The sequence below is a fragment of the Caulobacter segnis genome (assembly GCF_019931575.1).
Classification (GTDB): Bacteria; Pseudomonadota; Alphaproteobacteria; order Caulobacterales; family Caulobacteraceae; genus Caulobacter; species Caulobacter segnis_C.
Map to the genome: position 1 here is coordinate 3734779 of NZ_CP082923.1, position 111216 is coordinate 3845994.

A 111216-nucleotide genomic window follows, 5' to 3' on the forward strand; every position below is an offset into this window, starting at 1 on the left:
AGCTCGCCCTTCACATATTCCAGCTCGTTCAGGTTCCGCACCGGCACGCCGTGGTCGGTCACCTCGATGCGGCCGGTCTCCTTCAGGGTCTCTGGATCCAGGAAGCGGATGAACGAGGTGCCGTCGCTCATGATCAGTCGCTTGTCGTCGCGGGTCAGGGCCCAGCCCTCGCCCGAATAGCTGAACTCACCGACCTTCTCGAAGGTGTCGATGTCGTAGATGAAGCCGATCTCGTCGGTCCAGGTCAGCTCGTAGAGCCGGTTCTTCCAGTCGACGATGCCTTCGCCGAAATAGCGGCTGTCCAGCAGGCGCTCCTGCTCTGAGAAGCCGGTCTCGAGGTTCCATTTGCGGATGAACGAGCGGTCCTTCAGGCCCGTGCTCTCGAACATGAAGCCGTCTCGATAGAACAGCCCTTCGGTGAAGGCGTTGGCGTCGTGCGGATAGGCCTTCACCACCGTGTAGCCGCCGACGGGCGCGGTGGCGGCCCAGGCCGGCGCGCTCATGGAAAGGGCGGCCGCGAACAGCAGACCGCCCAGGCTACGCAGGATGGATTTCACGCGGAACTCGCCGACTAGATTTCGTACGAATAGACGGTCTCGGCCAGGGTGTGGTCCATGGTCCGGGCCGGCTCCTCGCAGGTCGGGCAGTTGACCAGGCGGGCGGGCACGCCGGCGGCCGTGCAGTGGGCCGGCACGGGGCGCAGCACCACCGAGCCCGATGCGATCTTGGCGTAGTCGCCGACGGTGATGTTGCCCAGCACCTTGGCGCCCGCGCCCAGCAGGACGCCGTTGCCGATCTTGGGGTGGCGGTCGCCGCGCTCGGCGCCGGTGCCGCCCAGGGTCACGCCGTGCAGCATCGAGACGTCGTCGCCGACCACCGCGGTCTCGCCGATGACGATGCCGGTGCCGTGGTCGATGAACACGCCCTTGCCGATGCGGGCGGCCGGATTGATGTCGACCTGGAAGACCTCGCTGGCCTTGCTCTGCAGGTAGAAGGCCAGGGTCTCGCGCCCCTGCGTCCACAGCCAGTGCGAGACGCGGTGGGTCTGCAGGGCGGCGAAGCCCTTGAAGAACAGGAACGGCTGGACATAGCCCTTGCAGGCGGGATCACGCTCGAACACCGCCTTGAGATCGGCCTCGGCCGCCTCGACGATCGACGGGTCGCTCTTGAAGGCGTCGGCGGCGAACTCGCGCGCCGTCATGGCCCGCAGCTCCTGGTCGCCCAGCTTGCGTGCCAGCTGGAAGCTCAGCGCATCGGCCAGGTTGTCGTGGCTCAGCACCACGGCGTTCAGCAGCGAGGCCAGGGCCGGCTCGGCCTTGGCGGCGTGTTCGGCCTGATTGCGCAGGGCCACCCAGACCGGGGTCTCGGTGTCCGGCGTCACGACTTCCAAAGGCTTGGCCATAGGGCTCTCCCTTCCCGCAGGCTAGGCGGATAGAGCATCCTTATACGAAATGCTCCACAAATCCCTCACGGAACGTTCGGACGTCCCGCGCGGGCGCGCCCCGCTCAGATCAGGGCTGAAGCGCTGGCGTCAAGGTCTCGATGAAGAAAGAAACGATCTCGCCGGTGCGTTCCAGCGGGTTCAGCCCCTCGCCGCCCCCGGCCAGCATGGCTGAAAGCGTGCTGCTGGACACGGCCTCGGGCCCGGCCGGAACCACGTCGGAAATCACCCCGCACTGCATCGTCCGCATCCGCCGTCCGGCCGAATTGATCCGCGCCGCGGCGTAGAGATGGGCGCAGTCCAGATTGACGATGTCGCAGCCCTCGAGCCGATAGGCGTCCAGCATGGCGTCATATTCGCGATAGATCGCATCGCCCGTCGCCACCCGCACCGGGTAAAGCGGCGTCGGACCGGGCCACGAGGCGAGCGTGGCGTCGATCAGTCCCTGGTCCGCCCGCAGGATGCGGGCGCCGGTGTAATGCGGCGTCGTGCCGTCCGCCGCCAGCGTGTCTTCGGCGAGGTAGAAGTCGCCCATGCTCAGGTCTCGGGTCCCGAGACCGCCGGCCAGCCCGTAGGCCAAAACGAGCTCGATCCCGTAATAGGCCAGCTCCTCGGCCGTCGAGCTGGACACCGGCCCGCCATAGACGTGGGCTAGAGACAGGAACCGCCGCCCGCCGTGGGTCAGCAGCCGCACGCTGTCGGGCGAGACGTGGATGAAATGCTGGTCCTCGACGCGCTCGGGATCGTAGCGATCCAGGGCCGAGGGCGGCGGGCAGTAGCCGACCAGGGCCACCTTCACGTCGCCGAAGACGTCCGGCGCGAACCGGCGGCCGACCAGGGTCTGGGGCGTCAAGTGGGGCGTCTTGGAAATCTGCATGGCCGGGCTTCTGGCCGAAAACGCGACCAGCGAACACGATCAGGATCAATTCCGCGCCTAGACGATCAGCGCCGCCAGCTCGGCCGGCAGTTCGCCGCGCACCGCCATCAGGTGGACCCGCAGCAGCAGCGCCACGGAGATCGCGTCGGGCATGTGGCCGCCGACCGCCGCGTCCAGGGCCTCGCGAAAGGGAACACGAGCGACGGCCAGGTCCTCGGTCTCGTCCGGCGCGGTGGCGGTAGGCGTAAGCTCCATGGCCAGGAAGCCAGTGGCGATCTCGTCGGTAACCGAGTTGGACAGCTCCATGCGCAGGACCTGGCGCCAGTCCGCGGCCTGCAGCCCAACCTCCTCGGCCAGTTCGCGCTTGGCGCCGTCCAGCGGATCCTCGCCGTGCGGCGCGCCGCCCTCGGGCAGCTCCCAGCTGTAATTGGCCAGGGAGAAGCGGTTCTGGCCGACCAGGGTCACCGTGCCATCCGCGTGCAGCGGCAGGACGCCGATCGCCTGGTTCTTGAAACCGATCTTGCCGTACAGCGCCGGACGCCCCGTCGGCGCGATCGCCTGGTATTCGGTCACCGTGATCCAGGGGTTGTCGTATACGACTTGACTGGACGAGACGCCCCAGGGCTTTCCGTGCGGCTTCAGCCAGGCAGGCTTTTGAGACATCGGCGGCTCGCGACTTGTGGCGGCCGGGGTCCGGCCATAGGTGTGCGGCTTACAACGCTTCGGAGATGACGTCTTGGCAGCTTCCGTCCCCCCCGCCCCCGAATTTGGCGAAACGCTGCCGGTCGAGGCGGCCCCCGAGGTCGTCGCCTTCCTGGCGCGCCGTCGCTCGGCCAGCGCCATGGCCCTGGCCGCGCCGGGGCCGGACGCGGACCAACTGGCCGACATCCTGCGCCTGGCCGTCCGCGTGCCCGACCACGGCAAGCTGGCTCCCTGGCGGTTCGTGATCCTGCAAGGCGCGGCCAAGGACGCCTTCGCCGCGAAGATCACCGACCTGGCCGACAGCCAGGCCAATCCGACCAAGGCCAAGGCCGCTTTGCGCAAGCTGACCCGCCCGCCTGTCGCCGTGGCCGTGATCTCGCGCTTCATCCCGGGCGAAATCCCGGAGTGGGAGCAGCGCCAGAGCGCCTCGGCCGTCTGTCACCAGATGCTGCTGGCCGCCTCGGCCCTGGGCTGGGGCGCCAATTGGATCACCGACTGGTACAGCTACGACCCGCGCGCCACCGCTATTCTGGGGCTGGCCGAGGGCGAGCAGGTGGCCGGCTATCTTTATCTGGGTACGACGACCGAGCAGCCGCAGGAGCGCGTGCGCCCCGATGTGGCCGCGATCACCAGCGAATGGAGCCCGGCCTAGGTTCGGCGCGTTCCACCGACAACGAGGACACGACATGGCCAAGCGCAAAGACCCCTGGACGAGCCTGGCCTTCGATTCCTGGTCGCTGGGACTGGAAGCCTCGACGGTGATCGGCCTGCGCATGATGAAGCTGGCCGCCGGCGGCGCGGCGGCCCAGGCCGAGGCCCAGCTGATGGTCAACGAGAAGCTGGCGACCAGCTTGACCCTGCCGATGCTGGCCATGACCGGCCAGCTGGGCGCCTCTGCGCCGGCCATCGCGTCGGGATCCCTGGCGCATTTGCGCAAGAAGGTGCGGGCGAACCGGCGACGGCTGTCGAAGACCTAAACCTCCTCCAGGCACCCCAGCCCCAGCCGCGCCTGCACCGCCTTCACATAGGTCGGGCCCACCGGCACGGCGACGCCGTCCCTCAGCACGAGGGCGATCAGCCCCTTGCCCAGGCGGTTGACCGCCTCGACCCGATCCGGGCTGACGAAGGCCGAGCGGTGGACGCGGATCATCCGGGCCGGGTCCAGCGCCTGCTCCAGCGCGCTCATGGTGATCCGGTGGATGTGGCTGCGAGTGGCCGTGTGCAGGAGGACGTAGTCCTTGGCCGCCTCGATCCAGTCTATCTCGCTCACCGCCACGCGCACATGACCCTGGCGGGTGGCGACCCAGATGCCATCCAGGTCGTTGTCGCGGATCGGCGCGGCCTCGGCCTGCTCGAAGGCCTTCTGCAGGGTGCGGCGGCGACGAGCCCGCTCGACGGCCTGGCGCAGGCGGTCGAAACGCACGGGCTTCAACAGATAGTCGGCGGCCTCGACCGCGAAGGCGTCGGCGGCGTAGACCTCGAAGGCGGTGACGAAGACGATCTCGGGCCGCGTCTCCACCGGCAGTTCGGACGCCAGGGCCAGGCCGCTCAGCTCGGGCATCTGGATGTCCAGCATGACCAGGTCCGGCGCCAGCTCGGCGATGGCCTGGCCGGCCTCGCGGCCGTTGCGGGCCACGCCGACCAGCCGGGTGTCGGGGATCTGGGCGAACAGGGCCGACAGCCGCTCCAGCGCCGCCGGCTCGTCGTCGACCAACAGGACCTTCAGTTCCATCACGCCGCCCTCGCCCCTGTCACGCTTGCGCCCGTCGCCGTTTCCAGTCGCAGGGGGATGCGGACCAGCACCAGGAAGCCGCGCTCGCGCGGGGCCGCCTGCAGCACGCCGCGCGGGCCATAAAGCACCTCCAGCCGCTGGCGGACATTGGTCAGGCCCACGCCCATGCCTTCCGTCTTTTGGCCACCCGCCTGATGGGCCGGCGCCTCGCCGTCGTCCTCGACGATCACCACCAGGTCGTCGCCGTCGCGCGAGGCCTCCAGCCGGATGGTCACCGGCCGGCTGGTCGGGGCCACGCCGTGCTTGACCGCGTTCTCGATCAGCGGCTGCAGGATGAAGCTGGGGACCAGGGCCGCGCGCAGTTCGTTGGGGCACGAGAACTCCAGCCCCAGCCGGTCGCGGAAGCGCACGCTCTCGATCTCGAGATAGGCCTGCAGGGTGGCCAGTTCGTCGTCCAACGGGATCATCGCCTCGGGGTCGGCCGCCAGGGTCAGGCGCAGGAACTCGGCCAGGCGCGCCAGCATCGACTCGGCCTCGTCGTTGCGGCCGGTGATCACCGCAGAGGAGACGGCGTTCAGGGTGTTGAACAGGAAGTGCGGGTTGAGCTGGTAGCGCAGGGCCGCCAGGCGCGCGGCGCTGGCCTGGGCCTCGGCGGCCAGGGCCTGGGCGCGGGCGTCGGCCAACTGCCGCTCACGCTCGCGCGTCACCCGCACCGCGATCATCATCAGATAGAGCGCGCCCAGTAGAGCGAACATCCAGGCGCCGACCAGGAACTGGCTGACGGCGCGAGTGGCCATGACGCGGGCCGGCGGATGGGTCCCGTCCAGCACCGCCCGGAGTTGGCCGCCGATCAGCATGTCGGACACGGCCATCACCAGGCCCAGCCCGACCACCGCCGGCGCCAGGGCCGCGAAGCGCACCGGCTGTTCCGCCTCCAGGGTGCGGCGGGCGCGGACATAGACCAGGCCCGAGAGCAGCGCTCCCAGACCCATGAACAGGAAGTGGCTGGCCAGGACGCCCGGCAGCGGCGGCTTGCCGCTGGCCAGGTACGGCAAGGCGAACAACAGCGTGTCCAGCCCCCACACGCCGAGCGTGAGGAGGAGCGCCTGCCTGAAAAGGTCCGACTTCAGCCCGACGTCGACATCTTTCATGGCCGCAGTCTAGCCGAAGCGCCGCCGCGCGCAGCCCCCGCCCGACGCACCAGCGTCCGGTTTCGTCGCTCCGCCGCCGGTTCGTGCGCCCCGGTCGCATGGCCGCTGACGGCGCGGCCCAGGCGGGCGATGAGGACGGGTCCTTCCGGACGCTCGGCGCGCTGCCCTCATAACGCGCCATACCGCTCCCCAAGCCAATTTTGGAGATGGGGCGTACGGAAGGACACTCCTCACTTGCCTGTCGCACCCCACTCGCGACGGCGCCTTGGCGCGGCCAAGGAAAAAGGGCGCGCCGGGGAGGCGCGCCCTTCTTTTCTGTTCGTCAGCCGCGGCCGCGATAGGGGGCCACGCCTTGGTCGGGGACCCACAGGCCTTCCGGCGCGGGGCCGGTCTGCCAGAACACATCGATCGGGATGCCGCCGCGCGGGTACCAGTAGCCGCCGATGCGCAGCCAGCGGGGCTGGGCGACCTCGACGATCTTGCGGGCGACCTTGACTGTGCAGTCCTCGTGGAACGAGCCGTGGTTGCGAAAGCTGGTCAGATAGAGCTTCAGCGACTTGCTCTCGATCAGCCAGTCGCCCGGCGCGTAGTCGATCACCAGATGGGCGAAGTCCGGCTGGCCGGTGACGGGGCACAGCGAGGTGAACTCCGGCGCGACGAAGCGCGCCAGATAGAGCACGTCGCTCTGCGGATTGGGCACGCGCTCGAGGACGGCGGCCTCGGGGTTCTCGGGGGCGTCGACGACGCGGCCCAGTTGGGTGACGTTCAGATCGGTCATCGCCGCGATTTAGGCCTCCCTGCCCCGCGAGACAAGCCGCGCGGGCCTCGCTACAAAGTCGCGAACAACTGTTCGGGAGATGGTCATGCGGGACTTCGACGGCTTCACGGTGGTGATCACGGGGGCCTCGACGGGCCTGGGCCGCGCGATCGCGGTCGAGGTGGCCCGGCGCGGCGCGGCCCTCGTGGTCGTCAACTACGCCAGCAGCGCCGAGGAAGCGCGGGAGACCGCCCGCCTGGTCGAGGCCGAGGGCGCCAAGGCCACGCTGGTCCAGGGCGATGTCGCCCGCGAAGAAGACTGCAGGAAGATCGCCGCCGCCGCCGAGCCGACGGGCCGGATCGACGCCCTGTTCAACAACGCCGGCGTCACCAAGTTCGCCCCCAACCACGCCGACCTCGACGCCGTGAACGCCGAGGACTTCCTGGGGCTCTATTCGGTCAATGTCGTGGGCGCCTTCCAGATGGTCCGCGCCGCCCGCGCGCTGCTGGAGGCCGCGCCGGCCCCGGGCGCGGTGGTCAACACCAGTTCAATCGCCGCCGTCCAGGGCATCGGCTCGTCCATCCCCTACGCCGCCTCGAAGGGGGCGATGACCACCATGACCCTGTCCCTGGCCCGGTCGCTGGGTCCGCGCATCCGCGTCAACGCCATCTGCCCGGGCTTCATCGACACGCCGTGGTTCAAGAACATGTCCGACGAGTCGCTGGAGCGCCTGCGCGCCGGCGCGGCCGCCGCCACGCCCCTGAAGGTCGCCTCGACCGCCGAGGACATCGCCGGCGCCGCCGTCTTCCTGGCCTCGCCGGCCTCGCGCCATATCACCGGCGAGACCCTGCTGGTCGACGCGGGTCTGCACCTGGGCGGAGCGAGTCTGGCGATGCGTTAACCTCGCCACAGCCAAGCTCATTTCGGCTTTCCGGCGCCTGTGGCCGAACTGCGTGCGTTCTGAAGCAAAATCGTCACACTACGCTCAAATCTTGGGCGGGAGGCGCCCTTCTCGCTGGCGTTCGGATTCCCTTGATTGCAACTAGAGGCGCGCCCTCGACTAATCGACCGGGGACGCAACGCGCTTGCAGGCGCCGTCGGGGCTCGGGAACCAACCCGAGAGACGACACAGAAAAGGGGATAGAATTTATGAAAGCCATGAAGATCGCGCTGGCCGCCGCCGCCGCTACGGTCGCCCTGAGCGGCGCCGCGATGGCCGAGGAGCTGAAGCTCTCGTACAACGTCGGCGTCACCAGCGACTACGTGTTCCGTGGCGTGAGCCAGACCATGGAAGACCCGGCCATCCAAGGCGGCGTCGACGCCACCTACGGCATCGGCTACGCGGGCGTCTGGGCCTCGAACGTCGACTTCGGCACCGATGATCCGACCGCCGAAATCGACCTGTACGCTGGCGTCCGTCCGACCATCGGCGACACCTCGTTCGACCTGGGCGTCCTGTACTACGGCTACGCCAAGGACAAGGGCGCCGCCGGTTCGTACAGCTACGTCGAACTGAAGGCCGCCGCCTCGCGCGCCGTCGGTCCGGCCACCTTCGGCCTGGCCGTCTACTACAGCCCGGAATATCCGACCGACCTCGGCAAGTCGCTGTACTACGAAGTCAACGGCTCGGTGCCGGTGATGGAAAAGCTGACCCTGAGCGGCGCCCTGGGCCACCAGGAAATCGACAAGAGCGGCGACTACGCCACCTGGAACGTCGGCCTGACCTACGCCCTGACCGACAAGCTGGGCCTGGACCTGCGCTACCACGACACCGACGAACACGGCTACGGCAAGATCTACGACAGCCGCGTCGTCGTCGGCCTGAAGGCCGCGTTCTAAGTCTTACGACTTGGGTAGACGAGATCAGCCGCCCCGGTTCGCCGGGGCGGCTTTTCTTTTGCTCGTCAGACCGCGGGGATTTTCGGCGGCCGCATGGCCAGCACCGCCACGAACACCACCGCCGTGACGGCCGCGAACAGTTGGAAGGTCGGGGCGAACCCGCCGAGGCGGTCGCGCATGGCGCCGGCGATGAACGGCCCGGCCGCCGACACCGCGCCGACCAGGCAGGTCAGCGAGAAGAGCTCCAGATTACTCTGGCGGCCGTAGTAGTTCAGCAGCAGCACGGTGACGGCCAGGACGGTCAAGCCGAAGCCGACCCCCGTGCCGATGGCGTAGACTAGCATCAGGACCGGCGTGGCCGCATGGGCCAGGGCCAGCAGGCCGACGACCAGCATCCCTTGCGCCAGGACCAGAAGCCAGCGCGGATCGACACGGTCGCCCAGCGCCCCGCCAGCCAGCCGCGCCAGGGTCTGCATCAGCGATTCAAGACTCAGCATCTTGGCGGCCAGGGTGCCCGCGGCGACAGCGGCGACGCCGGCGGCGACGCCCAACTCGGTCAGGTGGGTCACCGACACGCTGGCCACCGTCACCCCGACCAGCAGGTGACTGAAATAAGCGGCCACAAGGATGTAGAACTGCGGCGTGCGCAGGGCCTGGGGCACGGTCCATTCGTAGGGCGTGCGATAGACTCGGGCGTTGGCGGGCGCCTCGCGGGCCTCCTGCTCGACCTCCAGGTCGACCTCGTGGGCGGCCCGCGCCAGCCATTTCGAACCGCCGACCATCACCGCGCAGACCAGGCCGACCAGGGCGGCCAGCGCGGCCTGGACGATCCAGTACAGCCGCCAGTCGTTCCCGCTGCCGCCCATCAGGGTCAGGGCCATCCACGGCCCCGCCGCCCCGCCCAGCGAGCCGAAGGTGAAATAGATCCCGAACGGCAGGGCGCGCTTACGAAACAGCGAGGACAGCACGTGGGTGCCGGGAATCAGCGCCGCCATCTGGAAACCGACGCCGCACGCGGCCGCGCCGGCATAGTAGCTGAGCAGGCTTTCCGAATTGGCCAGTCCCACGAACCCGCCCGCCAGCACCGCCGCACCCGCCAGCAGCGTGCCGCGCACGCCGATCCGGCGGATCAGGATGGCCGGCAACCACGACGAGGCGCCGGTGAAGACGCCCAGCACCGAAAAGCCCAGGAACGCCTTCTCGAAGCTCCATTTCAGCTCGCCGATCATGGCCGGCAGGACGACGCCCAGCGAGCCGTAGGTCGAGGCCGTGATCAGGAACAACAGCAGGCTGAACCCGGCCAGCAGCAGCCAGGGGCGGAAGCGGTCTTGAGTTTCGATCACCATCAGAACGTCCGCTTCAGGGTGGCCCGCCATTCACGCCCCTTGCCGGGAAGCGCGCCGAGGTTGGCGTAGGTGTCGGCGTCGGGGGTGAAATAGAACTTGTCGAACAGGTTATCGATATTGATCGACACCGCGTAAGGCCCGCGCTGCACATATGCCGAGGCGTTGACCAGGCTGTAGGCCGGACAATGCACCGCGTTCTGCACCGTGCCCGCCGTGCGGCTGACGTGGCTCACCCCGACCGTCGCCCCGGCCTGGCCCCAGTCGTAGCCTTCGCTGGTGTAGGTCCCGTACAGGCTGACCACCGACTTGGGGATCAGGGTATAGGCGTAGTCGCCGCTCCGCCCCGGCAAGGACGCGAAGCTCCACACTACATACGAGCCGCCATAGCCCTGCGCGCCTGTCACGCCGGCGGCATAGGCCGGGATGTACTGGAACGACGTGTCGGGGCCCTTCACCGTCGTGCGCTGGCTGTTGCCCGCGAAGGTGAAGGACAGGCGCTCTGAGGCCAGCCAGCGAACCTCCAGCTCGACGCCCTTGGCCCGCGTGCCCTGCACGGTCGGCGGCGAGATCGCGCCAGCGATCTGGGTGCGATTCTGGCGATAGGCGGCCAGCGAGCCGATCAGCGTGCCCTTCAGCAGCTGGAACTTCACCCCGGCCTCGGTCAGGTCCGAGCTGGACAGCCACGAGCCGTCGGCCACGAGGTTCGGGGCGACGTCGCCGGCCTGGCTCATCTCCAGCGCCGCGGCCTTGGCGTAGCTGATGTACGGCATCAGCCCGATCGGCAGCTTGTAGGTCAGGCTGGCGCTGTACGTGGCCTTGTCGCGGTCGTCCTTCTGCCGGCCGGCCACGACATAGCTGAGGATGCCGGTGTCCTGGCTCTCGACGTCGTAGTGATCCCAGCGCCCGCCCAGGACGAGGTTCAGCCGGCCGACGTCGATGTCGGAGGTGACGAAGACGCCCGACTGCTTCCACTTGGAGCGATTGTCGTTCTCCCACTGCACGCCGACACCGCCGGGCTCGTCGTCGAACGGGCTGTCGATGGTGTCGGTGGCTGTGGCGCCGAAGCTGATGTCGCGGCGGTCCAGGGCGATCAGGCCGCTGTTGTAGCTCTCGCGCCGGCGGCCCTGGAACCAGCGGTGCGAACCGCCGACCAGGGTGCGGGCGTGGACGGCGCCGACATCGGTCGGAAAGGCGTAGGTCAGGCGGATTTCGCTGACCTTGGCGTCCACCGCCGAGGGATAGCCGTAACTGACGAAGCGCTTGTTGTCCTGGCGGTCGTGGAACAGCTGCAGCTTGATCGAGCGATCGCCGCCCAGGTCCTTGGCCAGGTCGAAATAGAGCGTCTGGGTGTTGGTCTTCGAGAAGTCGGCCGGGCTGATGTAGACGGTCCGGCGATCGAGCTTCGTCGCGCCCACGCCGGTGTCCAGGGTGTGGGCCGCGTCGCTGCTGGGGAAGCCGTAATAGGCTAGGTAGAGGGCGCTGGCGTACGGATACGACCCGATCTCGTTGGGGGTAAGCCTGCCGTTGCCGTCGGCGTCCTTCAGCGTCGTGTCGCGGCCGGTGATGTAGGTGCGGTTGTCGATCAGGTCCTGGGTCAGGCGGTTCCAGCCCGGCGTCTGCACGTCACCGTCCGAGTGAAACACCATGCCGCCAAAGGCCGTGCTCCAGCCGTTCCCGAGATCAAAGTCGGACGAGACCTCCAGCGTCTGGTGACGCGGATAAATGCCACGATAGTAGCTGTGGCTGTCCTCGGCCTCGCCATAGACCCACACCCCGCCCTCGGCCTTGCCCAGGGTGACAGGCGCGCCGAACTGGGCGGTGATCAGCTTCTTGTTGTAGCTGCCGAAGGTGGCGGTCACCTCCCCTTCCGGCTGCGCCAGGAAACGACCCTCGTCGCGGGCGGACTTCGGAATGAAGTTGACCAGACCGCCGACCTTGCCGGCGCCGTAGACCGGGGTCGGCGGGCCGCGCAGGATCTCGATGCGCGAGGCCCCGCCGATCGGGGTCGAATAGGTGCCGCGGTTCTCCACCCGCTTGAAGCCCCGGAAGTAGTTCTCGGCCAGGGTGCCGCGGATGTTCAGCGCGCCCGGCACGCCATAGAAACTGGCGGTGTGGGTCCCCGGCGCGACCTTGGTGGCGCCATCCAGGGTCAGGACACCGTAGCGCTCCAGGGTCAGGTCGCTGACCAGGCTGGCCGAGCGCGGGGTCTCGATCAGCGGCTTGGAAAGGCCGAACACCGTGTCGCTGGGTTGCTTCTCCAGCAGGCCCGCCTTGTCGCGCGCCACGATCACCACCGCGTCGACCTGATCGGCCACCTGGGTCTCTGCCTGCGCGGCCAGACCGCTCAGCGTGGAGAACGCCAGGACGCTGGCGGAGAGCAGGACGTGTCTGGACGGCATCGCGATCGAACCTTCACGCCGCCGGACAGGACGCCCCGGCGGTCTTGGTCGCCGATATCTGGTGATCGCTTGATGTTCGTCAAAATGCCATCTGACATTTTACAAGAGATTATGATGGAGCTGTGGCGAGGAAGCCTCACCTTACACAGCGTCTAGGCCGCGCCGACGTGGGGCCTGGTCTGGGCCTCGGGCTGGACGTTCAGGATGCGCAGCATGGCCTGGCGCGAGGCCTCGGCGTCGCCGCCGGCGATGACGCGGGCGACTTGGCGGTGCTCCTCGATTTCGTCCATCAGCTCCTGCTCGGTGGCGCCGTTGAACGAGAACACCCAGAAGCGGGCGGCCTTGTGCTGCAAGGGGATCAGGATGCGGGCCAGGGCCAGGTTGCCCGAGGCCCGCGCCACATGGGCGTGGAAGCGCAGGTCCATGGCCACCAGGGCCGGCAGGTCGCAGGTGCGGGCGGCGTCCTCGCCGTCGGCGAAGACCTCGTACATCGCCTGGGCCTCGGCCTTGCTGGCGTTCTTCGCCGCCAGGGCCGCGCAGTGCGGCTCGATCAGCACGCGGGCCTCGTAACCCTGGCGCAGCTCCACCAGATCCAGCGGCGCGACCAGGGTGCCCGAGCGGGCGCGTCGCACGACCAGGCCTTCCAGCGCCAGCCGGCCCAGGGCGTCGCGCACCCCGGCCAGGCCCGTCTCGTAGCGCGCGGCCAGAGACTGCTCGTCAAGGCGCGCGCCGGCGGGCAGCTCGCCCAGGATCAGGTCCAGCAGGATGCGCTCATAGACCTTGGTCTTCTGCAGCTCGGGGGCCCAATCCTCCAGGCCCGACGAATTGGCCACGTCCAGCACCAGCGTGCGGCCGGCGGTCGATTTCAGCGAAGGCGAGGCCATGGAGCGTCCGTGTGCAGCGGTCGCTGATAGGTAATCTGAAATTTCAGACCATGCCAGTCGTTAGAACGCCGGCAACACCGCGCCGGCGTACTTCTGCTCGATGAACGCCTTGACCTCGGGCGTGGTCAGGGCCGCCTCCAGCTTCTTGACGCGCGGGTCGTCCTTGTTGTCCGCGCGGCCGACCAGGTAGTTCACATACGGGCTGGTCTTGTCCTCGATGACCAGGGCGTCCTTGGCCGGGTTCAGCTTGGCGTCGAGCGCGTAGTTGGTGTTGATCACCGCCAGGTCGACCTGGTTCAGCACGCGCGGCAGGGCCGGCGCCTCCAGCTCCTTGAACTTCAGGTTCTTCGGATTGCTGGTGATGTCCTTGACCGTCGAGAGGGCGTTGTTGGGGTCCTTCAGGCCGATGACGCCGTTCTTGGCCAGCAGGATCAGCGAGCGGCCCTCGGTGCTACCGTCGTTGGGAATGGCCACCGTGGCGCCGTCCGGCAGCTCGCCGATCGTCTTCCACTTTGCCGAATAGGCGCCGATCGGCTCGACATGGACGCCCAGCAGCGGGATTAGAGCCGTGCCCTTCTGGCGATTGAAGTCCTCCAGATAGGGCAGCGTCTGGAAGTAGTTCACGTCGATGCGCTTCTCGGCGACCTGGGTGTTGGGCTGGACGTAGTCGTTGAAGACCTTGATCTCCAGCTTCAGCCCCTCGGCGGCCAGCTTCGGCTTGATGAACTCCAGCACCTCGGCGTGGGGGATGGCCGTGGCGGCCACGGTCAGCGTGTCGGGCGCGCTGGCCTTGGGCGCTTTCGGGCCACAGGCGGCCAGGGTCATGGCGGCGAGGCCTAGAACGAGAAAAGCGCGGCGGGCGACCATGAACGGCTCCATAAGGCGATCAGACGGGTAGGGTTTTGCCCTGTCGGCGGCTCTGGAGGAAATCAGATTTCCTGGGAGGGCGTTAGCCATCGCTTGACCGCGCCCGCGAACAGGCGGCTTGGATGGGGATGGCCAAGGAAACCGTCCACATCGTGCAAGCCTATGTCGCCGGACGCGGCAAGGGCCTGAAGGCCGAGCAGCAGATCGGCTGCAAGACCGCCGAGGAGGCGCGCCGCAAGGCCGAGCGTCTGGCGCCGCTGCGCGAAGGCGTCGTCGCCTTCTCGGCCAGCGCCGACGTCGAACTGGGCGACTACGACGAGAACCCGGACATCCTGTTCAAGGCCGGCCGGTTGCCGTTCCCGTTCGACCAGGCCTAGTCCTCGTCGTTGGCCGCTTCGGGCGCGTCGGGCAGGCCGTGGATGATCCAGCTGGCCACGAAGTCGGGCTTGTCGCCGGCCAGGGTGGTGACGCCCGGCTCGGCCGCCTGGATGGCCGAGGTCTGGGGCGGCAGGGTGTAGGTGTCGCCGTCGTGCTCGCCGAGGAGGTCCAGCACGATGCCCTCGTCCTCGGTCGCGTCGATGACCACACCGAAGAACTGCTGGCGCTCCTGCACCTCGCCATCGTCGTCGAGGAAGGTCAGGTTCATCAGCAGGGTCTTGCCCAGCAGGCCCTTGGCGAAGGCGGGGTCCCAATGAACGCTTTCGAGCGCGTCCGTCTGGTCGATGTCGTCGGTCATGGAAGCTCTATTTGTGGGAAACCCGGCGAACCACCGCGTCGCCGATCATCTGCAGCACCTGCACCAGCACCAGCATCAGGATGACGGTCACGATCATGACGTCGGTCTGGAAGCGCTGGTAGCCGAAGCGGATGGCCAGGTCGCCCAGGCCGCCGGCCCCGACCACCCCGGCCATGGCGGTGTAGGACACCAGGGCGATGGCGGTGACGGTCGCGGCGGCGATCAGACCCGGCAGCGCCTCGGGCAGCAGCGCGCCCAGCACCACCTGACGCCGCTTGGCGCCCATGGCGAAGCTGGCCTCGATCACGCCCTTGTCCACCTCGCGCAGGGCGGTCTCCACCAGACGCGCGAAGAATGGCGCCGCGCCCGCCACCAGCGGCGGGATGGCGCCGGCCACGCCCAGCGAGGTGCCGACCAGGGCCACGGTCAGCGGGATCATCACGATCAACAGGATCACGAAGGGCACCGAGCGCAGCACGTTGACCAGCAGCGACAGCACGCCGTTGGCCAGGCGGCTTTGCAGCATCTGGCCCTTTCCAGTCAGAAACAGGATCACGCCCAGCGGCAGGCCCAGCAGGACGGTCAGGATCATCGAGCCGCCCAGCATCGCCAGGGTGTCGAGCGTGGCCTGGCCGATCTCGGCCCAGTCGATGTTTTCCATCAGGGACGCTCCCCGCTCAGATCGTCCACGCGGACGCCGGCCGCCTGGAACTGGGCGATGGCGGCGGCGACGTCGCCGCCGGTCAAGGCCAGGGTCAGCTGGCCGTAGGGCGTCTCGCGCAGGCGATGGATGCGGCCGCCCAGGATCGAATAGTCGACGCCGGTCGCGCGGGCGACCTCGCCCAGCACCGGCTTGTAAGTCGCCTCGCCCTGGAAGGTCAGGCGCACGACACGACCGTCGAAGCCAGGCGCGCTGACGACCTCGCCGTCCGCCTCGCTGACGAAGCGGCGGGCCGTGTCGCTGGTCGGATGCAGGAAGACGTCCTCGACCGGACCTTCTTCGACCACGCGGCCAGCCTCCAGCACGGCGACGCGGTCGCAGACGCGGCGGACCACGTCCATCTCGTGGGTGATCAGCACGATGGTCAAGCCGAGCTCGCGGTTCAGGCCCGAGATCAGGTCCAGGATCTGCTCGGTGGTCTCGGGATCAAGGGCGCTTGTGGCCTCGTCGCACAGCAGGATCTTGGGACCGGTGGCCAAGGCCCGGGCGATGCCGACCCGCTGCTTCTGGCCGCCCGACAGCTGGGCCGGGAACTTGTTGGCGTGCTCCGAGAGACCGACACGCTCCAGCAGCTCGGCCGTGCGCGCCTTGACCTCGGCGGCCGGGCGGCCGGCCAGCTTCAGCGGGAAAGCGACGTTCTGAGCGACGGTCTTGCCCGACAGCAGGTTGAAGTGCTGGAAGATCATCCCAACCCGGCGGCGCAGGGCCCGCAGGCCCTCGACGCCCAGGGCCGCCACGTCGTCGCCGTCGACGATCACCTTGCCGCCGGTCGGCGTCTCCAGGCCGTTGATCAGCCGGATCAGGGTCGACTTGCCCGCGCCCGAGGCGCCGATCACGCCGAACACCTCGCCGGCCTTCACCGACAGCGAGACCCCGCCGAGGGCCGCGTGCCCCCCCGGCCCTTTGGCGGCTGCATAGGTCTTGGAAACGGCCTCGAAGGCGATCACGTCTAGGGTCCTGTGAATGGGGAGCGCTGCACTTAGGCGCTCCCCGTCCGATAGTCGAGGCTCTGGTGGCCCTCAGGGCTGCTTGACCACCGCGCCGCCCTTCATCACGAACACCGGCTTTTCCAGGACTGTCACGTCGGCCAGCGGGTCCCCCGCCACCGCGATGATGTCGCCGAAGCGGCCGACAGCGACCTGGCCGACGTCCTTGCTCCAGCCCAGGGCCTCGGCGGCGGTCACGGTCGCCGACTGGATCGCCTGCAGGGGCGTCGCGCCATAGCGGACCATGACCGCAAACTGCTTGGCGTTGTCGCCGTGCGGATAGACCCCGGCGTCGGTGCCGTAGATCATCTTCACACCGGCCTTCAGCGCCTTCTTGAAGTTCTGGCGCTGGACCTCGCCGATATCGCGGTCCTTGCGCAGATTGTCCTCCAGCACGCCGTTCTTCTTGCCCTCGGCCTGGGTGTAGTCGGTGTTGTAGATGTCCATCGAGAAGTAGGTCCCGTGCTGGACCGCCAGCTTGATCCCCTCGTCGTCGACCAGGCTGGCGTGCTCGATGGTGTCGATGCCGGCCTTGATCGCCTCGCGGATGCCGGCCGCGCCGTGGGCGTGGGCGGCGACCTTCAGCCCGGCCATGTGAGCCTCGTCAGCCACGGCGTGCATCTCGTCATAGGTCAGCTGCTGCTGGCCCGGCTCGTCGCCGCGCGAGAACACCCCGCCCGTCGCGCAGATCTTGATCACCTGGGCGCCGTACTTCTTGAGCGTGCGGACGACCTTCCGCGCCTCGTCGGGACTGTCGATGTTGTAGGGGCTCTTCTGGTCCATCGACGGCGGGAAGAAGGTCGAGTCGCAGTGACCGCCGGTCGCCCCGATCGCCCAGGTCGCCGTGACCACGCGCGGCCCGATCACGTAGCCGGCGTCGATCGCCTCGCGCAGGCCCACGTCGTCGAAGTCGGCCGAGCCGACATTGCGGATGGTGGTGAAACCGGCCTCCAACGTCTTCTTGGCGTTGGCCACCTGGACCACGCTCCAGAAGCGGTCGCCGTACTGAAGGCTGTTGTAGCCACCCACCTCGGCCAGGCCGTCGATATGGGTGTGCATGTCGATCAGGCCAGGCAGCAGGGTCGCGCCCGGCAGGTCGACGACCGTGGCGCCGGCGGGCGCGGCGTCGCCCTTCTTGCCAATGCTGGTGATGCGGCCGTCGGTGACGATCACCAGCGGGTTGTCGACATACTTGCCCGTGGTCACATCCAACAGGCGGGCGGCGCTGACGGCCTCCACCTGAGCCGCGTTCGCCGCGCCGGCCGCCGACACGCCGGCCAGCAGCCCCGCCGTCAAGGCCACGGCCTTCAATCCCTCACCCATCGATCGTCCCCATCCAAGATTGCGCACGGCGACGCTAGCACGGCGCGGGCGGTCGTCGAGCGCCCGTTAACGGATCCGGGAACGCCGGCCACGTGACCATCACGCAACAGAGCGAGCCCACTTCAAAAGCTCTACCACACAATTGTTGAATGGTCGGGGAACCGACACAGCAAAACTTCGCTAACCATCTAGTTTCCTCCCGAGTAACTTGACCACAAGACCAACTACTCGATCAGATCTATGGAGAGTTAGACATGCTGAATAGCAAAGCTATTCTGGTGACGGCCGCGCTCGGCCTCACGCTTGGCGGCGCCTCCGCCGCCCTGGCCCGCGCCGACGGGCAGACTCTGTCGGATAAGGCCCAGTACGAACTGGCCCAGGGCAACTACTGGATGGCCACCAACCTGCAAAAGCGCGTGGTCGCCGAGGCCCCGACGGTGGTGAACCGCTTCAACCTGGCCACCGCCTATCAGCAGACCGGCCGCCTGAACACGGCCAAGACCTACTACCAGGCCCTGTCGACCGAGGGTGAAGGCGTCGGCATGGAGCAAGGCTGGCGCAGCCGCAACTTCGACGTCGGCATGACTTCGGCCGACCGCCTGCTCTATATCGACTGGCTCCAGAACGGCGCGACGCGTCGCTCGGGCGCGGTCGCGGCCGGCGAAGCGGCGACCAACGTGTCCGCCACCGTCGGCGGCAACGGCGACGCCGAGGTCACCGACGAACAGGCCCGCGCCCTGGACCGCCAGGCCCGCGCGGCGATTCGCTAAGCCATCCGCCTCCTCGACCCCAGCCGACCCGATGGTCATGGGGTCGAGGAGATGACGCAATCGCTGGTCGCGCGCGAAGCCCCTAGAACGCAGGGCTGGCCGGAAGGCGAGGAGTCGCCCCGGTGGCAGGCGGCGGCCCCATGCGTTGGGGCGTGACCACGGGCGTCTCCATCATGAAATCCAGGCCCTTGGTGTTGAGCTTCTGGATGGTGACGGCGTCGCCGAACTCGGTGCGCTGCTCGTTCTTCGGATCATAGCGCGCCACCTTCACCTGGGCGGTGTTCGGATCGCCGGTCCTGGCGTAGGCGACGATCACGTCCTGCATCTTCTCGGACAACTCGCGATCCAGCGGCGTCCAGTCACGCGTGGTCCGGAACAGGTTGAACGCCTCGTAGGTGCCCAGGAAGTACGGTACGTCCGACATGTGATAGGCGCCGGCCGTCTTCGGGTCGAAGTCGGCGAAAGTCACCCCGGGCGTGAACGGCTGCACGCGACTGACCATGAACAGGTAGCTGGGCTGCTTGCCGGTCTGGGCCTGCAGTTTCACCCAGTTGCGCACCGCCAGTGAGAAGCCGCCGCTGCGTCCCACCTCGTCGGCCTGGCGCGCGGCGGTTGCGTCGTTGGCGGCCGGCCACAGCTTTAGGAACGCCTCGGCCTTGTCGCCGTACATCTGGGCGGCGGCCGCCTTGTACTGGTCCAAGTCCTTGGCCGCGCGGATCGGCGGGTTCGTGCCCAGGTCGTTGGCCGTCGAGCCGGCCAGCACCGGCACGTCGTTCTGACGGCCGGCCTCGAAGATCGCCTGTGGCGTCTCCGGCAAGTAATAGCCGTCGATGTCAGGACCGGCCCGCACGCTGGCCTGCTGGACCAGGGCGACCACCTTGTCCGACGAGAAGGTCCGCATCTGGGCGACGGTCTCGGCCTTCATCGCCGCCTGCAGCTTCAGCCCTTGCGCCTCGGCGTCCTTGAGAGGGCTGACGATGTCGGCCGGGCCGCCGCGAACGCTGGCGCCGCTCATGCCTAGGACACGGGCGAACAGCCCCTTGGCCAGCGGGCTGGCCTGCAGGTTGTTGATCGACATCGAGCCGGCCGATTGGCCTGCCAGGGTGATGTTGTCGGGATCGCCCCCGAAGGCGGCGATGTTGCGCCGGACCCATTGCAGCGCCGCGACCTGGTCCAGGAAGCCCCAGTTACCACTGGCGTTGTGGCCGCCCTCGGCGGTCAGCTCGGGATGGGCCAGGAAACCGAAGACGCCGAGGCGATAGTTGGCCGCGACGTAGATCACGCCCTTCCGCGCCAGGGGCTCGCCCGAATAGACCGGGTTCGAGGCCGAGCCGCCCTGGAAGCCGCCGCCATAGATCCAGACCACGACCGGCAGCTTGTCGCCGGCCTTCGCGGACGCCGGCGTCCAGAGGTTCAGATAGAGGCAGTCCTCGGCCGCGACCTCCTCGCCGAAATAGTGGTTGATGTTGGAGGAACGCAGGCCCTGCACGCACTCGGCGCGCTTGGTATCGGCGTTGTAGATCCCGCGCCACGGCTTGACGGGTTGGGGCGCGCGCCAGCGGTTTTCGCGCACCGGCGGGGCGGCGAACGGCACGCCGAAATAGCCCTTCAGCCCGCCATCCAGCAGTGTCCCCGACACCCGTCCGGCGTCGATGGTCACGGGATCGGACGGGATCGGGTTCATCTCGCCGGCCACGGCCGCGCCCGCCAAAAGCGCCGCCAGCGCCACGCCGCTCACCCGTCCCAGCCCCTTCACGAACACGTCGCGCGCCATCCTCGCCTCCCTGGATTTGATCTTGTTATCGTCGACTATCCATCTATTAACTAACTGGTCCAACCATTTTTCGACGGAAGGCCGACATGGGCGAGGTTCGCGATCGTGGCCGCTTGATCCTTCAAGGCGCATCGTGACCGACATCGCCTGTGACGTCGTGGTGGTCGGCAGCGGCGGGCCGGGCCTGGCCTGCGCGGTGACCGCCGCCCAGGCGGGCCTCCAGGTCATCGTGCTGGAGAAGGACGCCCTGATCGGCGGGACCTCGGCGATCTCCGGCGGGGCGCTGTGGATTCCCGGTACGCGCCAGGCCAAGGCCGGCGGCTTCGACGACAGTCCCGACAAGGTCCGCGCCTATCTGCGCGCCCTGCTGGGCGAGCACTATGATCATGCGCTGGTCGAGGCGTTCCTAAGCCGCGGCCCGGAGGCCCTGGCCTTCCTCGAGGACCACACCGCGCTGCGTTACACGGTCCGGCCGCTGTCGCCCGACTACTATCCGGATGTCCCCGGCGCCACCGACAACGGCCGGGCGCTGGAGGTCAGGGAGTTCGACGGCCGAAAGCTGGGTCCATGGTTCAACCGCCTGCGCGCGCCGCCGCCGGGCATGATGCTCTATGGCGGCCTGATGCTGAGCCGCATCGACGTGCGCCATTTCATGAACTTCCGCCGCTCGCCGGCCTCGTTCCTGCATTGCGCGCGGCTGATGCTGCGGTTCTGGCGCGACCGCCTGACCCATGCGCGCGGCGCGCGCCTGGTGATCGGCAACGCCATGGTCGCGGCCCTGCTGAAAGGCTGCCTGGATCGCGGCGTGCGGATCGAGACCGAGACGCCGGCGACGGGCCTGCTGATCGAGGACGGGCGGGTCGCCGGGGTTCGCGCGCGCGGTCCCGACGGCGAGCCGCTGCGCATCCGCGCCGGCGCCGTAGTGCTCGACACCGGCGGGATCTCGCGCCGCCCCGGCGTGCTGGCCGATCGCCCGGACACCGGCGGCGATCACCTGTCGATGGCCGCGGCCGGCGCGGACGGCGCGCTGTTGCAGGCGGCCGTCGCGATCGGGGCGCGCGAGGGCGGCGACATGATCTCGAACTTCCACTGGGCGCCGATGTCCAAGGCCCGCCACGCCGACGGGCGCGAGGAGACCTTCCCGCACATCGTCACCGATCGCGCCCGTCCGGGCGTCATCGCCGTCAACGACCAGGGCCGCCGGTTCGTCAACGAGGCCAACGCCTACCACCGCTTCGTCACCGCCATGCGCGCCGAGCGGCTGGCGGGACGCCGGCGCTTCTTCCTGATCGCCGACGCGCCGGCTCTGAAGCGCAACGGCCTGGGCCTGGCCCGCCCCGCGCCAGGCGACAATCGCAAGCTGCTGGCGAGCGGCTACCTGATCGCCGCCCCGACCCTGACCGCCCTGGCCGAGCGCCTGGGGCTGCCGGCCGCCGCCCTGGAGGCGAGCGTCGAACGCTTCAATCGTCAGGCGGAGGCCGGGACGGACCTCGACTTCCAGCGGGGAGAGAGCAGCTACAACCGCGCCATGGGTGATCCGCGCATGCCGCATCCCAACCTGGCGCCGCTGCGTCAGGGCCCGTTCCACGCGGTCGAGATCTTCACCGGCGACCTGGGCTCGGCGCGCGGTCTGGTCACCGACGGCTCGGCCCGGGTGTTGGGCGAGGACGACCAGCCGATCCCCAGCCTCTACGCGATCGGCAACGACATGAACGCGATCACGGCGGGCGAATACGCCGGGCCGGGGATCACGCTGGGTCCCGGCCTGACCTTCGGCTACGTCGCGGCCCGGACGATCGCCGAGCAGGCCGGCCGGCTCAGGCCGACGGACTGACGCCTTCACGCGTCAGCGCCGGCAGGATCGCCCCGGTCGGTTCGGTGATCTCGATGCGCACGCCGTTGGGATCGAGAAAGAAGGCCTGGCGCACGGGCGTGCCTGGCACCGTCACGACGGTCGGCGCCTGGCCGCGCGCCCTCACCTTTTCCAGGATCCCGTCGAAGTCCGTGGCCACCAGGGCGAAGTGGTTCAGCGCGCCCTCGGCCGACGGCCGCACGGGCCCCTTGGCGACTTGGATATGCACCAGGGCCCGCTCGCCGGCGTAGAGCCAGTAGCCGGTCACCGCGAACGGCGGCCGGGGTCCCGCCTCCAGCCCCAGCACCTCCTGGAAGAAGACGCGCGTGGCTTCCAGATGCTCGGTGACGATGTTCACGTGGTCGACGGCGCGGACGGACACGGCGGGCCTCCTTGAATGGCGCCACGCACTATGTTCGAAATGGTTCATTATTCAAAATGAAAGCGTGGGAGGAAACCGGATGAGCGTACTGGGCCTGGTCATGGCGGTCACCCTGGCCGGCGCGCCCGACTGTGTGTCGCGGGGCGAGCTTCAGTTCGTCTGCGGGGTCGAGGACGCCGAGGACCTGGCCATCCTGCCGGGCGGAGCCTGGATCGTGGCCAGCGGCATGGGCCGCGACAAGCCGCACGGCGCCCTGCACGTCGTCAATGTGGCGACCAAGGCCTGGCGGCGCTGGTATCCGGACGAGCCGCTCGCCGCCCGCCCCGACCTGGCCGCCTTTCCCGACTGCCAGGCCCCGCCCGATCCGAAACGGTTCTGGTCGCAGGGTCTGCACCTGAAGATCACCGGCCCGACCTCTGCCCGCCTCTACGTCGCCAGCCACGCCGAGCGCGAGGCGATCGAGGTGTTCGACGTCGACACCGCCGGCGCCGAACCCGCCTTCACCTGGCGTGGCTGCCTGCGGATGCCGCCGGGGCTGGCGGCCAACAGCGTCGCGGTGACCCCGGGCGGCGCGGTTCTGGCCTCGGTGCTGTTCCTGCCTGGCCGGACCATGGCCGACAATGTCGAGCGCCGGCCGACCGGCGGGGTCTATCGCCGCGCGCCGGGCGCAGCCGCGTTCGCGCTGGTTCCCGGCAGCGAATTGCCCGGCGACAATGGCCTGGAGGCGACGCCCGACGGCGAGGGCTTCTTCGTCGTCGCCTGGGGCCTGCAGGCGGTCTATCGGTTCGACCTGGACAGGCCGCGGGCCGCGCCGGGCGTGGTCGCCCTGGCCTTTCATCCCGACAACATCCATTGGGACGCGGAAGGTCGCCTGATCGCCGCAGGCATGGTCGCGGACGAGCCGGCCTGCGGCGGTCCGTTCCGCGCCGTCGAGGGCAAGGTCGATCTCGCCTGCCATCGCGGCTGGGCCGTCGCCGCGATCGATCCGGCGACCCTGGCGGTGACGCCGATCGCCTCGGGCCCGGCCGATCCGGACTTCTCGAACGTCTCGACCGGGCTGGTCGTCGGCGACGAACTCTGGCTGGGCTCGTTCCGCGCTTCGCGCCTGGCCTGGCGCAAGTTGCCCTAGTCGGCCATCTCCACCCGCTTAACGTCGCCGATCACGAAGACGTACGAGAGCGCGCCCAGCAGGGCCAGGGTGGCGATGAAGGCCAGGGCCCAGACGAACGAGCCCGTCTTGGCCACGATCAGGCCGATGACCAGCGGCGTGACGATCCCGGCCAGGTTGGCGCACAGGTTGAAGACGCCCGCCGTCAGGCCCGTGAAATTGCGGGGCGCGACGTCGGTGATCAGGGTCCAGCCAAGATTGCACATGCCCTGGCCGAAGAAGGCCACCGACATGATGGCGATGACGATGAGGTTGGTGTCGACGAAGTTGGCCGCGACGATGGTCGAGGCCAGCAGCAGGCCGCCCACGACCGGCAGCTTGCGGGCGATGTTGGCCGAGCCGGTCTTCTTCAGCAGGGTGTCGGAGATCACCCCGCCCAGGGCCACGCCGACCGAGGCGGCGATGAACGGGAGCACCGCGAAGAAGCCGACCTTAAGCCACGCCATGTGGCGCTCGGTGGCCAGGTAGGTCGGGAACCAGGTCAGGAAGAACACCAGGGTCGAGTTGCTGGCGAACTGGCCGATCGACGCGCCCAGGATCTGGCGATGGCCGAGCAGCCGGCCGATGTTGCGCCAGTCGAACGACTGGCTCGAGAGCTTGTTGGCGAAACCGCCGCCAGCCTCGATATGGGCCAGCTCGGCCGAGTTTACGCTCTTGCTGGCGCCGGGATCGCGATAGGCCAGGTACCAGACGCCGCCGAACACCATGCCGATCACGCCGACCAGCAGGAAAAGCGCGCGCCAGCCGAAGGTCGCGGCGATCCAGAACAGCGCGGGCGAGAGGAACGCCAGGCCGAAATACTGGCCCACCGAGTAGACGCCGGTGGCGCGGGCCCGCTCCTGCTGGGGGAACCACATGTTCATGATCCGGCTGTTGGCCGGGTAGCAGGGCGCCTCGGCCACGCCCAGGCCCAGGCGGAACAGCAGCAGCGAGGTCAGGCCGCCGGCGAAGCCCTGTAGGAAGGTGAAGAACGACCAGAAGCCCACCGACAGCGCGTAGGTCAGCCGCGCGCCGAACTTGTCGAGGAAGATCCCGCCGGGGATCTGGGCGGCGGCGTAGGTCCAGGAGAAGGCCGAGAAGATCAGGCCCATGACCGCCGCGTCGATGCCTAGTTCCTTGGTGACGCTGGGCGCGGCCACGGAGAGCAGCGTACGGTCCAGGTAGTTGATCATGGTGCCGATAGTCACCAGGGCCAGGACCACGAACCGGACCTTCGTCGGCCGCTCGGCCGCGCTCATCGCGAAATTCGCCCTCACGTTTCCTCGCTTTCACGGTCGCTGCGCATGGCGCGACTTCTGATTCTGCTGTTCGGTGACGTTTCGACCGTCCCCTTGCGAAAACCATATACAACGGCCGCGAACGTATTAACATACCCGTTCGTACATTTGCGGTTCCCACCGCGCTTCGTCCCCTTGTCATCCGCCGTTCAGGCGGGCCGGCGCAGGCTCGGAGCGGGTCGAAGGAACCCGTCCAAGGGAGTCGAGACGCGTATGAGAAAGGTATTGCTTGCCGCCGCGCTGGGTGCGGCCCTGGGCGTGAGCGTGGGAGCGACCGCCATGGCCGATCCCCTGCCCGCTGGTCCGGGCCGCAACGTGGTGATCGCCAAGTGCTCGTCGTGCCACGCCACCGCGCTGATCGAGAACGAGCGCCACGACGCCGACGGCTGGCAGGACGCCATCGACAAGATGGTCGACCGCGGCCTGGTGATCTCCGACGCCGAGCGCGGCCAGGTCGTCGCCTATCTGGCGCGTGTGCTGGGCCCGCAGGCCGCTCCGGCCGCCAAGCCCGCCTCGGCCCCGGCGAAACCGGCCGCGAAGGTCGTCGTCGTCAAGACCGCCGCCAAGTCCAAGAAGCCCTGACAAACACGATCGGAGCCGATCCATGAAGTCCTTCCTGGCCGTCACGGCCTTCGCCCTCCTGGCGCTCTCGCCCCTCGCCGCCTCGGCCGCGCCCGACACCGATCCGGCCAAGATGCCGGCGGGCCGCTACGAGGTCGACAAGACCCACGCCAGCATCACCGGCCGGGTGCTGCATCAGGGCTATTCGTTCTTCACCTTCCGCTTCGCCCGGTTCGACGCGGCCTTCGACTACGACCCGGCCGCGCCCGACAAGAGCGCGCTGAAGGTCAGCATCGACACCACCTCGTTCGACAGCGGCTACGACAAGGCCGACGCCGAGTTCCCCAAGGAATTCCTGGGCGCCGACAAGTTTCCGGCCGCGACCTTCGTCTCCAACGGCCTGATCCGCCAGGGCGACAAGGGCGTGCTGAGCGGCGACCTGACGCTGAACGGCGTCACCAAGCCGATCAAGCTGGACGTCGTCTTCCACGGCTCCGGGGCCAGCGGCGGCGGCACGCGCGCGGGCTTCTCGGCCACGGGCGTGATCAAGCGCTCGGAGTTCGGCTCCACCCGCCTGCTCCCCATGATCGGCGACGACGTGGCCCTGACCATCGAGATCGAGTTCAAGAAGGCCGGCTGAACCGCCCCCTTCCTCCCCGAACTGAAAAGGGCCGCCGGATCGCTCCGGCGGCCCTTCTTTCTGGCGCGTGTCCGGCCCTATCTGCAGAACGGCTCCTGACCCGCGACCGACTTGATCGCGCCCACGACCATGGCCTGGAAGGCCTTGGCGCCGGCGAAGTCGGCGTCGCTTTGGGCGAAGACGCCCGGGTCGTGGCCCAGGGTCGTGAGCCAGGCCTTGCCGCCGTCGTAGTACTGGCACCAGGCGACCGGGTGGAACGTGCCGTGCCCCGGGCTCTTGCCCACGACGGACGGCGCCATCGGCGGGCGCGGCGGCTGGCCGGGACGCGGCGGCGGGAAGCCTTCGCCCTCGCCCGGCTTGGCGGTGTAGGACGTCTCGTCGACAGTCGCCAGGAAGCGCACCTTGGTCGGGAACGGCACCAGGTTGTACCACTCGTCCTTCATGGCGAAGCGCTTGGGCAGACCCTTGGTCGAGACGTCCTTGTCGTCGACGATCACCACGTCGGCCGTCTGCGCCGGCCCGTGGTCGTAGAAGTTGGCCCCGCCCAGCAGCCCCTCGTAGTAGGGCCAGTTGTAGAGGGTGCCGAAGGCGTTGTGGACGCCCACGAAGCCGCCACCGGCCCGCATGTACTGGCGCAGCGCGGTCTTGGCCCCGTCGTCCAGATTGTCGCGCGAGGTCGAGAAGAAGATCACCGCGTTGTAGCCGACCAGGCGCTGCATCTGGGTGACGTCCTCGGTGTAGTCGAGGTCGATGCCGTTCTCCTGGGCCAGGCGCAGCATGCCCTTCTGGACGACATTGTCGTCGCCCAGCGGCGGGTTCAGCCCCGCCCCCAGCGGCGCGCCCAGGTTGGCGTGACGCGGGCCGGCGGTGCGGGTGTAGAGCAGCACCTTCAGCTTGGCGGACTTGGCGCGCGGCCAGTCGTGGAAGCACTTGGGATCGGTCCCGCGGCAGACGCCGTAGTCCATGGCCCCGAGGTTGTCGTTGATCGCCCCGCCGGGATTGCCGGTCTGGGCCAGGGCCGGAGCGGCGATCGCGGTCGCCAGGCCGAGAGCCAGAAGAAGACGGTTCATGTCGGTCCTCACTTGGGCGCCCCTCATTGCGGCAAGGCGAACGCGGTGACCGCGTCGCTGGTCAGTGGGCTGTCCAGGAAGGTGCCGCCCGTCGAGACGATCAGGACGTACTGGCGACCCTCCTTGCCGACATAGGTCATCGGCGTGGCGTGGCCCGAGGCCTCCAGCTTGGTCGACCACAGCTCGGCGCCAGTCTTGGCGTCAAAGGCGCGGAAGCGGCTGTCATCGGTCGCGCCGATGAAGACGACACCGCCGGCGGTGACGATCGGCCCGCCCATGCTGGGGCGGCCGGTCTTCTGGATCGCCTCGGGCAGGCTGTCGGTGACGCCCAGGACGCTTTCCCAGGCGATGGTCCCCTTGTTGACGTCGACGGCCACCAGCTTGCCCCACGGCGGCTTCTGGCACGGCAGGCGACCGGTCGGCTGCCAGAAGCGGCCGAAGGGCTGGTTCATGCGGAAGGGCATGGGGCCGTCGGCGTTGGGGACCAGCGACTGCATCTGGCCCAGGTCGAAGGTGTTGACGATGAAGTAGCCGCTGGACGGGTCGAACGCCCCGCCGCCCCAGTTCACCCCGCCGATCGTGCCGGGGAAGTTCACCGTGGTGCGCCCCGCGCCGGTCGGCAGGTAGGGTCCGCCCAGGTTAATGTTGTTGCTGTCGACCAGGTTCTCGCAGAACGCCTTGTGCTCGGGCGTCAGGTCGGCCAGGTCCGCGCGGCTGGCGGTGATCCGCGACAGCGGCGGCGGCGCCGACGGGAACGGCTGGGTCGGCCAGGCTTCCTCGCCCGCCACGTCGCTCTTGGGGACGGGTTTTTCCTGGACGGGATAGACCGGCTTGCCCGTCACGCGGTCCAGGATGAACATCAGGCCGTTCTTGGAGACGATCCCGACGGCCGGGATGGTCTTGCCGTCCTTCTTGACGTCGAACAGGGTCGGCGGCGCCTCCAGGTCGAAGTCCCAGATGTCGTGGTGGACGACCTGATAGTGCCACAGGCGCTCGCCCGTCTTGGCGTTCAGGGCCACCACGCTGGTGCCGAACAGGTTCGCGCCCTTGCGGTCGCCGCCGAAGCGGTCCCAGGCCGGCGCGCCGAGCGGCACGTAGACGATGCCGCGCGCCTCATCGACGGTCATCAGGCCCCAGCCATTGACGCCCGAGCGCTGCTTGGCGCTGTCGCCAGCCCAGGTGTCCGCGCCGACTTCGCCCGCGCGCGGCACGGTGTGGAAGGTCCAGACCAGCTTGCCCGTCCGCGCGTCCCAGGCGCGGATGTCGCCGGCCGCGCCCAGGGTCGGCTGCTCCTGGGTGTTGGAGCCGGTGATGATCAGATCGCCCCAGACGATCGGCGGCGAGGTCATGCCCAGCGAACCCTGGGTGCCGTTCAGGATCTCGGGCGTACGCATGTCGACGATCCCGGCCTCGCCGAAGCCCTCGGCCGGCTTGCCGGTCTTGGCGTCCAGCGCGACCAGCTTGGCGTCGCGCGTGCCGAACACGATGCGCGGCGGCGTCTTGCCGTCGCCGGGCCAGTATTCGACGCCGCGCACCGAGGGCACGCCGGGCGTGGTCATGTCGTAGGTCCAGACCGCCTCGCCCGTCTCGGGTCGCAGGGCCACGATCTTGCGGTAGGGCGTGGGCAGGTAGATCAGGCCGTCGACCATCAGCGGCGTGGCCTCGGACGGGCCGAAGCGGCTGCGGGGACGACGGGGCGCGACGCCCTCGGCCTGGGCCTGGGCGCGTTCGGCGCTCGAGGGCGCGGGCGGAGCCCCCCCGGCCATGGCGGCCGCGCCCGGAGGCGGCGGCCCGCCCGGTCCCGATTCGATCGGCGCGGCGTCCGCCGGCCGCATGCGGAACGTCCATGCCGGCGTCAGCTTCGCGACGTTGGCCGGAGTGATCAGCTTGGCTCCGGAATAGCGCGCGCCCGAATGGTCGCCGCCATAGGTCGGCCAATCCAGCTGGCCGGGCCTGGTCTGGGCGCTGGCGTCGGCCGCCACCAGGGACACGCCGCCCAGAAGGGCCAACAGCAACCTCTTCATCCGGAACTCCTTGCGAGCCCGGCGATCGCCCCTCGGGACCGACGCCGACGCCCTCTGCTTCCACCCATGCCGGACGCGTCTTGGCGCGTCGTCGAGCCGTCGCATTTAGGAGGAGCGCGCGAGCTCCGGCAACCCATTTTGTACGAACCAGTGCGTGCTTAATGCGCCTCGGTGAGGATTCCTTTTCCGGCCCTGGCGTTCATTCGGGCCCCGATCGAACAATTCCGCGCGGAAAAGCTTGACGTTCGCGGGGCTTAGACCCGATGAACAGGCTCAGTGTCCGGTGAAGAAACAAGAACCCCGATGAAGAAGCCAGCGGTCAAGAAACGTCCCCGCACGCGCACGAACGACCCGGATCGTACGCAGCAGGACATTATCGCTGTCGCCACCGAGGAGTTCTCCGAGCACGGCTTGAGCGGCGCGCGCGTGGACAACATCGCCGAGCGCACCCGCACCAGCAAGCGGATGATCTACTACTACTTCAAGAGCAAGGAGGGCCTCTATCTCGAGGTCCTGACCAACTACTACAAGACCCTGCGCAACGCCGAGCGCAACCTGAACCTCGACGACCTGCCGCCGCTGGAAGCCCTGACCAAGCTGGTCCACTTCACGGTCGACTTCCACAACGCCCACGCCGACGACGTCCGCCTGGTCATCGCCGAGAACATGCAGCGCGGCCGCTTCATCAAGACCCTGCCGTCGTTGGAGCCGATCAACTCGGTGGTCATCAACGCCGTGCGCCGGATCTGCGAGCGCGGCGCGGCCGCCGGCGTCATGCGCGATGGCATCGACCCGATCGACCTCTACATGTCGATCGCCGCGCTGAGCTTCTTCAACATCTCCAACCGCTACACCTTCTCCATCATCTTCAACCACGACATGGAGTCGGCCGAGGCGCTGGAGAAGCGGAAGGCCTCGATCACCGACACCATCCTGCGCTCGGTCGGCCGCTAGCCCCCACGCGCGCGTACCTGTCACGGACGTAACTTGACCTGATCGCATAATGTACTAACTGGTTCTTATAACGATCGTCCAGACAGGACGACATCGGGGAAGGACCATGATCGACGCGTCGACCGCCATCCGCTCATCGCCGCCGGACCGCGCCTGGCGGCCGGCCTGGAATGAGCGTCGGGCGCGGCCCGTGATCCTGCTGGTGGGCGACGACGCCCTCCCCTGCGCCGACCGTAGTCAGGCCTTGCGCGGATTGGCCTTCCAGGTGGTGGATGTCCCGAACACGGCCGCCGCCCAGGTCCATCCGCTGAAGGCGGACCTGTTCATCGTCGAGGGCCTGGAGCAGTACCGCGCGCACCAGCGCTTCTACGACCGCCGGCGGCTGTCCGGAGAAGCCCGCGCGATCCTGATCGACCACGGAGACGACCTGGCCTCGCGCATCGCCGCGCTGGAGGCCGGCGCCGACGACGTCGTGCGCCACGACTGCACGGTCCGCGAGCTGTGGGCCCGGATCAAGTGCGTGCTCGGGGCCCACCGCCCCCATCGGGGTCCGGCCCGCCACGAGGGCGGCGTCTTCCAGATCGTCGGGCTGGGCCGCTTCCACGCCGGCGAGATGGCGCTGCACGCGCCCGGCGCGGAGCCGCTGCACCTGGGCCGGGTCGAGACCGCCGTGCTGCAGCGCCTGTGCCTGTGGTCGCCCGCCCAGGTCTCGCGCGAGGAGATCCTGGACAGCCTGCCCCCGGACCTGGGCGAGACCATCTTCGACCGGGCCCTGGACCGCTGCGTCAGCCGCCTGCGGCGGCGCCTGGCGTCGATCGGCGGCGCGGGCCTGATCGAGACGTGCCGTGGTTCCGGATACAAACTCAGCGCCCCTGTCCGACGCATCCATGGGTGACGGCGCGGGCGCGGCCGGCCTCCAGCCTCGGACCCTGGTCCTGATCGGCCTGACCGGCGCGGGCAAATCGACGCTGGGCCGACGCCTGGCCAGGCAGCTGGCCCTACCCTTCGTCGACTCCGATCACGAGATCGAGGCGGCCGCCCGCATGTCGATAGACGACCTCTTCGTGACCTATGGCGAGGCGGCCTTCCGGCAGGGCGAGGCCCGGGTGCTGGCGCGGCTGGTGGACGGCCGACCCAAGGTGCTGGCGGCCGGCGGCGGTGCGGTCCTCTCGGCCGAGACGCGCGCCCTGCTGGCGGCGCGAGCCTTCACTGTCTGGGTGCGCATGGATGTCGAGGCGATCGTCGAACGCCTGGGCTCCAGGCGCGCGCGGCCCGTGCTGGCGGGCGACGACATGGCGAGCGCCCTGCGAAGACTGGCCGCCGAGCGCGAGCCGCTCTACGCCCGCGCCGACCTGACCTTCGACGTCGACAAGGTCGAGAGCCCGGCGGCCGAACTCGCCGCCCAACTCCGCGCCCGCCTGCCCTGGCTCCGCTCGGGAAACTTGGGCGCATAAAAGAACGGCCCGGGCGTCGCCCGAGCCGCTGGAGTGATGGGCGGTCGAGGAGCCCGACCGCGCCTAGGGCCTACCGAGATGGAAGGTCAGTACTTGGCCCGGAACCCGACCGAGACCAGACGGCCGATCGGGTTACCCGAGAACGTGTCGTAGCCGTTGGCGTTGTTGTAGAAGGTCGGATCCTTGTCGAAGAGGTTGGCCACGTCGGCGAACAGCTGCGTGCCGTCCAGCCAACCGTCGCTCTTGATGTCGTAGGCCACGTGCAGGTCGATCGTAGTGGCGGCCTTGACCTTGTCGCCGCCGCCCGTCGGCAGGCCCGCGGCGTTGCGGGTCAGCGGCGTCTGCGTCGTCGAGCTCCAGTTGCGGTACGAACCGGTGTAGTTGGCGAAGATGTCGGCCGACCAGTTGTCGAGCGACCAGCTGATGTTGGCGCGGGCCTGGGTCTTGATCGACGGGAAGGTCGTGTTGAAGCCCGTCGTGTTCAGAACCGAGAAGACGCCGCCGCTGCCGATCCGCTGGTCGAACTTGGTCTTCAGCGACAGCGACCCGCCGATGTTGAACGCGCCAAAGTCCGTGTCGAACTTGTAGCCGCCATCGATGTCGACGCCGGCGATGTTCAGGTTCAGCACGTTGCGCTGACGGAAGTCGTAGATGAAGTAGACCGTCGAGGGCAGCGCGCTGGTCAGCGGCAGGGTCCCGGCCGCCGCGGCGATCTGGGCCGGCGTTGCGCCGGTCGGATAGATGATCAGCAGCGAGTTCAGGTCGGGCGAGTTCACCGCCAGCGACGGGGTCGGCGCGGTGATGCCGCCCGTCAGCTTCGAGGCCCAGTAGGTCACCGAAAGGCGCGCCCCCGGCAGGAAGCCGGGATTGAGGTCGAGACCGACCGCCCAGGTCTTGCCGTGCTGCGGCTGCAGCTGGTCGTTGCCGCCGCTCAGCTGGATGCCGGTGATGGTGGTGCCGATGGCGCAGGTCGTCGCGGTCGACGAGCAGCCGGGCAGCGACGCCGCCCCCGGGAACGCCGAGATCGGCACGTTCACCGTGCCCTGACCGAAGGCGCCGTAGCCGGACTCGCCGGTGATGCCGTTGCCCGAGCCGATGCTGGTGAAGGCCGGGGCCACGAACGACTTGGCCCAGTTGGCGCGGATCTTCACGCCGTCGACCATCTTCCAGTTGATGGCGACCTTGGGGTTCTTGGTCGAGCCGAAGTCGCTGTAGTTGTCGTAGCGACCCGACAGGTTCAGATCCAGGGCCTGGACGAGCGGCAGGGCGTTGCCGTCGCCAATGACCGGCACCAGCAGTTCGACGAAGCCCGACTTGACCGTGCGGCCGTAGTTCAGATTGACCGTCGCCGAGCCGGTCGAGGCCGGGCCGATGTTGGTCGGACGCGTCAGGTCCTGCTTGAGGCCGTAGTGGCTGTACTCGGCGCCGAACGCGATCCGCACGTCGCCGCCCGGCAGGGCGAACAGCGAGCCGTCGATCTTGGCGCGCGCGTTCTCCATGGTCTGGTTGGCGATCTGGGTGGTCGTGGAGTCCTTCAGGGCCGCGAGCACCGCCGGCGAGGTCAGGTTGGCCGAGCCGGTGTGCCAGACGTCCAAGGCGTTGGCCGTGGTCAGCGGGTTGTTCAGCACGATCAGCGACGTGCCCGGGATCGAGGCGGTCGTCGTGCTGCCGCTGCCGTTGGTGGTGCCGTTCAGGGCCAGGTTGGCGCAGCTGCCGCAGACGACGCCGACCCGCTGCTCGCGGCTCTCGTCGTTGCCGGCGGTGCCGGCCACGGTCAGGATGAAGTTGTCGTTCAGCTTGTACTGGGCCTGGGCGTTGACGAAGAAGCTGGTGGCCCCGGAGTCGGCGTAGGCGCCCGGGCCCAGCAGGTCGTTGGCGTCCCAGCGGATGGTCTGCGAGGTGGCCGCCGAGCCCGTCGGATTGACGTAGAACGGGTTGATCTGGCCGCCCTTGCCGCTGCCCGGCCCGTAGACCGTGGCGGTCACGGTGCCGCGCGACAGGGCCGCGAAGTTCTTGCGCTTGGAATAGACGACGTCGGCGCCGACGGTCAGGCGCTCGCCGAAGTCCTGGCTGACCTTGGCGATCACGCTATGGCGACGCTCGGACGGCAGCAGGTCGGCCACGCCCGAATAGTCGCAGAAGGCGTTGGCGGCGGCGTTGGCCACGCCCGCGCCGGTATAGGGCGCGGCGTAGATCAGCGAGCCGCCGGCCGGCTGCACCGAGGCCGTGCCGCAGGCGAAGGAGGCCAGGTTGGTGCCGCCTTGCGCGCGGTGATCGGCCTTGGTGAAGTCACGGTCGCCGGCGCGCAGGTTCGAACGGTCCGAATATCCGTACGAGAACAGGGCTGAGCCGCCGTCCCAGCGCTTACCCCACAGCAGCGAGGCGCTGTAGGTGTTGTAGTGGTCGGCGACGCCGGCCTGGGCCGAGGCCTCGAAGCCGTCGAAGTTGCGGCGGGTGATGAAGTTGATGACGCCGGCCACGGCGTCCGAGCCGTAGACCGACGAGGCGCCGTCGGCCAGGACCTCGACACGCTCGATGGCGCCCGGAGCGATGATGTTCGGGTCGGCCAGGGCGTGGTTGATGCCCGTCAGCGGGATACGGTGGCCGTCGATCAGGATCAGGGTCGAGTTGCTGGCGCTGGCCCCCAGGCCGTGGATGGTCGGGGCGTTGGTGCCCGAATTGTCGGCGCTGCCGAAGCTGCCCTGGCCGGCCGAGCCGGCGCCGACGACCGACGGAACGGTCTTGAGGATCTGCTGGACGGTGGTGGCCGAGGTCTTCTCGATCTCGCCCCGACCGACCGCGACCAGCGCCGAACCCACCGGCGCGGCCCCACGGATGCTGGTGCCGGTGACCACGACTTCCTCGACCACCGAGGTGTCGTCGGCCTTCGATTTATCCTGAGCGACGGCGGCGCTGGCCAGGCCGGCGGCGACGATCAGAGACATGGCGGAAACGCCGATCACGCGGCGTGCTTGTGGCGCAAGCATGTTTCACTCCCCTTAGTTTTTTGTTGCGCCGACGATTATGTACTATCTGGTCCGTGTCAAGCGTTCCAGAACGTCGAAATGCGAATGATGACTTTTGCACTCTCCGTGTGAAATTACGTTATATTCTATTGTTTTTAATGAGTAATTTTAATCGTACACATCGCATATTAACGCCCTTCAGGAGGGTGAAAATCGCGGTCGAAACATCGCAAAACCAACCGCTTGGGCGACTAGAATCGAGCCATAGACGAACGATTCCATTCATCGTTCGTCCGCCCTCCACGAGTCTGGTGAAACTTCAGCGCCTGAGGACCGCCACGGCGGCCCGGATCGCCACCGCATAGCTGTCGGCCCCGAAACCCGCGACGACGCCGGTCGCCGCCAGCGAGACGTAGGTGTGATGCCGGAAGCTCTCGCGCTGAGCGGGGTTGGACAGGTGGCACTCGACGATCGGCCCCGGCACGTTCTTCAGCGCGTCCAGCAGCGCCACCGAGGTGTGGCCATAGCCCGCCGGATTGATGACCAGGGCGCTGGCGGCGGTGCGCGCCTCCTGCACCCATTCGATCAGCTCGCCCTCGTGGTTGGTCTGGCGAAACACCAGATCGTAGCCCAGTTCCCCAGCCAGGGCGCGGCAGCTGGCTTCGATGTCGGCCAAGGTGGTCGAGCCGTAGATGTGCGGCTCGCGCACGCCCAGCAGGTTCAGATTCGGGCCGTTCAGCACGAAGATCGGCAAGCTCATTCCATCATCTCCAGGTTCGCGGCAAAGGCGACCGCCATGAGCCTCGAGCCGGGAGCAAATTGACGGCCGAGGACGATTGTTCTAACCGGTACATAAATGTACGAACTCGGGAGTTAGCCGAGTCCGAGCCGGCATGGAGGATCACCAGGATGAGTGTCAAGCTGTCGCTGGCGCACCTAACGACCCTGGACACGTCCCCGCCGGACCTGATCACCCTGGCCGCCGAGGCCGGATACGACTTCGCCAGTCTGAGGCTGCGGGAGGTGACGCCAGGCGACGCCTTTCCGATCGTCGGCGACGCCGCGATGATGCGCGAGACCAAGGCCCGGATCGCGGCCACCGGCGTCGGTGTGCTGGACGTCGAGCTGATCCGCATGACGCCCGAGGCCCAGCCGGAAGACTTCATCCCGATGCTGGACGCCGCCGCCGAGCTGGGCGCGCGCCACGTCCTGACCCAGGCCCACGATCCCGAATGGCCGCGCCTGCGTGACCACTATGTCGCCATCTGCGACCTGGCCGGCGAGCGCGGCCTGACCGCCGACATCGAGTTCCTGACCTGGACCAAGATGCCGACCCTGAAGGACGCAGCCTTCCTGGCCATGGCCTCCGAGCGCGCCAATGCCGGGGTGATGGTCGACAGCCTGCATTTCAGCCGCTCGAATTGCGACCCCGGCGAGATCGCCGCCCTGCCCCCTCGTCTTTTCCACTACATGCAGTTGGCCGACGCCCCCGCGCCTGCGCCGCGCACGGTAGAGGGTCTGATCCACACCGCGCGCGCGGCGCGGCTGATGCCGGGTGAAGGCGCGCTGGACCTGACGACCATCCTGCTGGCCCTGCCGCCGGAGACGCCGATCTCGGTCGAGATCCCCAACGCCGAACTGGCCGCGCGCATGCCGGACCTGCAACGGGTGCGGGCCGCGCTGGACGCCACGAAAAGCTTGCTGCGTTCGATCGGACGAACTAGTTCGTAATTTGCGACGCGGAATTTATCGGCCTCGCCAAACTTTCCCGGTTACAAAAGAACGGAACAGTGCGTACATTTTGACTCAACGATCGCGCCAGGGCCCGCTCAGACGGTCCGGACGCATCATGGGACGGAAAGCGCGACAGGAAGACGAGAGCGAATGTTGGACGACGCGACCCAGACGTACGGTCTCTATATCGACGGCGCCGAGGTGGGACCCAGCTCGGGCCAGTTCTTCCCGACCGAGGATCCCTACACCGGCAAGGTCTGGGGTCAGATCGCCCGCGGCGGAGCCGAGGATGTCGCCCAGGCCGTCGCCGCCGCCAAGCGCGCCCTATCCGGCGAGTGGTCGAAGATCTCGCCCAGCGCGCGCGGCAAGCTGATGCGCAGACTGGCCGACCTGCTGATCGCCAGGGCCGACCGCATCGCCGAGATCGAGCGCCGCGACAACGGCAAGCTGGCCGCCGAGGTGGTGGCCCAGGTCCGCTATGTCGGCGACTACTTCCACTACTACGCGGGGCTGGCCGACAAGATCGAGAGCCACGTCATCCCGACCGACAAGGCCGGGGTGTTCGCCTACACCAAGTACGAGCCCAAGGGCGTGATCGGCATCATCACCCCCTGGAACTCTCCCCTCACCCTGACCAGCTGGAAGCTGGCGCCGGCCCTGGCTGCCGGCTGCACCACGGTGATCAAGCCGTCGGAATTCACCTCGGCCTCGATGATCGAGTTCGCCGCCTTGTTCGCGGAAGCCGGCTTCCCGCCAGGCGTGGTCAATGTCGTCACGGGCTTCGGCCCCGAGGTCGGCGCGCCGCTGGTCGAGCACCCTGACGTCGCCCATATCGGCTTCACCGGCGGCGAGATCGCCGGCCAGAAGATCTACGAGCTGGCCGCCAAGGGCCTGAAGACCGTCACCCTGGAGCTGGGCGGCAAGTCGCCCAACATCGTCTTCGACGACGCCGACCTGGACCAGGCGGTCAAGGGCGTGGTCTCGGGCATCTTCGCGGCCACAGGCCAGAGCTGCCAGGCCGGCTCGCGCCTGCTGCTGCAGGAGTCGATCCACGACGCCTTCCTAGAGAAGCTGATCGCCTTTGTCTCGACCGCCAAGCTGGGCGATCCGGCCAGCCTGGAGACCCAGATCGGCCCGGTGGCCACCAAGCCCCAGTTCGACAAGATCATGGGCTATATCGATATCGCCAAGGGCGAAGGCGCGCGCTGCGTGCTGGGCGGCAAGGCGCGTCCGGACCTGGGCCCCCAGTTCGTCGAGCCGACCATCTTCGTCGACGTCCGCAACGACATGCGCATCGCCCAGGAGGAGGTCTTCGGACCCGTCCTGTCGGTGATCAAATTCAAGGACGAGGACGAGGCCATCGCCATCGGCAACGACGTGGCCTACGGCCTGGCCGGCGCGGTTTGGACCAAGGACCTCAAGCGCGCCATGCTGGTCACCGACAAGCTCAAGGCCGGCACGGTCTGGGTCAACAACTACCGCGCCACCAGCTTCACCTCGCCGTTCGGCGGCTTCAAGCGTTCGGGCATTGGCCGCGAGTCGGGGATCAACGCGGTCCACGACTATCTGGAAACCAAGTGCGTCTGGATCTCGTCGGATCTGGAAGTGCCCAACCCCTTCATCCGCCGATGAGCGCGCTTCTCGCCGGTGTTCGCGTCCTGGATCTGACGAACGTCCTGGCCGGGCCGTTCTGCGCCTATCAGCTGGCCCTGCTGGGCGCGGACGTGACCAAGGTCGAGACGCCCGGCTCGGGCGACCTGGCCCGCCAGTTGGGCGCCGACGCGACGCTGAGCGCGGCCAATATGGGCGCCTCGTTCCTGGCCCAGAACGCCGGCAAACGCTCGCTGACGCTGAATCTCAAACCCGAGGCCGGCAAGGCGATCTTCCGCCGCCTGGTCGAAACCGCCGACGTGCTGGTCGAGAACTTCCGCCCCGGTGTCATGGACCGCCTGGGCCTGGGCTACGAGAGCCTGAAGGCGATCAATCCGCGCCTCGTCTACTGCGCCGTGTCGGGCTTCGGCCAAGACGGCCCGATGCGCGCCGCGCCGGCCTATGACCAGATCGTCCAGGGCCTGTCGGGGGTTATGAGCATCACCGGCGACGCCGAAAGCGCGCCGCTGCGGGTGGGCTATCCGGTGGCCGACAGCATCGGCGGGATCACCGCCGCCTTCGCCATCGCCAGCGCCCTGGTCGGCCGCGAGCGGACGGGCGTCGGGGCCTTTCTCGACGTCTCGATGCTGGAGTCGACCATCGCCACCATGGGCTGGGTGGTCTCGAACTACCTGATCGCCGGCCAGACCCCGACGCCGATCGGCAACGACAACTTCACCGCCGCCCCGTCCGGCGCCTTCCGCACGGCCGAGGGCCTGCTGAACATCGCCGCCAACAAGCAGGAGCAGTTCGTGGCCCTGTGCGACGCGATCGGCCTGCCACAGCTCGCCACCGACGCCCGCTTCGTCAAGCGCGAGGACCGCAAGCGTCGCCGCGCCGAGCTGACCGACGCGCTGGAGGTCGCCCTGACCACCAAGTCGGCCGCCGACTGGGAGCCGATCCTGAACAAGGTCGGGGTGCCCGCCGGGCGCGTGCTGAGCCTGCCCGAGGCCCTGGACCTGCCCCAGGTGCGCCAGCGCGGCCTGGTCCAGAGCTTCGAAGAAACCCAGGGTCTCGACCGTCCGCTGTCGGTGACGCGCGGCGGCTTCAAGGTCGACGGCCAGGACCCCCGCGCGGCCTGCCCGCCTCCGGCCCTGGGCCAGCACAGCGACGCGATCCTTCAGGCCGCCGGCTATGGCGTGGACGAGATCGCCGCTTTCCGAGAACAAGGGATCATCTGATGGCCAAGACGCCCGAGCAGATCGTCGACGCCGCCAAGGCCTGGTGGTCGACCGACATCATCGACATCCATCCCGGCCAGATCACGGTTCGCGGCTACGAGATCCAGGACCTGATCGGCCAGGTCACCTTCCCGCAGATGATCTGGCTGATGGTGCGCGGCGACCTGCCCTCGCCGGAGCAGGCCAGGCTGCTGGACGCGGCCCTGGTGGCCTCGGTCGACCACGGCCCGCACGCCCCCTCGATCGCCATCGCCCGCATGGCCGCCAGTTGCGGCGCCGAGCTGAACAACGCCATGGGCTCGGCCATCAACGTGCTGGGCGACGTCCACGGCGGCGCCGGCCAGCAGTGCATGGAGCTGTTCGCCTGGATCAAGGACGCCCAGGACGCCGGCGCGCCTCTCGAAGAGGCCGTCGAGACGGGCCTGGCCCGCTACGCCGACGCCCACGGCCCGATCGTCGGCGGCTACGGCCATCGCTGGCACCCGGTCGACCCGCGCTCGGCCCCGCTGATGCGCGAGGTCGAGGCCGCCGCCGCCAGCGGCGCGGTCAAGGGCGACTACGTGGCGATCGGCTGGGCCGTGGAACGCGTCCTCACCGCCCGCAAGGGCAAGCCCATCCCGATGAACATCGACGGGGCCACGGCGGTGATCTTCTCCGAGCTCGGCTTCCCGCCGCCGATGGGCCGGGGGCTCTTCATCCTGTCCCGCTCGGTCGGGATCCTGGCCCACGCCTGGGAGCAGACCCAGCAGGGCCAGCGGATCAAGGGTCCGATGCCCAAGGACATCCCCTTCACCTACACCGGCCCGCAAGGCCGCACCCTCACCCGATGACCCTGAAATCGCCCGCCGGACCGACCGGCGGACCTGGAGCCCCGCGATGAAAAAGCTGATCTCGCATCAACTCGTGAAGTACCTGGAGGATCGCGGCGTCGAGCACCTCTTCGGGCTGTGCGGCCACACCAACATCGCCGTCCTGAACGCTCTGGAAGGCAGCAGGATCAAGTTCGTCAACGTTCGTCACGAGCAGATCGCCTCGCACGCCGCCGACGGCTACGCGCGGGTCAAGCGTCAGACGGCCGTGGTGCTGAGCCATCTCGGCCCCGGCCTGACCAACGCCGCCACGGGCGTGGCCAACGCCGCCCTGGACTCGATCCCGATGGTGGTGATCGCCGGCGACGTGCCCAGCCACTATTACGGCAAGCATCCGCACCAGGAGGTCAATCTCCACGCCGACGCGGCCCAGTACGAGATCTATCGCCCGTTCGTGAAGCGCGCCTGGCGGGTCGATCGCCCCGACCTTTTCCCCGAGATCCTGGAGAAGGCCTTCCAGCTGGCCGCCAGCGGCCGCCCGGGTCCGGTGCTGGTCTCGGTGCCGATGGACATCTTCTCGATGGAGATCGACGTCGCCCTGTTCGAGCGGCTGAAGGCCCACACAAAAGTCCTGCAGAAGCCCTCGATCGACGAAGAGACCGCCGACCGCATCGTCCTGACCCTGACGGGCGCCGAGCGCCCGCTGGTCTATGTCGGCGGCGGCGTGAACCTGGCCGACGCGGCCCCCGAGCTGGCCGCGTTCGTCGACCACCTGAGCCTGCCGGTCGCCCACTCGCTGATGGGCAAGGGAACCCTGCCCGATGACCACGACCTGACCCTGGGCATGACCGGCTTCTGGGGTACGCGTTTCACCAACGACACCTGCCTGGCCGCCGACTACATCCTGGGCCTGGGCACCAGCTTCAAGGAAGCCGACTGCAGCTCCTGGGAGTCGGGCTACACCTTCAACTTCCCCGGCGCAAAGCTGATCCATGTCGACATCGACCCGGACGAGATCGGCCGCAACTATCCCGCCGAGATCGGCGTGGTCGCCGACCTGAAGAATGCGCTGAAGGTGCTGAACCGGGCGGCCCGGCGTCTCTATCCGGAAGGCCGAAAGAACGACGCCCTGCGCGCCGACATCGCCGCCAATCGCGCCGCCTTCCTGCGCGACAACGCCGAGGCCTGCGCCAGCGACCAGTTCCCGATGCGCCCCGAGCGCATCCTGGCCGAGGTCCGCGAACTGCTGCCGCGCAACGCGGTGATCACCACCGACGTGGGCTGGAACAAGAACGGCGTGGGCCAGCAGTTCCCGATCTACGAGCCAGGCTCGGTGCTGACCCCGGGCGGCTTCGCCACCATGGGCTTCGGCGCCCCGGCGGCCCTGGGCGCCAAGCTGGCCGATCCTAGCCGCGTGGTGGTCTCGCTGGTCGGCGATGGCGGCTTCGGCCAGAACCCGGCGGTGCTGGCCACGGCGTTCGAGGAGGACATCCCGGTCATCTGGGTGGTGATGAACAACTTCGCCTTCGGCACCATCGCCGGCCTGCAGAAGGCCCACTTCGGCACGACCCTTGGCACGGTGTTCGAGAAGAACGGCGCGCCCTACTCGCCCGACTACGCGGCCATCGCCCGCGCCTACGGCGTCGACGGGATCAAGATCACCAAGGCCGACGAGTTCAAGCCGGCTCTGGACGCGGCCATCAAGGCGAACCGCCCCTGCGTGATCGACGTCCAGATGGTCAATGTCCCCACCCCGACCACCGGTCACTGGAACATCATGGACATCTACTCGCCCGGGAAGCACGTGCACCACGTCGCCACCTGAGCCGGGAGGGCGCCGGAGCTCCACCTCCGGCGCCTTTACCCCCTAAACAGTTCGTATAGGGTCGGATCGGTCGCGTCGCCGTTCCGGCCCAAAACGTTTTTGCAAGAAGACCGCTGGAGGATCCCGTGCTCCGTTCGATCGCCACCCTGTCGCTCAGCGGATCCCTGCAGGAAAAGCTCCAGGCCGCCGCCGCGGCCAAGTACGACATGGTCGAGCTGTGCGAGAACGACGTCCTGTTCAGCGAGGACACGCCGCGCGACATCCGCCGCCAGGCCGAGGACCTGGGCCTGAAGATCGCCGCCTTCCAGCCATTCCGCGAGTTCGAGGCGATGCCCGACGAGGCCTTCGTCCGCAGCCTGGAGCGGGCCGAGCGCAAGTTCGACCTGATGGCCGAGCTGGGCGCGCCGCTGCTGCTGGTCTGTTCGAACGTCTCGACGGCGGCGATCGACGACGACGTCCTGGCCGCCGCCCAGCTGCGCGAACTGGCCGACCGCGCCGCGCGGCGGGGCCTCAAGATCGGCTACCAGGCCCTGGCCTGGGGTCACCACGTGCGGACCGTCTCGCGCGCCGGCCAGATCGTGGCCAAGGCGGCGCACTCGCACCTGGGCCAGGTGCTCAACAGCTTCCACACCCTGGCGATCAACGACGACCTGGCGACCATCGCCGCCGTGCCCGCCGAGCGGATCTTCTGGGTGCAACTGGCCGACGCCCCGCGCCTGGGCATGGAGCTGCGCGCCTGGAGCCGCCACTTCCGCTGCTTCCCCGGACAGGGCGACCTGGACGTCGCCGGCTTCCTGACCGCCGCGCTGGAGGCCGGCTATACGGGCCCCGTCTCGCTGGAGATCTTCAACGACGAGTTCCAGGCCTCGCCGCCGCGCCAGATCGCCCATGACGGCATGCGCTCGCTGATCTGGCTGGAGGAGCGCGTGCGCCAGCGCCTGGCCGAGCATCCCGAGGCTCCGCGCCCCGAGGTCGCCCTGGTCGACCCGCCCAAAGCCCCGAGGGTCTCGGGGATGGCCTTCATCGAGTTCGCGGTCGGCGGCATGGGGGCCGGTCCCTTGGCCGATCAGCTGAAGGCCCTGGGCTTCAGCCCCTGGGGCTGCCATCGCACCAAGGCCGTGACACTGTGGCGGCAGGGCCCGGTGATGATCGCCGTCAACGCCGAGCCGGAGTCGTTCGCCCACTCGTTCTACCTGCTGCACGGCCCGTCGGTCTGCGCGGTGGGCCTGAAGTTCGACGACGCGCATCGGTTCCTGGCCCGCGCCGAAGCCTTCGGCTGCGCGCGTCACGAGGGCCGCACCGGCGCCGAGGAGCGACCGATGCCGGCCATCCGCCGACCCGACGGCAGCCTGCTCTACGCCGTGCCCGACGACTTCGACCCGTCCGACGAGTTCATCCCCGAGGCCGACTTCGCCGATCTCGCGGTAATCAGCGGCGTGGATCATATCGGCGAGGCGGTCTCGGCGCGGCAGATGGACAGCTGGCAGCTGTTCTATCGCGCAGTGCTGGGCCTGGAGCCGGCCGAGTCCTGGGACCTGCCCGACCCCTACGGCCTGGTGCGCAGCCGGGCCATGGCCAACGCCGAGCGCAGCGTGCGCTTCCCCTTGAGCTTCTCCGACAGCGCCCGGACCAGCGTGGCGCGGTCGCTGACCACCTTCGTCGGCGCGGGGGTCAACCAGATCGCCTTCGCCACCAACGACATCTTCGCCGCCACGGCGGCCCTGACCCAGAAAGGCGCGCGGTTCCTGGCCATTCCCAGCAACTATTACGACGACCTGGCCGCGCGCTTCGGCCTCACGGACGACCTCGTCGACCGGCTGGCGCGGAACGGCATCCTCTACGACCGCGACGAGCAGGGCGGCGAGTTTTTGCACGTCTATACCGAGCTGTTCGACGGCCGGTTCTTCTTCGAGCTGGTCGAGCGGCGCGGCGGCTACGACCAGTACGGCGCGCCCAACGCGGCGGTGCGGATGGCCGCCCAGACCCGCGCCGCGCCAGCCGCCGCCCTGTACTAGGCGGTCAGCAGCCGCTTGAAGCTGGCGATCATCCGTTCGGGATCCGGCGTCAGGCCGGTAATCAGCCGGAAGGCCTCGACCGCCTGGAAGACGGCCATGCCGCCGCCGTCGACCACCGCGCAGCCCCTGGTCCTGGCGGCCGCCAGCAGCGCCGTCTCCAGCGGGAAATAGACGACGTCGGCCACCCACAGCGACGGACGCAGATACTCCAGCGGCAGCGGCGCACCGGGATACTTGGCCATGCCCACCGGCGTGCAGTTGACCAGGCCGTCGGCATTGGCGACCGCCGTGGCCAGGTCGTGGCCGACCACCACCTCGGCCGCCGGGAACAGCGCCGCCATCCGCGCGACCAGGTCGGCGGCCTTGGCCGCGTCGTTGTCGAAGATCGCCAGCCGCGCGGCGCCGCGCTTGAGCAGGGCGTAGGCCACCGCCGAACCGGCCCCGCCCGCCCCCAGCTGGACCACCGCGCCCAGCGGCGCGTCCGGCAGGGTCCGGCGCAGCCCTTCGGCGAAGCCCGACCAGTCGGTGTTGTGGCCGACCCGCAAGCCGTCGCGCAGCACCACCGTGTTGACCGCCCCCAGCGCCTGCGCGTCCGGGTCCAGGCGATCCAGCAGCGGCATCACCGCCTGCTTGTAGGGGTGGGTGATGTTGAGCCCCGAAAACCCCTCCCCCTGAGCCCAGTCCAGCAGGTCCGCCAGCGGCTCCGGCCGGCGATCGGTGTCGATCAGGTCATAGCGGTACGCATGGCCCTGCGCCGCGCCCTCGGCCTCGTGCATGGCCGGCGTCAGCGAGGCCTGGATCCCCGAGCCGATCAGGCCCGCCCGAAACTGCGTCATCGCGCATCCACCCCATTTTTTCCGTCCGGCGGGCCAATGCCAAGCCGAACGGTTGAACTAGATAGTTCATTGAGTCATCTTCGCTCCGCAAGCAAGAACATAAACGGAGGGAACCCATGAAGACCCATAATGGCGGCGCACGTCTGGCCGCCCTGGTCCTGTCGCTCACCGGCCTGTCGCTCGCGGCCGCCCCGGCCGCCGCCGGCCCGATGACCCGCATCGAGACCGATCCGGTGACCACCGCCGCCGGCCAGGTGGCCGGCACGCGCCTGGCCTCGGGCGTGAAGGCCTATCTGGGCGTCCCCTACGCCAAGCCGCCGACCCAGGACCTGCGCTGGAAACCGCCGCAGCCGATCCGCTGGGACGGCGTCTGGAACGCCGACCGCAAGGGCGCCGAATGCATCCAGGTGCTGCGCCCCCACGACATCAACCACTACTTCGGCGAGGAGGCGACCAGCGAGGACTGCCTCTACATGAACGTCTGGACGCCGGCCGGGGCCAAGCCGGGCGACAAGCTGCCGGTGGTGGTCTTCATCTATGGCGGCGGCGGCACGATCGGCTCGTCGGGCATGGCCAACTATGACGGCGAGGCCATGGCCAGGCGGGGAGCGATCTTCGTCAACTTCAACTACCGCGTCGGCCTCCTGGGCTACCTGGCCCATCCCGCCCTCTCGGCCGAGCAGGGCGGCCACTCGGGCAACTACGGCTATCTGGATCAGAACGCGGCCCTGAAGTGGATCCGCGATAACATCGCCGCCTTCGGCGGGGACGCGGACAAGGTGGCGCTGAGCGGCCAGTCGTTCGGGGCCGGCTCGGTCGCCGCCCAGATCTTCAGCCCGCTGTCCAAGGGCCTGTTCCGCGGCGCCATGCTGTCGAGCGCTTGCAACTACACCGGCGACATCGCCCCGCTGTCGGCCGGCGAGCAGGTCGGGCTGGAGCTGCAGAAGCGCCTGGGCGCGGCCGACCTGGCGGCCATGCGCAACGTTCCCGCCGACAAGATCCTGGCCCAGCAGACCGAGAACCAGGTCGGGGCCAGCGTTCAGGGCATCCGCGCCCCGGCGGTGATCGACGGCTATTTCTTCACCGCCCAGAAGGCCCAGGTCCTGGCCGACCGCCTGGGCAGCGACGTGCCGATCATCGCCAGCTCGAATGGCGACGACATCGACGCCGGCCGCAGTCCGCTGGTCGCCGCCAGGACCGTCGCAGCCTTCCAGGAGGCGGCCCGCAAGATGTACGGCGCCGACGCCGAGGCCTTCCTGAAGCTCTATCCGGTCAAGTCCGACGCCGAGGTTCCGGCCGTCGCCCACCAGGCCGCGACCGAGGCCGGCTTCCTGCAGAGCTCGCGCACCTGCGCCCAGCAGCAGGCCAAATTCAATCGCTCGGCGACCTATGTCGACCTCTTCACGCGCAAGCATCCGTACGCGTCGGGGGTCACCTTCGCCGACCAGAACCCGGCCACGGTCGGGGCCTATCACACGGCCGACGTCCCTTACTGGCTCGACACCCTGGACAAGTACAACAGCCTGCGCCCGACCCGGGTCTGGACCGACTATGACCGCAAGCTGACCGACCAGATGTCGGGGGCCCTGATCGCCCTGGCGGCCACGGGCTCGCCCTCGACGCCGGCCATGGCCTGGCCGGCCTGGACCGAGAAGGAGCCGAAGTACCTGCGCTTCGGCGACGCCGTCACGGTCGACACCATGGCCGCCAAGCGCATGGACTGGCTGGCGGCCCACCCGGCGGCGGGGGTCGGCCTGCCGGCGCCCAGCGCCCGCCCGCGCGACTGAGGGCCTAAGGTCCGGCGGCCAGGCCGCCGGACCATCCGCCCCGCGCTCTCTACTTGCTCGCCAGCTGGCAACTGAAGCTGGCCGCCTCGTCCGTCGAGCCCTTGCCGTCCCATTGCGCCACCTTGGGATAGGCGCAAAGCGGCCGGGTCCGCAGGGTCTTGGCGGGCATGCCCAGCAGGTCGGCATAGTCGTTGTCGGTCTTGGACGCGATCACCGTATCCGGCGCCTTACCGCCCTCGACCCAGGCGTCCAGCGTCGCCAGCATGTCGAAACTGTTGGGACCCGGCCCGCCGAAGCAGTGCGACATACCCGGAACCATGAACAGGCGCGAGAAGGCGTCGGCCGACTTGACGCCCATCCTGGCCCGAACCGCGTCGTAGTACTGGATCGTCGCCAGCGGCGTGATCGCCGCGTCCGACCAGCCGTGGAACAGGATCAGCTTGCCGCCCCGCGCCTTGAAGGCCGAGAGGTCGGGATTGTCCGAGGCCACGGTCGGGGCGATCGCCCTGGCGGCCTTGAGGTCCTTGTCCAGGTTCATCTGGGCCAGCTGCCAGCCGGTGTTCGAATAGACGAAATTGGCGAAGAACGAGCGGGCGAACGACGGGTGCTGGGCCTTCTCGCCGCTGATCCACAGCGGCCAGGCGCCGGGCGTGGCCTCGCCACCGGCGGGATAGCCGGGCAGGATCGACTGGCCCTTGGCGTCGCGAGGACCTTGGTAGAGCTTGCGCAGGCCCGCGACCTGGGCCGGGGTCAGGCAGTCCTTCGCCTGGCCGTCCTTGCACTGAACCACGACGGGGTCGAAGCGGCAGCGGCGCGGATCCTCGATCACGCCGTCGGCGACGCCGTCCAGTTTGTCGCACTGGGCCAGGGCCGCCTTCTGGACGACCGGCAGCAACGCGTCGGGGATGCGGCTCTCGGGAACCTCGTGCACGGCCTTCCACGACCAGGCGAAGCTACCCATCAGCCGCGTCCAGGCGTTGGCCGGGGCGCCGGCCACGACGCCGTCGAAGTCGCCGGGATAGCGCTGGACCTCCATCAGCGCCTCGCGGCCGCCGTCAGAGCAGCCGGTGAAGTAGGCGCGGCGCGGGCCCTTGCCGTAGTGGGCGGCGATCAGGGCCTTGGCGAAGACCGCGGTCTCGTGGTTGGCGCGATGGCCCCAGTCGGCGATCTTCTCGGGCTGGTTCAGCGCCCACTCGGCCGAGCCGCCGGCCCCGTCCTCGGTATGGCCCATGTCGGTCCCGGCGACGGCGTAGCCGGCCTTGACCGCCGGGCGCATGGCCAGGCGCGGTCCGCCTAGCGCGCCGCCGTAGCCGCCATTGCCGGTGGCCATGAACTTGCCGTTCCAGGCCGCCTCGGCCGGCAGCCAGACCTCGACCTTGATCGACGAGGCGGGGGTCGGCGACAGGGTGGCGTTGACCCGGCAATAGGCGGCCGAGGCCGGCAGCGGCGGGATGCCGAAGACCTCGATCTCCTGCGGCGCGCCCAAGGCCATCGCCTTGACGGCGGTGATCTTGGCGCCGGCGATCTGGACCTTGGCCAGGTCGTCGCAGGGCGTGGCGGCGTGGGCCTGGCCCGCCAGGGCCAGGGCGCCCGTGAGGGCCAGCGGAGCGGCCAGATAAGCGGCGCGGGTCATTGGATCACCGTTTCTTGCAGCGACAGCTTGGTGGGAGCGACCGGCGCGTCGGCCGAGCGGGCGGCGATCTCGGCCACCATCTGCTCGTGCGAGGCGCGGGTGATGGGATAGAGGGCGATCAGGCCTGCCGAGGCCAGACCCCCGACCAGCGGGATCCAGAACATCATCGCCTTGATGCCTGCCAGGGTCTCGGGGCTCTGCGTCGCGTTGGGCGCGTAGCCGACGTGGGTCAGGGCGATCCCCAGGAACCCCGCGCCCAGGCCCAGCGCCGCCTTCTGGCCCAGCACGACCAGGCCGAAGACCAGGGACTCGGTGCGCACGCCGGTGCGCCATTCGCCGTACTCGACGGTGTCGGGCAGCATGCCCCAGAAGCAGACGACGTAGGACGCCAGGCCCATGGCCTGCAGCGCCACGGCGGCGAACAACAGGACCACGCCCTGGCCGTCGGCCAGGTGCCAGAGGACCAGGCCCGCCAGGCCCGGGACCGCGCCGATCAGCCAGGCCGCGCGCTTGCCCGCCAGGCGGACCACGACCGCGAAGGCCGGCACGCAGATCGCCGCCGTCAGGGCGCCGATGGCCAGGGCCGCGCTGCCCAGCTTGGCGTCGCCGACCACGTACTTGAAATAGTAGAGCAGGTTCTTGGAGAACATCGTGCCCGAGAAGGCGCTCAGCACCACCGCCCCCAGCACCAGCATAAGGGCGCGGTTGGCGGCCAGGCTGCGCAGCACGTCGCGCAGCGGGCGCGGCGGCGGAGCCTCTTCCTCGGCGACGTCCAGCCCACGCGCGGCCCAGGCCACGGCCAACAGGCAGAAGGCGGCGATCACGCCATAGACGGCGGCCAGGATCAGCCAGCCCCGGCGAGGCGCCTCTTGTGTCGACAGGGCCTGGGCGACGGGCAGGGTCAGGGCCGCCACGGCGATCGCCGCCAGCGTACCGAACACCATCCGCACGCCGGCCATGTCGCCGCGCTGGGTGCTGTCGCGGGTGATGCGAGCGAACAGCGCCGCATAGGGAATCGAGACCACCGCGTAGAGCGTACGGAACAGCAGGTGGGTGATCGCGGCGAACACCACCGCCCCGCCCGCCGGCCAGACCGGCCCGGCGAACACCGCCACGAAGCCCAGCGCCAGCGGCGCTCCCCCCAAGAGCAGATAAGGCCGATAGCGGCCCATGCGGGTGCGGGTGCGGTCGACCACCACACCCAGCACCGGATCCAGGGCCGCGTCCCAGATCAGGGCCGCCATGTAGATGAAGCCGGCGGTCGCCGCCGGCAGGTCCAGCACGTCCGTATAGAAGAACAGCAGGTAGAGCCCGGCCGTCTGCCAATACAGGTTGAAGCCGAAATCCCCGACCCCGATCGCCGCCTTCCGGACAGCCGTCAGCCGGGGCGCGTCGCCCCCCACCGCACCTAAAGCCACGCTTGGCATTCCCTACTCGCCTCCCCTGGGTTCGGGGCTGGACCAACCGGCGCGCCCCGTTTATTCACCACTTGTATAACGAAATCGACAATGCCTTCAGGGGAGCCGAATGTCAAAGCCGCCGATCGATGTTCAAGGAAGCCGGTTCGTCGACGCGCAAGGGCGTCACGCGATCCTGCGCGGGGTCAATCTGGGCGGCGATTGCAAGGTCCCCTGGCCCGACGGCGGCACCGACCGGCCCAGCAATTTCTCCGATCATCGGACCGTCAGTTTCGTGGGTCGCCCCTTCCCGCTGGAGGAGGCCGACGCGCACCTGGGCCGCATCGCCCACTGGGGGTTCAACACCCTGCGCCTGCTGACCACCTGGGAGGCCGTCGAGCATGCGGGGCCCGGCCAGTACGACGAGGAATACCTCGACTACTTCGCCGCCGTGGCCGAGCGCGCGGGCGCCCACGGGCTCTTCGTCTTCGTCGACTTCCACCAGGACGTCTGGAGCCGGATGAGCGGCGGCGACGGCGCGCCCGGCTGGGTGTTCGACGCGCTGGGCCTGGACTTCACCCGGTTCGACGCCGCTGACGCGGCCCACGTCATGCAGCACCGCTACGACTACGCCAGCGAGGAACGGCGCCAGGAGAACCGCTATCCGATGATGAGCTGGGCCAGCAACTACCGCCTGGCCGCCAATGGCATCGCCTGGAGCGCCTTCTTCGCCGGCGAGATCCTGACGCCCGACTGGACGGTCGAGGGCCGCAACGTCCAGCGCTTCCTGCAGGACGGCTATCTGGGGGCCATGGCCGCCGTGGCCCGCCGCGTGGCGCACCTCACCAACGTCATCGGCTTCGACACCTTCAACGAGCCGGGCCTGGGCTGGGTCGGCCTGCCGATGAGCCAGCCGCGCCTGCGCGCGACACCGGAGGATCCCCTGCCCGTCTGGCCCGGCCCGGCCTGGACGCCGCTGGACGGCCTGCGCGCCGCGCGCGGCCGCACGGTCGAGGTGGCGACCCTGGGCTGGGGCGACGAGCGCGGCGTGCTGCGCGTGCTGGGTCACGAGACCGCCAACGAAGCGGGCGTGTCGATCTGGCGGGACGACGGCCCCGACCCCTTCGAGCGCGCCGGCGCCTGGCGCTTCGATCAAGGTGGCGACTTCGTGCTGGACGAGGACTTCTTCCGCCTGAAGGACGGCCAGCCGATCGACCACGAGAACCAGTGCATGGCCCCGTTCTTCGCGCGGGTCGCCGAGACGGTCCGCGCGGTGCGGCCGGACTGGCTGCTGTTCGCCGAGCTGTGCCCTTACCTGATCGGCACCGGACGGATGTTCCCCGACGCCATGCCCGCGCGCAGCGTCAACGCCAGCCACTGGTACGACATCGACATCCTGCGCAAGAAGCGCTTCGACCCCGACCAGCATCTGGACCCGCTGCGGGCCAAGTACTTCAATCAGATGGCCTATATCGCCTGGCTGGGGACCAAGTTCGGCGACACGGGCGCGCCGACCCTGATCGGCGAGTTCGGCATCCCCTACGATCTCAACCACGGCGAGGCCTTCGAGGCCTGGGCGCGGGGCGAGCGCGGCGAGGACGTCTGGACCGCCCACGCCCAGTCCCTGGCGCTGATGTACGACGCCCTGGACGCCCTGAAGCTGTCCTCCACACAGTGGAACTACACCGCCACCAACCGCAACGACCTGCGGGTGGGCGACGGCTGGAACCAGGAGGACCTGTCGATCTTCTCGCCCGACCAGGTCGACGGGACCGGCGCGAACGGCCCCGACGCCGGGGCCCGCGCCCTGCTGGGCTTCTGCCGTCCCTACGCGCCGCTGGCCCAGGGCCTGATCGCCACGATGCGCTACGCCGACGGCCGCTTCGAGCTGGAACTGGAGGCCGATCCGGCCATCGCCGCGCCGACCGAGATCTATGTCCCCGAGGCGCGATTCCCGAACGGCCTGACGGTGCGCGTCTCACAGGTCTCTGCCCGCTGGCGCCATGATCGAGCCGCCCAGAAGGTGTTGGTCTGGGCCGACGAAGCCGGACCGCTGTCGATCGTCATCGCGCCGGCGTGAGCGAAAAAAGAGGCCGGAGAGCGATGCTCTCCGGCCTGGGGCAGCGGCGGGGTTCGGGACAAGATCACACCCGTCGCATCGCGAAGGCCCGGCGCGGGAGAGCCGGCGCCGGGCCTCGCAATCTGGTCAGTAGCGCAGGTTCAGGGTCACTCCGTAGCGTCGGAAGGCGTCGCCGGTCAGGACCTGGCTGTAGTCGCCCTTGCCGCCGAACGGCGTGCCGAACAGGGCGCTGGGGAAGCGCTTGTCGGTGAGGTTCTTGCCCCACACGGCCAGGCGCCAGCGGTCGTTCTCGGCCCCGATCCCGACCGTGCCGCCCAGGATGCCGTAGCTCTTGATCGCGGTGTTCGGGTCGCCCGTGGCCGAGGCGTTGTAGCCGTCGCGCCAGCCGTAGTCGGCCGAGGCGTTGACCTGCAGGCCGTGGCCGATCGAGCGTTCGTAGACCGCCGCCAGGCTGGTCTTCCACTTCGACACACCGCTCAGCGACTTGCCCGAGGCGTCGAAGCCGTAGAGGCCCGGCGCGATCAGCACGCAGCCCGAGGGCGTCGTCACCGGATCGCACGAGATCGGCGCGAAGTCTCCGTACTGGGCGTCGATATAGGCCGCCGAGGCGGTGACCAGCAGACCTGGCGCCAGCACGGCCGTCAGGTCGCCCTCGATCCCCTTGGTTTTCAGGTCACCCGCGTTGATGGTCCGGAAGGCCGGCGGGGTCAGGGTGAAGTCGACGGTCTGGGCCTGGTAGTCCTCGAACTTGGTCGAGAAGGCCGCGACGTTCAGCACGGCCAGGCCGCCCAGCAGGGTGGTCTTCACGCCCAGCTCGTAGCTGGTCGGGATCTCGGGACCGACCGCCTGGCTGGTCGTGGCGTTGGAGACGCCGGTCTGGTTGAAGCCCGGCCCCTTGTAGCCGCGCGACACCGTCGCATAGCCCATGGTCCGCTCGGCCAGCTGGTACTGGGCGCCCAGCTTCCACGAGACGTTGGTCTCCTTGGCGGTGTCGTCGAAGGTCACCGTCGGGTTGATCCCGAAGAAGCCCGGCCGGGTGAACTGGCGGAAGTCCAAGCTGACCTTGTCGCGGGTCAGGCGCGCGCCGCCCAGCAGGGCCAGCTTGTCGGTCAGCTGGTAGCTGGCCTGGCCGAAGACCGCGTAGCTTTCGGTGTCCACCAGGCTGTTGATCGTCGAGTTGATGATCGGCAGCGGCGAGACGCCGAAGGTGCCGGTCTGGTCGGTCACCTGGTTGGTCTTCTGGCGGTAGTAGTAGAGGCCCGCGACGTACTCCAGCTTGCCGCCCGTCGGCGAGGCCAGGCGCAGTTCCTGGCTGACCTGGCGCAGGTCCTGATTGGAGATGTTGTTGTTCAGGATGTTGACCGGCAGGCTGTCGGAGTCGCCGTTGCTGAAGTCGAAGTCGCGGCGGCCGGCGCTGATCGAGGTCAGGGTCAGGCCGCCCGGCAGGCTCCAGTCGACCTGGGCCGAGAAGCCGTAGTTCTCACGGTCCTTGTACTGCGGACCGTCGATGCAGAGGTCGGCGTTGTCTGGCGAGGCCTTCACCCCGCAGGCCGCCAGGGTCAGGCCCATGACGCCGGTCGGATTGAGCTTATACGGCGACCAGGTGATCGACTGGTCCTGCTTGGCGTAGTCGGCGGTGATCAGCACGTCGACGGTGTCGGAGGGCCGCCACAGCAGCTTGGCGCGGGCGCCCCACTCGTCATTGCCGTTGAAGCGGCGGCCGTCCTTCTTGTTGTTCAGGACGCCATCCAGCTTGTTGACGAAGCCGCCGAGGCGCAGGGCGGCCTTGTCGCCCAGCGGCAGGTTCACCGTGGCGTCGGACTTGTTGTAGCCATCCTGGCCGGCGTTGAGGTTGGCGATGGCCTCGACCCGGCCGATCTTCGGCGCGTTGGTGGTGATGCTGACCAGGCCGGCCGAGGCGTTCTTGCCGAACAGCATGCCCTGCGGACCACGCAGGATCTCGACGCGGGCGACGTCGTAGAAGCTGCCCAGCGCCATCTCGGGCCGGCCCAGCACCACGCCGTCTAGCACGGTCGACACCGTCGGCTCGATCGAGGTCGAGAAGGTCGAGGTGCCGACGCCGCGCACCGACACGCCGAACGAGGTGGCTTCGAAGCTGGGCACGACCAGTTTCAGCTGGTCGATATTGCCGATGTTGCGCCGCTGCAGGTCGGCCTCGCCGACCACGCTGACGGCGACCGGCACCTCCTGCAGCTTCTCCTCGCGCTTCTGGGCGGTGACGACCACCTCGGTGATCATCATCGTCTCGTCGGGCCTGGCCTCCTGCGCCAGAGCCTGGCCCGCCGACAGGGCCATCATCGAGGCCCCCAGCGTCAGCGCCGTCTTCAAGGTCTTCATGTCACGCCTCCCCTTATTGTCGTTGATGTCTCAGCGCGCCTGGGCGTCTCGAAGAGCTCCCAGGGCGCGGATGCGTTCGGGCGTCGCCGCCAGCGCCGCCCCGTCGTTGGTCACGGTCATCCGCTGGTCGCTCGCCGGGTCGTATCGGGCCCAGCCCGGATCGCCGGTCTTGGCGAAGGCCGCCCAGGCGTCGGCCCAGCGCTTGGCCGCGGCCTGGTCGGCGGCGGACGGCGCATCCTTCAGCTTGCCGAGGGTGTCGAAGACGAAGCCCAGGTCGCCGGAGTGCGGCGTCCCGCGCCAGTCCTTGCGCTTGGCCTCGACGACGTAGCCGAAGCTGTAGGTCCAGACCGGCTGGCCGCCCTTGGCCGCCAGCCCCGCCAGGGCGTGGGCCGGCTCGACGAAGGTGGCGTCGCTGGGCATGTCGGCGTTCAGCGCGCCCTTGCTCCCGTAGATCGCCAGCAGCTTGTCTTCCGGCAGGCCCAGCTGGGCCATGGTCTTGCCGGCGAACATCCCCTTCAGGAAACCGGGGATGATGCCCAGTTCGTCGCTGTTGGCTCCGATCAGCAGCGGGACCCTGGCCTGGCGACCGGCTGCGAAGCCCTCGACCGCCGAGCCCGTCACCAGGCGCCCGTCGACCACCGGGCCGGAGAAGGTCGCCTCCTCGCTGTTCAGCAGATCCAGCTTGCCCAGAAGCTTGGCCGCCGGCAGCGCCCGCAGGTCGGCGGCCGTGGCGTTCTTGAGCCCCGCCTTGTCGGCGAAGGCGACGCCGATAGCCTCGGCCGAGACCTTGCCCGGCCGGTCGGCGGCCAGCAGGGGCCAGACGTCGCGACCGCCGCCCGACTGGGCGATGGCCTGCTGGAAGAGACCGCGCGCCTGGGGGATCAGCATCAGCTGGCTGACCGAGCCGCCGCCGGCCGACTGGCCGAAGATCGTCACCCGTCCTGGGTCCCCGCCCAGCGCCGCGATATTGGCCTTCACCCAGGCCAGGGCGGCGATCTGGTCCATGTAGCCGTAGTTGGCCTTGGGCTCCTCGGGATGCTCGGCGTCGAGGACCGGATGGGCGAAGAAGCCGAAACGGCCTAGGCGATAGTTGAAGGTCACCACCACCACGCCGCGCCGGGCCAGAGCCGCGCCGTCGAACACCGGCTGACTGCCCGAACCCATCACGTAGCCGCCGCCATGGATCCAGACCATGACCGGAGCGCTCTTCGCATCCGCCGGCGTCCAGACGTTCAGGGTCAGGCAGTCCTCGCTGACCGGCAGCTTGGTCTGGGTGTCGTCCCAGCCGACGCGGTTCTGCATGCAGTCGGGCCCGAAGCCTTGCGCCTCGCGCACGCCCGTCCAGGCCTGAGCTGGTTGCGGCGGACGCCAGCGCAGGTCGCCGACCGGGGCCTGCGCATAGGGCACGCCCTTGAAGATTCGGACGCCGTCCTCGACGGAGCCGCGCAGCGCCCCGCCCGCGACGGTCGCCTCGACGGGCGTCGGGGGTATGACAGGTGCGGCCGTCTGGCCCTGCGCGCCACAAGCGGCCAGGCACAGGGTGAGCGCCAGGATCGGCGAAAAGCGTTTGGCGGCTTGGCTCACAGCGAGCATCGGCGTTCCCTTCGGGCTCTGTCGGCCCGTCCCATGGATTACGTTATGCAGTTGCATAATGAAATGTCGAGACTGATTCACCGATTGGTGAACCAATTTCCTTTCCGGCGCGACTGTTGCTAGTCTCGCGCCCCTTGGCTCCAGCCCACCCCGACGAGGATGCACCCTTGAATCTCCGCGCGCGTCAGAAGGCCGCCACCCAGGCCAGCATCCTCCAGGCGGCCCTGGAGATCTTTTCGGAACAGGGCTTCGAGGGGGCCTCGACGCGGGAGATCGCCGCCAAGGCCGGCGTCCACCACGCGCTGATCAAGTATCACTTCGACAACAAGGACGCCCTTTGGCGGTCGGCCGTGACCTTCCTGTTTCAGCGCCAGGCCGACGAGTTGAAGCTGCCGGCCCCGGACGACCCGGCCTATCGCTCGTACCGCGACTTCGCCAAGGCGGTGATCCGTTCGGTGGTGATGTACTCGGCCCGTCATCCCGAGCACGCGCGCCTGATGGTCCAGGAGAGCGTGCGCGACAGCGAGCGATTCCGCTGGGCCGCCGACGAGTTCATCGTCGAGACCCGCAAGGCCGCCGAGAGCTTCATCCTGCTGTGTCAGAGAGAGGGCATCCTGCCCAAGGTGTCGGTGGCGGCCAGCGTCTACATCTTCGTCGGCGCGGCCCAGCTGTTCTACACCCTGGCCCCCGAGGTGCGGCAGGTCTGGGGCATCGATCCGTCCGATCCGGAGGTGATCGAGCAACACGCCGAGGCCCTTTCGGCGATCCTGGTTCGCTGACCCTCTCGACTTTCGTTATGCATTTGCATAACGTGATCAACGATAACCCGCGCGGCCAAGACGGGCGAACGCGGCGGGAACGGGAAGAGTGACGATGAAGCGTATGATGACGCGCGTGTCGACCGGACTGGTCGCGGCGACCCTTTGCCTGGCCCCCCTGGGCCTGGCGCAGGCCCGGCAGACGGCGCCCGCCCAGCCCTACTACACGCTGGACACCAAGATCGCCGACATCTTCGCCGATCCCAACGCCCGCACCGTCTTTGGCGAGTTCTTCCGCAAACGCGGCGAAGCGGCCGGCCAGCCCGAGGCCTCGCCCGAGGAGCAGGCCAACGTCGCCCAGGTGATCAAGAACTTCACCCCGCGCCAGCTGGCGACCTTCCCGCAGGCCAATCTGGACGAGGAAGGGCTGAAGACCCTGGCCGAGGCCCTGGCCAAGGTCCCCGCGCCGACCGCCACGCCGCCCGCCGCCGCGACCGCCGCGAACTGATCCGCCGATGACCGGTCCCACGCGGCGCGACGCCCTTTCGGGGGCGGCGGCCCTGGCGGCCTGCCTGACGGCCGGCTCCGGTCGCGCCGCGGCGGCCGTCCCCGCGCCTGGTGCCCTGACCAGCGAGCACGCCGGCGGGCCGATCGGCCTGGAGACGCCCAGCCCTCGCCTGGCCTGGCGACCGCCCGTGGCGCGCCAGAGCGCCTGGCGCGCGCAGGTCGCCGCCTCGGAGGCCGACCTGCTGGCCGGACGCCTGACCTGGGACAGCGGCAAGGTCGCCGACGCCGCTGCGGTAGAAGCCGTCTACGGCGGTCCTCCCCTGCCCTCTCGGGCTCGGCGCGTCTGGCGCGTGCGGCTGTGGGACGGCGACGGCCGCCCCGGCGCCTGGAGCGCGCCGGCCAGTTTCGAGATGAGCCTGCTGGCGCCCAAGGACTGGGGCGACGCCGCCTGGATCGGCCGCCGCCTCGCGCCGCCGCGCGGCTGGGCCGACCTGACGCTGACGATCGACTTCACGCTGAAGGGCCGGTTCTTCGACGTCCTGTTCCGGGCCCGCCCCGAGGGCAAGACCTATGGCGAGGCCTACGCCCTGCGGGTCGGCGAGGTCGATGGCGCGCCGTCCCTGATGCTGCAGGTTAGGCAGTACCCGGGCGGCGCCAGCCCGCAGGTCAAGCTGAGGCGCCTGCAGGTCTGGCCGCTGCCGCCCGCCCTCGCGGCCCTGAAGGGCCAGCGCCGCCGCCTGACCGTCGAGGCGCATGGAACGGCCCTGCGCTTCAGCCTGGACGGCGTCCTGGTCGGCGCGCTGGACGATGCGACCCAGGCCGAAGGAACCTTCGGCTTTCTGGCCCCGGAGGCCGAGGCCGCCGTCCTCCACGCCGTGACCTTGCAGGCGCCCGACCGACCCGGCTTCGCGAGCCGGTTCGAGGACGGCGACAATCCGCTGACCGGTGGCGACGTCGGCGAGGATGGCCTGATCCTGGCCTCGGGCGTGCCTGGCAAGGACCTCGTCATCCCGCTGGCCCATCCCGCGCCGCTGCTGCGCCGGGCTTTCGCCGTGAAGGGCGACATCGTCCGCGCCCGCCTCTACGTCGCCGCCGGCGGCTTCGCGGCGGTCAGCCTGAACGGCGCGGCCGTCGGCGAGAGCGCCATCGCCACCGGCTGGACGGCCTATGACAAGCGCGTGCTCTACCAGGCCCACGACGTCACCGCCCTGCTGAAGGCCGGCGACAACGTCCTGGCCGCCGAGCTGGCGCGCGGCTGGTACGGGATCGCCGAGCCCAACGAGTGGTACTTCCACAAGGCGCCCTGGACCGCCGAGCCGGTGCTGAAGGCGCGGCTGGAGATCGTCCTGACCGACGGTTCGACGCAGGTGCTGACCACGAACGAGACCTGGCGGGCCGCCGACGGCCCGTGCTTGTGGGATTCGATCTACGCGGGCGAGCGCCGCGACGCCCGGCGCGAGCCGTCGGGCTGGCGCGAGAGCGGCTTCGACGACCGCGCCTGGGACAAGGCCCTGATCGCCAAGGGACCGGCGGGCCGCCTGGTCGCCGCCACGCACGAGCCCATCGCCCCGGTCGCCCGCCACGCGGCGGTGTCGGTCAAGGAAGTGAAGCCCGGCGTCTGGCTGTTCGACTTCGGCCGCATCCGCACCGGCGTTCCCGAACTGGCCGTCACCGGCCCCGCCGGCCGCACCGTCTCGATGGCGCTGGCCGAGAAGCTGCGCAAGGACGGCGCGATCCAGGTCGCCAGCGGCCTGATCGACGCCCAGCTGATGACCTGGCGCTACACCCTGGCCGGCAAGGGGCGCGAGACCTGGCGGCCGGCCTTCGGCTATGGCGGCTTCCGCTATGTCCAGGTCTGGGGCCTGGACGGGACGCCGGCGCCCGACACGGTCGCGGCGATCGAGATCCATTCGGCCGTCGCCTCGATCGGCCGGTTCGAATGCGCCGATCCCCTGGTCAACCAGATCCACGACGCCGCGCGCCAGGGCCTGCTGAACAACATGCACGCGGCGCAGACCGACACGCCCAGCCTCGAAAAGAACGGCTGGACCGGCGACGCCCAGGCCTCGTCGGCCGCCGCCACCGTCAACTTCGACGTGGTCCGCACCTGGGAGAAGTGGCTAGGCGACTTCGTCGACGCCCAGGCGGCCAGCGGCGAGCTGCCCGAGATCGTGCCCTCCACGCCCTATTACGGCTTCGAGGACACGCCGGGCTGGAACTATGTCTGGGGGCCGACCCCGGCCTGGGACGTAGCGGCCTTCGTCCTACCGGAGGAGCTGGAACTGCGGTTCGGAACACGCGCCGCCGAGCCCGTCCGCGCCCTGCAGAAGCGCCTGGCCACCTACACCGCGCGGTTCCTGAAGGCGCCTGACTACCGCTACGACCACGGCCTGGGCGAGTACGCCGCCGCCGGCCCGACCGGACCGGTCGACGCGACCTCGACGGCCTATGTCTTCCACATGTTGAAGGCCACGGGCCAGGCCGAGTTGGCCGCCAAGATCCGCGCCGCCTACAACGCCCGCTACTGGGACGCGGCCAGGCGGCGCTACGTCGCCCCGCCGGAGGGCGGCAAGCCCGCGCCGTACTGCCAGACCATGAACGTGCTGCCCGTGGCCCTGGGCCTCGTCCCGGACGGCCAGGCCAAGGCGGTGATCGCTGGCCTGGCCGCCGACATCGCCGACAAGGGCCACCGCCTCGACGTCGGGGTCTACGCCCTGCGCTACCTGCCGCTGCTGCTCAGCGACCACGGCCACGGCCACGTCGTGTGGAAGGTCGTCACCCGCACCGACGAGCCCGGCTGGGGCTTCTGGCTGAAGAACGACATCCGCAGCATGCCCGAGGGCTGGGGCCTGGGATCGCGGTCGTGGAACCACCACTACTTCGCCTCGATCAGCAGCTGGTTCTACGAAGGGCTGGCGGGCCTTCGGCCGGCCGCGCCGGGCTATGCGCGCCTTCGGGTGCGGCCGGTCATGCCGGCGGGGCTCGCCAGCGCCGCCGCGACCCAGATGACGCCGCGCGGCGAAGCCAGTTCGCGCTGGACGCGCGGGGCCGATGGCGGAGTCACCCTTACGGTCGGCGTCCCGGGCGCCTGCGAGGCGGACATCTGGCTGCCGAACGGCGGGCGTCGCCTGACCCGTCCGCCGCCGGGCGCCCTCTGGCGCGGCCCGCGCGACGCCCACGCCGTCTATCGCGTCGGACCGGGATCCTGGACCTTCGAGATCGTCGGGGCTCAGGCGTCAGCCTTGTGATCAGGCCTGAAAACCCTTACGCCACGGGACATGGGGACGTGGCGGAATCGGTAGACGCGCCGGACTTAAAATCCGTTGGAGCAATCCGTGTGGGTTCGAGTCCCACCGTCCCTACCATCGGGCTCCACCTTTGGCGTTAGACGTCGCCCGACTTCCCGTCATTCGGGAATAAACATTCCGTGGAGGAATAAACGTTTCTCGGGGCGTCGACTCCCCCCAGGATCACGGCCGCGTCTCGCAGGGCGAACACCGTTCTCGCGCGGCGGCTCGATGAGCTACCTCCCCACCCGTTGCGTTCGAGTATCTGACCATGGCCGAAGACAAGACCCCTGATCCCGTCGACATTCACGTGGGTCGCCGCCTGCGTATGCGCCGCAAGGATCTGGGCTATTCCCAGCAAGCCCTGGCGGACGCCCTGGGCCTGACGTTCCAGCAGGTCCAGAAGTACGAGGGCGGCAGCAACCGCATCAGCGCCAGCAAGCTGCACGCCACGGCCATGTTCCTGAAGACGCCGATCGGCTTCTTCTTCGAGGGCCTGGACGATCCGGAAGGGCTGGACACCACCGCCGCCGACCTGGCCAACGAGATGGCCGACTTCTGGTCGCTGCCCGGCGCCCCCGACCTGGCCCGCGCCTTCACGACCATCCAGTCGGCCGGCATGCGCAAGCATCTGGTCGACCTGGCGCGCGCGGTGGCCGGCGAGGAGTAGCGCCCGCTTTCCGGGGTCAGGCCGGATCGGCCAGCAGCTCGATATTGGCGGCCCCGGCTTCGGCCAGGGCCGAGATCAGCTCGCCGACGGCCGCGTCCAGCTCCGCGGCGTCGCGACCGCGCAGCACCAGGTTGGCGCCGTAGACATCCGGAGGGCTGAAGAACGGATAGCTGCCCAGCGACATGTCCGGATGGGCCTTGGCCACCGCCTCCAGCGGCGCGGCGATCGTGCCCTCGCCCGTACCCGTGACGCGGACGGTCTTGCTCAGCACCACCGCGCCCGTGCGCAGGCGAGGACCCACGTCCTCCAGCATGCCGCGCATGATCGCCGGCACGCCCGCCAGGACGAAGACGTTGTCCTTCTGAAAGCCGGGAGGGCCCTGCACCGGGTTCTTCACCAGGCTGCCGCCTTCCGGCACGTGGGCCATGCGGCGGCGGGCGGCGTTCGGCTCGCCCCAGCGCTCGCGCAGCATGGCCATGATCTCGGGGTGCTCGGGCGCCGTGACCCCGAAGGCCTTGGCGATCGAGTCGGCGGTGATGTCGTCGTGGGTCGGGCCGATGCCGCCGGTGGTGATGACGTAGTCGTAGCGGGTCCGCAGGGCGTTGACCGCGTCGATGATCTCCTGCTCGACGTCGGGCACCACCCGCGCCTCGCACAGGTCAACGCCGTAGGTCGCCAGGTACCTGGCGATGGCCGCCAGGTTCACGTCCTGGGTGCGACCCGACAGGATCTCGTCGCCGATGATCATCACGGCGGCTGTCACGCGCTCGCTGGTGGTCATCCGTTCAATCCCTTACATCGCCAGTGTTCCCGCCCTCCGACTTAGGCCCCGCATGCTGCTCCCGCAACCGCTGATCCACGGCCGGCTGGTCAGTCGCTACAAGCGCTTCTTCGCCGACCTCATGCTGGACGACGGACGCGCGATCACCGCCCATTGCCCCAATCCCGGCGCCATGCTGGGCGTCAGGGATCCGGGCCAGGGCGCCTGGGTGTCATGGTCGGACGATCCCAAGCGCAAGCTGGCCTACACCCTGCAATACGTGGAGCAGGGCAACGCCCTGGTCGGCATCAACACCCTGCTGCCCAATCGGCTGGTCGCCGAGGCCCTGGCGGCCGACGCCCTTCCCGAGCTCTCCGGCTACGCGACGATCTGCCCGGAGGTGAAGTACGCGCAGGCCAGCCGGGTCGACTTCCTGCTGACCCATCCCGACCGGCCGCCCTGCTGGCTGGAGGTCAAGAACTGCCACTTCTCGCGCACGCCGGGCCTGGCCGAGTTCCCCGACTGCAAGGCCGAGCGCTCGACCCGGCACCTCTCCGATCTGGCCGCCCAAGTCGCCGAGGGCCACCGCGCCGTGGTGCTGTTCGTCGTCCAGCGCGAGGACTGCGAGACCTTCAGCGCCTGCGCCGACCTGGACCCGAAGTTCGCGGCCGGCCTGGACGCGGCGGCCCAGGCCGGGGTGGAGGTGCTGGTCTATGCGTGCGCGACGAGCACGGAGACGGTGCGCATCGATCGCCGCATCCTGTGGACCAACGCTCACCTAACAGCGATTTAAGCTGCAATCGGCGCGCCTTCGGTTACCTCTTCGCACGCTCGAAAAAGGCTGGCGCACCGAGGGGGATCGCATGAAGAGGACCGTCCTGGCGCTGACCGCTCTGGCGCTGGTCTTGTCGGGCTGTGGACGGAGCGATCCGACCAAGCCGGAGAGCGGCTTCATGACCGGCCTGCGGGCCGTGTTCGCGTTCAAGGCCTGCACCGGCGAACTCGAGGAACGCTTCGACCTCAAGCATGTCGGCAGCATCAATTCCGACGACATGGACCCGATACCGGTTGGCCGGCCGGGCGAGTGGGACGTGAAGTTCACCGCCGACATCACCGAGAAACCCACCGGCCGGGTCACCCGCTACAAGGGCGTCTGCCACGTGCGGCGCGACAAGCCGACCTCGCTGGACGCGACCTTCATCAAGGAAATCCGCCCCGCCGACGGCGTCGTGCGACGCATCACCCCATAGCAAAAGGCGTCGAAGGGAGGTCAGGGGTTGAAATCCGTGCTAGGATCAGCAGATACGCCCCGACCCTATCGCCGCCTCGCGGCGGCGCCGCCGAGTAGAGCATGACCTTGGACAACACCCTCGAGATCGAAGCCGAGACCCGCACGGGCCAGATCAAGATCCACAAGGCCGAGGACTTCGAGGGCATGCGCAAGGCCGGCAAGCTGGCCGCCGAGTGCCTGGACATCCTGGTCCCGCACGTCCAGCCGGGCGTCTCGTCCGACGAGCTGGACCGCCTGGCCCGCGAGTTCATCCTGGACCACGGCGCCCTGCCCGCCTGCCTCTATTATCGCGGCTATCCCAAGACGGTCTGCATCTCGCGCAACCACGTGGTCTGCCACGGCATCCCGGGCGACTGGAACGTGCGCGAGGGCGACATCGTCAATATCGACGTCACCGTCATCGTCGACGGCTGGCATGGCGACACCTCGCGGATGTACGGCGTCGGCGAGGTGGGCCCGCGCGCCCGCCGCCTGGTCGAGATCACCTATGAGGGTATGAAGCGCGGCCTGGACGCGGTGAAGCCGGGCGCGACCCTGGGCGATATCGGCCACGCCATCCAGAGCTACGTCGAGGCCCAGCGCTGCTCGGTGGTCCGCGACTTCTGCGGCCACGGCCTGGGCAAGGTGTTCCACGACGCCCCGAACATCCTGCACTTCGGCCGCCCCGGCCAGGGCGCAGTGCTGAAGCCTGGCATGTTCTTCACCGTCGAGCCGATGGTGAACCTGGGCAAGCCGGCGGTGAAGGTGCTGAACGACGGCTGGACCGCCGTGACCCGCGACAAGTCGCTGTCGGCCCAGTGCGAGCACTCGATCGGCGTGACGGAAGACGGCTACGAGGTCTTCACGGCCTCGCCGGCCGGCCTGTTCCAGCCGGCGATCCTGGGCGGCTAGCCCACGCGTCCCACGCCCGCCACCCCATCAGGACGACGAACACCGCCCCATAGATCAGCGGCGGCCGGTGGTCGGCCTTGACCAGCAGGTAATAGTGGACGACCCCCAGCGGGACGATCACGTAGATCAGCCGGTGCAGCCGGCTCCATGCCGCGCGGCCCAGGCGGATGACCCAGCCATTGGTCGAGGTCACGGCCAGCGGGATCAGCAACAGAAAGCCCGCCATCCCCAGGGTGATGAAGGGCCGCTTCAGGATGTCCTTCCACAGCTGCCTGAAGTCGAAGAACAGGTCGACGCCCACATAGCTGACGAGATGCAGCACGATGTAGCTGAAGGCGAACAGGCCGATGGTCCGTCGGAAGCGGACCAGCCTGGGCGCCTTCAGGATCCGCGCGGCCGGGGTGATGGCCAGGCCGACCAGCAGCAGGCGCAGGCCCCAGACGCCCAGCTGGCGGATCAGCTTCTCGATCGGATTGGCGCCCAGCTCGCCCGCGTAGCCCTTCCAGGCCAGCCAGACGATCGGCGCGAAACAGGCCAGCCAGACCAGGGCGTAGACGAGGCTGTCCCGGAGCTTGGAGGGGCGCTTGCTCTTCCCCTTCTGGGCGGAAGCCATCAATAGAACTTCTTCAGGTCCATGCCGCGATAGAGGTCGGCGACCCACTCGCCATAGCCGTTAAACGGCAGGGTGTCGCGGCGGCGGAACTCGCCGATGCGGCGCTCGGTGGCCTGGGACCAGCGGGGATGGTCCACGGCCGGATTGACGTTGGAATAGAAGCCATACTCGCGCGGCGCCAGCTTGTTCCAGGCGGTGACCGGCTGGCTCTCGACCAGGCTGATCCGCACGATCGACTTGATGCCCTTGAAGCCGTACTTCCAAGGCACGACGAGGCGCAGCGGCGCGCCGTTCTGGTTGGGCAGGACGTCGCCGTACAGGCCGACCGCCATCAGGGTCAGCGGGTGCATGGCCTCGTCGATGCGCAGGCCCTCGCGATAGGGCCAGTCCAGGGTGTTCCAGCCCTGGCCGGGCATTTCCGACGGCCGCATCACCGTCTCGAAGGCCACGAACTTGGCCTTCGAGGTCGGCTTGACCGAGGCCAGCAAGTCCTTCAGCGGGAAGCCGACCCACGGAATGACCATCGACCAGCCCTCGACGCAGCGCATGCGGTAGATGCGCTCCTCGAGCCTGTTCCCCTTGATCAGGTCCTCGATGCCGACCGTGCGCGGAGCCTCGCAGGCGCCGTCGATGCGGACGGTCCAGGGACGCGGCTTGAAGCGGCCCGAGTTCTCGGCCGGATCGCCCTTGTCGACGCCGAATTCGTAGAAGTTGTTGTAGCTGGTGATGTCGTCCTTCGGGGTCGCCTTCTCGGTGGTCGAGAAGCCCTTGGTGAAGGACAGCTCTGCCCGCGCCTGGCCCGCCGCCGCCCCGGCCAGGCCCACGCCCGCCAGGCCCGTCATCAGCGTCCGGCGCTTCAGATAGAGCCCCTGGTCGGTGACGTCGTTGTCGGTCAGGTCGGGGGCGTGGCGGATCAGCATGGGGCGGCTCTCCGAGGGCGGCGTTCAATACGGATACGAACCGCGCCGCCCCTTGGTTACGTCGGGCGCGAAATTCAGTTCGGCCCCTTCATTGGCCGCGGCGTCGGAGCGTAGACGCGTGACAGGCCGTCGGCCAGTTGCGCGCGTTCCTGCGGGGACAGCGTGGCGGTGAACGCCGCCAGCGCCGCCTCGACATTGCCCCGCGCCTGCAGCTCCAGGCTCCGGGCCGACGCCAGCCGCCGGGACACCTCGCCCGCGTCGTAGCCAGGAGAGACCAGGGCGTCCAGGGCCGCCTGCCGATCGGCGCGGGCCTGCTGGGTCAGGGGCCTGTTGCGCTTGTTGGCCTCGTTCAGCGCCTTGCGGAACGCCTGCCGCCGATCGGGCGACAGCGCGTCGGCCGCCGAGATCAGGGCCGGCCGTGGCGGCGCGGGCTGCGGAGCGGCCTCGGCGGGCGGGGCGGCCACAGGCGTCGGCGGACGCGCGATGACCGGCGCCGATGGCGCGTGGACGGCGGGACGGCGTGTCGACCTCGGCGGCGCTTCGGACGGGGCGACCGGCGCCGGGGGCGCGGCGACCAGCGGCGGCGCGGCGACCACGATCGGACGCGGCGGCGCCGGCGCGGGCGGCGGCGGAGTCGTCAGCCGCATATAGGCCATGCCCGCCACCCCGCCGATCAGGAAGACGTTGACCGCCGCCGAGACAGCCAGGGCGATCGCCCACGGGCGCGAGGTCGTCATAGCTCGGAAGGCTCCGCGATGGCGTCCTGCAGCGCCGCCGAGGTGTCGACGGCCGTGACGACGGACTCGGACCCGACCGGCGCGGCGACCTCGGCCGGCCGGCCGATCGCCACGCCCACGGCCACGCCAGCCAGGGCGGCGGCCGACAGGCCCAGGGCCGCGCCGACCCCGGCGATCCAGCGCCGCGCCTGGCCGGTCGGTCGGGGCGCGGCGGCGATCAGCCGACCCAGCAGGGCCGCGTCCGGCGCGGGGGCTGGCGCCAGGTCCAGCAGGCGGTCCAGCTGAGCGGCGGCGGCCAGCACCGGCGACAGGCGCTCGGCATGGGCGGCCAAGAGGGCGCGCGCGGCCTCGCGCTCGCCTTCGGGCCAGCGGGCGATTTCGCCGCCATAGCTCTCGGCCAGGGCCTCGAACCGCCCAATGGACATTTCTGGCGTCATCATGCCCACGCCTCCTTCAAGACCGTTCCCATCAGCCCCCTCCCCCTCGCAGATCCGCCAGCGACGCCTTCAGGGCGCGACGCCCCCGCGACAGCAGGCTCTCCAGCGCCTCGACGCTGATCTCCATCAGGGCGGCGGCCTCGATATTGCCCAAGCCCTGGTGATGGCAAAGCACGATCGCCTCGCGCTGGCGCGGCGGCAAAGCCGCCAGAGCCGCCTCGACGCGCTTCGAAAGTTCGGTCCCGATCAGGCCAGCGTCCGGCGCGGGCCCCGGATCGACCTGCTCGGGCGGCGCGTCCGTCACCACCTCGCGCCGTCGGCGCAGCCGGTCGTAGCAGAGGTTCAAGGCCACGCGGTGCAGCCAGGTGTCGAACCTGGCCTGCCCCGGCGTCCAGGCCCGGGCCTGCCGCCAGGCGCGCAGGAAGGTCTCCTGGGCCACGTCCTCTGCGTCGCCGGCATCGTTCAGCATGCGCCGGGCCAGGGCCAGGATACGCGGCAGCCGTCGATCCAGCAGTTGGCGAACGGCGGTCGGGTCGCCCCGGCCCACCCCCGCCAGCAAGGTTTCGTCGGGATCGTTCCCGTCGGACGCCAAGCCTCAACCCGCCGCGCACGTCGTCATCAGACCCCGACCTTGGCCTTGCCGGACTTGGCCTGCAACTCCTCCAGCGACAGGATCCCGTCGGCGTTGGCGTCCATGCGCTTGAAGCGCCAGGCCAGCAGGGCGTCGGCCTCGGTCCGCGACAGGGATCCGTCCTTGTCCTTGTCGAAGCGGGAGAACAGCTTTTGGCCCCGCTTGCCGGCCTTGGTCGCCTTGGCGTCGGCCTCGGCGTTCTCCTTGCGGAAGGCGGTGAACTCGGCGGGCGAGATCTTGCCGTCCTTGTTGGTGTCCAGGCGCGTGAACAGCTTGTCGCCGTTCTTGGCCTGGAACTGCTGCAGGGTCATGCCCGCGGGCGCGGCGGGCGCCGTCGTCTGGGCCAGGACAGGACCGGCCAGGCCGGCCATCAGGCCGGCGGCGATCAGGGTGCGTCGTGTCATCGGTCGAAGGTCTCCAGACTCGGATGGTCCGTCCCATGAAGACTTGAACGCCCGAGCGGCGAAATTCCGTCGTCGCGATGGCGAAGATCTTTCGCCTACATCAACCCCAGCGCCTTGAAGCTGGCCACGCCGTCGCGGGCGACCACCAGGTGGTCGTGGACGGCGATCTTCAGCGCCTTGCCGGCCTCGACGATCTGCCGGGTCATGTCGATGTCCGGCCGCGACGGGGTCGGGTCGCCGGACGGATGGTTGTGCAGGATGATGATGTTGCTGGACGACAGCTCCAGCGCCCGGCGCATCACCTCGCGCGGATAGACGGGAGCATGGTCGACGGTGCCGCGGTTCATCACCTCGTCGGCGATCAGCTGGTTCTTCTTGTCCAGGAACAGCACCCGGAACTGCTCGCGCGACTCGTTGGCCAGGGCGACGCGGACATAGCCCAGCAGCGCGCTCCATGAGGCGATCACCGGCCGCTTGGCGATCTTGTCGCGTCCGGCCCGCAGCGTGGCCTCGTGCAGCAGCTTCAGGTCCATGGCCGCCGCCTCGCCGACGCCGGGCACGGTGGCCAGTTCCTCGGGCGTGGCGCCCAGCACTGCGCCCAGCGAGCCGAACCGGGCCAGGAGCGCCTTGGCCAGCGGCTTGACGTCGCCGCGCGGGAAGGTGCGGAAGAGATAGAGCTCCAGCAGCTCGTAGTCGGGCAAGGCGACGAAGCCGCCGGTCTTGGCCCGCTGGCGCAGGCGTTCGCGGTGACCGGCGTGATGGGCATGGACCGCCTTGCGGGACGCCCCGGCGGGCGGGCGCTCGACCGCCCCCGAGCCGCCCTCCCCGCCGATCTCAAGGGGCAGCTCGTCCGATACGCCCAGGGATTTGACGCTGACCATGCCGCCCTCGACTCCAGGCGAGCAGTAGGCTCGATCGCGCCAGGGTTGTCCAGATGGAATTCTCCCCCGACGAGGGGAGCCCCCGCGTCCTACTTGGCCACGCTCTTGGCGTAGGCCTGGGCCCCGGCGACCAGGCGCAGGACGTTGCCGCTCCAGATGTCCTGGATGTCGGCGTCGCTATAGCCCTCGGCCTTCAGGCGGGCGGTGATCTTGGGCAAGTCGGCGACATCTTCCAGCCCCTCGACGCCGCCGCCGCCGTCCCAGTCGGCCCCGACGCAGACGCCCTTGGGCCCGGCGATCTTCAAGGTGTACAGCATGCTGGCCATGAAGGTGTCGAAGTTGGCGCGCGGGAACGGATACTTGGCGTTGACCTCCATCAGCTTCTTGACCCAGGCCTTCACCTCGGCCTCGCTGCCGCTCTCGGGCTGCGGGCCCAGGGCGTCGAGAGCGGCCTTGCGCTCGGCGCTCGGCGGTGTCGGGGCCTTCAGATAGACCGAGTTGATGCAGATCGCCCCGCCGCTGGCGGCGATCTTCTTGATCCGCCCGTCGTCCAGGTTGCGCGGGTGGTCGAAGATGGCCTTGGCCCCCGAATGCGAGGCGATGATCGGCGCCTTGGACAGGGCCACTGACTGGTCGACGACGTCGTCGCTGGCGTGGCTGACGTCGATCAGGATCCCCAGGCGATTGGCCTCGGCCAGCCAGCGCAGGCCCAGCGGCGAATAGCCGTTCCAGATCTTGCCCTTGGGGTCCGTCGAGCTGTCGGCGAACTGGTTGTTGCGGAAGTGAACGGGCCCCGCCATGCGCACGCCGGTGTCGTAGAAGGTGCGCAGCAGGGTCAGGTCCTCGCCGATCGGCCAGGAGTTCTCGATGCTCTGGTAGACGAAGCTCTTGCCGGCCTTGTTGATCCGGGCGGCGTCCTCGGCGGTGTAGGCCAGCTCGAACTGATCGGAATGGGCCGCGACCATCTCGCGGATCTCCGTCGCCCGCTCCAGGGCGAAGTCGCGGGCGAAGCGGTAGCCCTCGGCGGTCAGCTCGCCCTGGCCAGTGTAGATCACGTAGAACCCGCCATCCAGGCCGCCGGCCTTCATGCGCGGCAGGTCCACCTGGGTCAGGTCGTCCAGATAGGCGTGGCGGTCCAGCATCGACCAGCCCTTGCGCGCGAAGTGCTCGGGGGTGTCGAGGTGGGTGTCCAGGGTCAGGAAGCCGTCGTGCAGCGTCTTGATGGCCTTGGGGACCTCCCCCTCGACGGGCTTCTTGTCGGCGGCGTGAGCGCCCCCGCCCAGCAGGGCGGCCGAGCCGAGGAGGACGGTGAGCAGGCGACGCATGGGACGCTCCGAAACAACGGGAGCGGCCAAGCTCGGGGCGTTGCGCGGGGCCGTCAAGGGCCAGCGTCGGAATCCCGCGCTTGGCGCGCCAAAGCCATTCACATGAACGTTCCGCCTGCTACTTATCGCGCCTCCAGTTGCATTCGGTCGGGGGCGCATGCGGTTTCGAAATTCGGCGGTCGTGGACAGGCTTACGCGACCGACGGTGCTGGCGGCTCTGGCGGGCGTCCTGTTGTTCGGCTGGACCCTGGGCTTCGACGCGCTGCTCGCGTCGGGCCGGGCCTGGGTCACGCCGCGCTTTGACATGGCCGCCATGATGACCGGCTATTACGGCTTCCTGAACGCGCCCTGGTCGCTTCGGCCGACCGTCGTCGAGGGCCTGGGCGCCCATCCGCTGTCGATCGTCTTCACCGACAGCGTCCCGTGGGTGTCGCTGGCCCTGAAGGCCCTTCACCTGGGGCGGGTGCTCAACCCGCTCGGGGTGATCCTGTTCGCTTCCTACGTCCTGCAACCGGTGGGCGCGATCAGCCTGGCGCGCGCCTTAGGGATCAAGGATCGCCTGCCGCTGCTGGTGATGGGCCTGCTGGCCCTGGCCGTTCCGACCTGGATCGCGCGGCAGTTCGGGCATCCGGCGCTGTGTGCGCACTGGCTGCTGCTGTTCGGAGCCGCGGCCTCGGTCGACGCCGCCGTCCAGGGGCTGCGCGGCCGTCACGTCGCCGCCTTCTGCCTGCTGTTCGGCCTGGCGGTGGGTATTCACGCCTACCACCTGGTCCCGCTGAGTCTGCTGTTCGCCGCCGCGCTGGTCGCCGAACTCGTGCGCGGCCGAGGGCGTTCCGTGGGGCGGGTGTTCGCGGGCGGCATCCTCGTGACGCTGGTCGTCGCCGCCTCGGCGGCCTTCCTGGGTTACGACGTCGGGGACGGCGTGGCCGACAGCGGCAGCAAGCCGGGGTTCTATTCCATGAACCTGGACGCCCCCTGGCGCCCGGCAGGCTCTGGCCTGCTGCGCCAGGCCTGGCACGGCGGCGGCTTCGCGGGGACGTCCGACGCCACCGGCGGACAGTCCATCGAGGGCTACCAGTATATGGGCGCCGGCGCGCTGGGGCTGATCCTTGTCGCCCTGGCGCTGGCCTGCGTGAACGCCGACGTCCGGCGACGGATCCGGGCGCGGGCGTCGGCCCTGTGGCCCCTGGCCGTCGCCATGCTGATCCTGACGCTCTGGGCCATCGGGCCGCGCGCCTATCTGGGCCACCGGCTCGTCCTCGACCTGCCCCTGCCCGAGGCGATGGCCAAGGCGCTGGGCGTCTTCCGCGCCCACGGCCGCTTCTTCTGGGCGCCGGCCTATCTGCTGCTGGCCGCCGCCGTCGTCATCATCTGGCGCGCCCTGCCCCGCAAGGCCGCGTCCGTGGTCCTGGTCGCCGCCCTGGCGCTGCAGGTCGTCGACTCGGCCACCGTGCGAGCGACGATCCGAGGCTTCTTCAACATCCCGTTCGCGCCGATCGTTCACGTGGACGACCAGGGCGCCCGCGCGCTGGCTGCTCGCCCCTGGGTCTTCGCGCCCGACTACTTCTGCCTGGTGAACCCCGAGGAGATCACCGCCTTCACCCACACCGCCCACCTGGCGGCGCGCCTGGGCGGCAGGGTCAGCAGCATCCCGACCGCCCACAACGCCTACAAGGGCTGCGCGCTGCCGACCGGCGCGATGCTCCAGACCGCCCCGCCCGGCGATCGCACGGTGACCGTCATCTTCAACGACGGGGAAAGCCGAGGCGGACGCCTCGGCGTGTTCGCGGCGCGCACCGACTGCTACCGGATGGAACGCGGTGTCATCTGCGGACGCGACCTGGCTCCGCTGGGGCTGCCCCCGATGCGGCGGGGCGACTTCCTGTCCGGCGACGGCGGCCTGGAAGGCTGGATCCCGACCGAGGCGGCCGGCGTGAAGCCCGCCGCCCTGGTCGAGGGCTGGGCCACGCCCGAGGGCGCCGGGGTCTGGACTGTCAGCAAGCACGTCGTCCTGCGTCTGCCGGCCGCGCCGGGCCGGCCGACCCAGGTGACGCTGCAGGCGCTGGCCTATTCGGAGCAGCCGCCGCGTCCCCAGATCGTCACCATCCGGTTCGACGGTCGCGCCGTGACCAAGCTGGCGGTGGCCGCCGGCGGCTACCAGCCCTACACGTTCGTTGTCCCGCCGCGCTCCAACGGGCGAGCCGGTCCGCTCGACATCGTCCTGGAGATTCCCGGGGCCCGGACGCCGCCCACCGACTACCGGGCGCTCGGGATCGGCGTGCGGGAGATCCGCTATCGCGCCCTGCCCGCCGACGCCGGCAGGCCCTAGCCCGGCGCCCGCACGATCGTCTCATAGGCGGCGCGGGCCTCGGCCTTGGCCTTGGCCAGCTTCGGCTTCAGCGACTTGAACTGGCTCACGCGCCCGGCCTTGGCCATCAGGGCCTTGAAGGCCTTGGGCTCGGCCTCGACGTCGAGGCCGTCCTCCAGCGCGACCTTGATCAGCTGCGAGAGATCCTGCTCCAGCCGCCAGGCGGCCTCCAGCCTGGCCAGCGCCCCGTCGTCGGCCAGGCCCGCCGCGCGCAGAGCCGCCAGGGCCTCGCCGGTATTCTGGCGCAAAGGACCGCCGCCCGCCGCGTGGGCCAACTGCAGGAACTGGGCGGCGAACTCGATGTCGACCAGGCCGCCGGGGTCGAGCTTGAGGTCCCAGTCGCCCTTGCCAGGCCGCTCGCGCTCCATCAGCTCGCGCATCTCGATGACGTCGGCGGCGGTCTTCTTCCATTCGCGCGACCGGCGCAGGGCCGCCTCGATCGCCCCCTCGGCGCGAGCCTTGAAGTCGGACGAGCTGGCCCAGACCACCCGGGCGCGGGTCAGGGCCAGCAGCTCCCAGGTCTCGGCCTCACGTTCATAATAATCCTCGAAGGCCGCGAAGCTGACCGCCACCGGACCCTTGGTCCCGGAGGGACGCAGCTTCAGGTCGACCTCGTACAGCGTCCCCTCGCCCGTCGGCGCCGACAGGGCCGAGGTCATCCGCTGGGTGAAGCGGGCGTAGAAGACGTCGGCGCTCCACTCCTTGGTGGCGGAATGGGCCGCTGGCCCATCGGCCGCGTAGAGGGTCATCAGGTCCAGGTCCGACTTGGCGGTCATCTCGCGCGAGCCGGCCTTGCCCAGGGCCACCACGGCCACCTGGCCGGGGAAGGCCCCGCCCAGGCGCTCGGTCTCGGCCAGGGCGGCGGGAGCCAGGCCGCCGATGATCAGGTCGGCCAGCTCGGCGAAGGCCCGGCCGATGTCGCGGGCGTCGGCGCTGCCGCTCATCACCCGCACCCCGATCCGGAAACTCTGGTCGCGGAACAGGCGGCGGGCCGCGTCCATCGCCCCCTCGAAGTCGGCCGGGTCCCAGGGCGCGACGGCGGGGGTCTCGATCGGGCCGAAGAAGCTGGGGTCCAAGAGGGCGTCCAGGGCCGTCGGCCGCTTGGCCATGGTCGTGGCCAGGCGCGGGGCGAAGGCCATGACCTCGACGATCAGCTCGAACAGCCGCGGCTGTGCCAGGAACAGCGACTGGATCTGCACGCCCGAGCTCAGGGACGCGAAGAAATCGGCGAAGCGGTTGAAGGCCTGGTCCGGCGCGCCGGTGGCGTTGGCCGCGTCCAGCAGGCGCGGGGCCAGGCGCGTGAAGAGCTCTCGGCCCCGCTCGGTGCGGGTGGCGGCGATGTGGCCGTGGTGCCAGCCCCGGATGGTGGCGGCCACCCGTTCGGGGCTGGAAAAGCCCATGCGCTTGAGGGTGGCCAGGGTCTCGGGATCGTCGTCGACGCCGGTGAAGACCAGGCTGCCGAACCGCGACGACAGCTCCTCCTCGCCGGCGAACAGGCGGCCATAGCGCTGGTTGACGCCCTTGAGGATCCGGCCGACGGCGGCGTCGAAGCCGCGCAGATTGTCCTGGCCCCACAGGGCCGCGACCTTCTTCCGCTCGGCGTCCGATTCCGGAAGCTTGTGGGTCTGGTCGTCGGCGATCATCTGGGCGCGGTGCTCCAGCGCCCGCAGGTCCTGATAGGCCTTGGCCAGCCAGCCGGCGTCCTCCAGCGTCACGTGGCCGGCCGTGGCCAGGGCCAGCAGGGCGTCCAGGGTGCGCGGGCCGCGCAGGTCGGGCTGGCGGCCGCCCAGGATCAGCTGCTGGGTCTGGACGAAGAACTCGATCTCGCGGATGCCGCCCCGCCCCAGCTTGAGGTCCGCGCCCTTGGCGGTCAGGCGGTCGTCGACCTTGTAGGTATGGATCTGGCGCTTGATCGAGTGGATGTCGGCGATGGCCGCGAAGTCCAGGTTGCGCCGCCAGATGAAGGGCTGCAGCGCTTCGAGGAAGGCCGCGCCCTCGGCGAGGTCGCCGGCGGCGATGCGGGCCTTGATGTGCGCCGCACGCTCCCAGTTCTGGCCGACGCTCTCGTAGTAGTCCATGGCCGCGTCGACCGGCATGGCGGGCGGGGTCGAGGACGGATCGGGACGCAGGCGCAGGTCGATGCGGAAGACGTAGCCGTCGGCCGTGCGCTCCTGCAGCACCCGGCCCAGGTGGTTGGCGATCCGCACCGCCACGGCCTGGGGCTCGTGCCCGTCGGCGACTGGCAGCTTCTCGGGCGCGTAGAAGATCGAGAAGTCGATGTCGCTGGAATAGTTCAGCTCGAACGCGCCATGCTTGCCCATGGCCACGCAGAAGAGACCGGGGGCGGGGCCGCCCTCGCCGTCGCCGATGTGGGTCAGGGCGCCGCGATCGACCTCCTGACGCACGGCCTGGGCAAGGCCGGCCCGCAGCACCGCGTCGGCGAAGCGGGTCAGGGCGCCGGTCACCTGATCCAGGTCCCAGACCCCGCCCAGGTCGCACAGGGCCGTCAGCAGGTGCAGGTCGGCCTTCAGCTCGCGCAGGGCCTTGCGGGCGGTCTCGAAGTCCGGCTCGCCTGCGACGGCCAGGGCGTCCTTCAGGATCGCGGCCAGGGTCTGGTCGGGCTCGCCCTCCAGCAGCCGGGGCAGGCGCTGGCCGTCGCGGCGCGCCAGGCTGGCCAGATAGGGCGAGGCGGCGAAGATGGGGGCCAGGGCGCTCCAGGCCGCGTCGACCCCCGCCATCGCCTCGCCGACCCGCTTGGCGATGGCCTCGTGGGCCCGTTCGGCGGCCTTGGCGTCGAGGACGGGGCCGCAGGGGACGAGGTGATCGGCGAGACGAGTCATGGCGGGCAACGTGACCCGCCCTCGCCCCAGGAGCAAGATCAGGCCGGGCGTGCGGCCATGCGGGCGTAGAGCGCAGCGATGGTCGAGACCGCCGTGCGGGCCTCGTCCATGTCGGCGACCTCGCGGTCGTCATTGTAGCCATAGGCCTCGGTCTCGCCGACCTGCTGGAAGACGATGCCGTCGCGGCGCGGCAGCACCGAGATGTTCTTGTAGTAGAGGCCATAGCGCAGCTCGGGCTGGGGGATCAGCCAGGCGATCTGTCCGCGCACCGGCACGATGCTCTCGTCCTTCCACAGCGCCCGCGCGCCATAGCCGGTGCAGTTGACGATCACCGGCTCCTTCAGCCCCGTCAGCTCGCCCGGCGTGTTGAAGACCCGGGTCTCGACCTTGCCGCCGGCCAGCAGGAAGTCGGTCATCAGCACGTGGGCGTATTCCGTGACGTTGAACTGCAGCGACGCGCCGCGACGGACATGGGCGACCGGGAAAGGATTGGCCTCGGGCGGCAGATCGACCTGGCGGGGCATGATGTCCCGCACCCGGTCGGCGTACTCGACGAAGTGCGGGACGCCTGGCGCGCGGACATGGCCGCTGGTCGGGGCGGCGTCGAACAGGCTGTAGCGGTCGCTCCACTCGACCGGCGAGCCGGCCAGGCCGACATAGGTCTGGAAGGTCCGGAACGAGGTCCGGCACATCGTCTCCCACAGCTCGGGAAACCCGGCCGGGGTCTCGCCCTCGGCGGCGATGCGCGAGTCGGGCGACCATGTGCCGGTGGCCCGCGACGAGCGCGTGTCGGCCAGACGCTCGGCGGCGTAGATGGTGACGTTGGCGCCGGCCCGGCGCAGCACGGTGGCCGTGGTCAGGCCCAGGGCTCCGCACCCGATCACCGCCACCTCGCGCGCCCCGCCGGCCAGGGCCTTGCGGGCGGCCTGCTCGGCCGAGCCCCACGACAGCGACCAGCCGCTGCCGCCATGTCCGTAGTTGTGGACCACGGTCTTGTCGCCGACCGTCTCGACGTCGAAGCGCGGCCCAGCCTTGCGGAAGGGGCGCAGGCAGACGGTGACGCGAGTGATCCGGTCCAGCTCGGCCCGCACGGCCGGCAGGATCGGGGCCCGCGCCGCGCCCGGCCGGGCCAGCGAGACCGGCCCCGTGGCGCAGCCCGCCAGGCTGCTGGCCCCGAAGCCGCCCAGTCCCGCCAGGACGGCGCGCCGCCCCAAGGTCTCCATCCGCATGCTCACGCCTCTTCCCCTCGTCGCCGCGCGGCCAGTTGAGGGCGCGTCGCGCGGCCCGGTCACCCGGACATTCGGCCGGCCGTCGGGATTTCCCTCGGGCGCTGAAAGCCTAGGCGCCCAGCGTGTTGAGCGTAGCGGTTGAGGTCATGCGGATCCACGGGCCCGCTTGACGGGAGAATTTACAGTCGTAACTGTTCCATCCGGCAAACCCGGCGCGACGACCAGAAGCCGGGGATCGGGAAACGACCATGATCGAACTGCTGGCCTTGGCTTTGATGCGCGCGCAGGTCGCCGCGGCGTTCGGCGTGGTCCTGGTGCTGCTGCTGCGCCTGCCCCTGCGCCGCCTGTTCGGGCCGCGCCTGGCCTACTGGCTGTGGGCCATCGCGCCGGCCGCCGCGATCGCCAGCCTGTTCCCCAGCCTTTCGGAGTCGCTCGAGATCGGCGCGACCGCCTCGCCCCTGGCGCCGGACGCGGCGCTGAAGGTGGTGGCGGTCTGGCTGGCCGGGGCAGGCGTCTTCGCCGGCTTCGTCGCGTGGCGGGAGCGCGCCTTCCGCCGGCTGGTCGAGCGGGGCGAGGCCGGGCCCGCCGTCATGGGCGCCCTGTGGCCGCGCCTGGTGCTGCCCGCCGACTTCGAGGACCGCTTCAGCGCTCGCGAGCGCGAGCTGATCCTGCTGCACGAGCGCACCCACATCCGGCGCGGCGACCCGATGGCCAATCTGATCGTGGCCGGCTGCCGGGTGCTGGGCTGGTTCAACCCCATGGTCCATCTCGGCGCGGCCTTCCTCCGCATCGACCAGGAACTGGCCTGCGACGCCAGCGTGCTGGCCCTGCGGACCGGCATCCGGAGCGACTACGCCCGGGCGCTGCTGAAGGTGTCGATGGTCGGCAGCAGCTCGCCCCTGGCCTGCGGCTGGGGGACCCATCCGCTGATCCTGCGCGTCGGCTTCGTGGGCCGGACCGAGCCCAGCCGCCGGCGCGAGATCGTCGGCTTCCTGGCCGTGACGGTCTTCACCCTCGCCACCGTCGTCGGCGTGTGGATGCTGGCGCCGCGCGGCTTCGACCAGCACGCCTTCGCGCCGGACGCCCTCTACGCCGCCCGCCCCGGCCTGAACTGATCCCGCCCCCAACGGCCGGAGGAAGCACGACCGCAATCTTGCCGTCTTGCGGCCGGATCGTTCCCCGTGAGCGAGGATCGCGGCGGTTGCGCCCACGTCGATCAACGCGCCGGCTTGACGTGAGAATTTACAGTTGTAACCATTGACGCGAGGAAACGGCAGGAACCGCATCCGACGATGATCGAGCTCTTCGCCCTCGCCCTGATCCGGGCCCAGATCGCCGCCGCCGCCGCGGTGCTGCTGGTCATCATCCTGCGGCCGTCGGCCCGCCGTCTGTTCGGGCCGCGCCGCGCCTACGGCCTGTGGGCCGTGGTGCCGGCCGCCGCCGCCGCCGCCTTCCTGCCCAGCCTGGCCGAGACGATGGACCTGGGTTCTCCCGCTCGCCCCCTGGGCGTCTGGGCCGGCAAGCTGATCCTGCTGTGGCTGGCCGGCTGCGCGGTCGCCACCGCCATCCTGGTCCTGCGCGAGCGCCTGTTCCGCAAGAAGGTCGACCAGGGCCTGGCCGGTCCGGCCGTGATGGGCGCCCTGTGGCCGCGCATCGTCCTGCCGTCCGACTTCGCCCAGCGCTTCGAGCCCCGCGAGCGCGAGATGATCACCCTGCACGAGCGCACCCACATCAATCGTGGCGATCCGATCGCCAACCTGGTCATCGCCGGGGCCGGCGTGGTCGGCTGGTGCAACCCGATGATCGCCCTGGCTTCGCGCCTGGTCCGCATCGACCAGGAGCTGGCCTGCGACGCCACCGTCGTGGCCCTGCGTTCGGACATCCGCGCCGACTACGCCAAGGCCCTGATGAAGGCGCAGATGAGCGTTTCGACCTCGCCCCTGGCCTGCGGCTGGGCCACCCATCCGCTGATCCTGCGGGTGTCGCTGCTGAACCGCCGCGAGCCCAGCCTGCACCGCGACATCGCCGGCTTCCTGACCATGACCTTCCTGGCGATCATGGCGATGGTCGTCGTCTGGAGCGTGTCGCCGCGCGGTCCCGACTTCCGCGACCTGCGCCCTGGCCTGGCCGCCCAGATGGACGCCAACGGCGTGATCACCTGGGTGCAGGGCGAGTAGCGCCCGCCCCTAGCCCAGGAACAGCTTCACGTATTCCTCGACCGGCCGGCGGTTGAGCGTGTCGTTGATCCAGACCTCCGTCGTCCCGTCCGCGCCCGGCTTGATCAGCCGCACGCCGGCCAGGCGCATGCGGTCGAAGACCCCCTCGGCGACCTTGGGCTTCAGGACCAACTGGCGGATGTTCGAGGCGTTGGGCGCGGGCTTCAGCTTGGCGGCCCCGGCCTTCTCCAGCGCGGCGAACAGCTGGTCGGCGGCGGCGAAGGCGGCCTTGTGCCGGGCGTCGAAGTCGTCCAGCGCCGCGAGCGTCAGCACCGCGCACGGCCAGGCCTGGTAGAGCGTCCCGCCGAACTGGTGGCGCAGGGCGCGGGCCTTGGCGATGTCGGCCTTGGAGCCCGCCAGCACCGCCCCGAACGGCGCGTCCAGGTACTTGTAGAGCGAGACATAGACCGTATCGAACAGGGCCGCCGTCCCGGCCACGTCATAGCCGGGCGGGGCCAGCAGCAGGCGCGCCCCGTCCAGGTGCAGGCGGATCCCCTTGCCCCGGGCGTAGGCGGCGATGTCGCGCAGGGCCGACGGGTCCAGCAGCTCGCCATGGGCGCGGCGCACCGGGCTCTCCAGCGAGATGGCCCCGACCCTCAGCGGATAGGGTCCGTTCTCGGCCTCGTCGACGGCGGCCTTGATCTCGTCCAGGGTCGGGCCCGCGCGGCCGGGCGCCAGGCTCACCAGATTCAGGCCCGACAGCAGCTGGGTCGCGTCGCTCTCGTCGCGATAGAGGTGGCTTTCGTGCTGGACGACGACCCGCGTGGCCTCCCCCGCCAGGATGCGCACGGCCACGTGGTTGGCCAGGGTCCCGGTCGGGAGGAAGGCGCAGTCCTCCTTGCCCAGCATGGCGGCGAAGCGCCGCTCCAGCTCGCCCACCGCGCCGCCGGCCAGATAGCTGTCGCGCGGCTTGCCCTTCTGGACCAGCTCGGCCAGACGCGCGGCGGTCCTGACCGCGTCCGGCGGCGCGCTGTCGCCGGCCAGCCAGACGCTGCGGGCGTCGACGGGCGGGAACGGCGGCGGAGCGGCCTGGGTCTGGGCGAAGGCGACGGTCGGCGCGAAGGCCAGCAGGGACGAGGCGAGGAACTGGCGGCGGCGCATCAAGTCATCCCTTCTTCCCCCTCCGGGGAGGAGGGCTGAAAGCCCGGAGGGGGCAAGTGAAGTGCGTGCTCACACCCTTTGCCCCCACCTGACCGCTGCGCGGTCGTCCGCCCCCCGGGAGGGGGCGGAAGGTGATATCCGCCCCTACTCCACCCGCGGCAGCACCAGGGCCACGCGCAGGCCCGGGCCCATGCCGTTGTATTCGCCCGGTCCCTCGGCCAGCTCCAGGCGACCGCCGTGCGAGACGGCGACGGCGCTGACCAGGGACAGGCCCAGGCCCGCGCCCGGCTCGCTGCGGCTGTTCTCCAGGCGCACGAAGCGCTGGATGACGCGGGCGCGGTCGGCCTCGGGCACGCCCGGGCCGGTGTCGGTGACCGAGAACTCCAGCTCGCCCGAAGAGGTGCGACGGGCGCGCAGCATGATCGCCCCGCCCTCGGGCGTGTACTTGATGGCGTTGTCGAGGATGTTGGCCAGGGCCTGGGCCAGGAACTCGCGATTGCCCTTGATCGGCAGGGCCGGGACGATCTCGGCCTTGAAGTCCAGGCCCTTGTCCTCGCACGACAGCTCATAGAGCTCGGCCATGTCGGTGGCCAGTTCCGAGGCGTCGAACGGGCGCTGGTCCGGGGCCGAACCGGCGGCCTGCAGGCGGGCGATGGCCAGCACGGCGTTGAAGGTCTTCAGCACCCCGTCGGCGTCCTGCAGGGCGGTCTCCAGCGCCGCCACCGGGTCGCCCTTGCCGTTCTCGGCGTCGATCAGGGCGACCTCCATGCGGGCGCGCAGGCGGGTCAGGGGCGAGCGCAGGTCGTGGGCGATGGCGTCGCCGGCATGGCGCAGGCCGCCCATCAGGCGCTCGATCCGGTCGAGCATGTCGTTCAGGCCCTCGGCCAGCTCGTCATACTCGTCGCGCGTGCCCCGCACCCGGGCGCGGGCGTGCAGGTCGCCGGCGCGCACGTCGTTGACCACATCCACCAGCCCCTGCATCGAGCGGCTGACATTGCGGCTGATCAGCACCCCGCCGGCCATGCCCAGCAGGATGACCAGCGCCCCGGCGCCCCACAGGGCCCGGACGATCTTGCGGACATAGGCCTCGGACGCATCGACGTCGGCCCCGACGAACAGGATCTCGCCGTGCTCCAGCCGCTGCTGCACCCCGCGTGCGGCGGCCTTGACCTCGGCCCCGTCCAGGTCGGTCTCGGTGACCTTGAAGCTGGCCCATTGCGGGCCGTCGCCGCTGAAATTGGCGACCGGCGACTCCTCGATCGAGCCCGAGATGCGCTTGCCGTCCCTGTCGGCCAGGAAATACAGGAACGGCCGCTCGCCCGTCGCCCGCTCGACGATGGTCTGGTTCAGGGCGTCGACGCCGCCCTGGCGATAGGCCGCTTCCAGGCTCTCGAACTCGCGGCTGATCTCGGCCTGCGAGCGGCGGTTCACCTCGCCCGCCGTGGCCACGTAGATGTAGCCCAGGAAGGCGCTGGCGGCCGCCGCGAACAGGGCCAGGAACAGCAGGGTCAGCCGGAACGGCGTGGTGCGGAGAAGGCGCGGCAGACGCATGACGGGTCCGGCGGCATGGGAGCCGCCGCTGCTCTCCTACGGATCCAGCCGGTAGCCGGCGCCGCGCACGGTCTGCAGCATGGCCCGGTCGAAGCCCTTGTCGATCTTGCTGCGGAGACGCGAGATGTGCACGTCGATGACGTTGGTCTGCGGGTCGAAGTGGTATTCCCAGACCTTCTCCAGCAGCATGGTGCGGGTCACCGACTGGCCGGCGTGGCGCATCATGAACTCCAGCAGCTGGAATTCGCGCGGCTGCAGGTCGATTTCCTTGCCTTGGCGATGGACCGTCCGGTTGATCAGGTTCATCTCCAGCTCGCCGACCTTCAGGGTCGTGGCGACGGCGCCGGTCTCGCGACGGCGCGACAGGGCCTCGACGCGGGCCATCAGCTCGGGGAAGGCGTACGGCTTGACCAGATAGTCGTCGGCGCCGGCGCGCAGGCCGGTGACGCGGTCATTGATCTCGCCCAGGGCCGAGAGGAACAGGACCGGCGTCTGGTCGCCCTCGCGGCGCAGGGTCTCGACCACCTGGACACCGTCAAGCTTGGGCATCATCCGGTCGACGATCAGGACGTCGAAGCCGCCCTTCTGGGCCGCGGCCAGCCCGGCCTCGCCGTCGGGCGCGTGCTGGACGTCGTAGCCGGCCTCCGTCAGGCCATGCGCCATGGCGCCGGCGGCTTCCAGGTCGTCCTCGATAATCAGAATACGCATCGTAGAGCCCCTCATGCGCTCGGGCGGAACAGCGGAACGATCGACGTTCTCGCGATTCCGCGCATCGCGCGATAGTTGCTCTTGCAATAGCGGTTTCGACGACCGCCGTAACTTAAACCTTGGACAGATACGAAAAAGCCCCGCTCCGGCGGACCGGGGCGGGGCTTTCCGTTCGCAAGTCTATCCGCTTACGGCGCGATCTTCAGCGCCACGAAGACCGGGCGGTTCTGGCGGATCACCTTGACCAGCACGCTGGTGCGGCCGGCCTTCTTGGCGTTGGCCACGGCGGCGTTGACGTCGGCCACGCTGGCCACCGCCGCGCCGTTGATGTTCGACAGCACGTCGCCCTTGGCCAGGCCCTTCTCGCCCGCGTCGCTGTCGCCCTTCACGCCGGTGATCAGCAGGCCCTTGATCTCGCTGTCGATCTTGTAGGTCTGGCGCGAGGCCGGGTCGATCGCGCCCAGGGTCAGGCCCAGGGCCTCGACCTTTTGAGCGGCGGGCTTGTCCGGGGTCGGCGCGGCGCCGTCCTGATCCTGATCGTCGTCGTTCTGGGCCAGGGTGCCCTCGGCCGGGCGGGTGCCCGACTTGATGTCGACCGTGCGCGGCTTGCCGTCGCGGATGATCGACAGCTTAATCGTCTCGCCCGGACGGGCCTTGGCGACCTCGCGGGTCAGTTCCGAGCGGTTGGCCACGGCCACGCCGTTGACGGCGGTCAGGATGTCGTCGGGCAGCAGGCCGGCCTTGGCGGCCGGGCCGCCGGCGACGATCTCGCTGATGATCGCGCCCTTGACGTCCTTCAGGCCCAGCGCCTCGGCCGCGTCGGCGCCGAAGTCCTGGATGGTCACGCCGATATAGCCGCGCACGACCTTGCCGCCGGAGATCAGCTGCTTGGCCACGCCCTCGGCGATGTCGGCGGGGATCGCGAAGCCGATGCCGACCGAGCCGCCCGACGGCGAGTAGATGGCGCTGTTGACGCCGATCACCCGGCCATAGATGTCGAAGCTGGGACCGCCCGAATTGCCCCGGTTGATGGGCGCGTCGATCTGGATGTAGTTCACGAACGACGAGGTCTGGTCGCCCAGGTCGCGGTCATAGGCCGAGATGATGCCGGCCGTGGCCGTGCCGCCCAGGCCGAACGGGTTGCCGATGGTGATGACCCAGTCGCCGACACGCGGCTTGGCCTGGTTCTCGAAGTTCACATACGGGAACTCGGCGTTCTTGGCCTTGGGATCGACGACCTTGATCACGGCCAGGTCGGTGCCTTCGTCGCGGCCGATCAGGGTGGCCTTCAGCTCGCGGCCGTCCTTCATCACCACCTGGATGTCGTCGGCGTCGGCCACGACGTGGTTGTTGGTGACGATGTAGCCGTCGGCCGAGATGAAAAAGCCCGAGCCGGCCGACTGCTGCTTCGGCGTGGCCGGCGTGTCGCCGTCATCGCCGTCCTGGCCTTGCTGGCCCGGCTTGCCCTTCTGGCCGCGCGGCACGATGTCGAAGCCTTCCAGGCCCGGGATGCGCAGGCCCTGCGGCGAGGCCTTGGAGGTCACGTTGATCTGGACGACCGCGGGAGAGACCTTCTCGAAGATGTCGGCGAACGACATCGGCGCGCCCGGCGGCGGGGCGAAGGCCGGCGCGCCGGCCATCGAGGCGCGGATGGCCGGGGCCTCGGCGGCCGCCGTCCCCATGCGCATGCCTACCCCGGCCAGAGCCGCGCAGGCCACGCCCGCACCGGCGACGGCGCCCACAATGAATCCCGACTTCCTAGCGGTCATTCGTCTTTCCTCATCCGCGCGATCCGCGCGGTCCCTTTCGCGTCAACCGCGCGCCCGGCGCGCGGTCCCAGTCGATCTGAGAACCTAGTCCCGACAATAAAAGGTGCAATGGTTCTCGAATTATCTTTCCGTCATCCGAAAGGCGCTTCTTGAGGCTCCTTTTCGGCGCAATCGTGTCAATCGTCTTCCAGCAGGCGCTTCACGCGCTCTTCCTCGTCCTGCGAAAGCTCGGTCGGCTCGCTCTCGCGGCGACGCAGAAGTCCGAACATCAGCGCGCCCCCCGCCAGCAGCACGCCCACCGGGGCCAGCCACAGCACGGCGTTGCCGGCCGAGAAGGCCGGCTTCAGCAGCACGAATTCGCCATAGCGCTGCACAAGGAACGCGCGGATTTCGCGGTCGGAGCGCCCGGCCTTGACCTGTTCGCGGACGATACGCCGCAGGTCGCCGGCCAACTGGGCCTCGGAGTCGTCGATCGACTCGTTCTGGCAGACCAGGCAGCGGACCTCCTTGAAGAGGTCGCGGGCCCGGGCCTCCTGGGCCGGATCGGGCAGCCGCTCGGACGGGTCCGACGCGCCGGCCATCAGGGCGACCGACGCCAGGGCGATCAGCAGGGCGCGCTTCACGACACGACCTCCCCGGCCCGCCTTCCCACGCCCAGGCGCACGCGGCGGTCGGACAGCGAGACCACGCCGCCGATGGCCATGATCAGCGGGCCCAGGAAGATCAGCCGCACCCAGGGGTTCACATAGGCGCGGACCAGCCAGGCCGGCTTGCCGCCCTCGCCCGCCCGGCGCTCGCCCAGCACGACATAGATGTCGTCCAGCACGCGCGGACAGATGGCGACCTCAGAGGTGGTCTGGGGGCCGGTCGGGTAGAAGCGGCGCTCGGGCTCGGCGCGGCAGACCAGGGCGCCGGACTTGTCGGTGACCTTCACGACGCCGCGCTCGGCCAGGTAGTTGGGGCCCTCGACCGTCCCGACATCGGCCAGGGTCAGGGTGTAGGCGCCCAGCGGCTGGCTGCCGTTCAGGCTCAGCGCCTGGGCGGCCTCGACTCGCCAGGCGGTCTCGAACGAGGCCCCCAGCACGAAGATCCCCAGGCCCGCGTGGGCCAGGGTGGTGCCCCAGGCGCTGCGCGGCAGGCCGCGGGCGCGGCGGACGCTCTCGCCGGCGGGGACGCGCAGCAGCTTCAGGCGGTCGGCCATCTCCAGCAGCGCCCCGCCCACGAGCCAAAAGCCGACGACCAGGCCGCCGCTGGCCAGGGCCTTGCGCGGCTGGACGATCCCGTAGGCGACCAGGCCCAGCACGGCGGCGACGGCCAGGACGACCCACAGCTTGCGGGCCACGCCCTTGGCGTCGCCGCGCTTCCAGGCCAGCAGCGGGCCGGCCGGCAGCACGGCGAAGGCCAGCACCATCAGCGGCACGAAGGTCAGGTTGAAGAACGGCGCGCCGACCGAGACGGCCTCGCCGTCCATGGCCTCGCGGATCAGCGGGTACAGCGTGCCCAGCAGCACCACCGCCGTCGCCGTCGACAGCAGGATGTTGTTGAGCACGATGGCGCTCTCACGGCTGATCGTGCGGAACTGGCCGCCGGGGTTCAGGGTCGGGGCGCGCAGGGCGAACAGAAGGAAGCCCGCGCCGGCGGCGACGCCCATCATGATCAGCAGCAGCACGCCGCGCGTCGGGTCGACGGCGAAGGCATGGACGCTGGTCAGCACGCCCGAGCGCACCAGGAAGGCGCCCAGCATCGAGAAGGTGAAGGCCGCCAGGGCCAGGAACGCCGTCCAGCCCGGCAGGGCGCCGCGCTTCTCGGTGACGATGGCCGAGTGCAGCAGGGCCGCGCCAATCAGCCAGGGCATGAAGCTGGCGTTCTCGACCGGGTCCCAGAACCACCAGCCGCCCCAGCCCAGCTCGTAATAGGCCCAGAAGGCGCCGAGCGTGATGCCGACGGTCAAGAGGCTCCAGGCCGCCAGGGTCCAGGGTCGCACCCAGCGGGCCCAGGCCGCGTCGATCCGGCCCTCGATCAGGGCCGCCAGCGACAGTGAATAGACCACCGAGAAGCCGACATAGCCCGCGTAGAGGAACGGCGGGTGGAAGGCCAGGGCCGGGTCCTGCAGCAGCGGGTTCAGCGAGCGGCCCTCGATCGGGACCTCCAGCAGGCGCTCCAGCGGGTTCGAGGCGAAGACGGTGTAAGCCAGGAACAGGACGCCCAGCGCCCCCTGGATGGCGATGGCGTAGGCCCTGAGACGGGGAGGAAGGCTGTCGCCGAAGAAGGCCATGGCCGCGCCGTAGCCGGTCAGCACCAGGCACCACAGCAGCATCGAGCCCTCGTGGCTGCCCCAGGCGCCGGCCACCTTGTAGAGCAGCGGTTTGGCGGTGTGCGAGTTGGCCGCGACATTGGCGACCGAGAAGTCCGAGCCGACGAAGGCGTGGATCAGGGCCGCGAAGGCGACCAGCACGGCCAGGAACGTCGCCACGGCCGCGCCGCGTCCCGCCCCCGCCAGCACCGGCGAGCGCCGCGCGCCACCCACGGCCGACAGGCCGGCCTGGGCGACCGACAGCATCAGCGACAGGATCAGGGCGAAAGCGCCCAGCTCTACGATCATGTGCCGGACTTCCCGGCGGCGGGCGTTCCATAGGCGGGCGCGCCCGCGCCCTCGCCCCGCCATTCGCCCTGCTTCTTCAGCGCCTTGGCGACGTCGCGCGGCATGTAGCGCTCGTCGTGCTTGGCCAGCACCTGCTTGGCGACGAAGACGCCGCTAGCGTCGAAGGTCCCTTCGGCCACGATCCCCTGGCCCTCGCGGAACAGGTCGGGCAGGTCGCCGTGATAGGTCACCTTGGCCTTGGCCTTCTGGTCGGCGACCACGAACTCGACGTCGCCGCCGGGGTGCTTGACCACGCTGCCGTGCTGGACGAGGCCGCCCAGCTGGACCTTGCGGCCGGGCGCGACCTTAGCCTCCTGGGCCTGGGCGGGCGTGTAGAACAGCGAGATGCTGTCGCGCAGGCCGTACAAGGCCAGGCCCACGGCCAGGGCCAGCACCGGCGCGACGGCCAGCAGGATGGTCAGGCGACGGCGCGCCTTGCGGGATTTCGGCCAGAAACTCATTGGACGTTCTTCTGAGCGGGCGTGTCGGCGGCCTGGCGCAGGGCCGACAGCACCTTGGGCTGGTCCTTGAAGCGGGCGGAGGCCTCGGCCAGGGCGGAGTCGCGCTTGGCGGTCTCGCCCAGCACGGCGTAGGCGCGGACCAGGCGGACCCAGCCGTCGGGATCGTCGGGCGCCTGGGCCAGGCGCGCGGCCAGGCCCTCGACCATGCCGGCGATCATGCCCTGCACCTGCGGGTTCTCGTTCGCGGCGGGCTCGGCGCTGGGCAGGCCGCCGGTGTTCTCGACGCGGGCGATCTCCTGCAGCAGGGCCGCGTGGCCCGGATCCTGCGGCGGCAGGCTGTCGGCCAGGGCGCGCCAGTCGGACAGGCCGCCGCGCACGTCGCCGTCGGCGATCTTGCCGCGCGCCAGGTAGTAGCGGGCGCGAAGGTCCGCGGGATCGTTCTTCAGCGCCTCGCCGAAGGCCAGCTTGGCGTCGGCGCCCACCTGGCCCTTGCCTTCCATGACGAAGGTCTCGCCCAGCAGACTCCAGATGTCGGCGCGCTTGGGCGCGACGCGGACAGCGCGGCGCAGGGCGGCCTCGGCGCCGGGCAGGTCGCCGGCGGCGGCGCGGGCCTTGGCCAGGAACAGCAGCGGCTCGGCGTCCTTGGGCCGCTCGGCCGCGACGCCTTCCAGCACGGCGGCGATCTGAGCGGGCTCCAGGGTGGAGGGGTCGGCGGCCTTCCAGGCGGCGACGCGCTTGGCGTAGGGCTGGTCGGGCCGTTCGGGACGGCCCAGCACGACATAGGCGCCGACGGCGGCGACACAGGCCGCGCCGACGGCGGCGACCACGACCTTGCGCGGTCCCTTGCCGTCACGGCTCCAGGTCTCGGCCTGGTCGGCGGCGGCCAGCAGGCCACGGCCCGCCTCGGCGCGAGCGGCCTTCAGCTCGTCCGGCGCCAGCAGGCCGTCCACGGCCAGGCGCTCGACCTCGGCCAGGCGGCGGCGATGCGGCTCAAGCCGGGTCTGGGCGTCGTCGACGGGCCGGGCGCGGGCCGCGCCACGCAGCACCAAGCCCGCCGTCACGGCCGACAGCCCCGTCGCTGCGATCCAGAAAGCGATCATGGCCGCGTGTTAGCTTGTTCCCGCGTCCGCCGTTAGTAGGAAAAGTGCGTAAGGGCGGCGCGAAGTCCCGGTTTGTCAGGCCGCGATCGCCGCCGCCGCCCGACGTCGCACGATCTCGGCGGTCTTGTCGTCGCGGGTGTAGGCGATGAAGCCGGCGGCGACGTCCAGGTACTTCACGGCCAGACCCGAGTCGCCGCCGTCGCCCGTGCGGGCCACGTGCAGGACGTCTTCGATATAGGGGTCCAGGCGGCTGTTCAGCTTTTCCAGGACCTTGTTGCGCGACGTGCCGTAGCCGGCCTTGTCCGCGCATGAGCGCAGCTCGGCGATGAAGGCCAAGGCCCCCTGCGCGCGGAGGATCATCGCCTGGTCCGGCTCCTCGGTCAGCCGGGCCGCGCCCTTGTTGCCCTTCTTGGACATCATCGAGATCGAGCGGGTCGGCAGGGCCTTTTCCAGCTCCTTGTCGGCCTGGTCCATGCGCTGCTCGCAGACCTTGGCCATCTGCTGCTTGTGACGCGCCAGGCGCTTACCCCAAGGGCCGTCCTTGGCGATGTCGACCGACTGCTGGAACTCGACGATCTGCAGCTGGGCGCGGTGGGCGCCCTGGGCGGCCTCGCGGCCGGCCTTCTCGCCCTCGGCGAAGTTGAAGGTCTCGATGCGAGCGATCGAGGCGTCGATGTCGGCCAGGATGCGTTCGCCGAACTCGCGCACCTCGGACGAGGCCAGGTAGCGGTCGGTCGGCCGGTCCATGACCGCCGAGATCACGCGCATGATGCGCCACTCGTCGGGCAGGTGGGCCGACAGCACGTCCAGCAGCAGCGGGCCGGCGTCGTCGCTGATGCGGCAGGCGTCGCGATAGGCCAGCTTGGCGGCGAAGGCGCGCTCTTCCGACATCCGGCTGACCCATTCGGCCAGCTTGGGCAGGCAGGTGCGGGCGATGGTCGACACCTGCAGGCACAGGGCCAGATGCTCGGGATCGCACAGCGAACGCACGCTGTCGAAGGTGGCGTTGGCCGGATCGCGCAGGCCGGCGGCGGCGATCTTGCACAGGTCGTCGAAGACCTCGGGAACGCCGTTCTCGAGGTCCCAGGGATTGCACTTGGCCGCGGCTTCCTCGACGCGGTCGGGCGCGATGATCTTCAGCGCCTTCCACAGGCGGGACAGCACCGGGCTGGGGAAGGCCACGCCGCTTTCCACGCGGCGGCCGCACAGCGGGACGATCGGGGCCAGGACGTTGTTGCGGACGAAGCGGCTGGCGGTCTCGTCCTCGATCAGGCCGCGCACCAGGGCCAGGGCGCCCTGCGCCCCCGCGCCGGACAGGGCCAGCTCCAGGCTGCGCAGCGCCGCGTCCGGAGCGGTTTCCACCAGCGTCCGGATGATCTGCAGTTTGTGCGCGGCGATAGCGGCCATGGTCCCCCGAGTCGGACTCGCACGGCCGACGGACGTCAACCATGTTCGAAACGAGGTTAAGGATTTCCGAAACGGACCAAAAATCAACGACGGCGGCGCAAGATGTCGCGGCTGGAAAGCCTTTGGCCACCAGAGGTTTAGCCCGTTGGCGTAGCGGCGGCGCTTCCCGGCGATCGCGACAAGACGCCGCAACCCGGGGTCAGGTTTCGGCGCGCGGCAGATCCAGCGTGACGCGCAGCCCGCCCAGAGGCGATTCACCAAGCTGGACCGAGCCGCCATAGGCGCGGGCCAGCTCGTCGACAATGGACAGGCCCAGGCCCGAGCCGGGCGCGTTCTCGTCCAGCCGCTGGCCGCGCTTCAGCGCCTGGGCCCGTTCCTCGGGCGGAAGGCCGGGACCGTCGTCGTCGACGGTCAGCAGCATCCGCGCCTCGCCCGACGGCGCGGCCTCGACCCGGATCCGGCCCTTGCACCACTTGCCGGCGTTTTCCATCACGTTGCCGGCCAGCTCCAGGAAGTCCTGTTTCTCGCCCTGGAAGGCCAGGTCCTCGGGACAGCGCCAGTCGATCTCGACGCCCCGGCCCTCGGACTTGTCCTGGAAGATCCGCTCCAGGGTCACGGCCAGCTCGTCCAGGATCGGCTCGACGGGCGTGCGCTCGCCGCTGGTCTGCGAGCGGGCGGCGGCGCGGGCCCGGCGCAGGTGATGGTCGACCTGCTCGCGCATGGTCTGGGCCTGGCGCTCGACCACCTCGGCCAGTTGGCCCGGCTGCTGGTTGGCCTCGGTCAGCATCACCGACAGCGGGGTCTTCAGGGCGTGGGCCAGGTTGCCGACGTGGGTGCGCTGGCGCTCGACGACCTCCTGGTTGTGGGCCAAGAGCGCGTTCAGTTCGACGGCCAGCGGCTCCAGCTCCTCGGGATAGCGGCCGTCGACCCGCTCGGCCTTGCCCCGGCGGACCGAGGCCACCTCGCGGCGCAGGCGGAACAGCGGCTGCAGGCCGAAACGCACCTGCACCACCACCGCCAGGATCAGGCCGCCGCCCAGGATCAGCAGGGCGAAGGCGGTGATGCGGGCGAAGCGGTCGGCGTCGTCGTCGATCGGCGAACGGTCCTCGGCGGCCAGGAAAACCACTGGATCGGGATAGTTCGGCAGCTGGGCCTGAATCGCGGCGGCGCGCAGCGGCTTGTCCTGCGGGCCGCGCATGTCGAAGAACTGGGTCTTGCCCGGCGCGGCGTCCAGGCGGTCGATCTGATCCGAGGACAGCATCAGGTCGCTGTCCCACAGCGAGCGCGAGCGCACGAGCTGGGCCATCGCGCCGTCGCGCTTCTTGCCCAGGATCAGCCAGTAGCGGCCGGAATAGGCGCGCGTGGCCCGCACGTCGGTCAGGAAGGGCGCCTTCAGCTGACCGTTCTCAACGCTCGAGCCCGCATAGAGGTCGTCGGTCAGCACGGCCAGCGACTGGTCGAACCGGCGGATGGCCGCGTCGCGGAACTGGGCGGTCAAGAAGACCCCGGCGATCAACACCACCAGCAGCGTCCAGCCGCCGGCGATCAGAACCATCCGGCGGACCAGCGAGAGGCGGCGCAGGCTTATCACGGGCTAGTCGGCGCTCTCGCCTTCCAGCGGGGTGAGGCGATAGCCCAGGCCGCGGACGGTCTCGATGCGGTCGGCGCCCAGCTTCTTGCGCAGCCGGCCGATGAACACCTCGATGGTGTTGCTGTCGCGGTCGAAGTCCTGGTCGTACAGGTGCTCGACCAGCTCGGTGCGGCCGATCACCCGGCCCTGGTGCATCATCATGTAGTGCAGCAGGCGGTATTCCAGCGAGGTCAGGCGCAGCGGCTCGCCGTTGACGCTGGCCCGCGCGGCGCGCGGATCCAGGCGCAGGGCGCCGCACGACAGCGACGGCGCGGCGTGGCCGGCCGAGCGGCGCAGCAGGGCGCGCAGGCGGGCCAGCAGCTCCTCGGTGTGGAAGGGCTTGGCCAGATAGTCGTCGGCCCCGGCGTCGAACCCGGCGACCTTGTCGCTCCAGGCGGCGCGGGCGGTCAGGATCAGCACCGGCGTAGCGACATTGCCGCGGCGCCAGCGCTCCAGCACCGAGACGCCGTCCACCTTGGGCAGGCCCAGGTCCAGGATCACCGCATCATAGGGCTCGGTCTCGCCCAGGAACTGGGCCTCCTCGCCGTCCGGGGCGTGGTCCACGGCGTAGCCGGCGTCGGCCAGGGCCAGCTTCAGCTGGCGCGTCAGGTCGGGATCATCCTCGACGAGCAGGATTCGCATAAGTACTCCTCAGCCCCCGCTGATGATCTGGCCGGTGCGGGCGTCGACGATGAAGTCGATGCGGCGGCCGTCGGCCGCCGCCCAGCGGACGCGGTAGTTGGAGCCTTCCAGGCCGGCGTCCAGCACGCGGCCGGGCACGCGGCGCGCGATCATGTCGATCACGCGCGACAGCGGCACCAGCTGGCCCGACTGCACGCCGCCCCGCGCCTGGTCCGACTGCGCGCGCCAGTCGGCGCCCAGCGAGTCGGGACCCCGGTCACGACGCTGCGCCGAGGCCCCGCCCGGAAGGGCGGCGACCAGCGCGGCGGCGACAAGAAGGACACGGATCGTTTTCATGCTCTCCGGTCTAAAGGAGCTCGGCTGAATGGAGACTGAACGTCCGGGTTATGAACGGGCTGCGTCGTTCTGTCACGGTGGGACATCGTCCGTATCTCTCCTCCCCTTTTGGGGGAGGTGTCGGCGGAGCCGACGGAGGGGGCCATCGCGGCCGACCGCCAGTCGCCCCCTCCGGCTCTCCGGGCCGCCTCCCCCTGAGGGGGAGGAGGAAAAATCATAGCGCGATCAAACTCTTCCGCAGAGTCAGCTTCACCGTCCGGCCCAGCGGGTCCAGGTAGTCGGGCTGGTAGGCCTGGGGCGTGGCGCCCTTGGCGTCCCTCACGACGGGGCGGCTGTAGAAAACGTTGTCGGCCGCCAGGGTGACGCGGGTTCCGGCCAGCCAGCTGGACGCCGGCCCCGCCTTCACGTCGCGCGGGACCTCGTAGAAGGCCGACAGGTTGACCGTGGTCTGGTCGTCGAAGCGCAGGGCCCCGTTGCCCGGCCCCGCGTCGATGGTGCTGCCACCGCGCCAGGCGCCGTTCAGGTTGACGCCGACGCCTTGCCGGAAGGCGTTGAGGCGGAAGTTCAGCTCCTCGCGCGGCTGGCCCCGGCGGCTGGTGCTGGCCCCGTTCAGCAGGTCCAGCGGCGGCAGGCCGTGGCGCAGGGTGGTCTCGTCGCGCAGGCGCAGGACGTAGTTCAGCGACAGCTGCACCTGGCCGGCGTTCTTCAGGTCCGGCTTGGCCCCCTTGGGCGCGCCCTTCTTGGGCCGGCCGATGAAGCGGGTCAGGTTGAAGCCGCCGCGCAGCTCCTCGCGGTCGATGGCGTCGAAGTTCAGCGGCCGGCTGTCGATGGCCGTCAGATTGCCGTCGGCGTTGCGCGTGAAGCGCTCGGGGAAAGCCGCCTCCAGCGCCGGGGTGAGCAGCGGGAAGTTCGAGATCGGGTCGTCGATATGGGTGCGCACCCAGTTGGCGTTGACCGTCAGGCGCGTGGGGCCGCCGTCGCGACCGATCGGCTTGACGTTGACGCCCGCCCGCAGCGTGCGGCGGCGGTCGTTCGCCAGGCCGCTGTTTCCGCCTTCCACCCGGCTGACCGTCACGCTCTGGTTGGTGGCGAAGTCGAACACTGTGACGCTGGGGGTCAGCACCACCGGATCGACGATCTGGTTGGCGTTGGGGGCCGACTGTTCCTCGCTGAAACTGACATTGACCTGCACCAGCTGGTCCGGCGACCAGTGCAGACCCGCGCCCAGGGCCAGGCGGTCCTTGAAGGTCTCGAGATTGTAGCCGGCGTTGACGCTGGCGGTCAGTTCGCCCAGCGCCGGCAGCACCTCGTGCGAGCGGCTGGCCAGGGGCACGTCGATGTCGCCCTGCACCGAGACTGTGCGGCGGTCGTAGTCGCTGCGCACGGGGACGCCGTTGCGCAGGGCGTCGGACATCTGCTCGACCCGCTCGCCGCCGACCTTGACGGTCGAGGAGACGCGACCGGCGGGGATCTCGGCGACGTCGCCGTTCAGGACGAGTTCGGCCTTGGCGGTCTTGGAGCGCGACTTGGCGACGTCGCGGGCGTTGACCTTCAGGAGGGCGCGCGAGACCGGGCCGAACGGATTGACCGCCGGGTCGCGGGCGGCGATGGCGGCCTTCCAGGCGGCGGAGTCGACGCCCCGACCGGTCGTCGTCTCGTTGTCGTTGCGGTCATAGGTCCCGTTCAGCGACCAGCGCCAGTCGCCGACATAGCCGTTGGCGGCCAGGGCCAGCTGGCCCTTGACCGTGTCGGCCACGCGCAGCAGCGACCACGGGGCGTCGAGATAGCGATAGACGGTGACGTCATTGGCGAACGGCGAGAACGGACTGCCGGCCGGCAGCTTCACCGAGGTCGCGGGCAGGCCCAGGAAGCTGGTGCGCCGGGCGTCCTCCAGGTCGAGGCTGACCGTGACGGCGACCTGGCGAGCCAGGTCCCGGGTGATGGCGGCCTTGAAATTGCCCTGTCCCAGCGACGGCAGGAGGCTGCGGTTGGCGGTGATGCCGGAGAGCTCCGGATCGCCGGCCCCGGCCGCGAAGCCGGCCAGCGACACGGGACCGTTCCAGGCCGCGTCCGGCGCGCCGGCCACCGTGACCGGGCCGCCGGCCAGGGCCGACAGGGTCGGATCGATCGCATTCCCGAAGGTGGTCGAGGCGACATTGCCGACCAGACCGTAGGGCGCGGCAGCCGATGGGACGCGATAGATGTCGCGCTCGGCCTCGAACAGGGTCGACTCCTGGCGCCAGTCCAGGCCGACGGTCGTGCGCTCGTCGCCGGCCAGGCGGAAGACGTCGCCGTCGAAGCGCTCGGCCGTGCGCCCGTCCGCCGTGGTGGCGTTCTCCTCCAGCTCGACCGCCGCCGAGCGGAAGCGCTTGCGGAGCACGAAGTTCACGACCCGCTGGTTGGGCCGGTAGCCATAGGCCAGCGCCGTGGCCGGCGGCAGCACGTCCATGCGCTCGATCGCCTGGCTCGGCAGGCCGCTGATCTCCGAAAAGCCCGAGATGCGCCGGCCGTTGGCCAGGTAGATCGGCGGCGGGGCGTCGGGCTCGCCCGTGGTGATCTCGGCCGCCAGCAGCGCGACCAGGTCCTGGATGGTGCTGGCCCCGGTGGCCTGAATCTCGGACGCGTCGAGGGTCAGTTCCGGCTGGGCCGGGCCATTGGCCTTGCCGCGCGTGGCCTTGACCACCAGGCTGTCGACCAGCCCGGTCTGCTCGCTCTCCGGCGGCGTCGGAGAGGTAACCGGTGTCTCCTGCACCGGCGCGGCGACCTGCAAGAGCGCCAGAACGCTGACCAGAACCATGAAGTCGCCCCAACGCGGTTCGCTGAAAGCCCGTGAATTCCCCTAGGATGAGGTCGCGGGACTGGCAAGTACACAAGCGTCTCATCCCGGATAGCCTCGCAGAGGCTATCCGGGATGAGACGCATTTGGTGGCGGAAATTACTTCCGCTTGGGCGTGTACGGCTTTTGCTCTCGCCAGGCCTGGGCGAATTTCTCGAGGTCCTGGTCGACCGTGTCGGGCAGGGTCACGATCAGGCGCGCCAGCAAGTCGCCGCGCTTGCCCTTGGCGTCGGGCATGCCGCGTCCCTTCAGGCGCAGGGTCTGGCCGCTGTTGCTGCCCTTGGGCACGTTCAACATGACATTGCCGTCGGGGGTCGGGGCCTCGACCTTGCCGCCCAGCACCGCGTCGGGGATCGAGACGGCCAAGTCCATGACCAGTTGGTCGCCCTCGCGGCGATAGATCGGGTGCGGCTTGACCGCCAGTTCGATCAGGGCGTCGCCGGCCCCGCCGCGACCGGCTTGGCCCTGGCCCTTCAGGCGCAGGGTCTGGCCTTCCTGGGCGCCGGCCGGGATGGTGACGTCGATGGTGCGGCCGTCCGAGAAGGCCACGCGCTTCTTGCCGCCCTTGATCGCCTCTTCCAGGTCGATGTCCAGGCGCGCCTTGATGTCCGCGCCCTTGGTCGCGAAGCCCGCGCCGCCGCCGCCACCGAACGGGCCGCGTCCAGCCCCGCCGCCGCCGAACATGCCGCCGAACAGATCCGACAGGTCGATCTCCGGCCCCTCGCCCGCGCGGTGGAAGCCGCCCTGGCCGAAGCCGCCGGCGTTGAACGGGCCGTTGCCGGGCTGGCCGCCGAAGCCGCGCATGGTCTCGCGCCCGTCGGCGTCGATCTGGCCCAGGTCGAACTTCTTGCGCTTCTCGGCGTCGCCGACGATGTCGAACGCGGCGCTGACCTGCTTGAACTTCTCTTCCGCCTTCTTGTCACCCGGATTGGTGTCCGGGTGATGCTGCTTGGCGAGCTTGCGGAACGCCTTGCGGATCTCGTCCGCGCTCGCGGTCCGGGAAACGCCGAGTTCCTGATAGGGGTCGCGCGCCAAGGAAGGTCCTCTGGAAAGGTGGGCAGGTTGGGTACCGCCCTCCATCTAGAACGTCCAGAGCGGTGCGCAAGGCCTGATGTGGCAATTTTACCACAGAACGGTCGTCGCGGGCGCGCCCCAGCCGTAAAGCGCGGCGCCTTGCGTCACTTCGAGGCGCGCCGAGGCCGACGGCGCGTCGGCGGTGCGCTGGGCGGCCGTGTAGACGAAGGCGGGCGTCACGACCTCGGCTTCGCGCAGCACGGTCGCGCCATCCAGCACCCGCACGCGATAGCGCTCGGCGCCTTCGCCCAACGGGACCTCATCCGCCCAGACGTCGCCGCCGACGCGGGCGCGGCGGATCCACGACAGGGTCAGGTCGCCGCCGATGAGGCGCTTCCTCAGATGGGCCGGAGCCAGCGGCCGTAGCGCCCGGCCGGTCCAGACGGTCGTGACCTCGCTCATCGCCGTCCCGGCCGGCGGTCCGCCCGCCGGCGCGGCGCGGACCACCAACGGCGCGCCGCGCTCGAAGGCGGCCACGCTCATCGGGACCACCGCCTCGTCCAGCAGCACCACGCTGGCGCCGGCCGGGATCGCGATCTCCGACGCCGCCCCGTCGCGCTGGCCCCGCAGCAGGCCCGACAGCCGCCAGACGTCCGGGGCGACCAGCTGGGCGGCCTGGAAGGCGACGACCTCCCAGTCGCCGGACGGCGCGCGGATCGCCAGGGCGTTGTCGCCGGCCAGCATGGCGGCCAGCGGCGCGGACGCCAGGGCCCGCCCCTCCATCCGCACGGTCAGGCTCGCACCCGACAGGCGATGTGGCGAGGCCGTCGGCAGGTCGTCCAGGGTCACGCCCAGGGTGGCCGGAGCCGCGATCCGGGCGCGCACGGTCAGGGTCTCGATCCCGGCCCCGGCATGGATGTCCAGCGGCCGCCACGGCTCGCCGGCGGCGGCGACCAGCGGCCGGGCGTCGTCCGAGAGCGCCCCGTCCGAGGGCAGGTCCAGCACGTGCAGCACCGGCGGCGCGGCCGGGTCGCGCGGCGGGGCGGGCGTCCAGTCGACGCCGCCGACCACGCCGAAGCCGGTCAGGACCGGGACCAGGGTGGCGCGGGGACGCTCGTCGAGGTCCAGCCGTTGGACGCGCCAGGTCGCGCCGTCCAGGACCAGGCGGTCGCCGGCCTCGAACCGCAGGGCCGCCGAGGGCGACAGCCGCACGATCCGGGCCCGCCGCGCGGCCTCGTCGGCGGCCAGCATCCGGCGGGCGACGGCTTCGGCCTCGGCGGCGGCCAGGACGATCGGCGCGTCGGCGTCGCGGGTCCCCTGCCCGGCCTCGCGCCGCACGACCAGGGCCCCGACCTGATAGTCGCGGGCGGCGTCGATGAAGCGCAGACGCAGAGCCTCGGCGGCGGGCTCCAGCACGCGGGTCTGGGTCTCGCCCGGCCCGTCGTCGGGCAGGGCCAGGTCGTCCGGCGCGACGGCCCCGACCGGACGGCCGGCGCGGCTCAGCATCTTCACGTGATCGCCGCGCTCGACCGGGTCCAGGGCGAAGGCCTCGGTCAGGGGCGCGAGGGCGTCGCGCAGCCGCATCGGCCGGTCGACGACATAGCCGCCGACGGCGCCGCCCGCCTCGCCGGGATCGATCGTCACATCCGCCCGCGCGCCCAGGGCCTGGATCAGCTCCGGCAGCGGCGCGATCCCGGCCCGGCCGGTCAGCCAGTGGCCCAGCACCCAGTTGCCGCCGTCGCTCCACACGTCCGAGCGGGCGGGAAAGTCGGGGAACGGCCGTGCGTCCCAACACCAGGCGCTGGCGGCCTCGACCATCGGCCCGCCATAGATGGGCGAGACCGGATTGGCCGCCGGCTCGGCCAGCCAGGCCAGCACCGCCTCCAGGTAGCGCCGCTGGCCGAAGTCGTCGCGCTCGCCGGTGGAATAGGGCGGCAGAAAGCTCTCCGAGCTCTTGGGGTCGATGAAGAGGTTCGGGGAATTGCTCCCCTTGTCGACGGCGGGGCAGCCGAACTCGGTCAGGCGGATCGGCTTGGACTTCGGGACCCAGGCCGTGGGCGTCCCCGAACGCACGCCGGCGGGCCGGTCGTGATGCGGATTGCTCCACCACGACTTCAGGTCCTTGGCCCGGAACATCCAGGCCTCGCCATGGGCGCCGTCGGTGATCGGGGTGCGGGCCTGGGCGTCGCGGGCGGCCGGGCTTGTGTAGCACCAGTCGAAGGCCTCGCCGCCGGTCAGGCCGGCGCGCAGATAGGCGCCGTCGTGCGGGCCGAGGAAGCCGGCGGCGGCGTCCAGGTGCGTCTCGCCCTCGCGCCAGTCGGTGACCGGCGGATACCAGTCGACGCCGACGAAATCGATGTTCGGGTCGGCCCACAGCGGGTCGAGGTGGAAGACGGCGTGACCGCTCCCGTCGCCGGGCTGGTGGCCGAAATACTCGCTCCAGTCGGCCGCGTAGCCCAGCTTCGTCGCCGGCCCGACCACGCCCCGGACCTCAGCCGCCAGGCCCTTGAGCTTGGCCACCGCCGGATAGGTCCCGCCCGCGCCGCGCACGGTGGTCAGGCCGCGCAGCTCCGAGCCGATGACGAAGCCGTCCACCCCGCCGGCCTGGGCCGCCAGCGCGGCCTGGTGCAGCACCATGCGGCGCAGGCCCCATTCGCCGTCGAAGAAAGCGGCGACCTGGCTGGTCGCGGCCGCCGTCCCGTCGCTGCCCGCCTCGCAGGTGATCCGGCCGCGCCACGGATAGGCCGCCTGGCCGGCCGGCGGGTCCATCAGGATGAACGGATAGAGGGTGACCTTCAGCCCGCGCCGCTTCAGCTCGGCGATGGCCTGCAGCACCACGGAATCGGCCGGCGTGCCGCCATAGGCGGGGGCGCCGTCCTTCAGCGAGATCAGGTGGGCGCCGGCGCGGCCGACGCCGGCCACGCTCCAGGTCAGAGGCAGGGTGTCCTTGACCGCGCCCTCCACGCCCGGCCGGACCTGGCATTGGCCGCAGCGCAGATCGGTCCCGAACCAGGCGACGACCAGGGTGACGTGGTCGACGTTCGGCAGCTGGGCCTGCAGCTGGTCCAGGGCCACCACCAGGTCGGGCCGCCCCTCGGCGTTGTGGACGCTCTCGGACGCCGTGCGGGTCAGGCCCTCGCGGCGCAGCACCGCCTCGGTGGCGTAGACGAACTCGCCCGCGCCGGGGATCAGGCAGACGCCCTTCAGCCTTTCCTCCAAACCCGCTGGCGCGCCGCTGGCGCGCGGCCGGCGGAACACCTCGAACGACAGCTGCGGCGGGCGATTGCCGTAGGGCTCCAGTGGCAGGTCCTCGAACACCACATAGGCCACGCCGCGATAGGCCGGGGCCTGCCCCTCGATCACGGCGATCAGCGGGTCGGGAAGCTGGTCCTCGGCGCCCAGATGGACGCGCAGGGTCGCGCCGGACAGGTCCATCACCTTGCCGTCGGCCCAGACCCGGCCGATCCCGTCGATCGGGCCCTCGGCCACGGCGACGGCGAACGACAGGCTGTAGGCGTAGGCGCTGGTCTTCTGGCCCTTGGAGCCGCCGACCCGGCCCTCGACCCGCTTCTCGCGGAAGCGCGCGGCCCAGATCACCTGGCCGCCGACGCGGGCGCGACCGAACACGCAAGGCAGGGCCGCGCCCTCGGCCGCCCCGGTCAGGCGCAGCTCGGGGATGCGCGGGCCGACCTGGCGCGCCGGCGACAGGGCCGAGATCGCCGCCTGGTCGACCGCCGCGCCCAGCGCCGCCCCGACCACGGCCCCCAGCGGTCCGCCGATCGCCGCGCCAACGCTGGAGAGGATGACTTGGGCCATGGGGTTATTCCTCTGGGAGTGGGAATCTGAATGCCGCCGCCAGCCGCTCCCGCCACCAGCGGCCCAGCGCGCTCTCGACACAGGCCCGGCCCCAATAGGCGTGGATCATGCGGTCGGGGCCGGACTGGATCGCGCAGTGCTTGGCGACCGCGCCGGGGGCCATTCGGAAGACCAGGACGTCGCCGGGTTCCGGGACGTCGGTGGGGATCAGCCAGCGTCCGAAGGCCTCGAGCAGCCGCTCGCCCCCGCCGATCTCGGCCCAGTCGGGGCGATAGGGCGGCGGGGCTTCGGGCTCGACGCCATGGAGCGCACGCCAGACGCCGCGCACCAGGCCCAGGCAGTCGCAACCGGCGCCCAGCGTCGAGGCCTGGTGGCGATAGGGCGTGCCGAGCCAGAGGCGGGTTTGGGCGAGGACTAAATCCTCCCCCCAGCGGGGGAGGTGTCGGGCCGCCAGGGACGACGGAGGGGGAGGAAGGTGATCATCCTTCCGCCCCCTCTGGGGGCGGACGACCGCGCGCTGGCGCGCGGTCAGGTGGGGGCTCACCGCCGCCCCCCGTCGTTGCGCTCGCCCTCGACCGGGTACAGCGTCAGGAAGTCCTCGCCGGGCGCGGTGGGAAAGCCCCGGAAGTTGACGCCGTTGGCGAAGGTCGCCACGCACGTCGCCCACCGCTTGTCGCAAGCCGCGCCGGCCGGCGGGGTGATCCCGCAGCGGGCGTCGCCCAGCCGCGCGTCGCACAGCCGAGTGAAGGTCCGCCCGGCCACGCGCTCCAGGTCGGCCAGCGGCCCGGCCAGGGTGGCCTTAAACGCCTCGCCCTCGCGCGACACCGCCGCGATGGTGGCGGTCCACAACCGCACCAGGCGCGTGGGCGCGCGCCAGTCGACGCGCAGCGCCGCGACCCTGGCCCCGTCATAGAGCCCGGCCGCCAGGTCGGTCGCCGTGATCCCCGCGTCGTCCAGCACGCCCAGCGCCGCGCCCTGACCGGCCGCGTAGCCGGCGGCGGTCTCGCTGGCGCCCGGGCTCCAGCCGCCGCCCGCCCGGCAGGTCACGCCGTCGACAGAGAGGTCGCGATCGTGGTCGGTGAAGCCCAGCACCGTCCCATCGGCGCGGGTGACGATCCAGGCTTGGCACAGCCGGCCCGGATCCAGGTCTTCCGGGAGGGCGCGCATCAGACCCGCACCTCGACCAGGGCGCAGGCGGCCACGCGGCCGGCGGCGAAGCCCTCCAGGGTCACGTCCAGCCGGTCGAGATCGAAGCGCACGGGCGTGTCGAACTCGAACCCCGCCGTCACCGCCGCCCCGGCGGCCGGAGCCGTGGTCAGGGTGACCAGGCCCGTCGTGGCGTCGACCGCGACAGCGCCGGCGGCCAGCGTCACGCCCGCCACCGCGACCTTGACCGTACCGGCGACCGGCTTGGCGATCGGCCGGACCACCGCCTGGGCGCCGGTCCCGTAGGTCTTGACCAACTGGAAGGCCTTGGTCGTCCCGTCGCCGGTCCCCAGCGCCTGGTCGCTCGCCGCAGGCTGGGCCGAGGGCGCGCACGACTTGAAGTCGGTGGGATCGCGGAACCGGAAGCCCGCCAGCCGACCGCCCCGCGCCTCGAAGAACGAAACGAGCTCGGCCACCTCGTCCAGCGGGCGGGCGGCGGTGGCGATCAGGAACCGGCGGCGGCCGAGCGTCCAGGGACTGGTGCGGCGCTCGAAGCCCGAGGCCAGGGTGACGATCTCGGTGCGCCGCTCGATCCCGCCCGTACAGCCGAACGCCAGGCGCGCGGGCAGGCGCGCCTCATGGAACTCGCTCATGGCGATCCCCCACTCACGGAAAAGGTTTGCAAGAAATTTGATGGAAAGCGGAGCCGTTGCCGCCAAAGGCCATTAAGTCTGCGTCATGACCCGCTTTTCACTTCATGCGCGGGACTTGGAGCCCTAGGTATGGGTCCAAGATTGGAGACCGAAATGGATTGGAAGACCCTGTTCCTGTCGCCCGAGGGCCGCATCGGCCGCCAGGCGTTCTGGATCGGCTGGCTTTGCCTGTTGGGCGCCAACGTGGTGCTGAACGCCGTCCCGGGTCTGGGCCATGTCGTGGCCTTGGCGCTGATCTATCCCAGCGTCTGCGTCCACTCCAAGCGCCTGCACGACATGGGACAGACCGGCTGGTGGCAGCTGCTGCCCTGGGTCCTGGGGCCCATCCTCGTGTTCGGGGCCATCGCCTCGGTGGGCGTCTCGGCCCTGATGACCGCCATCAACGGCGGCGAGCCCTCGGCGGCCCTGTTCGCCACCATCGGCGGCCTCCTGATGTCGATGTTCATCGCCTTCGCCATCTGGCTGGCCTTCACCCTGTGGGTCGGCTGCAGCAGCGGCCAGGCCGGCGACAACCAGTACGGCGCGCCGCCCACCGACACCGCCGCGGTGGCGCTCTAGAGGCGCCGCGCCCCTAGGGACACCGCCCGCGCCAGGGCCTGGGCGAGCTGGGCGTCGGAGCGGATCAGGCCGGGGGTGTCGCCGCCCTGGACATTGACCGTCACCGACACCCCGCCGGCCGTTCCGACCGGTTCGACCGTTCCCGCGCCATGCGGGCGGAACAACTCCGGCCCGCGCTCGCCGACCAGATAGGCCCCGCCCGGCAGCACCGGGCCGCCGTCGGCCCTGGCTCCCGCGAAGCTCTTCGAAATCGCCTCGGTGAGGCCCCCGCCCTTCAGCGCCGCCCCGGCCGCGCCCAGCACGGCGCGCGCCAGTTCGGCCAGCGACACCTGGCCGTCCGAAGCCGCGCGGGCCAGCGACCGGGCCAGGGACGTCCCGGCGCGGGCGAAGGCCTCGTCGATCGACCGCGCGGCCCGCTCGGCCGGGGCCTTCAGGGCGTCCAGCGCCGCGGCCGCCTCGGCGGCGCGGGCGGGGACGGTCCCCAGCCCGTCCTGTTCGAAACTCATGGGATCGTCTCCTCGTCGGGATAGCGGGCGATCAGGGCGGCCAGGTCGGCGCGCGAGGGAACCGGCGTCGGCGCAACCTCGGTCAGGGCCCGCCACTCAGCCAGGGACAGCCGCCAGAACGCCTCGGGCCCGATCCCCAGCCGCGCGGCCAGGCGCAGCGGTTCGGCCCAGGCGGTCATGCGCAGGCCGCCAGGGCGGCCGCCAGGGCGCTGGCGGCTTCGGGGACCGTGGCGCGGGCGGCGATCGCCGGATCCTCGCCGCCGCCGTCCAGCAGGGCGGCCAGGATGGCCGACAGCTCGCCGGCCGACAGGGTGGCGATGCGCTCGGGCAGCTGGCTCCAGTCCGAGAGGCCCAGCGCCGCCTCGATCCGCGCCAGGGCGCCCAGGGTCAGACACAGCCGCCGCGGCGCGCCGGCGATCGTGACGGCCACCTCGCCGCGGGCGGGGTTGGGGGGCGGCATCGTCAGATCGCCGTGAACGTCACGGCGCCTGCGCTGGCCAGGCTCAGCGCGAACGCCGCCTCGCCGTCGTGTTCGCCGGCGTATTCCAGCGCCGCGACGACGAACGGGCCCTCCAGCTGGCCGAAGTCGGGGACCACCAGCCGCCAGGTGCGGGCCGACTGGTCGAAGAAGCTGGTCCGCACCTGGGCGTCCGAGGCCGCGTCGCGGAAGATCCCCGAGCCCGACACGGCCACCGACTTGACGCTGGCCCCGGCCAGCAACTCGCGCCAGCGGCCCGTGCTGTCGCTGTCGGTGGCGTCGATGGTCTTGGCGTTGAGGCTGATCGTCCGGGCGCGCAGGCCCGCGACGGTGTGGAAGGTCGGGGCCTGGGCCCCGTCGCTGATCTTCAGCAGCATGTCCTTGCCGGCTTGGGCGGCCATGGGTCTCTCCGTGTCAGGAAGCTTCGGTCACCGCCCGCACGCGGACGATCCCCAGGGTGGTCTCGCGGTCGGCGCCGGCGAAGCAGTCGGCATAGGGCACACGCAGATTGACCAGCCGCCGGCCGCTCAGGACCGGCCGCGCGTCGTGCAGCGCCGCGCGCACCGCCGCGACCAGGGCGCGCGCCTCCTCAGGTCCGCCGAAGCGGCTGGCGCAGGTCAGGGTCAGCAGGTGCTCGATGGCGTCGCCCTCCCCTGCTGGCCGGCCTTCCGACCGGGTGACGACGATGCAGGGATAGGTCGGCAGGCGGGGCGCGGTCGCGTAGACGCGCTGGCCGGCGAGGACGGTGACGGCGGGCGCGGCCTTCAGGCTGGCGACCAGGGCGTCGATCAGGGGCTTGTCGCTCACAGCCGCGCCTTTCGATAGGGGGTCAGCCACGGCTCGACGAGGGCCAGCGCGGGCTCTCCGGCGTCCCGGTGCTCGTAGGCGTGGGCGACCAGGGTCAGGACGGCCAAGCGCAGCGGCGCCGGGCTGACGGCTGTCAGGGCGACGCCGGCGGCGCTGGCCACGCGGGCCTCGGCGGCGTCGATCAGGATCGTGAGGACCGCGTCCTCCGAGGCGTCCGGCACGCGCAGGAACGCCCGGGCCTCGGCCAGGGTGAGGGATTGGGGCATGGGGATTTCCGGGAAAGGGGGTCACTTGCCCCCTCCGCGCTTCGCGCTCCTCCCCCGGAGGGGGAAGAAGGACGGCGGCGCAGGTCAGGTGGGGGCAAGTGACCGGGTCAGACGATTAGCTCGCCGCGAACTTCAGCAGCTTCACGGCGTCGAAGTTCTGCACGCCGCCGCCGACGCGCTTGGTGGTGTAGAACAGCACGTGCGGCTTGGCCGAGTACGGGTCGCGCAGCACCCGCACGCCGGCGCGGTCGACGATCAGGTAGCCCTTCTCGAAGTCGCCGAACGCCACCGACAGGCTGCTCGCCGCCACGTCGGGCATGGCCTCGATCTCGGTGACCGGGAAGCCCAGCAGGGACGCCGACTGGCCCGGCTGCAGGGCCGCGTTCCAGATGTAGTTGCCCTGCGCGTCCTTGAACTTGCGCACCGCGCTGACCGTGCGGCGGTTCATCACGAAGCGGCCGTTCTGGCGGTACTGGGTCTTGGTCGCGTAGATCAGGTCGATGAGCTTGTCGGTCGGGTTCGAGGCGGTCCAGCCGCCGGCCACGCCGGTGGCCAGGTAGCCGAGCTGCCCCCAGGTGTAGCTGGCGTCCGGCGCGGCGGTGTAGGCCAGCACGCCCTTGGGCTTGTTGACCCCGTCGCCGGTCACGAAGGCTGTGGTCTCCTGGGCGGCGAAGGCGTCCTGCACCTCCTCGGCCAGCCATTCGTCGATGCTGACATAGGCGTCGTCCAGCAGGGCCTGGGTGGCGGCCGGGCTGGCGTAGAGCTCGCCGGCCGGGAAGTCGATGACGTCCAGGGTCGGGGCGGTCGTCTCGGGCCGCGCGGCGGTCTCGGCCACCCAGGCGGCGGCCAGGCCCGTCGGCGACACCGGCTTGCGGAAGGTCCCGGCGCCGATGGTGCGCACCTGGCAGATCTCGCGCATGGGGCTGGTCGCCGCCAGGCGACGCAGGATCAGCCGCTCCAGCTCCGGCGGGGCGACATAGCCGCCGGCCGTGGCCACGCCCTCCGACAGGCCCTTGGCTTCCAGCAGCGCGGAGGCCGTCTCGCCGGTCTTCACATAGCGGTCGAAGGCGGCCTTGCGCTCGTCCACGACATGCGCCAGCGGCGCGTCAGCCGAAAGGGACGGCCGCCGCAGGTCGCTCATGATCCGGTCCAGCCGCGCCTGGGCCTGGGCGACGGCCTCGTCGATGCGGCCGACCTTCTCTTCCAGCAGGACGTCGGCCCGCTTGGTCTCGATAGCGGCCAGGCGCTGGTCGTTGGCGGCCTTGAAGCTCTCGAACGCCGTCAGGACGTCGGCCAGCGCCGCGCGGGCCTCGGGCGAGGCCGCGTGTTTGGTTTCCTTCATGGGGATCTCCGGAAAAGTCCCCTCCCCTTGATGGGGAGGGATTGGGGTGGGGAGGGATGAGGATGTGTGGGGTGATGCGGCCTTGGCCGCGCCCCAGCCCTTCCCCGCCAGGGAGGAAGGGAGTTCGAATCTGCTAGGCTCGCGCCATGACCGACCAGGCCACGCCAAACCTGCCATCCCGCGACTTCGAGGTGACCGAACGCTTCTATGTCGCGCTCGGGTTCGAGCGAGGCTCCCGCGACGATGGCTGGATGATCCTGCAGCGCGGGAAACTGACGCTGGAGTTCTTCCCGTTCCCGACGCTGGACCCGTTGGTCAGCAACTTCAGCTGCTGCCTGCGCGTGGACGACCTGGCCGGCTTCCACGCGGTGTGCAAGGCGGCGGGCGTCGAGGAGAAGACCACCGGATGGCCCCGCCTGCACCCGGCCCGCGAGAGCGGTCCGATGGTCATGGCCTCCCTGATCGACCCGGACGGCACGCTGGTGCGGCTCATCCAGAACTGACCGCCGGCGCCAAACTCAGGCGCGCGCCCGGCAGCATCGGGAAGGTCACGATCGACACCTCCCACAGCTCGACGCGGGACAGCACGCGCAGGCGGCCCTCCGTGCGGGCCTTCACCTGGCGGAAGCCGATCGACAGGCCGTCCAGGGCCCCGGCCTCGACCAGGGCGGCGACGAGTCTTCCTCTCGGGGTCGCGCGCAGAATGCGGCCGCGCACGAACAGGCCCTTGGCGTCCTCGACCACCGCGTCCCAGACGCCGACCGGCTCGGTCTCGTCGTGCTGGTGCAGCATGACGACCGGCGCGCCCTCAGCCAGGCTGGCGGCGAAGGCCCCGGCCGCGGTGACGTCGTCATTGAGGTCGCGGGTCCAGAACAGGGAGGCGTAGCCTTCGATCTTCAGCTCATCCTTCATGGCGCGCGCTCCAGTCGGGCTTCGATGCGGGCCAGGCTCTGGCGGCTGGCGGTCGCCTGTTCCTCCAGCCGCGCCAGGCGCTCGGCGACGGGAGCCTGAGCCTCGAGCCGGCGCTGCATCTCGTCGATCCGGGCCGAGGCGCGGCCGGTCCACAGCAGGGCGGCGGCGAACTGCAGGGCCACGGCGACCAGGACGGCGGCCGAGACCTGGCGATCGAGGCGCCAGCGGTTGGCCGGCGCGCTCAATGCTCCAGCCCCGCCAGCCGGCGACGCTCGGCGTCGGTGAGGAAGCTCGCGGCCTGCAAGCGGCTCCACAGGGCGTCGCGCTCAGCCGATAGGGCCGGGACGGCGTCCAGGTCGGGGGCGATCCGCGCGCCGGGGAACTTGCCGCCCAGCCAGCCGGTCAGGGCCCGCGCCGCGCGCTCGGCCAGCGGGACCACCGTCCCGCGCCAGAAGGCGGCGTTGGCCTCGCGATAGTTGGCGTAGGTGTTGTCGCCGGGGATGCCCAGCAACTGTGGCGGTACGCCGAACGCCAGGGCGATCTCGCGGGCGGCGGCGTGCTTGCCCTGCGTGAAGTCCATCTCGGCCGGGGTCAGCGACATGGCCCGCCAGTCGAGGCCGCCTTCCAGCAAGAGCGGCCGGCCGGCGTTGGCCTGGCCCGAATGGGTGGCGGCCAGCTCGGTCTTCAGCCGGTCGAACTGCTCGTCGGTCAGGCGGTCGCCGGCGTCCTTGCTGCTGTAGACCAGCGCCCCCGAGGGCCGGGCCGAATTGTCCAGCAGCGCCTTATTCCAGGCGCTGGAGGCGTTGTGGACGTCGATGGCGAAGGCGGCCGCCTCCAGCGGCGAGAAGCCGTAGTGGTCGTGGGTCGGGTTGAACAGCTTCAGGTGCAGTATGGGCAGCCAGCCGTCGCCGTCACGCCCGATCCGCGCCGTGCGCCCGGCGGCCTGGTAGTCGTAGGCCAGCGGCCAGCCGCGCGGTCCGGGGACCACCGTCATCCGGTCGGGGCGCAGGGCGTAGAGCTCGGTGGGCGCGCCGTCCCCGGCCGCCTCCAGATAGGCGTTGCCGGCCACCTGCAGACTCCCGAAGAACCCCTCCATCAGGTCGGCCCCGCCCTGCTCGGGATTGGGCCGGTCGAGGAGGCGCTTGAGCGGGTGATCGTCCGCGCGCCGACCGTTCGCGAACACGGCCAGCGGCGTCGAGGCGGCCGCCTCGGCGATCAGCCGCACGCAGCGATAGGCGACAGGGTTCTTCGCGAATCCCTCGGCCGCCAGCGCGCCATAGTCCCGCGGCGTCCACTGCGGCCGCCCGCCGGTGGTCAGGGCGATCAGCCGCGCGGCGCGGGAGTCCTTGTGTTCGCGCCGGGGATTGGGCGGGCGGGGTTTGAAGAGGGGCATGGGACGCTCCCGACGGATTGAGAACAAAGAAAGAACGACCTAGAGTGGCGAAACCCGCCTTCTTCCCCCTTCGGGGGAGGAGGGCCGCAGGCCCGGAGGGGGCCAGTCAGGGAGTTCGCGATGTCAGCGCCCAAGACGACCGTCGCCAACGCGCGGCGCCTCAGGAAGGAAATGTCCAAGCCGGAATTGAATCTGTGGCGCGCCCTCAGGCGCGGCGCACTCGATGATCACAAGTTTCGAAGACAGCACCCGATCGGGCCCTACGTGCTCGACTTCTTCTGCTCGGCGCTGAGGCTGGCCGTGGAGGTCGATGGCTACGATCATTGCGTCGGGTCGCGGCCTCGGCGAGACTTGACGCGTGACCAGTGGCTGACCGCCATGGGGGTGCGAACGCTGCGAATTCCGGCACGCGAAGTGATGGCCTCCATGGACGACACGCTCTCCACGATCCGAGACCTCATCGCTCGCTTGCCCCCTCCGGATGCTTCGCATCCTCCTCCCCCGTAGGGGGAAGAAGGGCCGCGGCGTCCTCCGGGCCACCTCCCCCGCATCGCGGGAGAGGATCTTGATCACAGAGCCCGCAGCCTCGGTGTTCGACCGACACCCAGCATCAACTCGCTCACCGCCCAGACCAGGGCGTCGGCGCGGTCGGGGCTGTGTTCCAGTTCGCCGGAGCCCAGGGCCATCAGCTCCTCCTCCAGTGCAACGAAGGCGCCGCAGTGGAGGACGCGGCCTTGTTCGTACAGAGCCGCCACGGGTTCGGCCCGAGCGCGCTTGCCCACCGAGGCCCGCACCAGCTTGACCCGGCACGGCGGGTCGGCCTGGGCCAGGACGCTGCGGACCATGTCGCCGCCCTGGTTGGCCTCGGCCACGAGGGCGTCGGCGGTCCAGGCCCGCGCGGCCGCGACCGCCTTCGCGGCCCAGCCGGCGGGGGAAAGGCCGCGCGCGGTCTCGTCGGCCAGGACGAAGGCGCGGTCGTCGCGGCGGCCAACGACCACGATCCCGCAGGCGTCGCCGGTCGCCGTGGCGGGCGGGTCGACGGCGACCACCACGCGGTCCAGCCGCGCGGGCCGGGCCGCCCGGCATCGCGCCAGGTCCTCGGCGCGGAACAGGCCGCCGTCGCTCTCGACGATCACCCCGTCCAGCTCCTGAGCGGCCAGGCGGGTGCCGCCATAGAGGCTCTCCAGCGTGCGCAGGAAGGCCGGGGCCAGGTTGGCGGCGTTGGCGACCGTGCCCGCGCGGCTGACATGGACCCCCGGCTCGGCCATCAGGGCCTTCAGCGCCCGCAGCGGGCGCGGCGTCGAGGTCACGACCAGGCGCGGATCCTCGCCCAGCCGCAGGCCGAAGCGCAGCATGGCCAGGGTCTCAGCGGGCTTGGGCCAGGCGCAGAATTCGTCGGCCCAGGCGGCGTGGAACTGTGGCCCGCGCAGGCTGTCGGGATCCTCGGCCGAGAAGGCGTAGGCGGTGGCGCCGTTGGGCCAGACCAGGCGCCGGCGCGAGGCCTCCCAGCGCGGGCGGAACAGCGGCCCGCCCATCGCCTTCAGCCCCGACGGCCCCTCGATCATCACCTCGCGCACGTCGTGCAGGGTGGGCCCGACCAGGGCCAGCGCCGGATAGGTTAGGGCGTTCCAAGTGATCCAGCGCGCCCCGGCGAAGGTCTTGCCCGCGCCGCGCCCGCCCAGCATCAGCCAAGTGGTCCAAGACTTGTAGTCCGGCGCCTGCTGATGCTCGAGCGGGTCAGCCAGGATCGCGCTGAGCAGGCGCTGCTGGTCCAGCGGCTCCAGCCCCGCCGTCGCTTCCGCCATCAGCTTGATCCGCTCGCCGCTTTCGCTCGACGAGATCAGCGATGCGAGCAAAGCGGGCGACAAGAGCGGCCTGAATTTCCTCGGGGTCGTCCGGGATGTCGGCATGCATGGAGACCTCGTCGTCGTCATTGGCCGCCTCGTCGGCGGGGGGCTTGGCGTTAGGCTCGGGAACCATGGTCGCGATCGCCTTGGCCGAGCGCGCGAAGACGCCGCAGGTGCGGGCCTCCTTCTCGATCTGGGCGATTTCGGCGGGATCCTTGGTCGCTTCGAGCCGGGTCCAGAGGGCGCTCAGTCGCCCCATGAGGCGGGTCTGCAGCGTCTCGCTCCAGTCCCTGACCTCGTCGCTTCTTCCGGCCATGACACAAAGATACGGCGCCAGCGGGCGCGGATCATTCAGGGGCGCGTAAAAGTGACAAGCGGTTGATTTCGTGGGATTCGATCTCGCGAACGCCGGGGATTGAGGGCGCTGAATGCTCGTGGTCCCTCCTCCCCATTAGGGGGAGGTGGATCGATGCGGATACGCATCGAGACGGAGGGGGTCCGCGAAGCGGTGCTGAAGAGGCCGCGCCCCAAAGCCCCCTCCACCGCCATTCGGCGGTCCCCCTCCCCCTAAGGGGGAGGAGAGACTGTCCGTCACCGCCGGTACAACCAGTTCCCCGGCAGCCCCATCCGCACGCTCGCCTCCCAGGGCGGCGCGCCGGGGATCGGCGTCCGGTCGGCTAGGCGGGCGGCGGCGCGGATGACCGGCAGTTCCAGGGGCCTCGGCAGCCATTCACGGCCCAGGCCCAGCACGTCCCGCACCGGCGCGGGGACCAGCCCCACCGCCGCCCGGATCAGCGGATGCTGCAGGCGACTGAGCGGTCCGGCGACCTTCACCGCCCGCATCAGCCCCAGGAACTCCAGCACGATGTCCGAGCGCTCCAGCCGGGGCAGCATGGCGGCCAGCTGGACTTCCCAGTCGGCCTCCGAGGTCGGCGCGCCCAGGGCGCCGTACAGGCGCGCGGCGGGGGCAGCCTCGGCGTAAAAGCGATCGCGGTCGGCGCGGGACAGGGGCTGGGCCAAGGCGTGATAGGCGCCCATGAAGCCGAAGCTGGCCGTGGCCTGCACCCAGTCCAAGAGCTCGACCGCGTCGGCGCGGTAGGCGGTCCCGTCGGGCGTGGTCCCGGCCACCCGCGCGTGCTGGCGGCCGACCCCGGCGATCATGGCCTCGGCGACCGAGCGCGCGCCATAGACCGTGACCATGGCCGCCAGGCCGGTGCGCTTGAGCCGCGTCAACGGGTCGGTGCGGAAGCTGGAGTGCTCCCACACCCCGGTGCGCACGCGCGGCTCGGCCAGTTCCAGGATCACCGCCGTGACCCCGCCGACGAACAGGGCGACCGGGTTCTTGAACACCCGCCACGACACCGAATCCGCCGCCGCCAGGGCCGCTTCGCCCGCCGGAGCGGTAAAATCGACGCGCGGACCGCCCGGAATCTCGAACAGGGACTTGGCGGCGTCGGCGAAACGGGCTTTCAAGGGCGCCTCCGGGGAAGGGTTTCCTCAGACAATAACGCCCAACCCGGCGAGCGCGCGCATGGACATGTCATGTTAGCGCTCCCATTTATGCGACGACCACTTCAAACCTTGCAGGGACGACCAACGTGCATCTGACGGGCGAGCTTCTGATCGGCGGCGAGAGCCGCAAGGGCGGCAACGGCGAGATCAAGGGGGTCAACCCCGCGACCGGCGAGATCCTGGAACCCGCGTTCGGCGGCGCGACCAAGGCCGATGTCGAGGCCGCCGCCGCGCTGGCCCATGAGGCCTTCGCCAGCTACCGCGCCCTCTCGTACGAGACCCGCGCGACGTTCCTGGAAGCCATCGCCGAGCACATCGAGGCGATCGGCGACGACCTGATCGTCCGGGTGATGGCTGAGACCGGCCTGCCCCGCCCCCGCCTGGAAGGCGAGCGCGGCCGCACCACCG

102 protein-coding genes, 1 tRNA gene and 2 pseudogenes (2 of these 105 cut by a window edge) are annotated in these 111216 nt (G+C 70.2%); 36 read left to right on the forward strand and 69 right to left on the reverse strand.

The window, feature by feature from the left end; translation table 11 throughout:
- The 4 genes from K8940_RS17160 to K8940_RS17175 form a co-directional block, all read right to left on the reverse strand.
- Nucleotides 1-557: the 5' portion of a glutaminyl-peptide cyclotransferase gene (locus tag K8940_RS17160; protein ID WP_223391284.1), read on the reverse strand. Its footprint begins 226 nt before the window's first position; 557 of the gene's 783 nt are visible here — the first part of the coding sequence; it begins with the start codon at nt 555-557; the stop codon falls past the left edge of the window.
- A gap of 14 nt (nt 558-571) precedes the next feature.
- Entirely contained in the window at nt 572-1402 is an 831-nt protein-coding gene (gene cysE / locus K8940_RS17165; RefSeq protein WP_223391285.1) for a serine O-acetyltransferase, read from the reverse strand.
- A gap of 109 nt (nt 1403-1511) precedes the next feature.
- Nucleotides 1512-2318 carry a hypothetical protein gene (locus tag K8940_RS17170; protein ID WP_223391286.1) on the reverse strand — a complete coding sequence of 269 codons (807 nt, stop codon included), beginning with the start codon at nt 2316-2318 and terminating at the stop codon, nt 1512-1514.
- 57 nt (nt 2319-2375) lie between these two features.
- On the reverse strand, nt 2376-2981 hold the full coding sequence (locus K8940_RS17175; RefSeq protein WP_223391287.1) for an NUDIX domain-containing protein: 606 nt from the start codon (nt 2979-2981) through the stop codon (nt 2376-2378).
- Between the two features lie 73 nt (nt 2982-3054).
- On the opposite strand from K8940_RS17175, the gene K8940_RS17180 reads away from it, so the two are divergent.
- Both K8940_RS17180 and K8940_RS17185 read left to right on the forward strand, forming a co-directional pair.
- Nucleotides 3055-3672 carry a nitroreductase gene (locus tag K8940_RS17180; protein WP_223391288.1) on the forward strand — a complete coding sequence of 206 codons (618 nt, stop codon included), beginning with the start codon at nt 3055-3057 and terminating at the stop codon, nt 3670-3672.
- Nucleotides 3673-3706: 34 nt separating this feature from the next.
- A complete protein-coding gene (locus tag K8940_RS17185; protein ID WP_223391289.1) occupies nt 3707-3997 on the forward strand; it encodes a hypothetical protein in 291 nt (96 codons plus the stop codon).
- Here K8940_RS17185 and K8940_RS17190 read toward each other — a convergent pair.
- The 3 genes from K8940_RS17190 to queF all read right to left on the reverse strand — a co-directional run bounded on the left by K8940_RS17190 (nt 3994) and on the right by queF (nt 6681).
- Nucleotides 3994-4752, reverse strand: a complete 759-nt coding sequence (locus tag K8940_RS17190; protein ID WP_223391290.1) for a LytR/AlgR family response regulator transcription factor — start codon at nt 4750-4752, stop codon at nt 3994-3996. The genes K8940_RS17185 and K8940_RS17190 overlap by 4 nt on opposite strands.
- Nucleotides 4752-5903, reverse strand: a complete 1152-nt coding sequence (locus K8940_RS17195) for a sensor histidine kinase (protein WP_223391291.1) — start codon at nt 5901-5903, stop codon at nt 4752-4754. The genes K8940_RS17190 and K8940_RS17195 overlap by 1 nt, the downstream gene beginning before the upstream one ends.
- Nucleotides 5904-6225: 322 nt before the next feature.
- Entirely contained in the window at nt 6226-6681 is a 456-nt protein-coding gene (gene queF / locus K8940_RS17200) for a preQ(1) synthase (protein ID WP_223391292.1), read from the reverse strand.
- A 79-nt stretch (nt 6682-6760) separates the two neighbouring features.
- Here queF and K8940_RS17205 point away from each other — a divergent pair, with 79 nt between their 5' ends.
- Together K8940_RS17205 and K8940_RS17210 are read left to right on the forward strand one after the other, a co-directional pair.
- A complete protein-coding gene (locus K8940_RS17205; protein WP_223391293.1) occupies nt 6761-7561 on the forward strand; it encodes an SDR family NAD(P)-dependent oxidoreductase in 801 nt (266 codons plus the stop codon).
- 248 nt (nt 7562-7809) lie between these two features.
- Nucleotides 7810-8499, forward strand: a complete 690-nt coding sequence (locus K8940_RS17210; protein ID WP_223391294.1) for a TorF family putative porin — start codon at nt 7810-7812, stop codon at nt 8497-8499.
- A 65-nt stretch (nt 8500-8564) separates the two neighbouring features.
- On the opposite strand, the gene K8940_RS17215 is transcribed toward K8940_RS17210, so the two are convergent.
- The 4 genes from K8940_RS17215 to K8940_RS17230 form a co-directional block, all read right to left on the reverse strand.
- Complete coding sequence (locus K8940_RS17215) at nt 8565-9845, reverse strand: CynX/NimT family MFS transporter (RefSeq protein ID WP_223391295.1); 1281 nt, start codon at nt 9843-9845, stop codon at nt 8565-8567.
- Nucleotides 9845-12244: a TonB-dependent siderophore receptor gene (locus K8940_RS17220; protein ID WP_223391296.1), complete on the reverse strand. Its 2400-nt coding sequence runs from the start codon at nt 12242-12244 to the stop codon at nt 9845-9847. Before K8940_RS17220 ends, K8940_RS17215 begins: the two co-directional genes overlap by 1 nt.
- 152 nt (nt 12245-12396) lie before the next feature.
- Nucleotides 12397-13128, reverse strand: coding sequence for a GntR family transcriptional regulator (locus K8940_RS17225; protein WP_223391297.1), 732 nt, complete (start codon nt 13126-13128; stop codon nt 12397-12399).
- A 60-nt stretch (nt 13129-13188) separates the two neighbouring features.
- A complete protein-coding gene (locus K8940_RS17230) occupies nt 13189-14007 on the reverse strand; it encodes a MetQ/NlpA family ABC transporter substrate-binding protein (protein ID WP_223391298.1) in 819 nt (272 codons plus the stop codon).
- A gap of 116 nt (nt 14008-14123) precedes the next feature.
- Between K8940_RS17230 and K8940_RS17235 the strand changes: the two genes are divergently transcribed.
- Nucleotides 14124-14372 carry a hypothetical protein gene (locus K8940_RS17235; protein ID WP_082769639.1) on the forward strand — a complete coding sequence of 83 codons (249 nt, stop codon included), beginning with the start codon at nt 14124-14126 and terminating at the stop codon, nt 14370-14372.
- On the opposite strand, the gene K8940_RS17240 is transcribed toward K8940_RS17235, so the two are convergent.
- The 4 genes from K8940_RS17240 to K8940_RS17255 all read right to left on the reverse strand — a co-directional run bounded on the left by K8940_RS17240 (nt 14369) and on the right by K8940_RS17255 (nt 17761).
- Nucleotides 14369-14731, reverse strand: a complete 363-nt coding sequence (locus tag K8940_RS17240) for a hypothetical protein (RefSeq protein WP_223391299.1) — start codon at nt 14729-14731, stop codon at nt 14369-14371. The two genes, K8940_RS17235 and K8940_RS17240, sit on opposite strands and share 4 nt — an antisense overlap.
- 7 nt (nt 14732-14738) lie before the next feature.
- Nucleotides 14739-15392, reverse strand: a complete 654-nt coding sequence (locus tag K8940_RS17245; protein WP_223391300.1) for a methionine ABC transporter permease — start codon at nt 15390-15392, stop codon at nt 14739-14741.
- Nucleotides 15392-16399: a methionine ABC transporter ATP-binding protein gene (locus K8940_RS17250; protein WP_223391301.1), complete on the reverse strand. Its 1008-nt coding sequence runs from the start codon at nt 16397-16399 to the stop codon at nt 15392-15394. Before K8940_RS17250 ends, K8940_RS17245 begins: the two co-directional genes overlap by 1 nt.
- A 72-nt stretch (nt 16400-16471) precedes the next feature.
- The gene (locus K8940_RS17255; protein WP_223391302.1) at nt 16472-17761 is read right to left on the reverse strand and encodes a metal-dependent hydrolase family protein; all 1290 of its coding nucleotides are present in this window, start codon (nt 17759-17761) and stop codon (nt 16472-16474) included.
- 254 nt (nt 17762-18015) lie between these two features.
- On the opposite strand from K8940_RS17255, the gene K8940_RS17260 reads away from it, so the two are divergent.
- Nucleotides 18016-18531 (forward strand): hypothetical protein, encoded by a 516-nt coding sequence (locus K8940_RS17260; RefSeq protein ID WP_223391303.1) that lies wholly within the window; start codon nt 18016-18018, stop codon nt 18529-18531.
- A gap of 82 nt (nt 18532-18613) precedes the next feature.
- Here the strand turns inward: K8940_RS17260 and K8940_RS17265 are convergent, their stop codons facing one another.
- Nucleotides 18614-20305, reverse strand: a complete 1692-nt coding sequence (locus K8940_RS17265; RefSeq protein ID WP_223391304.1) for a carboxylesterase/lipase family protein — start codon at nt 20303-20305, stop codon at nt 18614-18616.
- A 133-nt stretch (nt 20306-20438) separates the two neighbouring features.
- Between K8940_RS17265 and K8940_RS17270 the strand changes: the two genes are divergently transcribed.
- Nucleotides 20439-22139, forward strand: coding sequence for an FAD-dependent oxidoreductase (locus K8940_RS17270; protein WP_223391305.1), 1701 nt, complete (start codon nt 20439-20441; stop codon nt 22137-22139).
- On the opposite strand, the gene K8940_RS17275 is transcribed toward K8940_RS17270, so the two are convergent.
- The gene (locus tag K8940_RS17275) at nt 22123-22539 is read right to left on the reverse strand and encodes a VOC family protein (RefSeq protein WP_223391306.1); all 417 of its coding nucleotides are present in this window, start codon (nt 22537-22539) and stop codon (nt 22123-22125) included. The genes K8940_RS17270 and K8940_RS17275 overlap by 17 nt on opposite strands.
- A gap of 79 nt (nt 22540-22618) precedes the next feature.
- On the opposite strand from K8940_RS17275, the gene K8940_RS17280 reads away from it, so the two are divergent.
- The gene (locus tag K8940_RS17280) at nt 22619-23668 is read left to right on the forward strand and encodes a hypothetical protein (protein ID WP_223391307.1); all 1050 of its coding nucleotides are present in this window, start codon (nt 22619-22621) and stop codon (nt 23666-23668) included.
- On the opposite strand, the gene K8940_RS17285 is transcribed toward K8940_RS17280, so the two are convergent.
- Entirely contained in the window at nt 23665-24963 is a 1299-nt protein-coding gene (locus tag K8940_RS17285; protein ID WP_223391308.1) for an MFS transporter, read from the reverse strand. The two genes, K8940_RS17280 and K8940_RS17285, sit on opposite strands and share 4 nt — an antisense overlap.
- Nucleotides 24964-25197: 234 nt before the next feature.
- Here K8940_RS17285 and K8940_RS17290 point away from each other — a divergent pair, with 234 nt between their 5' ends.
- Together K8940_RS17290 and K8940_RS17295 are read left to right on the forward strand one after the other, a co-directional pair.
- Entirely contained in the window at nt 25198-25566 is a 369-nt protein-coding gene (locus tag K8940_RS17290) for a hypothetical protein (protein ID WP_223391309.1), read from the forward strand.
- 22 nt (nt 25567-25588) lie between these two features.
- The gene (locus K8940_RS17295) at nt 25589-26185 is read left to right on the forward strand and encodes a YceI family protein (protein WP_223391310.1); all 597 of its coding nucleotides are present in this window, start codon (nt 25589-25591) and stop codon (nt 26183-26185) included.
- A 77-nt stretch (nt 26186-26262) separates the two neighbouring features.
- Here the strand turns inward: K8940_RS17295 and K8940_RS17300 are convergent, their stop codons facing one another.
- Both K8940_RS17300 and K8940_RS17305 read right to left on the reverse strand, forming a co-directional pair.
- Nucleotides 26263-27255: a ThuA domain-containing protein gene (locus K8940_RS17300; RefSeq protein ID WP_223391311.1), complete on the reverse strand. Its 993-nt coding sequence runs from the start codon at nt 27253-27255 to the stop codon at nt 26263-26265.
- 23 nt (nt 27256-27278) lie between these two features.
- Entirely contained in the window at nt 27279-29279 is a 2001-nt protein-coding gene (locus K8940_RS17305) for a pyrroloquinoline quinone-dependent dehydrogenase (RefSeq protein ID WP_223391312.1), read from the reverse strand.
- Nucleotides 29280-29582: 303 nt separating this feature from the next.
- On the opposite strand from K8940_RS17305, the gene K8940_RS17310 reads away from it, so the two are divergent.
- The 3 genes from K8940_RS17310 to K8940_RS17320 all read left to right on the forward strand — a co-directional run bounded on the left by K8940_RS17310 (nt 29583) and on the right by K8940_RS17320 (nt 31687).
- A complete protein-coding gene (locus tag K8940_RS17310; protein WP_223391313.1) occupies nt 29583-30233 on the forward strand; it encodes a TetR/AcrR family transcriptional regulator in 651 nt (216 codons plus the stop codon).
- 106 nt (nt 30234-30339) lie between these two features.
- Nucleotides 30340-31128: a winged helix-turn-helix domain-containing protein gene (locus K8940_RS17315; protein ID WP_223391314.1), complete on the forward strand. Its 789-nt coding sequence runs from the start codon at nt 30340-30342 to the stop codon at nt 31126-31128.
- Nucleotides 31121-31687: a shikimate kinase gene (locus tag K8940_RS17320; protein ID WP_223391315.1), complete on the forward strand. Its 567-nt coding sequence runs from the start codon at nt 31121-31123 to the stop codon at nt 31685-31687. The genes K8940_RS17315 and K8940_RS17320 overlap by 8 nt, the downstream gene beginning before the upstream one ends.
- 86 nt (nt 31688-31773) lie before the next feature.
- On the opposite strand, the gene K8940_RS17325 is transcribed toward K8940_RS17320, so the two are convergent.
- The gene (locus K8940_RS17325; RefSeq protein WP_223391316.1) at nt 31774-34632 is read right to left on the reverse strand and encodes a TonB-dependent receptor domain-containing protein; all 2859 of its coding nucleotides are present in this window, start codon (nt 34630-34632) and stop codon (nt 31774-31776) included.
- A 340-nt stretch (nt 34633-34972) separates the two neighbouring features.
- A complete protein-coding gene (locus K8940_RS17330; protein WP_223391317.1) occupies nt 34973-35413 on the reverse strand; it encodes a type II 3-dehydroquinate dehydratase in 441 nt (146 codons plus the stop codon).
- A 149-nt stretch (nt 35414-35562) separates the two neighbouring features.
- Here K8940_RS17330 and K8940_RS17335 point away from each other — a divergent pair, with 149 nt between their 5' ends.
- The 6 genes from K8940_RS17335 to K8940_RS17360 all read left to right on the forward strand — a co-directional run bounded on the left by K8940_RS17335 (nt 35563) and on the right by K8940_RS17360 (nt 43867).
- Nucleotides 35563-36384 carry a sugar phosphate isomerase/epimerase family protein gene (locus K8940_RS17335; RefSeq protein WP_223391318.1) on the forward strand — a complete coding sequence of 274 codons (822 nt, stop codon included), beginning with the start codon at nt 35563-35565 and terminating at the stop codon, nt 36382-36384.
- Between the two features lie 153 nt (nt 36385-36537).
- On the forward strand, nt 36538-38019 hold the full coding sequence (locus tag K8940_RS17340; protein WP_223391319.1) for an aldehyde dehydrogenase: 1482 nt from the start codon (nt 36538-36540) through the stop codon (nt 38017-38019).
- Nucleotides 38016-39218 carry a CaiB/BaiF CoA transferase family protein gene (locus K8940_RS17345; RefSeq protein WP_223391320.1) on the forward strand — a complete coding sequence of 401 codons (1203 nt, stop codon included), beginning with the start codon at nt 38016-38018 and terminating at the stop codon, nt 39216-39218. Before K8940_RS17340 ends, K8940_RS17345 begins: the two co-directional genes overlap by 4 nt.
- Complete coding sequence (locus K8940_RS17350; RefSeq protein ID WP_223391321.1) at nt 39218-40048, forward strand: citryl-CoA lyase; 831 nt, start codon at nt 39218-39220, stop codon at nt 40046-40048. The genes K8940_RS17345 and K8940_RS17350 overlap by 1 nt, the downstream gene beginning before the upstream one ends.
- 46 nt (nt 40049-40094) lie before the next feature.
- The gene (locus tag K8940_RS17355; protein WP_223391322.1) at nt 40095-41852 is read left to right on the forward strand and encodes a thiamine pyrophosphate-binding protein; all 1758 of its coding nucleotides are present in this window, start codon (nt 40095-40097) and stop codon (nt 41850-41852) included.
- Nucleotides 41853-41977: 125 nt separating this feature from the next.
- Nucleotides 41978-43867: a bifunctional sugar phosphate isomerase/epimerase/4-hydroxyphenylpyruvate dioxygenase family protein gene (locus tag K8940_RS17360; protein ID WP_223391323.1), complete on the forward strand. Its 1890-nt coding sequence runs from the start codon at nt 41978-41980 to the stop codon at nt 43865-43867.
- Here the strand turns inward: K8940_RS17360 and K8940_RS17365 are convergent.
- Nucleotides 43864-44703, reverse strand: a complete 840-nt coding sequence (locus tag K8940_RS17365) for a shikimate dehydrogenase (protein WP_223391324.1) — start codon at nt 44701-44703, stop codon at nt 43864-43866. The genes K8940_RS17360 and K8940_RS17365 overlap by 4 nt on opposite strands.
- A 116-nt stretch (nt 44704-44819) precedes the next feature.
- Between K8940_RS17365 and K8940_RS17370 the strand changes: the two genes are divergently transcribed.
- Nucleotides 44820-46490: a carboxylesterase/lipase family protein gene (locus tag K8940_RS17370; RefSeq protein ID WP_223391325.1), complete on the forward strand. Its 1671-nt coding sequence runs from the start codon at nt 44820-44822 to the stop codon at nt 46488-46490.
- Between the two features lie 49 nt (nt 46491-46539).
- On the opposite strand, the gene K8940_RS17375 is transcribed toward K8940_RS17370, so the two are convergent.
- Together K8940_RS17375 and K8940_RS17380 are read right to left on the reverse strand one after the other, a co-directional pair.
- On the reverse strand, nt 46540-48123 hold the full coding sequence (locus K8940_RS17375) for a tannase/feruloyl esterase family alpha/beta hydrolase (protein ID WP_223391326.1): 1584 nt from the start codon (nt 48121-48123) through the stop codon (nt 46540-46542).
- Nucleotides 48120-49550 carry an MFS transporter gene (locus K8940_RS17380; RefSeq protein ID WP_223391327.1) on the reverse strand — a complete coding sequence of 477 codons (1431 nt, stop codon included), beginning with the start codon at nt 49548-49550 and terminating at the stop codon, nt 48120-48122. The genes K8940_RS17375 and K8940_RS17380 overlap by 4 nt, the downstream gene beginning before the upstream one ends.
- Before the next feature lie 100 nt (nt 49551-49650).
- Here K8940_RS17380 and K8940_RS17385 point away from each other — a divergent pair, with 100 nt between their 5' ends.
- Nucleotides 49651-51600 carry a cellulase family glycosylhydrolase gene (locus tag K8940_RS17385; RefSeq protein WP_223391328.1) on the forward strand — a complete coding sequence of 650 codons (1950 nt, stop codon included), beginning with the start codon at nt 49651-49653 and terminating at the stop codon, nt 51598-51600.
- 126 nt (nt 51601-51726) lie between these two features.
- Here the strand turns inward: K8940_RS17385 and K8940_RS17390 are convergent, their stop codons facing one another.
- Entirely contained in the window at nt 51727-53958 is a 2232-nt protein-coding gene (locus K8940_RS17390; protein ID WP_223391329.1) for a TonB-dependent receptor, read from the reverse strand.
- 30 nt (nt 53959-53988) lie between these two features.
- Nucleotides 53989-55551: a carboxylesterase/lipase family protein gene (locus K8940_RS17395; protein ID WP_223391330.1), complete on the reverse strand. Its 1563-nt coding sequence runs from the start codon at nt 55549-55551 to the stop codon at nt 53989-53991.
- Nucleotides 55552-55718: 167 nt separating this feature from the next.
- On the opposite strand from K8940_RS17395, the gene K8940_RS17400 reads away from it, so the two are divergent.
- From K8940_RS17400 to K8940_RS17420, 5 genes are all read left to right on the forward strand, one after another.
- Nucleotides 55719-56330: a TetR/AcrR family transcriptional regulator gene (locus K8940_RS17400; RefSeq protein ID WP_223391331.1), complete on the forward strand. Its 612-nt coding sequence runs from the start codon at nt 55719-55721 to the stop codon at nt 56328-56330.
- Between the two features lie 94 nt (nt 56331-56424).
- Nucleotides 56425-56817, forward strand: coding sequence for a hypothetical protein (locus K8940_RS17405; protein WP_223391332.1), 393 nt, complete (start codon nt 56425-56427; stop codon nt 56815-56817).
- A 7-nt stretch (nt 56818-56824) separates the two neighbouring features.
- Entirely contained in the window at nt 56825-60064 is a 3240-nt protein-coding gene (locus K8940_RS17410) for an alpha-L-rhamnosidase (protein ID WP_223391333.1), read from the forward strand.
- Between the two features lie 32 nt (nt 60065-60096).
- A tRNA-Leu gene (locus K8940_RS17415) sits at nt 60097-60181 on the forward strand.
- A gap of 193 nt (nt 60182-60374) precedes the next feature.
- A complete protein-coding gene (locus tag K8940_RS17420) occupies nt 60375-60773 on the forward strand; it encodes a helix-turn-helix domain-containing protein (RefSeq protein ID WP_223391334.1) in 399 nt (132 codons plus the stop codon).
- Between the two features lie 16 nt (nt 60774-60789).
- Here the strand turns inward: K8940_RS17420 and K8940_RS17425 are convergent, their stop codons facing one another.
- Complete coding sequence (locus K8940_RS17425) at nt 60790-61554, reverse strand: competence/damage-inducible protein A (RefSeq protein ID WP_223391335.1); 765 nt, start codon at nt 61552-61554, stop codon at nt 60790-60792.
- Nucleotides 61555-61606: 52 nt separating this feature from the next.
- Here K8940_RS17425 and sfsA point away from each other — a divergent pair, with 52 nt between their 5' ends.
- The 3 genes from sfsA (at nt 61607) to map (ending at nt 63715) form a co-directional block, all read left to right on the forward strand.
- Nucleotides 61607-62326, forward strand: a complete 720-nt coding sequence (sfsA, locus tag K8940_RS17430) for a DNA/RNA nuclease SfsA (RefSeq protein ID WP_223391336.1) — start codon at nt 61607-61609, stop codon at nt 62324-62326.
- Between the two features lie 70 nt (nt 62327-62396).
- Nucleotides 62397-62783, forward strand: coding sequence for a hypothetical protein (locus K8940_RS17435; protein WP_223391337.1), 387 nt, complete (start codon nt 62397-62399; stop codon nt 62781-62783).
- Nucleotides 62784-62884: 101 nt separating this feature from the next.
- Nucleotides 62885-63715, forward strand: a complete 831-nt coding sequence (gene map, locus K8940_RS17440; protein WP_223391338.1) for a type I methionyl aminopeptidase — start codon at nt 62885-62887, stop codon at nt 63713-63715.
- Here map and msrQ read toward each other — a convergent pair.
- From msrQ to K8940_RS17480, 8 genes are all read right to left on the reverse strand, one after another.
- Entirely contained in the window at nt 63666-64328 is a 663-nt protein-coding gene (gene msrQ / locus K8940_RS17445; protein WP_223391339.1) for a protein-methionine-sulfoxide reductase heme-binding subunit MsrQ, read from the reverse strand. The genes map and msrQ overlap by 50 nt on opposite strands.
- Nucleotides 64328-65248 (reverse strand): protein-methionine-sulfoxide reductase catalytic subunit MsrP, encoded by a 921-nt coding sequence (msrP, locus tag K8940_RS17450; RefSeq protein WP_223391340.1) that lies wholly within the window; start codon nt 65246-65248, stop codon nt 64328-64330. Before msrP ends, msrQ begins: the two co-directional genes overlap by 1 nt.
- 74 nt (nt 65249-65322) lie before the next feature.
- Nucleotides 65323-65985, reverse strand: a complete 663-nt coding sequence (locus tag K8940_RS17455) for a periplasmic heavy metal sensor (protein ID WP_223391341.1) — start codon at nt 65983-65985, stop codon at nt 65323-65325.
- Entirely contained in the window at nt 65982-66425 is a 444-nt protein-coding gene (locus tag K8940_RS17460; RefSeq protein WP_223391342.1) for a hypothetical protein, read from the reverse strand. The genes K8940_RS17455 and K8940_RS17460 overlap by 4 nt, the downstream gene beginning before the upstream one ends.
- Nucleotides 66426-66453: 28 nt before the next feature.
- A complete protein-coding gene (locus K8940_RS17465) occupies nt 66454-67014 on the reverse strand; it encodes an RNA polymerase sigma factor (RefSeq protein WP_223391343.1) in 561 nt (186 codons plus the stop codon).
- 26 nt (nt 67015-67040) lie between these two features.
- The gene (locus K8940_RS17470; RefSeq protein ID WP_223391344.1) at nt 67041-67457 is read right to left on the reverse strand and encodes an EF-hand domain-containing protein; all 417 of its coding nucleotides are present in this window, start codon (nt 67455-67457) and stop codon (nt 67041-67043) included.
- A 95-nt stretch (nt 67458-67552) separates the two neighbouring features.
- Nucleotides 67553-68338 (reverse strand): RadC family protein, encoded by a 786-nt coding sequence (radC, locus tag K8940_RS17475; protein WP_223391345.1) that lies wholly within the window; start codon nt 68336-68338, stop codon nt 67553-67555.
- Between the two features lie 89 nt (nt 68339-68427).
- Nucleotides 68428-69663: a dipeptidase gene (locus K8940_RS17480; RefSeq protein WP_223391346.1), complete on the reverse strand. Its 1236-nt coding sequence runs from the start codon at nt 69661-69663 to the stop codon at nt 68428-68430.
- 181 nt (nt 69664-69844) lie between these two features.
- On the opposite strand from K8940_RS17480, the gene K8940_RS17485 reads away from it, so the two are divergent.
- A complete protein-coding gene (locus tag K8940_RS17485; protein WP_223391347.1) occupies nt 69845-71992 on the forward strand; it encodes a hypothetical protein in 2148 nt (715 codons plus the stop codon).
- Here K8940_RS17485 and K8940_RS17490 read toward each other — a convergent pair.
- Both K8940_RS17490 and K8940_RS17495 read right to left on the reverse strand, forming a co-directional pair.
- On the reverse strand, nt 71989-74871 hold the full coding sequence (locus K8940_RS17490) for a bifunctional [glutamine synthetase] adenylyltransferase/[glutamine synthetase]-adenylyl-L-tyrosine phosphorylase (protein WP_223391348.1): 2883 nt from the start codon (nt 74869-74871) through the stop codon (nt 71989-71991). The genes K8940_RS17485 and K8940_RS17490 overlap by 4 nt on opposite strands.
- Before the next feature lie 38 nt (nt 74872-74909).
- Entirely contained in the window at nt 74910-76100 is a 1191-nt protein-coding gene (locus tag K8940_RS17495) for an FAD-dependent oxidoreductase (RefSeq protein ID WP_223395890.1), read from the reverse strand.
- 248 nt (nt 76101-76348) lie between these two features.
- Here K8940_RS17495 and K8940_RS17500 point away from each other — a divergent pair, with 248 nt between their 5' ends.
- Entirely contained in the window at nt 76349-77215 is an 867-nt protein-coding gene (locus K8940_RS17500) for a M56 family metallopeptidase (protein WP_223391349.1), read from the forward strand.
- Nucleotides 77216-77392: 177 nt separating this feature from the next.
- A complete protein-coding gene (locus K8940_RS17505) occupies nt 77393-78277 on the forward strand; it encodes a M56 family metallopeptidase (protein ID WP_223391350.1) in 885 nt (294 codons plus the stop codon).
- 9 nt (nt 78278-78286) lie between these two features.
- On the opposite strand, the gene K8940_RS17510 is transcribed toward K8940_RS17505, so the two are convergent.
- From K8940_RS17510 to K8940_RS17595, 18 genes and pseudogenes are all read right to left on the reverse strand, one after another.
- The gene (locus K8940_RS17510) at nt 78287-79417 is read right to left on the reverse strand and encodes a threonine aldolase family protein (protein WP_223391351.1); all 1131 of its coding nucleotides are present in this window, start codon (nt 79415-79417) and stop codon (nt 78287-78289) included.
- A 144-nt stretch (nt 79418-79561) separates the two neighbouring features.
- Nucleotides 79562-80968: a two-component system sensor histidine kinase UczS gene (gene uczS, locus K8940_RS17515; protein WP_223391352.1), complete on the reverse strand. Its 1407-nt coding sequence runs from the start codon at nt 80966-80968 to the stop codon at nt 79562-79564.
- 36 nt (nt 80969-81004) lie between these two features.
- Nucleotides 81005-81676 carry a two-component system response regulator UczR gene (uczR, locus tag K8940_RS17520; protein WP_223391353.1) on the reverse strand — a complete coding sequence of 224 codons (672 nt, stop codon included), beginning with the start codon at nt 81674-81676 and terminating at the stop codon, nt 81005-81007.
- A gap of 188 nt (nt 81677-81864) precedes the next feature.
- Nucleotides 81865-83445, reverse strand: a complete 1581-nt coding sequence (locus K8940_RS17525; RefSeq protein WP_223391354.1) for a Do family serine endopeptidase — start codon at nt 83443-83445, stop codon at nt 81865-81867.
- Between the two features lie 176 nt (nt 83446-83621).
- Nucleotides 83622-84068, reverse strand: coding sequence for a cytochrome c-type biogenesis protein CcmH (locus K8940_RS17530; RefSeq protein ID WP_223391355.1), 447 nt, complete (start codon nt 84066-84068; stop codon nt 83622-83624).
- Complete coding sequence (locus K8940_RS17535; RefSeq protein ID WP_223391356.1) at nt 84065-86047, reverse strand: heme lyase CcmF/NrfE family subunit; 1983 nt, start codon at nt 86045-86047, stop codon at nt 84065-84067. The genes K8940_RS17530 and K8940_RS17535 overlap by 4 nt, the downstream gene beginning before the upstream one ends.
- Nucleotides 86044-86547 (reverse strand): cytochrome c maturation protein CcmE, encoded by a 504-nt coding sequence (ccmE, locus tag K8940_RS17540; protein WP_223391357.1) that lies wholly within the window; start codon nt 86545-86547, stop codon nt 86044-86046. The genes K8940_RS17535 and ccmE overlap by 4 nt, the downstream gene beginning before the upstream one ends.
- Nucleotides 86544-87647 carry a c-type cytochrome biogenesis protein CcmI gene (gene ccmI / locus K8940_RS17545; RefSeq protein ID WP_223391358.1) on the reverse strand — a complete coding sequence of 368 codons (1104 nt, stop codon included), beginning with the start codon at nt 87645-87647 and terminating at the stop codon, nt 86544-86546. The genes ccmE and ccmI overlap by 4 nt, the downstream gene beginning before the upstream one ends.
- Before the next feature lie 75 nt (nt 87648-87722).
- Entirely contained in the window at nt 87723-89093 is a 1371-nt protein-coding gene (locus K8940_RS17550; RefSeq protein WP_223391359.1) for a hypothetical protein, read from the reverse strand.
- A gap of 160 nt (nt 89094-89253) precedes the next feature.
- Nucleotides 89254-90609 carry an ATP-binding protein gene (locus K8940_RS17555; RefSeq protein WP_223395891.1) on the reverse strand — a complete coding sequence of 452 codons (1356 nt, stop codon included), beginning with the start codon at nt 90607-90609 and terminating at the stop codon, nt 89254-89256.
- Between the two features lie 39 nt (nt 90610-90648).
- On the reverse strand, nt 90649-91326 hold the full coding sequence (locus K8940_RS17560) for a response regulator transcription factor (RefSeq protein WP_223391360.1): 678 nt from the start codon (nt 91324-91326) through the stop codon (nt 90649-90651).
- Between the two features lie 9 nt (nt 91327-91335).
- Nucleotides 91336-91662 (reverse strand): PepSY domain-containing protein, encoded by a 327-nt coding sequence (locus tag K8940_RS17565; RefSeq protein ID WP_223391361.1) that lies wholly within the window; start codon nt 91660-91662, stop codon nt 91336-91338.
- Between the two features lie 214 nt (nt 91663-91876).
- Complete coding sequence (locus K8940_RS17570; RefSeq protein WP_223391362.1) at nt 91877-94459, reverse strand: TonB-dependent receptor; 2583 nt, start codon at nt 94457-94459, stop codon at nt 91877-91879.
- Between the two features lie 138 nt (nt 94460-94597).
- On the reverse strand, nt 94598-95533 hold the full coding sequence (locus tag K8940_RS17575) for a DnaJ C-terminal domain-containing protein (RefSeq protein ID WP_223391363.1): 936 nt from the start codon (nt 95531-95533) through the stop codon (nt 94598-94600).
- Nucleotides 95534-95620: 87 nt separating this feature from the next.
- Nucleotides 95621-99328, reverse strand: coding sequence for a glycoside hydrolase/phage tail family protein (locus tag K8940_RS17580; RefSeq protein WP_223391364.1), 3708 nt, complete (start codon nt 99326-99328; stop codon nt 95621-95623).
- A gap of 4 nt (nt 99329-99332) precedes the next feature.
- Nucleotides 99333-99849 (reverse strand): annotated as a pseudogene (locus tag K8940_RS17585) (NlpC/P60 family protein); the annotation flags it as partial.
- Nucleotides 99850-99868: 19 nt separating this feature from the next.
- Nucleotides 99869-100495: a DUF2163 domain-containing protein gene (locus tag K8940_RS17590; protein WP_223391365.1), complete on the reverse strand. Its 627-nt coding sequence runs from the start codon at nt 100493-100495 to the stop codon at nt 99869-99871.
- Nucleotides 100495-101127, reverse strand: a complete 633-nt coding sequence (locus tag K8940_RS17595; RefSeq protein WP_223391366.1) for a DUF2460 domain-containing protein — start codon at nt 101125-101127, stop codon at nt 100495-100497. Before K8940_RS17595 ends, K8940_RS17590 begins: the two co-directional genes overlap by 1 nt.
- A gap of 153 nt (nt 101128-101280) precedes the next feature.
- Here K8940_RS17595 and K8940_RS17600 point away from each other — a divergent pair, with 153 nt between their 5' ends.
- Complete coding sequence (locus tag K8940_RS17600; RefSeq protein ID WP_223391367.1) at nt 101281-101745, forward strand: DUF805 domain-containing protein; 465 nt, start codon at nt 101281-101283, stop codon at nt 101743-101745.
- Here the strand turns inward: K8940_RS17600 and K8940_RS17605 are convergent.
- The 7 genes from K8940_RS17605 to K8940_RS17635 all read right to left on the reverse strand — a co-directional run bounded on the left by K8940_RS17605 (nt 101742) and on the right by K8940_RS17635 (nt 105144).
- Entirely contained in the window at nt 101742-102251 is a 510-nt protein-coding gene (locus tag K8940_RS17605) for a phage tail tape measure protein (protein WP_223391368.1), read from the reverse strand. The genes K8940_RS17600 and K8940_RS17605 overlap by 4 nt on opposite strands.
- Nucleotides 102248-102430 carry a phage tail assembly chaperone gene (locus tag K8940_RS17610; RefSeq protein ID WP_223391369.1) on the reverse strand — a complete coding sequence of 61 codons (183 nt, stop codon included), beginning with the start codon at nt 102428-102430 and terminating at the stop codon, nt 102248-102250. The genes K8940_RS17605 and K8940_RS17610 overlap by 4 nt, the downstream gene beginning before the upstream one ends.
- Entirely contained in the window at nt 102427-102711 is a 285-nt protein-coding gene (locus K8940_RS17615; protein ID WP_223391370.1) for a GTA-gp10 family protein, read from the reverse strand. The genes K8940_RS17610 and K8940_RS17615 overlap by 4 nt, the downstream gene beginning before the upstream one ends.
- Before the next feature lie 2 nt (nt 102712-102713).
- Nucleotides 102714-103130, reverse strand: a complete 417-nt coding sequence (locus K8940_RS17620) for a phage major tail protein, TP901-1 family (protein WP_223391371.1) — start codon at nt 103128-103130, stop codon at nt 102714-102716.
- A gap of 13 nt (nt 103131-103143) precedes the next feature.
- Nucleotides 103144-103536, reverse strand: a complete 393-nt coding sequence (locus K8940_RS17625; protein WP_223391372.1) for a DUF3168 domain-containing protein — start codon at nt 103534-103536, stop codon at nt 103144-103146.
- Nucleotides 103533-103802, reverse strand: coding sequence for a head-tail connector protein (locus K8940_RS17630; protein ID WP_223391373.1), 270 nt, complete (start codon nt 103800-103802; stop codon nt 103533-103535). Before K8940_RS17630 ends, K8940_RS17625 begins: the two co-directional genes overlap by 4 nt.
- Before the next feature lie 115 nt (nt 103803-103917).
- Nucleotides 103918-105144 carry a phage major capsid protein gene (locus K8940_RS17635; RefSeq protein ID WP_223391374.1) on the reverse strand — a complete coding sequence of 409 codons (1227 nt, stop codon included), beginning with the start codon at nt 105142-105144 and terminating at the stop codon, nt 103918-103920.
- Nucleotides 105145-105290: 146 nt separating this feature from the next.
- Here K8940_RS17635 and K8940_RS17640 point away from each other — a divergent pair, with 146 nt between their 5' ends.
- A complete protein-coding gene (locus K8940_RS17640) occupies nt 105291-105647 on the forward strand; it encodes a bleomycin resistance protein (RefSeq protein ID WP_223391375.1) in 357 nt (118 codons plus the stop codon).
- On the opposite strand, the gene K8940_RS17645 is transcribed toward K8940_RS17640, so the two are convergent.
- From K8940_RS17645 to K8940_RS17655, 3 genes and pseudogenes are all read right to left on the reverse strand, one after another.
- The gene (locus tag K8940_RS17645) at nt 105634-106056 is read right to left on the reverse strand and encodes an HK97 family phage prohead protease (protein ID WP_223391376.1); all 423 of its coding nucleotides are present in this window, start codon (nt 106054-106056) and stop codon (nt 105634-105636) included. The two genes, K8940_RS17640 and K8940_RS17645, sit on opposite strands and share 14 nt — an antisense overlap.
- Nucleotides 106053-106301: a hypothetical protein gene (locus tag K8940_RS17650; RefSeq protein WP_223391377.1), complete on the reverse strand. Its 249-nt coding sequence runs from the start codon at nt 106299-106301 to the stop codon at nt 106053-106055. Before K8940_RS17650 ends, K8940_RS17645 begins: the two co-directional genes overlap by 4 nt.
- A pseudogene (locus tag K8940_RS17655) lies at nt 106298-107598 on the reverse strand (phage portal protein). Before K8940_RS17655 ends, K8940_RS17650 begins: the two are co-directional and overlap by 4 nt.
- Between K8940_RS17655 and K8940_RS17660 the strand changes: the two are divergent.
- Entirely contained in the window at nt 107570-107956 is a 387-nt protein-coding gene (locus K8940_RS17660; RefSeq protein WP_223391378.1) for an endonuclease domain-containing protein, read from the forward strand. The pseudogene K8940_RS17655 and the gene K8940_RS17660 overlap by 29 nt on opposite strands.
- A gap of 62 nt (nt 107957-108018) precedes the next feature.
- On the opposite strand, the gene K8940_RS17665 is transcribed toward K8940_RS17660, so the two are convergent.
- The 3 genes from K8940_RS17665 to K8940_RS17670 form a co-directional block, all read right to left on the reverse strand.
- On the reverse strand, nt 108019-109305 hold the full coding sequence (locus tag K8940_RS17665) for a DNA-packaging protein (protein ID WP_411675564.1): 1287 nt from the start codon (nt 109303-109305) through the stop codon (nt 108019-108021).
- Complete coding sequence (locus K8940_RS23955) at nt 109187-109612, reverse strand: hypothetical protein (protein WP_411675565.1); 426 nt, start codon at nt 109610-109612, stop codon at nt 109187-109189. Before K8940_RS23955 ends, K8940_RS17665 begins: the two co-directional genes overlap by 119 nt.
- Nucleotides 109613-109887: 275 nt before the next feature.
- Complete coding sequence (locus K8940_RS17670) at nt 109888-110769, reverse strand: oxygenase MpaB family protein (RefSeq protein ID WP_223391379.1); 882 nt, start codon at nt 110767-110769, stop codon at nt 109888-109890.
- A gap of 125 nt (nt 110770-110894) precedes the next feature.
- Here K8940_RS17670 and K8940_RS17675 point away from each other — a divergent pair, with 125 nt between their 5' ends.
- Nucleotides 110895-111216: the start of an aldehyde dehydrogenase (NADP(+)) gene (locus K8940_RS17675; protein ID WP_223391380.1), read on the forward strand. 1262 nt of this gene lie beyond the right edge of the window; the window shows 322 of its 1584 coding nt (coding positions 1-322); it begins with the start codon at nt 110895-110897; its stop codon lies beyond the right edge, outside the window.

Excerpts from the sequence above, each read along its gene's own strand:
- K8940_RS17280 (WP_223391307.1), top strand. The coding sequence starts at position 22,619 with ATGAGCGTACTGGGCCTGGTCATGGCGGTCACCCTGGCCGGCGCGCCC.
- K8940_RS17185 (WP_223391289.1), top strand. The coding sequence starts at position 3,707 with ATGGCCAAGCGCAAAGACCCCTGGACGAGCCTGGCCTTCGATTCCTGG.
- K8940_RS17335 (WP_223391318.1), top strand. The coding sequence starts at position 35,563 with ATGAGTGTCAAGCTGTCGCTGGCGCACCTAACGACCCTGGACACGTCC.
- K8940_RS17225 (WP_223391297.1), bottom strand. The coding sequence starts at position 13,128 with ATGGCCTCGCCTTCGCTGAAATCGACCGCCGGCCGCACGCTGGTGCTG.
- K8940_RS17340 (WP_223391319.1), top strand. The coding sequence starts at position 36,538 with ATGTTGGACGACGCGACCCAGACGTACGGTCTCTATATCGACGGCGCC.
- K8940_RS17385 (WP_223391328.1), top strand. The coding sequence starts at position 49,651 with ATGTCAAAGCCGCCGATCGATGTTCAAGGAAGCCGGTTCGTCGACGCG.
- K8940_RS17395 (WP_223391330.1), bottom strand. The coding sequence starts at position 55,551 with ATGCTCGCTGTGAGCCAAGCCGCCAAACGCTTTTCGCCGATCCTGGCG.
- K8940_RS17425 (WP_223391335.1), bottom strand. The coding sequence starts at position 61,554 with ATGACCACCAGCGAGCGCGTGACAGCCGCCGTGATGATCATCGGCGAC.
- K8940_RS17570 (WP_223391362.1), bottom strand. The coding sequence starts at position 94,459 with ATGGTTCTGGTCAGCGTTCTGGCGCTCTTGCAGGTCGCCGCGCCGGTG.
- K8940_RS17595 (WP_223391366.1), bottom strand. The coding sequence starts at position 101,127 with ATGAGCGAGTTCCATGAGGCGCGCCTGCCCGCGCGCCTGGCGTTCGGC.
- K8940_RS17455 (WP_223391341.1), bottom strand. The coding sequence starts at position 65,985 with ATGACGACCTCGCGCCCGTGGGCGATCGCCCTGGCTGTCTCGGCGGCG.
- K8940_RS17460 (WP_223391342.1), bottom strand. The coding sequence starts at position 66,425 with ATGATGACGCCAGAAATGTCCATTGGGCGGTTCGAGGCCCTGGCCGAG.
- K8940_RS17170 (WP_223391286.1), bottom strand. The coding sequence starts at position 2,318 with ATGCAGATTTCCAAGACGCCCCACTTGACGCCCCAGACCCTGGTCGGC.
- K8940_RS17435 (WP_223391337.1), top strand. The coding sequence starts at position 62,397 with ATGAAGAGGACCGTCCTGGCGCTGACCGCTCTGGCGCTGGTCTTGTCG.
- K8940_RS17195 (WP_223391291.1), bottom strand. The coding sequence starts at position 5,903 with ATGAAAGATGTCGACGTCGGGCTGAAGTCGGACCTTTTCAGGCAGGCG.
- K8940_RS17505 (WP_223391350.1), top strand. The coding sequence starts at position 77,393 with ATGATCGAGCTCTTCGCCCTCGCCCTGATCCGGGCCCAGATCGCCGCC.
- K8940_RS17245 (WP_223391300.1), bottom strand. The coding sequence starts at position 15,392 with ATGGAAAACATCGACTGGGCCGAGATCGGCCAGGCCACGCTCGACACC.
- K8940_RS17215 (WP_223391295.1), bottom strand. The coding sequence starts at position 9,845 with ATGGTGATCGAAACTCAAGACCGCTTCCGCCCCTGGCTGCTGCTGGCC.
- K8940_RS17310 (WP_223391313.1), top strand. The coding sequence starts at position 29,583 with ATGAAGAAGCCAGCGGTCAAGAAACGTCCCCGCACGCGCACGAACGAC.
- K8940_RS17390 (WP_223391329.1), bottom strand. The coding sequence starts at position 53,958 with ATGAAGACCTTGAAGACGGCGCTGACGCTGGGGGCCTCGATGATGGCC.
- K8940_RS17255 (WP_223391302.1), bottom strand. The coding sequence starts at position 17,761 with ATGGGTGAGGGATTGAAGGCCGTGGCCTTGACGGCGGGGCTGCTGGCC.
- K8940_RS17370 (WP_223391325.1), top strand. The coding sequence starts at position 44,820 with ATGAAGACCCATAATGGCGGCGCACGTCTGGCCGCCCTGGTCCTGTCG.
- K8940_RS17660 (WP_223391378.1), top strand. The coding sequence starts at position 107,570 with ATGTCAGCGCCCAAGACGACCGTCGCCAACGCGCGGCGCCTCAGGAAG.
- K8940_RS17565 (WP_223391361.1), bottom strand. The coding sequence starts at position 91,662 with ATGAAAACGATCCGTGTCCTTCTTGTCGCCGCCGCGCTGGTCGCCGCC.
- K8940_RS17240 (WP_223391299.1), bottom strand. The coding sequence starts at position 14,731 with ATGACCGACGACATCGACCAGACGGACGCGCTCGAAAGCGTTCATTGG.
- queF (WP_223391292.1), bottom strand. The coding sequence starts at position 6,681 with ATGACCGATCTGAACGTCACCCAACTGGGCCGCGTCGTCGACGCCCCC.
- ccmE (WP_223391357.1), bottom strand. The coding sequence starts at position 86,547 with ATGAGTTTCTGGCCGAAATCCCGCAAGGCGCGCCGTCGCCTGACCATC.
- K8940_RS17590 (WP_223391365.1), bottom strand. The coding sequence starts at position 100,495 with ATGCGCGCCCTCCCGGAAGACCTGGATCCGGGCCGGCTGTGCCAAGCC.
- K8940_RS17295 (WP_223391310.1), top strand. The coding sequence starts at position 25,589 with ATGAAGTCCTTCCTGGCCGTCACGGCCTTCGCCCTCCTGGCGCTCTCG.
- K8940_RS17560 (WP_223391360.1), bottom strand. The coding sequence starts at position 91,326 with ATGCGAATCCTGCTCGTCGAGGATGATCCCGACCTGACGCGCCAGCTG.
- msrQ (WP_223391339.1), bottom strand. The coding sequence starts at position 64,328 with ATGGCTTCCGCCCAGAAGGGGAAGAGCAAGCGCCCCTCCAAGCTCCGG.
- K8940_RS17375 (WP_223391326.1), bottom strand. The coding sequence starts at position 48,123 with ATGACCCGCGCCGCTTATCTGGCCGCTCCGCTGGCCCTCACGGGCGCC.
- K8940_RS17615 (WP_223391370.1), bottom strand. The coding sequence starts at position 102,711 with ATGCCGCCCCCCAACCCCGCCCGCGGCGAGGTGGCCGTCACGATCGCC.
- K8940_RS17350 (WP_223391321.1), top strand. The coding sequence starts at position 39,218 with ATGGCCAAGACGCCCGAGCAGATCGTCGACGCCGCCAAGGCCTGGTGG.
- K8940_RS17300 (WP_223391311.1), bottom strand. The coding sequence starts at position 27,255 with ATGAACCGTCTTCTTCTGGCTCTCGGCCTGGCGACCGCGATCGCCGCT.
- ccmI (WP_223391358.1), bottom strand. The coding sequence starts at position 87,647 with ATGATCGCTTTCTGGATCGCAGCGACGGGGCTGTCGGCCGTGACGGCG.
- K8940_RS17620 (WP_223391371.1), bottom strand. The coding sequence starts at position 103,130 with ATGGCCGCCCAAGCCGGCAAGGACATGCTGCTGAAGATCAGCGACGGG.
- sfsA (WP_223391336.1), top strand. The coding sequence starts at position 61,607 with ATGCTGCTCCCGCAACCGCTGATCCACGGCCGGCTGGTCAGTCGCTAC.
- K8940_RS17640 (WP_223391375.1), top strand. The coding sequence starts at position 105,291 with ATGACCGACCAGGCCACGCCAAACCTGCCATCCCGCGACTTCGAGGTG.
- K8940_RS17355 (WP_223391322.1), top strand. The coding sequence starts at position 40,095 with ATGAAAAAGCTGATCTCGCATCAACTCGTGAAGTACCTGGAGGATCGC.
- K8940_RS17605 (WP_223391368.1), bottom strand. The coding sequence starts at position 102,251 with ATGAGTTTCGAACAGGACGGGCTGGGGACCGTCCCCGCCCGCGCCGCC.
- cysE (WP_223391285.1), bottom strand. The coding sequence starts at position 1,402 with ATGGCCAAGCCTTTGGAAGTCGTGACGCCGGACACCGAGACCCCGGTC.
- K8940_RS17320 (WP_223391315.1), top strand. The coding sequence starts at position 31,121 with ATGGGTGACGGCGCGGGCGCGGCCGGCCTCCAGCCTCGGACCCTGGTC.
- K8940_RS23955 (WP_411675565.1), bottom strand. The coding sequence starts at position 109,612 with ATGGCCGGAAGAAGCGACGAGGTCAGGGACTGGAGCGAGACGCTGCAG.
- K8940_RS17600 (WP_223391367.1), top strand. The coding sequence starts at position 101,281 with ATGGATTGGAAGACCCTGTTCCTGTCGCCCGAGGGCCGCATCGGCCGC.
- K8940_RS17490 (WP_223391348.1), bottom strand. The coding sequence starts at position 74,871 with ATGACTCGTCTCGCCGATCACCTCGTCCCCTGCGGCCCCGTCCTCGAC.
- K8940_RS17290 (WP_223391309.1), top strand. The coding sequence starts at position 25,198 with ATGAGAAAGGTATTGCTTGCCGCCGCGCTGGGTGCGGCCCTGGGCGTG.
- msrP (WP_223391340.1), bottom strand. The coding sequence starts at position 65,248 with ATGCTGATCCGCCACGCCCCCGACCTGACCGACAACGACGTCACCGAC.
- K8940_RS17410 (WP_223391333.1), top strand. The coding sequence starts at position 56,825 with ATGACCGGTCCCACGCGGCGCGACGCCCTTTCGGGGGCGGCGGCCCTG.
- K8940_RS17580 (WP_223391364.1), bottom strand. The coding sequence starts at position 99,328 with ATGGCCCAAGTCATCCTCTCCAGCGTTGGCGCGGCGATCGGCGGACCG.
- K8940_RS17645 (WP_223391376.1), bottom strand. The coding sequence starts at position 106,056 with ATGAAGGATGAGCTGAAGATCGAAGGCTACGCCTCCCTGTTCTGGACC.
- uczR (WP_223391353.1), bottom strand. The coding sequence starts at position 81,676 with ATGCGTATTCTGATTATCGAGGACGACCTGGAAGCCGCCGGCGCCATG.
- radC (WP_223391345.1), bottom strand. The coding sequence starts at position 68,338 with ATGGTCAGCGTCAAATCCCTGGGCGTATCGGACGAGCTGCCCCTTGAG.
- K8940_RS17230 (WP_223391298.1), bottom strand. The coding sequence starts at position 14,007 with ATGGAGCCGTTCATGGTCGCCCGCCGCGCTTTTCTCGTTCTAGGCCTC.
- K8940_RS17380 (WP_223391327.1), bottom strand. The coding sequence starts at position 49,550 with ATGCCAAGCGTGGCTTTAGGTGCGGTGGGGGGCGACGCGCCCCGGCTG.
- K8940_RS17325 (WP_223391316.1), bottom strand. The coding sequence starts at position 34,632 with ATGTCTCTGATCGTCGCCGCCGGCCTGGCCAGCGCCGCCGTCGCTCAG.
- K8940_RS17205 (WP_223391293.1), top strand. The coding sequence starts at position 6,761 with ATGGTCATGCGGGACTTCGACGGCTTCACGGTGGTGATCACGGGGGCC.
- K8940_RS17190 (WP_223391290.1), bottom strand. The coding sequence starts at position 4,752 with ATGGAACTGAAGGTCCTGTTGGTCGACGACGAGCCGGCGGCGCTGGAG.
- K8940_RS17535 (WP_223391356.1), bottom strand. The coding sequence starts at position 86,047 with ATGATCGTAGAGCTGGGCGCTTTCGCCCTGATCCTGTCGCTGATGCTG.
- K8940_RS17260 (WP_223391303.1), top strand. The coding sequence starts at position 18,016 with ATGCTGAATAGCAAAGCTATTCTGGTGACGGCCGCGCTCGGCCTCACG.
- K8940_RS17635 (WP_223391374.1), bottom strand. The coding sequence starts at position 105,144 with ATGAAGGAAACCAAACACGCGGCCTCGCCCGAGGCCCGCGCGGCGCTG.
- K8940_RS17175 (WP_223391287.1), bottom strand. The coding sequence starts at position 2,981 with ATGTCTCAAAAGCCTGCCTGGCTGAAGCCGCACGGAAAGCCCTGGGGC.
- K8940_RS17315 (WP_223391314.1), top strand. The coding sequence starts at position 30,340 with ATGATCGACGCGTCGACCGCCATCCGCTCATCGCCGCCGGACCGCGCC.
- K8940_RS17265 (WP_223391304.1), bottom strand. The coding sequence starts at position 20,305 with ATGGCGCGCGACGTGTTCGTGAAGGGGCTGGGACGGGTGAGCGGCGTG.
- K8940_RS17220 (WP_223391296.1), bottom strand. The coding sequence starts at position 12,244 with ATGCCGTCCAGACACGTCCTGCTCTCCGCCAGCGTCCTGGCGTTCTCC.
- K8940_RS17345 (WP_223391320.1), top strand. The coding sequence starts at position 38,016 with ATGAGCGCGCTTCTCGCCGGTGTTCGCGTCCTGGATCTGACGAACGTC.
- K8940_RS17480 (WP_223391346.1), bottom strand. The coding sequence starts at position 69,663 with ATGCGTCGCCTGCTCACCGTCCTCCTCGGCTCGGCCGCCCTGCTGGGC.
- K8940_RS17365 (WP_223391324.1), bottom strand. The coding sequence starts at position 44,703 with ATGACGCAGTTTCGGGCGGGCCTGATCGGCTCGGGGATCCAGGCCTCG.
- map (WP_223391338.1), top strand. The coding sequence starts at position 62,885 with ATGACCTTGGACAACACCCTCGAGATCGAAGCCGAGACCCGCACGGGC.
- K8940_RS17305 (WP_223391312.1), bottom strand. The coding sequence starts at position 29,279 with ATGAAGAGGTTGCTGTTGGCCCTTCTGGGCGGCGTGTCCCTGGTGGCG.
- K8940_RS17235 (WP_082769639.1), top strand. The coding sequence starts at position 14,124 with ATGGCCAAGGAAACCGTCCACATCGTGCAAGCCTATGTCGCCGGACGC.
- K8940_RS17610 (WP_223391369.1), bottom strand. The coding sequence starts at position 102,430 with ATGACCGCCTGGGCCGAACCGCTGCGCCTGGCCGCGCGGCTGGGGATC.
- uczS (WP_223391352.1), bottom strand. The coding sequence starts at position 80,968 with ATGCGTCTGCCGCGCCTTCTCCGCACCACGCCGTTCCGGCTGACCCTG.
- K8940_RS17420 (WP_223391334.1), top strand. The coding sequence starts at position 60,375 with ATGGCCGAAGACAAGACCCCTGATCCCGTCGACATTCACGTGGGTCGC.
- K8940_RS17470 (WP_223391344.1), bottom strand. The coding sequence starts at position 67,457 with ATGACACGACGCACCCTGATCGCCGCCGGCCTGATGGCCGGCCTGGCC.
- K8940_RS17500 (WP_223391349.1), top strand. The coding sequence starts at position 76,349 with ATGATCGAACTGCTGGCCTTGGCTTTGATGCGCGCGCAGGTCGCCGCG.
- K8940_RS17525 (WP_223391354.1), bottom strand. The coding sequence starts at position 83,445 with ATGACCGCTAGGAAGTCGGGATTCATTGTGGGCGCCGTCGCCGGTGCG.
- K8940_RS17630 (WP_223391373.1), bottom strand. The coding sequence starts at position 103,802 with ATGCCCCAATCCCTCACCCTGGCCGAGGCCCGGGCGTTCCTGCGCGTG.
- K8940_RS17405 (WP_223391332.1), top strand. The coding sequence starts at position 56,425 with ATGAAGCGTATGATGACGCGCGTGTCGACCGGACTGGTCGCGGCGACC.
- K8940_RS17555 (WP_223395891.1), bottom strand. The coding sequence starts at position 90,609 with ATGGTTCTGATCGCCGGCGGCTGGACGCTGCTGGTGGTGTTGATCGCC.
- K8940_RS17495 (WP_223395890.1), bottom strand. The coding sequence starts at position 76,100 with ATGCGGATGGAGACCTTGGGGCGGCGCGCCGTCCTGGCGGGACTGGGC.
- K8940_RS17510 (WP_223391351.1), bottom strand. The coding sequence starts at position 79,417 with ATGCGCCGCCGCCAGTTCCTCGCCTCGTCCCTGCTGGCCTTCGCGCCG.
- K8940_RS17330 (WP_223391317.1), bottom strand. The coding sequence starts at position 35,413 with ATGAGCTTGCCGATCTTCGTGCTGAACGGCCCGAATCTGAACCTGCTG.
- K8940_RS17210 (WP_223391294.1), top strand. The coding sequence starts at position 7,810 with ATGAAAGCCATGAAGATCGCGCTGGCCGCCGCCGCCGCTACGGTCGCC.